Annotated in this window: 88 protein-coding genes and 1 pseudogene; 55 read left to right on the forward strand and 34 right to left on the reverse strand. The window is 64.4% G+C overall.

From position 1 onward, the window contains the following. The 3 genes from A9762_RS12665 to A9762_RS12675 form a co-directional block, all read right to left on the reverse strand. Positions 1-1,530: efflux transporter outer membrane subunit (locus A9762_RS12665; protein ID WP_069342374.1), on the reverse strand; the 1,530-nt coding region annotated here is incomplete at its 3' end. Then, positions 1,527-4,727, reverse strand: a complete 3,201-nt coding sequence (locus A9762_RS12670; RefSeq protein ID WP_256388778.1) for an efflux RND transporter permease subunit — start codon at positions 4,725-4,727, stop codon at positions 1,527-1,529. The genes A9762_RS12665 and A9762_RS12670, both read right to left, overlap by 4 nt. Continuing rightward, positions 4,724-5,938 (reverse strand): efflux RND transporter periplasmic adaptor subunit, encoded by a 1,215-nt coding sequence (locus A9762_RS12675; RefSeq protein ID WP_083253871.1) that lies wholly within the window; start codon positions 5,936-5,938, stop codon positions 4,724-4,726. The genes A9762_RS12670 and A9762_RS12675 overlap by 4 nt, the downstream gene beginning before the upstream one ends. A 720-nt stretch (positions 5,939-6,658) precedes the next feature. Here A9762_RS12675 and phbB point away from each other — a divergent pair. Together phbB and A9762_RS12685 are read left to right on the forward strand one after the other, a co-directional pair. Then, on the forward strand, positions 6,659-7,402 hold the full coding sequence (gene phbB / locus A9762_RS12680; RefSeq protein ID WP_069342375.1) for an acetoacetyl-CoA reductase: 744 nt from the start codon (positions 6,659-6,661) through the stop codon (positions 7,400-7,402). Between the two features lie 41 nt (positions 7,403-7,443). Next, positions 7,444-8,043: a hypothetical protein gene (locus tag A9762_RS12685; protein WP_069342376.1), complete on the forward strand. Its 600-nt coding sequence runs from the start codon at positions 7,444-7,446 to the stop codon at positions 8,041-8,043. Here the strand turns inward: A9762_RS12685 and A9762_RS12690 are convergent. After that, entirely contained in the window at positions 8,025-9,716 is a 1,692-nt protein-coding gene (locus A9762_RS12690; protein WP_069342377.1) for an alpha/beta hydrolase, read from the reverse strand. The two genes, A9762_RS12685 and A9762_RS12690, sit on opposite strands and share 19 nt — an antisense overlap. A gap of 437 nt (positions 9,717-10,153) precedes the next feature. Next, entirely contained in the window at positions 10,154-10,834 is a 681-nt protein-coding gene (locus tag A9762_RS12695) for a phosphatase PAP2 family protein (protein WP_069342378.1), read from the reverse strand. Positions 10,835-11,091: 257 nt separating this feature from the next. Between A9762_RS12695 and A9762_RS12700 the strand changes: the two genes are divergently transcribed. The 8 genes from A9762_RS12700 (at position 11,092) to tam (ending at position 18,571) form a co-directional block, all read left to right on the forward strand. Next, a complete protein-coding gene (locus A9762_RS12700) occupies positions 11,092-12,252 on the forward strand; it encodes an acyltransferase (protein ID WP_069342379.1) in 1,161 nt (386 codons plus the stop codon). 124 nt (positions 12,253-12,376) lie between these two features. Next, positions 12,377-13,369, forward strand: coding sequence for a sensor domain-containing diguanylate cyclase (locus tag A9762_RS12705; protein WP_069342380.1), 993 nt, complete (start codon positions 12,377-12,379; stop codon positions 13,367-13,369). Positions 13,370-13,606: 237 nt separating this feature from the next. Beyond that, positions 13,607-14,527, forward strand: coding sequence for a M23 family metallopeptidase (locus A9762_RS12710; RefSeq protein WP_170836231.1), 921 nt, complete (start codon positions 13,607-13,609; stop codon positions 14,525-14,527). A gap of 135 nt (positions 14,528-14,662) precedes the next feature. After that, entirely contained in the window at positions 14,663-15,652 is a 990-nt protein-coding gene (locus A9762_RS12715) for a metallophosphoesterase (RefSeq protein WP_069342382.1), read from the forward strand. A gap of 15 nt (positions 15,653-15,667) precedes the next feature. Further along, positions 15,668-16,039 carry a cupredoxin family copper-binding protein gene (locus A9762_RS12720; RefSeq protein ID WP_069342383.1) on the forward strand — a complete coding sequence of 124 codons (372 nt, stop codon included), beginning with the start codon at positions 15,668-15,670 and terminating at the stop codon, positions 16,037-16,039. A 115-nt stretch (positions 16,040-16,154) separates the two neighbouring features. Beyond that, positions 16,155-16,847, forward strand: a complete 693-nt coding sequence (locus A9762_RS12725) for an RNA polymerase sigma factor (RefSeq protein WP_371442896.1) — start codon at positions 16,155-16,157, stop codon at positions 16,845-16,847. Continuing rightward, positions 16,840-17,715, forward strand: coding sequence for an anti-sigma factor (locus tag A9762_RS12730; protein WP_240493538.1), 876 nt, complete (start codon positions 16,840-16,842; stop codon positions 17,713-17,715). Before A9762_RS12725 ends, A9762_RS12730 begins: the two co-directional genes overlap by 8 nt. Positions 17,716-17,758: 43 nt before the next feature. Beyond that, positions 17,759-18,571: a trans-aconitate 2-methyltransferase gene (tam, locus tag A9762_RS12735; RefSeq protein ID WP_240493539.1), complete on the forward strand. Its 813-nt coding sequence runs from the start codon at positions 17,759-17,761 to the stop codon at positions 18,569-18,571. Here tam and A9762_RS12740 read toward each other — a convergent pair. From A9762_RS12740 to A9762_RS28115, 3 genes are all read right to left on the reverse strand, one after another. Continuing rightward, the gene (locus A9762_RS12740) at positions 18,502-19,932 is read right to left on the reverse strand and encodes a chloride channel protein (RefSeq protein ID WP_083253874.1); all 1,431 of its coding nucleotides are present in this window, start codon (positions 19,930-19,932) and stop codon (positions 18,502-18,504) included. The genes tam and A9762_RS12740 overlap by 70 nt on opposite strands. 111 nt (positions 19,933-20,043) lie before the next feature. Further along, positions 20,044-21,579, reverse strand: coding sequence for an ATP-binding protein (locus tag A9762_RS12745; RefSeq protein WP_083253875.1), 1,536 nt, complete (start codon positions 21,577-21,579; stop codon positions 20,044-20,046). Beyond that, positions 21,572-22,459 carry a response regulator gene (locus A9762_RS28115; protein WP_240493540.1) on the reverse strand — a complete coding sequence of 296 codons (888 nt, stop codon included), beginning with the start codon at positions 22,457-22,459 and terminating at the stop codon, positions 21,572-21,574. The genes A9762_RS12745 and A9762_RS28115 overlap by 8 nt, the downstream gene beginning before the upstream one ends. A 237-nt stretch (positions 22,460-22,696) precedes the next feature. Here A9762_RS28115 and A9762_RS12755 point away from each other — a divergent pair, with 237 nt between their 5' ends. The 6 genes from A9762_RS12755 (at position 22,697) to A9762_RS12780 (ending at position 30,240) form a co-directional block, all read left to right on the forward strand. Next, positions 22,697-23,860 carry an ABC transporter substrate-binding protein gene (locus tag A9762_RS12755; RefSeq protein WP_069342386.1) on the forward strand — a complete coding sequence of 388 codons (1,164 nt, stop codon included), beginning with the start codon at positions 22,697-22,699 and terminating at the stop codon, positions 23,858-23,860. A 14-nt stretch (positions 23,861-23,874) separates the two neighbouring features. Then, on the forward strand, positions 23,875-24,990 hold the full coding sequence (locus A9762_RS12760; protein ID WP_083253876.1) for an iron ABC transporter permease: 1,116 nt from the start codon (positions 23,875-23,877) through the stop codon (positions 24,988-24,990). Continuing rightward, positions 24,987-25,832, forward strand: coding sequence for an ABC transporter ATP-binding protein (locus A9762_RS12765; RefSeq protein ID WP_206093577.1), 846 nt, complete (start codon positions 24,987-24,989; stop codon positions 25,830-25,832). The genes A9762_RS12760 and A9762_RS12765 overlap by 4 nt, the downstream gene beginning before the upstream one ends. Before the next feature lie 192 nt (positions 25,833-26,024). Beyond that, on the forward strand, positions 26,025-28,559 hold the full coding sequence (locus A9762_RS12770) for a TonB-dependent siderophore receptor (RefSeq protein ID WP_083253877.1): 2,535 nt from the start codon (positions 26,025-26,027) through the stop codon (positions 28,557-28,559). A gap of 29 nt (positions 28,560-28,588) precedes the next feature. Continuing rightward, positions 28,589-29,269 (forward strand): Fe2+-dependent dioxygenase, encoded by a 681-nt coding sequence (locus A9762_RS12775; RefSeq protein WP_069342388.1) that lies wholly within the window; start codon positions 28,589-28,591, stop codon positions 29,267-29,269. Between the two features lie 68 nt (positions 29,270-29,337). Then, positions 29,338-30,240: an AraC family transcriptional regulator gene (locus tag A9762_RS12780; protein WP_069342389.1), complete on the forward strand. Its 903-nt coding sequence runs from the start codon at positions 29,338-29,340 to the stop codon at positions 30,238-30,240. On the opposite strand, the gene A9762_RS12785 is transcribed toward A9762_RS12780, so the two are convergent. Then, positions 30,173-31,162, reverse strand: a complete 990-nt coding sequence (locus A9762_RS12785) for a LysR substrate-binding domain-containing protein (RefSeq protein WP_069342390.1) — start codon at positions 31,160-31,162, stop codon at positions 30,173-30,175. The two genes, A9762_RS12780 and A9762_RS12785, sit on opposite strands and share 68 nt — an antisense overlap. A 230-nt stretch (positions 31,163-31,392) precedes the next feature. Here A9762_RS12785 and A9762_RS12790 point away from each other — a divergent pair, with 230 nt between their 5' ends. Then, the gene (locus A9762_RS12790; RefSeq protein WP_240493541.1) at positions 31,393-32,145 is read left to right on the forward strand and encodes a sulfite exporter TauE/SafE family protein; all 753 of its coding nucleotides are present in this window, start codon (positions 31,393-31,395) and stop codon (positions 32,143-32,145) included. A gap of 41 nt (positions 32,146-32,186) precedes the next feature. On the opposite strand, the gene A9762_RS12795 is transcribed toward A9762_RS12790, so the two are convergent. Beyond that, positions 32,187-33,083, reverse strand: a complete 897-nt coding sequence (locus tag A9762_RS12795; protein ID WP_069342392.1) for a LysR substrate-binding domain-containing protein — start codon at positions 33,081-33,083, stop codon at positions 32,187-32,189. Positions 33,084-33,251: 168 nt separating this feature from the next. Between A9762_RS12795 and A9762_RS12800 the strand changes: the two genes are divergently transcribed. Beyond that, on the forward strand, positions 33,252-33,806 hold the full coding sequence (locus tag A9762_RS12800) for a sugar ABC transporter (protein ID WP_069342393.1): 555 nt from the start codon (positions 33,252-33,254) through the stop codon (positions 33,804-33,806). Positions 33,807-33,822: 16 nt separating this feature from the next. Further along, positions 33,823-34,659 (forward strand): MBL fold metallo-hydrolase, encoded by an 837-nt coding sequence (locus A9762_RS12805; RefSeq protein WP_139133202.1) that lies wholly within the window; start codon positions 33,823-33,825, stop codon positions 34,657-34,659. Between the two features lie 25 nt (positions 34,660-34,684). On the opposite strand, the gene A9762_RS12810 is transcribed toward A9762_RS12805, so the two are convergent. Next, positions 34,685-35,884 (reverse strand): YbfB/YjiJ family MFS transporter, encoded by a 1,200-nt coding sequence (locus tag A9762_RS12810; RefSeq protein WP_069342395.1) that lies wholly within the window; start codon positions 35,882-35,884, stop codon positions 34,685-34,687. Positions 35,885-36,081: 197 nt separating this feature from the next. Continuing rightward, on the reverse strand, positions 36,082-37,011 hold the full coding sequence (locus tag A9762_RS12815) for a LysR family transcriptional regulator (RefSeq protein ID WP_069342396.1): 930 nt from the start codon (positions 37,009-37,011) through the stop codon (positions 36,082-36,084). A gap of 147 nt (positions 37,012-37,158) precedes the next feature. On the opposite strand from A9762_RS12815, the gene A9762_RS12820 reads away from it, so the two are divergent. Beyond that, positions 37,159-37,830: a glutathione S-transferase gene (locus A9762_RS12820; protein ID WP_069342397.1), complete on the forward strand. Its 672-nt coding sequence runs from the start codon at positions 37,159-37,161 to the stop codon at positions 37,828-37,830. Positions 37,831-37,979: 149 nt separating this feature from the next. Then, a complete protein-coding gene (locus tag A9762_RS12825) occupies positions 37,980-38,444 on the forward strand; it encodes a nuclear transport factor 2 family protein (RefSeq protein WP_069342445.1) in 465 nt (154 codons plus the stop codon). Positions 38,445-38,503: 59 nt separating this feature from the next. Here the strand turns inward: A9762_RS12825 and A9762_RS12830 are convergent, their stop codons facing one another. Beyond that, positions 38,504-39,859, reverse strand: a complete 1,356-nt coding sequence (locus A9762_RS12830) for a DUF2252 family protein (RefSeq protein WP_240493542.1) — start codon at positions 39,857-39,859, stop codon at positions 38,504-38,506. Positions 39,860-39,895: 36 nt separating this feature from the next. Continuing rightward, positions 39,896-40,750 (reverse strand): NAD(P)H-binding protein, encoded by an 855-nt coding sequence (locus A9762_RS12835; protein ID WP_069342399.1) that lies wholly within the window; start codon positions 40,748-40,750, stop codon positions 39,896-39,898. A gap of 167 nt (positions 40,751-40,917) precedes the next feature. On the opposite strand from A9762_RS12835, the gene A9762_RS12840 reads away from it, so the two are divergent. Further along, complete coding sequence (locus A9762_RS12840; RefSeq protein WP_240493543.1) at positions 40,918-41,835, forward strand: LysR family transcriptional regulator; 918 nt, start codon at positions 40,918-40,920, stop codon at positions 41,833-41,835. 40 nt (positions 41,836-41,875) lie between these two features. Here A9762_RS12840 and A9762_RS12845 read toward each other — a convergent pair whose 3' ends face one another. After that, positions 41,876-43,153 (reverse strand): epoxide hydrolase family protein, encoded by a 1,278-nt coding sequence (locus A9762_RS12845; RefSeq protein WP_083253879.1) that lies wholly within the window; start codon positions 43,151-43,153, stop codon positions 41,876-41,878. Between the two features lie 159 nt (positions 43,154-43,312). Here A9762_RS12845 and A9762_RS12850 point away from each other — a divergent pair, with 159 nt between their 5' ends. Continuing rightward, positions 43,313-43,897 carry a TetR/AcrR family transcriptional regulator gene (locus tag A9762_RS12850; protein ID WP_069342448.1) on the forward strand — a complete coding sequence of 195 codons (585 nt, stop codon included), beginning with the start codon at positions 43,313-43,315 and terminating at the stop codon, positions 43,895-43,897. A gap of 17 nt (positions 43,898-43,914) precedes the next feature. On the opposite strand, the gene A9762_RS12855 is transcribed toward A9762_RS12850, so the two are convergent. After that, the gene (locus A9762_RS12855) at positions 43,915-44,820 is read right to left on the reverse strand and encodes a LysR family transcriptional regulator (RefSeq protein ID WP_069342400.1); all 906 of its coding nucleotides are present in this window, start codon (positions 44,818-44,820) and stop codon (positions 43,915-43,917) included. A gap of 97 nt (positions 44,821-44,917) precedes the next feature. Between A9762_RS12855 and A9762_RS12860 the strand changes: the two genes are divergently transcribed. Beyond that, positions 44,918-45,442, forward strand: a complete 525-nt coding sequence (locus tag A9762_RS12860; RefSeq protein ID WP_069342401.1) for a DMT family transporter — start codon at positions 44,918-44,920, stop codon at positions 45,440-45,442. Positions 45,443-45,806: 364 nt separating this feature from the next. After that, positions 45,807-47,432: a methyl-accepting chemotaxis protein gene (locus tag A9762_RS29325; RefSeq protein ID WP_069342402.1), complete on the forward strand. Its 1,626-nt coding sequence runs from the start codon at positions 45,807-45,809 to the stop codon at positions 47,430-47,432. A gap of 22 nt (positions 47,433-47,454) precedes the next feature. On the opposite strand, the gene dapA is transcribed toward A9762_RS29325, so the two are convergent. Together dapA and A9762_RS12875 are read right to left on the reverse strand one after the other, a co-directional pair. Next, complete coding sequence (gene dapA / locus A9762_RS12870) at positions 47,455-48,417, reverse strand: 4-hydroxy-tetrahydrodipicolinate synthase (RefSeq protein WP_083253880.1); 963 nt, start codon at positions 48,415-48,417, stop codon at positions 47,455-47,457. A gap of 383 nt (positions 48,418-48,800) precedes the next feature. Continuing rightward, complete coding sequence (locus tag A9762_RS12875; RefSeq protein ID WP_069342403.1) at positions 48,801-49,271, reverse strand: VOC family protein; 471 nt, start codon at positions 49,269-49,271, stop codon at positions 48,801-48,803. 614 nt (positions 49,272-49,885) lie between these two features. On the opposite strand from A9762_RS12875, the gene A9762_RS12885 reads away from it, so the two are divergent. Beyond that, positions 49,886-51,250, forward strand: a complete 1,365-nt coding sequence (locus tag A9762_RS12885; protein ID WP_170836232.1) for a GGDEF domain-containing protein — start codon at positions 49,886-49,888, stop codon at positions 51,248-51,250. A 49-nt stretch (positions 51,251-51,299) separates the two neighbouring features. Here the strand turns inward: A9762_RS12885 and A9762_RS12890 are convergent, their stop codons facing one another. Both A9762_RS12890 and A9762_RS12895 read right to left on the reverse strand, forming a co-directional pair. Continuing rightward, positions 51,300-52,085 (reverse strand): FRG domain-containing protein, encoded by a 786-nt coding sequence (locus A9762_RS12890; RefSeq protein ID WP_069342406.1) that lies wholly within the window; start codon positions 52,083-52,085, stop codon positions 51,300-51,302. 136 nt (positions 52,086-52,221) lie between these two features. After that, on the reverse strand, positions 52,222-52,740 hold the full coding sequence (locus tag A9762_RS12895; protein ID WP_069342407.1) for a DUF2938 domain-containing protein: 519 nt from the start codon (positions 52,738-52,740) through the stop codon (positions 52,222-52,224). Between the two features lie 126 nt (positions 52,741-52,866). Between A9762_RS12895 and A9762_RS12900 the strand changes: the two genes are divergently transcribed. Further along, positions 52,867-53,397: a helix-turn-helix domain-containing protein gene (locus A9762_RS12900; RefSeq protein ID WP_083253882.1), complete on the forward strand. Its 531-nt coding sequence runs from the start codon at positions 52,867-52,869 to the stop codon at positions 53,395-53,397. 1 nt (position 53,398) lies between these two features. Here the strand turns inward: A9762_RS12900 and A9762_RS12905 are convergent, their stop codons facing one another. From A9762_RS12905 to A9762_RS12925, 5 genes are all read right to left on the reverse strand, one after another. Further along, positions 53,399-54,904 carry an enterochelin esterase domain-containing protein gene (locus A9762_RS12905; RefSeq protein WP_069342408.1) on the reverse strand — a complete coding sequence of 502 codons (1,506 nt, stop codon included), beginning with the start codon at positions 54,902-54,904 and terminating at the stop codon, positions 53,399-53,401. 8 nt (positions 54,905-54,912) lie between these two features. Continuing rightward, positions 54,913-57,372: a TonB-dependent receptor gene (locus tag A9762_RS12910; protein ID WP_240493544.1), complete on the reverse strand. Its 2,460-nt coding sequence runs from the start codon at positions 57,370-57,372 to the stop codon at positions 54,913-54,915. Positions 57,373-57,589: 217 nt separating this feature from the next. Next, the gene (locus tag A9762_RS12915; protein ID WP_069342409.1) at positions 57,590-58,594 is read right to left on the reverse strand and encodes a FecR domain-containing protein; all 1,005 of its coding nucleotides are present in this window, start codon (positions 58,592-58,594) and stop codon (positions 57,590-57,592) included. Further along, positions 58,591-59,100 (reverse strand): sigma-70 family RNA polymerase sigma factor, encoded by a 510-nt coding sequence (locus A9762_RS12920; RefSeq protein ID WP_069342410.1) that lies wholly within the window; start codon positions 59,098-59,100, stop codon positions 58,591-58,593. Before A9762_RS12920 ends, A9762_RS12915 begins: the two co-directional genes overlap by 4 nt. A 245-nt stretch (positions 59,101-59,345) precedes the next feature. Beyond that, complete coding sequence (locus A9762_RS12925) at positions 59,346-60,257, reverse strand: helix-turn-helix transcriptional regulator (protein ID WP_083253884.1); 912 nt, start codon at positions 60,255-60,257, stop codon at positions 59,346-59,348. A gap of 240 nt (positions 60,258-60,497) precedes the next feature. Here A9762_RS12925 and A9762_RS12930 point away from each other — a divergent pair, with 240 nt between their 5' ends. The 5 genes and pseudogenes from A9762_RS12930 to A9762_RS12950 all read left to right on the forward strand — a co-directional run bounded on the left by A9762_RS12930 (position 60,498) and on the right by A9762_RS12950 (position 66,338). Then, a complete protein-coding gene (locus A9762_RS12930; RefSeq protein ID WP_069342452.1) occupies positions 60,498-61,256 on the forward strand; it encodes a crotonase/enoyl-CoA hydratase family protein in 759 nt (252 codons plus the stop codon). A gap of 38 nt (positions 61,257-61,294) precedes the next feature. Further along, positions 61,295-62,221 (forward strand): annotated as a pseudogene (locus A9762_RS12935) (3-hydroxyacyl-CoA dehydrogenase NAD-binding domain-containing protein). Positions 62,222-62,294: 73 nt separating this feature from the next. Next, entirely contained in the window at positions 62,295-63,215 is a 921-nt protein-coding gene (locus tag A9762_RS12940) for a 3-keto-5-aminohexanoate cleavage protein (protein ID WP_069342411.1), read from the forward strand. Positions 63,216-63,279: 64 nt separating this feature from the next. Beyond that, a complete protein-coding gene (locus A9762_RS12945; RefSeq protein ID WP_069342412.1) occupies positions 63,280-64,452 on the forward strand; it encodes an ABC transporter substrate-binding protein in 1,173 nt (390 codons plus the stop codon). Further along, positions 64,437-66,338, forward strand: coding sequence for a feruloyl-CoA synthase (locus tag A9762_RS12950; protein ID WP_069342413.1), 1,902 nt, complete (start codon positions 64,437-64,439; stop codon positions 66,336-66,338). Before A9762_RS12945 ends, A9762_RS12950 begins: the two co-directional genes overlap by 16 nt. 156 nt (positions 66,339-66,494) lie before the next feature. Here the strand turns inward: A9762_RS12950 and A9762_RS12955 are convergent, their stop codons facing one another. Further along, positions 66,495-67,757, reverse strand: coding sequence for an MFS transporter (locus A9762_RS12955; RefSeq protein WP_069342414.1), 1,263 nt, complete (start codon positions 67,755-67,757; stop codon positions 66,495-66,497). A gap of 213 nt (positions 67,758-67,970) precedes the next feature. Here A9762_RS12955 and A9762_RS12960 point away from each other — a divergent pair, with 213 nt between their 5' ends. Both A9762_RS12960 and A9762_RS12965 read left to right on the forward strand, forming a co-directional pair. Next, positions 67,971-68,648, forward strand: a complete 678-nt coding sequence (locus A9762_RS12960; RefSeq protein WP_069342415.1) for a hypothetical protein — start codon at positions 67,971-67,973, stop codon at positions 68,646-68,648. Between the two features lie 41 nt (positions 68,649-68,689). Further along, positions 68,690-69,595 (forward strand): IclR family transcriptional regulator, encoded by a 906-nt coding sequence (locus A9762_RS12965; protein ID WP_083253885.1) that lies wholly within the window; start codon positions 68,690-68,692, stop codon positions 69,593-69,595. A 12-nt stretch (positions 69,596-69,607) separates the two neighbouring features. On the opposite strand, the gene A9762_RS12970 is transcribed toward A9762_RS12965, so the two are convergent. Next, on the reverse strand, positions 69,608-70,186 hold the full coding sequence (locus A9762_RS12970; protein WP_083253886.1) for a DUF2165 family protein: 579 nt from the start codon (positions 70,184-70,186) through the stop codon (positions 69,608-69,610). A 31-nt stretch (positions 70,187-70,217) separates the two neighbouring features. Next, complete coding sequence (locus A9762_RS12975) at positions 70,218-71,249, reverse strand: NAD-dependent epimerase/dehydratase family protein (protein WP_069342416.1); 1,032 nt, start codon at positions 71,247-71,249, stop codon at positions 70,218-70,220. 108 nt (positions 71,250-71,357) lie between these two features. On the opposite strand from A9762_RS12975, the gene A9762_RS12980 reads away from it, so the two are divergent. From A9762_RS12980 to A9762_RS13030, 11 genes are all read left to right on the forward strand, one after another. Next, on the forward strand, positions 71,358-72,248 hold the full coding sequence (locus A9762_RS12980; protein WP_069342455.1) for a LysR family transcriptional regulator: 891 nt from the start codon (positions 71,358-71,360) through the stop codon (positions 72,246-72,248). A gap of 93 nt (positions 72,249-72,341) precedes the next feature. Then, the gene (locus tag A9762_RS12985) at positions 72,342-73,091 is read left to right on the forward strand and encodes an alpha/beta hydrolase (protein ID WP_083253887.1); all 750 of its coding nucleotides are present in this window, start codon (positions 72,342-72,344) and stop codon (positions 73,089-73,091) included. Between the two features lie 126 nt (positions 73,092-73,217). Beyond that, positions 73,218-74,843: an ATP-binding protein gene (locus A9762_RS12990; protein WP_069342417.1), complete on the forward strand. Its 1,626-nt coding sequence runs from the start codon at positions 73,218-73,220 to the stop codon at positions 74,841-74,843. Positions 74,844-75,044: 201 nt separating this feature from the next. Further along, positions 75,045-76,571, forward strand: a complete 1,527-nt coding sequence (locus tag A9762_RS12995; protein WP_069342418.1) for an NCS1 family nucleobase:cation symporter-1 — start codon at positions 75,045-75,047, stop codon at positions 76,569-76,571. A gap of 112 nt (positions 76,572-76,683) precedes the next feature. Further along, positions 76,684-77,421 carry an aspartate/glutamate racemase family protein gene (locus A9762_RS13000; protein WP_069342419.1) on the forward strand — a complete coding sequence of 246 codons (738 nt, stop codon included), beginning with the start codon at positions 76,684-76,686 and terminating at the stop codon, positions 77,419-77,421. Positions 77,422-77,685: 264 nt separating this feature from the next. Continuing rightward, a complete protein-coding gene (locus A9762_RS13005) occupies positions 77,686-78,834 on the forward strand; it encodes a PAS domain-containing protein (RefSeq protein WP_069342420.1) in 1,149 nt (382 codons plus the stop codon). Further along, positions 78,825-79,469 (forward strand): response regulator transcription factor, encoded by a 645-nt coding sequence (locus tag A9762_RS13010; protein WP_069342421.1) that lies wholly within the window; start codon positions 78,825-78,827, stop codon positions 79,467-79,469. The genes A9762_RS13005 and A9762_RS13010 overlap by 10 nt, the downstream gene beginning before the upstream one ends. 296 nt (positions 79,470-79,765) lie before the next feature. Beyond that, on the forward strand, positions 79,766-81,037 hold the full coding sequence (locus A9762_RS13015; RefSeq protein WP_083253888.1) for an amidohydrolase family protein: 1,272 nt from the start codon (positions 79,766-79,768) through the stop codon (positions 81,035-81,037). A gap of 28 nt (positions 81,038-81,065) precedes the next feature. Further along, a complete protein-coding gene (locus A9762_RS13020) occupies positions 81,066-81,602 on the forward strand; it encodes a DUF1097 domain-containing protein (RefSeq protein WP_083253889.1) in 537 nt (178 codons plus the stop codon). 349 nt (positions 81,603-81,951) lie between these two features. Then, positions 81,952-83,502 (forward strand): gamma-glutamyltransferase family protein, encoded by a 1,551-nt coding sequence (locus A9762_RS13025; RefSeq protein ID WP_371442897.1) that lies wholly within the window; start codon positions 81,952-81,954, stop codon positions 83,500-83,502. A 103-nt stretch (positions 83,503-83,605) separates the two neighbouring features. Beyond that, entirely contained in the window at positions 83,606-84,496 is an 891-nt protein-coding gene (locus A9762_RS13030; RefSeq protein ID WP_069342422.1) for a LysR substrate-binding domain-containing protein, read from the forward strand. 62 nt (positions 84,497-84,558) lie between these two features. Here the strand turns inward: A9762_RS13030 and A9762_RS13035 are convergent, their stop codons facing one another. From A9762_RS13035 to A9762_RS13055, 5 genes are all read right to left on the reverse strand, one after another. Further along, the gene (locus A9762_RS13035; protein ID WP_069342423.1) at positions 84,559-85,398 is read right to left on the reverse strand and encodes a bifunctional allantoicase/(S)-ureidoglycine aminohydrolase; all 840 of its coding nucleotides are present in this window, start codon (positions 85,396-85,398) and stop codon (positions 84,559-84,561) included. Between the two features lie 172 nt (positions 85,399-85,570). Continuing rightward, on the reverse strand, positions 85,571-86,815 hold the full coding sequence (locus tag A9762_RS13040) for an amidohydrolase family protein (RefSeq protein ID WP_069342424.1): 1,245 nt from the start codon (positions 86,813-86,815) through the stop codon (positions 85,571-85,573). A gap of 265 nt (positions 86,816-87,080) precedes the next feature. Then, entirely contained in the window at positions 87,081-87,632 is a 552-nt protein-coding gene (locus tag A9762_RS13045) for an AidA/PixA family protein (RefSeq protein ID WP_069342425.1), read from the reverse strand. 102 nt (positions 87,633-87,734) lie between these two features. After that, positions 87,735-88,238: an inclusion body family protein gene (locus A9762_RS13050; RefSeq protein ID WP_069342426.1), complete on the reverse strand. Its 504-nt coding sequence runs from the start codon at positions 88,236-88,238 to the stop codon at positions 87,735-87,737. A gap of 377 nt (positions 88,239-88,615) precedes the next feature. Further along, positions 88,616-89,269 (reverse strand): GntR family transcriptional regulator, encoded by a 654-nt coding sequence (locus A9762_RS13055; RefSeq protein WP_069342427.1) that lies wholly within the window; start codon positions 89,267-89,269, stop codon positions 88,616-88,618. Between the two features lie 287 nt (positions 89,270-89,556). Between A9762_RS13055 and A9762_RS13060 the strand changes: the two genes are divergently transcribed. The 3 genes from A9762_RS13060 (at position 89,557) to A9762_RS13070 (ending at position 93,254) form a co-directional block, all read left to right on the forward strand. After that, entirely contained in the window at positions 89,557-90,024 is a 468-nt protein-coding gene (locus A9762_RS13060) for a VOC family protein (protein ID WP_069342428.1), read from the forward strand. A 276-nt stretch (positions 90,025-90,300) separates the two neighbouring features. Beyond that, entirely contained in the window at positions 90,301-91,350 is a 1,050-nt protein-coding gene (locus tag A9762_RS13065) for a porin (protein ID WP_069342429.1), read from the forward strand. A 101-nt stretch (positions 91,351-91,451) separates the two neighbouring features. Continuing rightward, the gene (locus A9762_RS13070) at positions 91,452-93,254 is read left to right on the forward strand and encodes a hypothetical protein (RefSeq protein WP_069342430.1); all 1,803 of its coding nucleotides are present in this window, start codon (positions 91,452-91,454) and stop codon (positions 93,252-93,254) included. A gap of 172 nt (positions 93,255-93,426) precedes the next feature. On the opposite strand, the gene A9762_RS13075 is transcribed toward A9762_RS13070, so the two are convergent. Then, positions 93,427-94,398 carry a 2-hydroxyacid dehydrogenase gene (locus tag A9762_RS13075; RefSeq protein ID WP_069342431.1) on the reverse strand — a complete coding sequence of 324 codons (972 nt, stop codon included), beginning with the start codon at positions 94,396-94,398 and terminating at the stop codon, positions 93,427-93,429. Positions 94,399-94,555: 157 nt separating this feature from the next. Here A9762_RS13075 and A9762_RS13080 point away from each other — a divergent pair, with 157 nt between their 5' ends. The 7 genes from A9762_RS13080 to A9762_RS13110 all read left to right on the forward strand — a co-directional run bounded on the left by A9762_RS13080 (position 94,556) and on the right by A9762_RS13110 (position 100,852). Further along, on the forward strand, positions 94,556-95,512 hold the full coding sequence (locus A9762_RS13080) for a fumarylacetoacetate hydrolase family protein (protein ID WP_069342432.1): 957 nt from the start codon (positions 94,556-94,558) through the stop codon (positions 95,510-95,512). A gap of 37 nt (positions 95,513-95,549) precedes the next feature. After that, positions 95,550-96,602 (forward strand): ABC transporter substrate-binding protein, encoded by a 1,053-nt coding sequence (locus A9762_RS13085; protein WP_069342433.1) that lies wholly within the window; start codon positions 95,550-95,552, stop codon positions 96,600-96,602. Positions 96,603-96,643: 41 nt separating this feature from the next. After that, positions 96,644-97,201, forward strand: a complete 558-nt coding sequence (locus A9762_RS13090; protein WP_069342434.1) for a VOC family protein — start codon at positions 96,644-96,646, stop codon at positions 97,199-97,201. Between the two features lie 83 nt (positions 97,202-97,284). Next, entirely contained in the window at positions 97,285-98,028 is a 744-nt protein-coding gene (locus A9762_RS13095) for an ABC transporter permease (RefSeq protein ID WP_069342435.1), read from the forward strand. Beyond that, entirely contained in the window at positions 98,025-98,891 is an 867-nt protein-coding gene (locus A9762_RS13100; RefSeq protein ID WP_240493545.1) for an ABC transporter ATP-binding protein, read from the forward strand. Before A9762_RS13095 ends, A9762_RS13100 begins: the two co-directional genes overlap by 4 nt. Beyond that, on the forward strand, positions 98,891-99,853 hold the full coding sequence (locus tag A9762_RS13105; protein WP_083253891.1) for an alpha/beta hydrolase: 963 nt from the start codon (positions 98,891-98,893) through the stop codon (positions 99,851-99,853). Before A9762_RS13100 ends, A9762_RS13105 begins: the two co-directional genes overlap by 1 nt. Before the next feature lie 93 nt (positions 99,854-99,946). After that, positions 99,947-100,852, forward strand: a complete 906-nt coding sequence (locus tag A9762_RS13110; protein WP_069342436.1) for a dihydrodipicolinate synthase family protein — start codon at positions 99,947-99,949, stop codon at positions 100,850-100,852. Positions 100,853-101,033: the final 181 nt, after the last annotated feature.

The following is a 101,033-nucleotide window of genomic DNA, read 5'->3' on the forward strand; positions in this document are numbered from 1 at the left end:
GGTCGCTGCCGCCCCGCTGGCCGGTGCTGCCGCATCGGCCGATGGCTCGGGCGGCACCCCCATCGCGTAAAACAGTAGCGCAGTATCCGACAAACGCGCGCCGGTTGCACGCACCGTCGTCAGATAGGCGTTCCAGTACTGCTGCTCACGGCCTCGCGCCGACGACACCGGCAAGGCCCCCAGACGCACCCGCGCTGCGGTGTCGCGATAGATCTGCTCCGCCGCGGCACTTGCGGTGTCGGCATGCAGCAGCGACGTATTGTCCGCTTCGAGCGATGCCAGGGTGTCCGCGACGTTCTTGAACGCCGTCAGCACGGTCTGCTTGTACTGATCGACGGCCGCTTCATACGTGGCCTGTGCCGCCCGACGCTGGGCGAGCAACGCGCCGCCGTGGAAGATCGGTTGCGAGATCGACGCGGCAATGCTCCACAGCGAACCGGCGTTGGACATGACCGTCGGCCAGTTGAAGCCGCCTTTGCCCATCGATGCCGTGAGCGACAGGCTCGGGAACATCTGCGCCGTTGCCACGCCGACTTCGGCCGACGCCGCCTTGAGCGCCATTTCCGCCGCCTGAATATCGGGACGCGACTGAAGCAACGTCGACGGTACTGCGACCGGCACCGTGCCCGGCACCTTCAGTTCCCCGAGCGCCAGATCCTCCGGCGCTTGATCCGGCGTGCGGCCGAGCAGGACGGCGAGCGCGTGGCGAGTGGACTGCCATTGCGCCCGGAGTCCCGGCAGCGACGCCGCAAGTGACTCGGCGTTCTGGGCGGATGCCAGGGCGTCGGCACGCGACACGGCGCCGAGCGCTTCGCGGCGCGCCATGTCGGTGGCGTCCGCCTGCGCGAGATCGACGAGACGCTCGGTCGCCTTGACTTGCGCGCCGAGCACCGACGCGCCGATCGCGCCCGAGACGATGTTCGCCGCCAGCGCCTGACGTGCCGATTCGAGCTGGAACGCCTGCTGGTCGACCTGCGCGGCGAGCGAGGCGTTGGCGAAACGCGAGGCGCCGAAGAAGTCGAAGGTGTAGCGCGCCTGAATCTGGCCGACGAACATGTTGTACAGGGCCGTCGGCGGTCGCAGGTTCGGGATGCCCAGATTGCGTTCACGCGCGGCTTCGCCGCCGATGTCGATGGACGGGAACAGCGACGAGCCGATCTGCGCCTTCAACTGCTCGCGCGCGGCCTGCAACGCATGATCCGCCGACGACAGGTTCGGGCTGTTGCGCAGGCCTTCGTCGACCAGCGCGTTCAGCTTGTCGGACTGATAGGCCTGCCACCACGCCTTGACCGGCGGCGCACCGACGTCGAACCGTTGCGACGCGCCTTGTGCCGTGACGGTCTGTGTAGGTAGGGCGTTCACGCCGTAGTGCGACGGCGAGGGCATCGCCGGTGGCTTGTCGCCCGGGGTGAACGAGCAGGCGCCGAGCCAGAGCGGCAGAATCGACACGATGGGCACGAGCAGGGCGGGGCGGCGCACCCGGCGTGAAACCGGTTGCGTCAGCGAGCGGAAAACGAAGCGCGAGGTCATGAGCGATCTCCTTGCGGGCTGGCGGACGCCGTATTGCCCGCATGCGACGCGCGTTCGTCGTGACGCACGCGGAAGGCCGTCGCGTACAACGCCGGCAGGAAAAACACGGTCAGGATGGTGGCGCTGGTGATCCCGCCCATCAGCGCGGTCGCCATCGGGCCGAAGAAGTTGCTGCGCAACAGCGGGATCAGTGCGAGCACGGCGGCGGCGGCCGTCAGGGTAATCGGACGGAAGCGTCGCACTGTGGCGCTCACGATGGCGTCGAAGCGCGGATGCCCGGCCGCGACGTCCTGCTCGATCTGATCCACGAGAATCACCGAGTTACGCATGATGATCCCGAACATCGCAATGACCCCGAGCATCGCCACGAAACCGAATGGCTTGCCGAACAGCAGCAGCGTCGCCACGACCCCGATCATGCCCAGCGGCGCAGTGAGCACCACCAGCATGGTGCGCGCGAAGCTCTGCAACTGGATCATGAGCAGCGTGAGCACGGCGATGATCATGATCGGCATTTGCGCGTTGATCGATGCCTGACCCTTGCCCGATTCCTCGACGGAGCCGCCGATCTCGATGCGATAGCCGACTGGCAGTGCCTTGCGAATGTCGCTGAGCTTCTTGTAGACGGCTTCGGTCACATCGATGCCTTGCTTGCCTGCGCGGACGTCCGAGCGCACGGTGATCGTCGGCTGACGGTCACGTTCCCAGATCACGCCGTATTCCAGTTCATCGACCACGCGTCCGAGCGTGGCGAGCGGCACCGGGCCGTTCGGCGTGGGCATGGCGAGCGTGGCCAGCTTGGCCGGATCGACCCGCTCGGCCTTGGGCGAGCGCAGCGTGATCGAGATGAGCTTGTCGCGTTCGCGATACTGGCTGATGTCGTACCCCGTGAGCGTCATGGCGATGAAGTTCGCAATGTCCGTCGAACTCACGCCCAGCGCACGCGCCTTCTGCTGATCGACTTCGAAGCGCACGGAGCGCTGCGAGGGCTCGTCCCAGTCGAATTGCACATCCACGGTGTCACCGTTGTTGCGCATCACATCCGCCACCTGCTCGGAGATCTTGCGCACGGTGCCGATGTCGTCGCCGCTCACGCGGAACTGCACGGGGAAGCCGACCGGCGGTCCGTTTTCCAGACGCGACAAACGCGTGCGCACGCCGGGCATGGCCTCGCGCAGCTTCGGTTCGAGCCACTGCGCCAATGCTTCGCGTTCTTCCACCGACTTGGCGGTGATCACGAGCTGCGCAAAGTTCGGTGTGGGCAACTGCTGGTCGAGCGGCAGATAGAAGCGCGGTGCGCCAGTGCCGACGAAGCTCACCGTGTGGTCGATTTCCTTACGGCCTTCGAGCAGCTTTTCGAGGCGTTGCGTCTCGCGCAACGTCGCCTGATACGACGCGCCTTCCTGCAAACGCAAATCCACCATCAACTCGGGACGGTCGGAGCTGGGGAAGAACTGCTGCGGCACGAGCGAGAACCCGGCCATGGCGATGAGGAACAGCACGACGGTAATGGCGAGCACGATGATCTTGCGCTCGATGCACCACGTCAGCCAGCCGCGCAGGCGGTTATAGAACTTGGTGTCGTAGACCTCGTGTTCGTGATCGTCGCCATGATGCGCTTCGCGCGGACGCTCCGGCAGCAGCTTGTAGCCGAGCAGCGGAATGAGGACGACCGCTGCCAGCCACGACGCCAGCAATGCGATGGCCGAGACTTCGAAGATCGAGCGCGTGTATTCGCCGGTGCTCGACTTCGCCAGCGCGATCGGCAGGAAGCCGGAGACGGTGACGAGCGTGCCGGTGAGCATCGGGAACGCCGTGCTGGTGTAGGCGAAGGCGGCGGCACGCTTGCGGTTCCAGCCTTGCGCGAGCTTCACGGCCATCATTTCGACGGCGATGATCGCATCGTCCACCAGCAGACCGAGCGCCAGAATCAGCGTGCCGAGCGATACCTTGTGCAGGCCGATGTCGAAGATGTACATGAACAGCGACGTGACGGCGAGCACCACCGGAATTGAAATCACCACGACCATGCCGGTGCGGAATCCGAGCGAGACGAGACTCACGACGAGCACGATGGCCACGGCTTCGGCCACGGCTTCGAGGAAGTCGTCGACCGAGTGCGACACGGACTGCGACATGCTCGCGACTTCGGTGAGCTTGAGCCCGGCAGGCAGTTGCGCGCGCAGATTACCCATCGTGCTCTCGAGCGCCTTGCCGAGGTGAACGACGTCCTGGCCCTTCTGCATGGTGATGCCGATGCCGAGCACAGGCTTGCCGCCGAAGCGCATTTCCGAGACGGGCGGATCGACGTAGCCGCGCTTGATCGTGGCGATGTCGCCCAGACGGAACGTGCGGTTGTTCACCCGGATGAGCGTGTCGGCGAGTTCGTCGACATTGCGAAACTGGCCGCTCGGACGCACCACGACGCGATCGTTCGGCGCTTCGATGGTGCCCGCTGGCGAGACCGCGTTCTGGCCGTTCACGGCCTGTGCGATCTGGTTCGGGGAGATGCCCAGTCGCGTGAGCTGCGTGTTGCTGATCTCGACGTAGATACGCTGATCCTGATCGCCGAAGTAATCGACCTTGGCCACACCCGGCACGCGCAGCAGCACGGTGCGCAGGGCGTCGGCGTAGTCGCGCAACTGGGCAGGGCCGAAGCCGTCGCCTTCGAGGGTGAAGATGTGCGTGTAGACGTCGCCAAATTCGTCGTTGAAGAAGGGACCTTGAACGCCGGTCGGCAGCGTGTAGGCAATGTCGCCGACCTTCTTGCGCACCTGATACCACTCCTCGGGTACCTCGCTCGCGGGCGCCGAGTCCTTCATCGAGAAGAACAGCAGCGACTCGCCCGGGCGCGAATAGCTGCGCTGGAAGTCGATGCTGGGCATTTCCTGAAGCTTGCGTGCGATGCGGTCGGTGACCTGTTCCTGCACCTGCTTGGCCGTGGCACCCGGCCAGAACGTGCGGATCACCATCACACGGAACGTGAAGGGCGGGTCTTCCGACTGGGCGAGACGCGAGTAAGCCAGAATGCCGAAGATCGTCGCCATCGCGATCAGGAAGATCATCAGCGAGCGATGGCGCAAGGCCCACGCGGAGAGGTTGAAGCGTCCCTCTTCGTGGCTGTAATCCTTCGGTTCGTCGCTCGGTGCAGCTTGCGGATCGTGGGGCACGGGCGGTTTCCCGTCGAGCGTGCTCATGACGCGAAGTCCTCTGGATGCAGCGGCGCGATCACGCGCACTTTCTCACCGGCGGTGACCGTGTGAACGCCTTGCCAGACGATGCGCTCGCCGGGCTGAATGCCGCCCGCAACCGTCACGGTGCGCTCACCGTAGCGCACGATCGTTACGCGTCGCAGCACGAGCGTGTCGTCTTGCTTGACGACCCACACGGCGGGCTGATTGCCTTCATGGAAGAGTGCGGTAGACGGCAGGGTGATCGGGTGAGCGTCGGCAGCGGTGCCTGCTAACGGCGCTGATGCGGCCGCCGGTGCCGATGCACTCGCTGCCGCCGTTGCGACCGGCGCCGTAAGCGGCTGTGCGAAGGCCACGTTGGCCGTCATGCCGAGCTTGACGTCGGGGCCTGGCGAGAGCAAGGAGAGCTTGGCGCGGTAGGTGCGGCTCATCGGATCGGCCGCCGGCGAGATTTCACGCACGCGCGCTTGCCAGGTCTTGCCCGGAATGGCGGGCAGGGAGACGGTCGCCGTCTGCCCGATGCGGAACGCGCCGAGCGCGACTTCAGGCACGTCGGCGATGACGTCGACGTCGCCCGTCCATGCCAGTTGATAGACGGGTTGTCCGGCGCTGACGTTCTGCCCGGTATCGGCCTGCTCGGCCGTAATGACACCGTCGCGGTCCGCCTTCAGATTGCCGTAACTCAGTTGATTGCCGGCCAGCGCGGCCTGCTGACTCGCCTGATTGCGCTGGGCCAGCGCGCTGGCATAAGCATTCTCGGATTGTTCGAGTTGCGCCGGTGCAATCAGGTTTTCGCGGGCCTGCGCGCGGTCGCGCGTCACGGTCTGCGTCGCATATTCGAGCTGGTGCTGGGCCGCGTCGAGTTGCGCGCTGGCACTGGCGGCACTCTTGGCGAGGTCGGCCGGATCGAGCCTCGCGACGACCTGACCCGCCTTGACGGCATCGCCCAGACGTACCGAGCGATCGACGATCTTGCCGGCCACGCGGAACGACAGCGGCGTGGTGTAACGCGCTTCGATCTGTGCGGGCAACGACGCGATGGGGGTTTGCTCGGCGAGCTGAGCGGCGACCGCAACGACGGGGCGCGGCGGCGGCTCCGGCGGGGCTTTGCGTGAACAGGCGGCCAGCGTGGCGGCCGCAATGGCGGTGGTGGCAACCGTCAGCGCAAGCCGGCGGCGCGCAGCGGTGTCTGACAATACGGCGGGCAGAAAGGACATCATGCGCTCGTGACCCACAAAATGAGGAATCCGGTAGGAAAAACAACGAGTTGCGACGCTTGTGACAACCGGATTTCCCACGCGGGCGCTGGCGCGCGACAAGGCGACGGCCAGCAAAAGCGGCGTGATCCGGAAAAAATCTACGGGCGATGATATATGGATTGCCCACGCCCTGCAACGGGGTCGTGACGTTCGCTGGATGCCCCTGTGACTATCGATAGGGGCGGGTCATTGGATTGTTGTCGACAGGGGGCGAATCGCCAACCAACAAATTATTTTGGAGTACGATGCCTGTCACGTGCTCACGCGTTTTCGCGAGCACGGGTGAGCGGATCGCACGACATGAATATCGCGTCAGATTGCATGCAATGAACAATATGACGATTGGACGTCGACGAATGCCTCACGGAATGGCTGTTCACCGGGACAAATTGTCACAACCGAGGAACGTTGTCACGCGCATCGAGTCGCACTCGGGCCAGTTGCAACGACTGGCGACATCGTAGCGAAGACACCCGGCAGTTCACGACGCGAGCGGCGCAGAACATCGATGCCGGCGGCGGGCTTTTGGTGCAGACAGTGCAACGTCGGCGCTACGGCTTGACCGAGGTCAAGCGAAGGACATGCGGGGATGTCGATTGCCACAGCAAGTCGGCCGTTCGCGACTATGCTGGATGTATCCGAAGTTTAACGACTGATTCTCACCAGAGACGGATAGCCATGACAAAACGAACAGCATTGGTTACAGGAGGCATGGGCGGTTTGGGCGAAGCGATCAGCCTGCGTCTTGCTGATGCCGGGTACCGCGTCGCGGTCACCTGTTCACCCAACAATCACGATTGCGAAGGCTGGGTCGAGCGCATGAGCGCGACGGGCCGGGAGTTCGCGGCATATCGTGTCGACGTTGCCGACTTCGCGTCATGCGAGGCTTGTGCGAAAGCCGTCGAATCGGACAGCGGTCCGGTAGACATTCTCATCAATAACGCGGGGATCACGCGCGACGCCACCATGCGCAAGATGACGGCCGAGGACTGGCAGTCGGTATTGCGTACGGATCTGGATAGCGTTTTCAACATGACGCGGCCCATTTTCGGCGGCATGGTCGCGCGAGGCTGGGGGCGCATCGTCAATGTCTCGTCGGTCAACGGCAGTCGCGGGGCGTTCGGTCAAGCCAACTACGCGGCGGCGAAAGCCGGGATGCACGGCTTCACCAAGGCGCTGGCGCTCGAAGTCGCCAAATCCGGCGTGACCGTCAACACCATTTCTCCGGGGTATCTCGCCACGAAGATGGTCACGGCCGTGCCACAGGAAGTGCTCGAATCGCGCATTCTTCCGCAGATTCCGGTCGGACGTCTGGGGCGCCCCGACGAGGTCGCGGCGCTTATCGCCTTCCTCGTGTCCGACGACGCAGGTTTCATCACCGGCAGCAACCTCGCCATCAACGGCGGCATGCATATGGAGTGACGCGTAGCGACGCAGCTAACTACTTACTTAGGAGAGTCACGATGTCAAAGGAAACGAACCCGGCACTGGCGTTGGTCAAGCTCGGTACCGCCAGCGCACTGGGCGCATATGGAATTCTGCTGGAAGCCGCGCAACGCACGCACCAACTGCAAGTCGAACGCGATACCGAACTGCTCAAGGCGCATTCCGAAGCGGCCAAGTCGCTTGGCGGCGCGAAGGACTTCAATGGTCTGGTGACCGCTCATCTGCAATTGCTCAACGGGCAGTTGGCGCAGCAAAACGAGTTCTGGCGCGAATGGCTCGCGGTGTGCGCGAACAACCAGTTGCTCTGGGCCGAACATTGCCGCAAGACGGGCGAGGAGCTTCAGCACGGCATGGCCGGCGCGATGACCTTACCTGATCTGATCGGCGCCGGCACCGCAGCGGGCGCTGCCACGCAAGCGGCCGAAGCGCCGTTGCAGAAGTGGTTCCAGGCATTCAACGAGGCCACGCAGGGCACCATGGACGCGTGGCGTCGTATGTCGACGGAGGCCGCTCAGGCGACCGAGGCCGCCGTCTCGAACGCTGCGCAGCAGTCGCCGCTCAACGGACGTGTGCCGCCCAAGCGCGGCGGCAGCCACGCTCAACGCTCCAGCACGTAAGTCCCCGGCGCGTCGTGTAGCGCCTTCTCAGGCGGCCAGGGCGCGGCAATGGATTTGCCGCTGCCCTGCGCCAGCAGCCACGCCTGCCAGGCCGGCCACCACGAACTTTGCATGGCCGGTGTGGCGCCAAACCATTCATCCGGATCGCGATACGCCGAGCCCGCCACGCGCGTGGCGACCCGGTGATGACTGCGCGCATGTCCCGGCTCACACACCACGCCCACGTTGTGACCGCCCGAGACGAGGGCGAATGTCAGATCCCCGTTGTAGAGCAGATGCATCTTGTAGACGGAGCGCCAGGGCGAGATATGGTCGCGCTCGGTCGCTACGACGAACATCGGCACACGGATATCCGATAGCGCGACCGGTTGCCCGCCGATCTTCAGCGTGCCCGTGGCCAGCGCATTGTTCAGATAAAGCTCGCGCAGACATTGGCTGTGTAATCGCGCTGGAATGCGGGTCGTATCCGCATTCCAGACAGTGAAATCAGTGGTCTGCGCCGGGGTGCCGAGCAGATAGTCGCGCATGAGCCGTGACCAGATCAGGTCGCGCGAATTGAGTAACTGGAACGTGCCTGCGAGCTGTTCGCCACTGATGAAGCCCTGACGCCACATCATCGCTTCGAGATACGCGACCTGACTGGCGTCGATGAACAGGCCGAGTTCGCCCGGCTCGCTGAAGTCCGTCTGCGCGGCCAGCAGTGTGACGCTTGCGAGCACGTTTGCGTCGTCTCCGGATTGACGTTCGCGCTGGCTCCCGTTTCGACGCGCGAGCGTCGCGGCCGCGATGGCGAGCAACGTCCCGCCGAGGCAATAGCCGCACGCATGTACCGGCACGTTACCCGTCAGACGCCGGACCTCGCGCAGCGCGCTCAGCAAGCCCGATTCGAGATAGTCGTCGAGCCCCCGGTCGCGATCCTGAGGCCCGGGGTTATGCCACGAGATCATGAAGACGCTATGGCCCTGCGAGACCAGATAGCGCACGAGCGAGTGTTGCGCTTGCAGATCGAGGATGTAGTACTTCAGCAGCCACGAGGGCACGATCAGCACCGGCTCGCGCCACGTTTGCGCCTGCGTCGGTGCGTATTGCAGTAGCTCGAAATAGGCGTTGCGATAGACGACTTTGCCCGGTGTCGCGGCAATCTCGTGACCGACGCGAAACGCCTGGCACGCCTCGGGGCCGGCGCCGGGCGCGTTGCCGGCCGCCATGTCCTTCAGGTCTGACCACCAGCGTTGCGCGCCTTGCACGAGGTTCTGACCCTGCGTCTCGCGAATGGCGGAAAGCACTTCGGGGTTTGCCCACCACTGATTGCTCGGCGAGAAGACGTCGAGCCATTGGCGCGCCATGAAGCGCACCACGTCACGGTGATGCGGATCGACCCCCGGGATCTCGCCCGTCATTTCGTCGACGAAGTCCTGCGTGCGCAAGAATCGCTCGCGCAGCCACGAGAAGGGTGGTTGATCCCATGACGGATCGCGAAAGCGTCGATCCATTCCGGGTGGCGGGCTGGCGTCGGACGTCTGCGCTGCGCCCGGCTTGTCGATGGCGGCGAACGCCTTGAAGACGTTCAACTGATGACCGGGTGCGGTCGCGGCGTGCATGGCCCAATCGGCCCACGCGAGCGCGACAGCGGCAGGGGAGACGTTGCCGGTGAAACGGGCGGTCGTCGCCATTGCAGCCCGATCGAGATGATCGGTGAACGAGGTCGATGGCGTGGCATGCGGTGTGGACGGCTGGCTCGATGCCGGATCGGGCGCTGGCGTCGTGGCAGCAGCATCGGGGGGCGTTACGCCGTGAGGGGTGGCGCGCCGCGTCGGCGGACGGGTGGTTTTCGGTGTGCCGCGAGACCGTGAGGCGGGGGCGGACGTGAGGGGCGGTGCTGTCTGCGACGTTGCGCCGGATTTGGCGGGTCGCGTTGAAGAGGAGCGGGACGTCTTGTCACTGCGAGCAGGCATGGCGAACTCCGTTCGATCGCTCGACGTGGGTCGGGCGTTTCGGTGAATATAACGCACGCCACGTATGACTGTTCTGATCTGCGACAAGTTGCGCGCGATCGGCCGTGACCGGTCGCGCGCCGTTGTCTTGTGCCGGCTTGCCCCGGTTTGCCGCGTCAGTGCGCGGGCGCGGGGGTTCCGGTCGACGACGGGAATGCCGGCAGCACCGGCATCGGCGCTGGTTTGCGCGCCTGCCAGCTATAACGTTTGAAGGGCTGGTCGCGGCCCGACATCATGAGGGCGATTTCCGTGATCCAGCGCTGTGTCGGCACGCGTTCGCCGTGCAGCCACATCACGAGTACGAACAGGCTTGCCGCCATCGGCAATGTTTTCAGGTTGGGCGCATCGTCACCGCGCGTGACCCATGCGAACGCCGCGCACACCGAGAAGCCGACGATGCAGCCGGCGATCGATTCCGACACCGAATGCGCCGACAGGGCCACGCGCGAGACGCCCACGGCGACGCTGCCGGCGGCAGCCGCCACGGTGCCCAGAATGCGCCAGGGCCATGCCAGATTGCGCAGTAACAACCATGCAATGACCGGGTAGACGGTAGCGGCAAACATCGTATGGCCGCTCACGCCCGTAAAGTCGATCTCGCGCACCCCAAGTCCCCAGCCGAGGAACATGACCTTGGAGACCGCCACGACGAACGAGCCGGCGCCGAACAGCGCGACCCAGGCGAACGCGGCATGCCATGCGCGTGCGGAAAGCAACCAGAGGGTGAGGGCGATGGCCAGCGGCACCGTGACGGCGGCGCTGCCGAAATTGGTAATGGTGATCCAGAAGTTAGACATGACTGCCAGAAGACGGCCCGACAGCAGAAGGCGTCGGGCGAAAGCGATATCTTACGCGCGCCATCGTGACAGGCACAAATTGTCATATGACGGCGCGGACTCAGGGCGTCGGACAACCCGCTGGCCGGTTCGTTCGCGGTGAGTGCCGTGATTTCCCGCTGGCGCGCGACCCATCGAATTCGATGGGGTGCCGTCGGTGCCCGCGCATAGTACGATGTCTGCGGTGTGACCCCCCGCGCACCATTCCCGGAGTCTTCATGGTTTTTCCCTCGGCGCAGGCGCCCCATGCGGCGCACCGGCGCGCGCGCAACGACGGCATCGACCTCTTGCGCGGCCTGTCCATTCTCTTCGTCGTCGTTCACCACCTCGCGCTCAAGTTCCGTCTGCCGCTCGGCCCGAGTCTGCTGGGCGACGTGCTGCCCGAACGCATCGTCAAGGGCATCAGTTTCAACGGTTACGAAGCCGTGTTCGTGTTCTTCGTCATCTCCGGTTTCGTGATCACGCGCCGGTCGCTTGAGCGATACGGTTCGCTCGACGCCATGCGCTGGCGCCATTTCTACGCGTTGCGGGCCGTGCGCATCTTCCCGCTATTGCTGTTGTTGCTGGCGGTGCTGTCGGTCATGCATCTGATGGACGTGCCGACCTTCGTCATCAACAAGCCGGGGCAATCGCTGCCCGGCGCGCTGGCCGCAGCGCTGACCATGACACTGAACTGGTACGAAGGGCGCACGAACTGGTTGCCCGGCGGATGGGACGTGCTGTGGTCGCTGTCCATCGAAGAGTGTTTCTATCTCGCGTTCCCGCTGCTCTGTCTGGTGCTGCGCGGCCCGTGGCGCGTGCTGGCGCTCGTGGCGCTCGCGATGTCGCTGCCATGGACGCGTGCTGCGCTCCAGGGCAACGAGATCTGGCAGGAGAAAGCGTATCTGCCCGGCATGGCGGCGATTGCATGGGGCGTGTTGACGGCGCTGGCCATGCAGCGTGTGACGTTGCCACGCGCGGTTGCCCGTGGTCTCGGTGCACTGGGCGTGCTCGGACTGCTTGCCGTCGTCTTTTACGGAGACGTCTTGTGGCCGCTCATGCACGACCACGTCATGTTGCTGCTCTGCGCGAGCGCGGCGTTGTGGCTGGCGGCGGTACACGGTTCGGTGCGTGCGGTGCCGCGCGGCTTCGGCTGGCTCACCCAAATGGGGCGATGGAGTTACGAAATCTATTTGAGCCACATGTTTGTGGTGCTGGCCGTCACGCCGGCCTATCGTTCGCTGGCGAACGGCGATATGCGCTGGACGTTCCTCGTCTACCTTCCCGTGCTGCTCGTCTGCACGCTGCTCGGCGGTGCGTTGCACCGGCATATCAGCACGCCGGCGGCCCGCCGCCTGTTGCCGCGTCAAACCACGGCGACGCCTGCCGGAGCGTTGTGAGCCGCCGACACTGACCCACGCCGTCTGCTGTTCCGACATGAAATTCCTAAGGTGCGATGGTACATTTCGGGTTCACGCTTTTTGATGAACAGGATGGGTTGTGAGCCATAACGCCGTGAGTGTGATGCCCGAAAGCCATACGCTTTTGGAGATCGTGAAGACGCAGACCGAAATCGCCAAACTCGGCCTGGACCTTGGGGGCGTGATGTCCTTCGTGACGGAGCGGGTTCAGGATCTGACGCAGGCCAACGGGGCAGTGGTCGAGCTGGCCGAAGGCGACGACATGGTGTACCGGGCGACGTCTGGCGTGGCGGCCAACCTGCTCGGCATGCGTTTGTCGCGTGACGGATCGCTCTCAGGGCAATGCGTGAAGACCGGTGAGATTCTCCGTTGCGACGACTCGGAAACCGACCCGCGTGTGGATCGCGACGCTTGCCGCAAGGTCGGTCTGCGCTCGATGATCGTCACGCCGCTCAAGCATCTGGACACGACCGTCGGCGTGCTCAAGGTTTTTGCGCCGACACCGTCCGCGTTTCCCGATGCCGATGTCCGCACGCTCGAACTCATGAGCGAACTCATCGCTGCAGCCATGTTTCATGCCGCACGATTCGAGACCAGCCAACTGTATCTGCAAGCCACGCACGATGCGCTCACGGGATTGCCCAACCGCGCGCTGTTCTACGACCGTCTGCGTCAGGCGGTTCATCTCGCGCTGCGTTCCTCGTCACGGCTCGGCATTCTGAACATCGATATGGACGGGCTCAAGCCCATCAACGACAAATTCGGCCATCGTGCCGGCGACGCCGCCATTCGTGCCGCCGCCGAGCGCATGAACGCCACGGCGCGACGTTCCGACACGATCGCGCGGGTGGGCGGCGACGAATTCGGCATGATCCTGTGCGGCATCCACTCGCGCGCCGACGCCGTGGCGCACAGCGAACGGCTCGCGCAGGAGGTCGGTGCACCGTTCGAGTTCGAGGGGAAGACGCTGGAACTGGGCGTGAGCGTCGGCATTGCGATGCTGCCGGACGACGGTACCGACATGACCGAACTGATGGACCATGCCGACGAGGCGATGTACGCCGTCAAACGTACGCGACCTGGTGTCCGGCGCTGAGTCGTTGACGCTTGCCTCAGACCTCGCGATCACGCTCATTGCGGTGTGATAGGTTCCAATTTCCGGTGTTTTGGCCGCTAGTTGCGTGTCGTTTAGGCCTTTTCCCATCAATTTGCGCTCCTGTGGCCCGTAGACTGCGTCGATTCTGATTTAGTCTACAGAGCGATGCCTTTTTCACGTCCGCCGTCTTCTGCTTCCTGCGCGTCTTCCGACCCTTCCGCCCCGTGTATCGACACCGTGCGGGACGACCCTGCGCAACGCTCAGCCAAGCAGGGCGCCTCTCCGTCTCTTTTGCCTCGTGCGTGGGTCTGGTTATGTCTTGCAGCACCGCTGCCCGCGCTGGCGGAGGGTGGCGCATTGCCGCTGCATTCGCGTCTGACGACGTCGTCGATGCAATCGGTCGCACCGCTGCCTGCTGCACTATCGCCGCTCCTCCCGACGGCCCACACCCGCCTGCAAGGGCGTCTGTGTGGTGAGTTCTCGCCCGTCGCATCTCTCCCGGTTTTCACCGCGCCGGGGCAGAGCGTATTGTTCCCGACCGCGAAACGCGCGACCGGCACGGCGCAATCGCGAACGTCCAAGTCGTTTGTCATGCCGGTCGAAGGGGCGCGCATGAGCTCGAACTTCGGGTCGCGTCGCCATCCCATCCGACGCGTGTCGCACCGCCACGACGGCATCGATTTTGCCGCGCCGAAGGGCACGCCAGTCGTGGCCGCGGCAGATGGCAAGGTGACATTCATTGGCGCCCAGCGCCGCGGCTTCGGCAATTACATCGTGATCGCGCACCGGTATGACAGCGAGACCCTCTATGCGCATTTGTCCGCCACGGCGCGCGATCTGCGCGTGGGCGATCTGGTCAAGGCGGGCGACCACATCGGTGCTGTGGGGCAGACCGGCATGGCGACCGGGCCGCATCTGCATTTCGAACTGCGGCGTAACGGCGATCCGGTCGATCCGAAGCCTTTGTTGACCCGGGGGACGATCAAGGCCATCGGCGGCGGCACGTCCGCGGGTCAGGCGTCGGGTAAGGACGATTGTCAGAGCGTCGCGCCGGCCGCGCCGGCATGGCAAGTCCACTGGCAACCCCACGGACCGGCAACGTCGATCGGCACGAGCGGGCGTGTCGGCGGCGCGCGCTGGAACTTCGCGCCGATGTGACGTCGTCGCTGCCCGACACCTCGTTTTCCTGCCTTCGGGAATAAAACGGCACGTGCACCGGTAATACGGGTAACGGCGCTTGCGACCTCTGTCATCCGGACGAGGCGGCGCCGACCCACCGTGTGGAGGTGTGCCATGCATTATCGGGATGGCGAGGAAGTCGGGAAGGCGAACGAAGGCGAAGCGTCATCGTCATCGCCATTGATATCGCGCCGTCGGGCGATGGCCTGTCTCGCATGGGCGGGCGCAGGCATTCTGTGGACGCTCGATGGCGGCGTGCCGCGCGGTGTGTCGCTGGGCGGTTCAGCGGCGTCGGCTGCCGAGACGGCGTCCAGCGATGTGTTGTCGTTCGTGCAGATCAGCGACAGTCACATCGGCTTCAACAAAGCGCCGAATCCCGATCCGGCCGCCACGCTTGCATCGGCCATCGAGCGCATTCGCAACGATGCCCGGCGTCCCGCTTTCATGCTGCACACCGGCGACGTCAGTCATCTCTCCCGGCCCGAGGAATTCGATATCGCGCAGCAGATCGTGAACGGTGCGGGTCTCGAGACCCGTTACGTGCCGGGCGAGCATGACGTCATCGGCGACGACGGACGCACCTTCTTCTCACGGTTTTCCCCCGATACCCAAGGCAAGGGCTGGTACAGCTTCGATCAGCGCGGCGTGCATTTCGTCGCGCTCGTGAACGTGCTGGGCCTCAAGGCGGGCGGCATGGGCTACCTTGGCGACACACAACTCGCCTGGCTCGCCGCCGATCTCAAGGGGCGCTCGCACAGCACGCCCGTCGTGGTGTTCACGCACATGCCGTTGTGGTCCGTCTATCCCGCATGGGGCTGGGGCACGGACGACGGTGAGCGTGCATTGGCGCTGTTGCGCCCGTTCGGTTCGGTGACGGTGCTCAACGGGCACATCCATCAAGTGCTGCAAAAGGTGGAGGGCAACGTGCGGTTGCAGACCGCCATGTCGACGGCATTCCCGCAACCGGCACCTGGCGAGGGCCCGGGGCCGGGGCCGTTGAAGGTCGAGACGTCGCAATTGCGGCAGACGCTGGGCATTCGACGCGTCGAATTCACCTCGCTCGACGGTGCGCCGCTGCTCGGCGACGCGACACTTGCCTCCTGATGACGGAGCCGTCTCATGAAATCCGATGATCTCGATACACAGGGTGCGCAGCGTCGCGCGTTGCTGGGGCGTGTGGCCGTCGCGGCGGCCGGCATGATCGTCTTCGGCGCGCCGTGGCGTGCGGGCGCTGCGCAGACGAACGCGGTGCACATCGACAACTTCACGTTCTCACCCGCGACACTCACGGTCAAAGCGGGCGAGACTGTCACGTGGACCAACCGCGACGACGAACCGCACACGGTCACGAGTGCCGCCACGCCGCGCGTGTTTGCGTCGGGCGCACTCGACACTGACGGCACTTACGCCTTTACCTTCGACAAGCCGGGAACGTACCCGTACTTCTGTGCGATCCACCCGCATATGACGGGCGTGATCGTCGTGAAATGATCGCCTTGCGGTGCAGATGTGATTCAATGCGCTCATCGACGTTGTTTCGCGTAGTCATGCAGCGTCGGTCCGACTCGTACGTTCACCCGGGCACTGCGCTGCCCTTATTCGGGAGATCCCGGTGACCGACGCTGATCCATCCGGCGCTGCGGCGTCAGGACGATTCGAAGCATTGGCCTTGCCGCATCTCGATGCGGCATACAACCTTGCGCGCTGGCTGTCGGGCAGTGCCAGCGATGCGGACGATATCGTGCAGGAGGCCTATCTGCGCGCATTGCGGTTCTTCGACGGCTTTCGCGGCGAGAACGCTCGCGCATGGCTGCTCGCGATCGTGCGCAATACGTGGCTGACCGAGTGGCGTCGCCGCTCCGATGCCGCCGACGGCACACCGTTCGACGAATCCACACATGGCTTGCATGGCGAAGGGCATTTACCCGGCTGGGACGATGCTGCGCCCGGCGATCCGGAGATGCTGGCGGTGCGTCGCGACGAGTGTGCGCTCGTGCGCGATGCGCTGGCCACGTTGCCGGTCGTGTATCGCGAAGTGCTGGTCTTGCGAGAGATGGAAGATATGAGCTACCGGGAGATCGAGACGATCGTGGGGGTGCCGGCGGGCACGGTCATGTCGCGTCTGGCGCGAGGCCGGCAGATGCTCGCCGCGGCCGTGCTTGCCGCGCGCGCCACGCGAGGCGGGCAAGAGACGCCAACGTCGGGAGACGCGAGGTCGACGTCTGCCCAGGTTACGCCGCTCGCTCGTCACACACGTCTGCCGCTCGACGGCACCCGCCGGGGAGGACGCGATGAATAAGCCCGACGATCCCAGAGATACTGCCGCGACGTCGTCCGACGATGCCGGATCGGCAACCGCCCGGAACGAGGACACGACGTTGGGCAAGATGCTGCGCGACGGTTCGCTGCATCACAAGGCGCCACAGGTGTTGCGCGAGCGTCTGCGTGACGAGTTGGCGCAAGCAGAACGTCGTGCGGCGGCAGCGCAGGACACGACGGCGTCATCGGCCGATGCGGTGTCCACGCCGAAGCCTGAACCGAAACCCGAACCCAAGCCATCGCATTCGTCGAATACGTCAAACGTGCCGAAGCCCTCCGGCAAGCCCGTCGACCTCGCATGGGGATCGAGCCTGGCGCCGTGGTTGTTCGGTGGCGCGGGCGGCGCGATCCTCGGTGGCCTTGCCGTGGCGATGGCGCTGCTCGTCGAGCGCCCGCCGGTCCCCGCGCCGACGCCCGATCCGCAAACGCCGACCGGGCTGCAACCGCAGGAAATCGTATCGAGTCACGTGCGCGCACTGTTGTCGCAGCATCCTATCGATGTCGTCTCGACCGATCAGCACACCGTCAAACCGTGGTTCAACGGACGTCTCGATTACGCGCCGCCGGTGGTCGATCTGTCGGCCAAGGGGTTCCCGCTGGCGGGCGGCAGGCTCGACTATGTCGGCCAGCGCACGGTGGCCGTTCTCATCTATCACACGGATAAACATCCGATCGATCTTTACGTGTATCCGGCACGTGACAAGGCGTCCGCCGCGCCCATGATCTCGGGCGCCGACGGCTATGCGATCGCGCGCTGGCGGCGAAACGGGATGACGTACTGGGCGATCACCGACGCAGAACCCTCGCACCTGCGTGTTTTTGTGGAGGCATTGCAGGCGGCGACCTGATATCGTGACGGCTATCGATCGACAGCCCCCGATGGAGCGATTCATGCCGCAAAACACGATGTCCCCCAGCACTGGCCCCACCAACCCGGCGTGGCAGGCGTCTCAGTATGTGAAGTTCGAAGACGAGCGCACGCGTCCCGTGCGTGATCTCGTGGCCGCCATTCCCGACCTTCCCGGGCGTGAGGCGACACGTGTCGTGGATATCGGTTGCGGTCCCGGCAATTCGACCGAAGTGCTGGCCGCGCGCTACGCGCAGGCACAGGTGTATGGTCTGGACAGTTCGCAGGACATGGTCGACGCGGCGCGCAAGCGTCTGCCGCAGTTTCATTTCGACGTTGCCGATATCGGGAAATGGAAAGACGGTCCGTTCGACGCGATTCTCGCGAACGCCGTGCTCCAATGGCTGCCCGATCACGAGACGTTGTATCCGCGTCTGATCGAGTGTCTGTCGCCGGGCGGATCGCTCGCCGTGCAGACACCCGACAACCTCGACGAGCCCGCGCACCAACTGATGCGCGAAGTCGCCGCCGATCCGCGTTGGGCCGATACGCTCAAGGGGACGGAGCGCACTGCGCGTCATGGCGCCACGTTCTATTACCCGATGCTGCGCGCGCTGTGCTCGCGCGTCGACATCTGGCGCACGACGTACTACCACCCGCTCGCAGGCGGCGCACCGGCGGTGGTCGAATGGTTCAAGGGAAGCGCGTTGCGTCCGTTCCTTGCGAAACTCGACGACGCTTCGCGCGAAGCCTTCCTGAATCGTTACACCGAGGAAATTGCGAAGGCTTATCCGGCGTTGGCCGACGGCACGGTGCTGCTGCCGTTCCCGCGACTCTTCGTCGTCGCGACCCGCTGAACACGCTGATCGAGCCAGCGCGCGGTGCAGGCTGCGCCGGCGACAGCGAGTAACATCGGCGCGAGGAAGTCCTGATTCACGTGCGTGAATTCCAGCGCCAGCACGACGGCCGTGATCGGCATGCGCATCGACACGGCAAGGAATGCGGTAGCCCCGATGAGGGCTGCCGCGCCGAGCGCCACGCTCATCTCCCATCCCTGCGGCAGCGCGCCGTTCCACACACCCGCCAGCACGACGGCGAGTAACGCGCCGTTGGCCAGCCCCGGCGTGAGCAATCCTCCGGCCGCACCGGCACGCAGACTGCTCCACGTGAAGGCAACGCGCAGCACGAGCAACACGAACGCCAGCGCCGTCACCAGCTCGCCGTTGAATGCGAGCGATGCCGGTCCTTTGCCGTTGCCCGGCAACTGCGGGTACCACGCGATGACCAGCCCCAACACCATGAAGTTGGCGAGTGCGAAGACCGGCGCGCGCCAGTCACGCGGTGCGTTGGCGCGTGCGCTCTCCGTCAGACGCGCATACGCCCAGGCCGCCACGCCGACGAGCGGGCCGCACACGAGCGACCAGCCGACCAGCGGTGCCGTCACGTCGAACGTGGGGATCGTGTACTGCTGTTCCGCGCCCATGCCGATCCATGCGACGGCGGCGGCAATTGCCGAGGTGGCGAACGCGGGCAGCACGGCACGCCAGGCGAAGGTGCCGAGCAACACTTCGAGCACGAAGATCGCGCCACCGAGCGGCACGTTGTACACGGCCGCCAGTCCGGCGCCCGCGCCGCAAGCGACCAGCAGGCGGCAGTGCTCCGTCGACAGCCCCGCGCGACGCGCGAGCTGGTCGGCCACCAGCGCACCGATCTCCCGGGGGGCGACTTCGCGTCCCAGCGGCGAGCCGAGCGCGACCGTCACGATTTGTAGCAAGGCATGCGCCAGCGTGCTGCCCACCGGCATGGGGCGGGCGCGGCCCACGGCTTCCTTGATGGAGACAAGCTTCGCGCCGTAGCGATGCACGGCGTACCAGCCGAGCCCGGCGACGACACCGCATAACGTCAACACGGCAAAACGGCGTTCGGCAGAGGCGGCTGTTACACCGGTCAGGAAACTCTGTGCACCGAAGACCTGATCCTGCGCGTAACCGAAGGCGAGATGCTGGACGATGTGGAGCAGGGCGGCGAGCAAGGTCCCGCCGATACCCGCACCCACGCCGGTGAGTATCGTGACGACGGCCAGCGTGACGAGCGGCGTCGCACGAACGTCGTCCGTACTCGTCGTCGCCGGTTCACGTCCGTTCGGTGCGGCAATCGCCGCGCGGGCTGGCGTGGTAATGGTGGGAAGGGTGTCTTGCGTGACCTGCGTGGTATTCATTTTGCTGCGTCCTGGTTGACGTCGGTGCTGACGTCCTGACCGGGTGGGTAAGGGAATACCCGGATTTTATGGCGCGTCGCAGCATAAGAGAAATGAATGTTTTGTTGTAATTTATGAGTATTTCGTATGTGTGTCGAGGGTAACGTCCGGACCCGCGACAGGCAGATGCAGTTCGGCGCGCAGGCCGCCGCCCGGGCGATTCGAGAGGATGAGCGAGCCGTCGTGCGCCTGTGCGATGGTGCGGGCGATGGCAAGGCCCAGACCGGCGCCGTCCGGTCCGGCGGCGAAAGCGCCCGGCGCCTGATTCGACGACTGCCGATGCACGCCCGCCCGGACGAAGGGCTCCACCGCAGCCGACAACTCTGCTTCCGGAATACCCGGGCCACGATCTTCCACGACGATTTCGAGGTGCGTGCCCTGCGCCGACAGATGTGCCGACAGACGGCATCCGCCTGCATAGCGCAGCGCATTGTCGACGAGATTCTGAACGCAGCGACGCAACGTTCGCGGATAGCCACGCACGGTGCCGCTCACGCTCTGCTCCCGCACGCGCACATCTCCGCCGGTCTCGCGTGCGTCTTCGGCCACGGCGTGCAGCAGGGCGTCGATATCGACGTCGCGCAGGGCCTCGCCGCTGGGCACACCACGCACGTGATCGAGCGACGCCGCGATCATCGCTTCCATCTCCATCAGGTCCTGACGAAAGCGCTCGCGCTGCACCGGATCGCTCAACGTTTCGGCGCGCAAGCGCAAGCGGGTGAGCGGTGAGCGCAGATCGTGCGAGACGGCAGCCAGGAACGCGGTGCGGGCCTGCATCGCTTCGATGAGGCGATGCTGCATGGCGTTGAACGTCTGCGCGGCGCGGCCCACTTCCACCGGCCCGCTCTCATCGAGCGGCGGGCTGTGAATGTCGCGCCCGAGCCGGTCGGCAGCCGCCGACATGCGGGCCAGTGGACGCAGCGCGATTCGCACGGCAATGACCGCAATCAGAATGACCGCGAAAATGCGCGCCAGATAGATGCGTACGAAGTAGTCGGCAAACGCGGCGCCGGGGCGCAGGTCCAGTCCCGCCTGACCGGCCACGACTGCCAGCGACAACCACTGCCCGTCTTGCAGGCGAACGTCGGCCGCGAGGTGTGCCGTCGGGGCATGTGCGCGCAGCAGGGTGGCGAGCGCCAGCGGTTCGCCGGTGTCGTCGTAAAGCACGACGGGATGGGCGACGAACGGATGCGCGGGGCCGAGTTGCGACGTCAGCACGCTGTCGAACAGATCGTCCGAGAAGTGCGACATGCTTTGTTCATGCGCGGGCGTGTCGATCTCGCGCACCTCCACACCGGTCGCACGCAGACGCTGCATGAGCGCAGCGCGCTCGGCCGGCGGGACGACATCGAACAGCTTCACGGCGTCGGCGATGCGGGCACCGCCCGAGCGCACCGGCACTTCCGCCACGCGGCCGTAGCGTGCGTCGAACCACACCGTGCCCGTGACGAGTTGCGTGGCGAGCATGCCGATCACGAGAATCAGCGCGAGCCGCCCGGAGAGGGTGCGGGGCCAGCCGAAATAGCGCCGCGCGTTGCGAAGGCAGCGGGCCGCGAACGACTGGCTGGCTTCCTGACGTGCGGACGTCGTGCGTGAGGCGTCAGACACTGGAGGCCACCACGTCGGCCGCGAGCATGTAGCCCTCGTTACGCACGGTGCGAATCAGCGGAGACGGGCGCGCGCGCGTATCGAGATGCGCGCGCAGACGGCTCACGCACACGTCGATGGCTCGGTCGTTTGCCGCGCCATGACGACCGAAGGCGCAATCGAGCAGGAAGTCTCGCGAGAGCGGGCGATGCGGGTGCATGACCAGCGCCTGCAATGTCCGGTAGTCGGAGCCGCCAAGCGTGATGACACGCCCCTCGGGCGAAATGAGCTGACGGGCGAGCGTGTCGAGACGCCAGCCGTCGAAATCGAAGAACGCGGCCTGCGACGGCAACGTGTGCGGGGCGATGGGCGGCGTCGACGTGAACGTGCGTCCGTGCGGCACGGGAGCGCTCGGCCCCCCTGGCGCCGACGATGCAGAAGGTGCGGGCGGCGCACTGGCCACCGTCGACGTCGCTCCGGCTTGTGCGCTACCCGGCGGCAGACGCGGGCCACGACGCAGCACCGCCTTCACGCGCGCGAGCAACTCGCGCGGATCGAATGGCTTGGGCAGGTAATCGTCCGCACCCACTTCGAGACCGACGATGCGGTCGAGCAAGGTGCTGCGCGAGGTGAGCATCACGACACAGACATCACCGCGCGCATGCAATTGACGGCACAGCGACAGCCCATCCTCGCCGGGCAGCATCAGGTCGAGCACGACCACATCGGCCGGACGTGCAGCCAACTGCGCCCACATCTGAACGCCATCGGCAGCCGTTGCGACATCGAAGCCCGACTCCCGCAAATAGTCCGAGAGGAGGTCGCGGATTTGCGGATCGTCGTCGACGATCAGCAGGCGGGCATGGGCGGGCGAAGTGGGCGAAGGGGGCGAAGAAGTCATCGATGAAGAGGACGAGGAGAACGAAGGGAATGAAGCGCCGGCCGACATCACGACGGCATTCCCAAGACCGGGAGTCTACCGGCGAGCACACGCGTTGCGCCCGTCGCCCATATACCGATACACGCCAATACAAACCAATACATACCGAAATTCCGTCAACACGAAGCCAACACAACGCAACGCTACATTCTAATAGAAATGAGAATGGTTCTTGATTCAATGTGGGATGTCATCGTTATGCTGAATTTCTTTTCGCGTCGCACCTCACTGGCTAACGTTGCCAGACAAGCGGCGTGCGTGGCAAGCGTCGTCGCGTCGGTGGCGCTGGGCGCGGTGATGCCGGCGCATGCCGGTGAAGTCGTCACCGACATGGCGGGCCGGCAAGTGACGTTGCCTGATCACGTCGACCGGATTCTGCTGGGTGAAGGGCGACTGCTGTATGCGGTGGCGTTGCTCGAAGGCAAGCAGCCGCTCAAACGCATTGTCGGCTGGCAGGGCGAGTTGCAGTCGCTCGACCCGCAGACGTGGCAGCAGTACGAGAAGGTCTTCCCGCAGATCGACACCATTCCGAAGATCGGTCAGTCCTCGGAAGCCACGGTCAGCGCCGAGAAGGCGCTCGCGCTCAAGCCGGATCTGGCGATCTTCAGCATCGGCGGACATGGCCCGGGACGTCACAATGCGCTCGTCAAGGAATTCGCCGCCGCCGGCGTGCCGGTGATCTTCGTCGACTTCCGTCAGAAGCCGCTCGAAGACACGGTGCCAAGCCTTCGTCTGATGGGGCGCGCGATGCATCGCGAAGCGCAGGCCGACGCTTACATCTCCCTCTATGAATCGCATCTGAAGGCCGTGCGCGACGCCGTGGCGACGATTCCGTCGAACCAGCGTCCGAAGGTGTTCGTGCAAATGCTCGCGGGCGTCTGGCCCGGATGCTGTCATACGGTCGGCAACGGCAACATCGGCGAATTCGTCGATGCGGCGGGCGGGGTGAACATCGCCCGCGACTTGCTGCCGGGCGTGATCGGCGATCTGAACATCGAGCACGTGATTGCGTCGCAACCGGACGTCTATATTGCGACCGGCACGCGCGGCAATGCCAACCAGTTGCGCATCCACGTCGGCGCGGAAACGTCGGCCAGCGACGCGCGTGCGTCGCTCGACGCCTTCGTGAAGTCGCCGGGCATTGCTTCGATCAAGGCGGTGCGCGAGGGACGCACGCACGGGTTGTGGCACAACTTCTACGACTCGCCGTACAACATCGTCGCCGTCGAAGCGATGCTGGGCTGGTTCTATCCGGGACGCTTCAAGCAGATCGACGCGAACGCCACGTTTACCGAGATTCACCAGCGCTTCCTCGCCGTGCCGTACAACGGAACGTACTGGACTGACGGAGACAAGCCGTGAGTCTTGCGGGAGAAATGTCTCATCCGCCGCAACCCTCGCAACCTTCATTGAGCGACCCCTCGGCCCGACTGGCTGAAGAAGACGTGTTGCATGCGGGGGTGGCGAGCGGCTATCGCCAGTTGAATCTGCGCCGTGCGGTATGGCTAATTGCGCTGGCGGCGCTCATCGTGTTGGCACTGGCGCTGGACTTCACGCACGGACCGTCGGCGCTTGGCTGGCGTGACCTGTGGCGCACGCTGGTGTCGCCGGGCACCGCGAGTCCCGATGCCCAGGTCATCGTCTGGCAGATCCGCCTGCCGTATGCGCTGATGGCGGTACTCGTCGGCGGCGCGCTCGGACTGGCCGGCGGCGAGATGCAGACGATCCTCGATAACCCGCTCGCCAGCCCCTATACGCTGGGTGTGTCGGCGGCAGCGGCGTTCGGCGCGGCGCTTGCCATCGTGCTGAATCTGCATGTGCCGGGCGTGCCCGATGTGTGGATCGTGCCCGTCAACGCCTTTATCTTCGCGCTCATCTCGGCGCTCGTGCTCGACGGCGTGGCGCGCTGGCGCGGTCTGCCGACCTCGGGCGTGGTGCTCATGGGCATTGCGCTGGTGTTCGTGTTTCACGCGCTCGTCTCGCTGATGCAGTTCGTGGCGACCGAAGACGCCTTGCAGGGACTCGTCTTCTGGACACTGGGCAGCCTCACGCGCAGCGACTGGACGCAGGTGCGGGTGCTCGGTGCCGTGCTCGCGATCATGGCGGTGTTCGCCTGGCGTCAATCGTGGGCGATGACGGCGCTGCGGCTCGGCGAAGACCGTGCGGCAAGCTTCGGCATCCGTGTCGCGCGGTTGCGTCTCGTCACGCTCATGCGCGTGTCGCTGCTGTCTGCGCTGACGGTGTCGTTCGTCGGCACCATCGGCTTCGTCGGGCTGGTTGCGCCGCACATCGCGCGGGGCATCTTCGGCGAAGACCATCGCTTCTATCTGCCGGGCTGTCTCATCGTGGGCGCGCTGGTCATGTCGCTCGCCTCGATTGCATCGAAGACGCTGTTGCCCGGCGTCATCATCCCGGTCGGGATCGTGACGGCACTCGTCGGCATTCCGTTCTTCCTGGTGATTGTCGTGCGCTCCAGCGGGAGGTCGCTGTGACGGTATCCGCTAACGCTGCGAAATTCCCGGCAACCCCGGCAAGCACACTTGCGCTAGGCGCGACGGGCATCGACGTGACGCTCGGGCGTCGCCACATTCTTCACGCGGTATCGCTGCCCACGCTGCCTGCCGGCACCGTGACGGCGCTGCTCGGTCCGAACGGTTCGGGCAAGTCGACCCTGTTGCGCACGCTCGCCGGACTCGTGTCGGGGCGCGGCGAAGTGACCTTCGGTCGCGAGACCCTGCATCGGTGTACCGGCCGCGTGCCGGCGCGTGATGTCGTCTATTTGCCGCAAGCGCTGCCCGCGGGCGTGCATCTGCGCGTACTCGAATCGGTGCTCGCTGCCGGGCATGGCGCGCGGCACGCATCGCGCGAGTCGGTCAGTGCGATGGCGCCCACGCCGGCCATCGTCATGGCGCTGCTCACCCAGTTGGGCATCGAAGCGCTCGCCATGCGTTTTCTCGACGAACTCTCCGGCGGTCAGCGTCAACTGGTCGGTCTGGCGCAGGCCCTGATCCGTGCGCCGCGCATTCTGCTGCTGGATGAACCGCTCTCTGCGCTCGATCTGCATCATCAGTTTCAGGTGATGCGTCTGATCGCGCGTGAGACGGTCGCGCGTCAGATGATCACCGTCGTGGTCATGCACGATCTCTCGATCGCCATGCGCCATGCCGATGCTGCCGTGATGTTGCGTGACGGTCGTGTGGTCGCGGCGGGCGGTGTCGACGAGGTCGTGACGGCTGACGCCATCGCGCGGGTATTCGACGTGCAGGCCCGGGTCGAGCGGTGCTCGCGCGGCTTGCCGCAACTGATCGTGGACGACGTCGTGACACCCGTCTAGACGTCGTTCGCTCTCCCGACGCGGCCCGCCGGTCCTCGTAGTTTCTGCACCGGCGCGCCCAGCCACATCGCCACGCCGGCCGCGTCGTTTTTCCTTGTTGTCCGAGTCAGTCCGAACGCTCCGGCGGTGTCGCGCACACCCCGGCGCGCGAGGACGCCTTTTGTCTGTTCATCTCATAACGCATAACACCAGATGAAGCACTTGAATTCGTTGGAAACCGACGCCTCGCTCGCGCCCTTCGCCGTGTCGCCGGGGGCGGCGTCCGGTGTGACGGACGTCACGACGGTCACGGCCGTCACCACAACCTCGGCAAGCTCACGCCACACCCGTCTGCGACTGAAGACTCGCGTGACGGTGGCCGCCGCGCTGGCGGCCGCATCGCTGCATGCGGCAGCGCAGACCGCGCCCGCGACGGCGGTGACGCCCGCGCCTGCACCCGGCAGTGCCGCGGCACCCGCGCAGGCCACGGCCGCATCGGCGGATGCCGTAGCATTACCGGCCACGTCGGTCACGGCTACGGTCGATGCACCGTACAAAGCCGAGACGGTGTCGTCGTCCAAATACACGGCACCGCTGCGCGATATCCCGCAGAGCATCACGGTGGTGCCGAAGAAGGTGCTCGAAGAGCAGAACGCCCAGTCGTTGCAGGACATTCTGAAGAACGTGCCGGGCATCACGTTCATGTCGGGCGAGGGCAATCTGGGCTGGGGCGATCTGTTCTCGATTCGCGGCTTCTCCGCAGAGCAGAGCATTACCATCGACGGCGTGCGCGATGCAGGGCTGTCGAGTCGCAACGATACCTTCGACCTCGATCGCGTCGAAGTGTACAAGGGCACCGGCACGATCGAATCGGGGGTGGCGGCCTTGGGCGGCTCGGTCAATCTCGTGTCCAAGGAAGCCGAGCTTGGCAGTTTCTACCGCTCGTCGTTCGGGCTGGGCAGCGACAACTACCGTCGCATGACGGCCGACCTCAATCAGCAACTCGGCGACTCCACGGCGCTGCGTCTGAATCTCATGTCGCATCACAACGGGGTGGCAGGGCGCGATGAGGTGAAGAACGATCGCTACGGTATTGCCGCGTCGCTCGGTCTCGGTCTGGGCACGAGCACGCGCGTGATCTTCGACGTCTTCCATCAGAAGGACAACAACGTACCCGACACGGGCCTGCCGATCCAGCGCGGCACGGGCGGTCAACTGATGCCGGGCGTGCAGCAGAGCAACTGGTACGGTGCGGCAGGCATCTACACGCAGCAGACCGAGAGCACGTCGCTGTCGGGGCGCGTCGAGCACGACTTCAACGACACCACCCGCATTCGCAGCCAGTTGCGCTGGCAGCAGACGGACAACTTCTCGGTGCTGTCGCCCGCGCGATTCTTTGCAGCGAATGCCAATGGCAGCAAGATTTGCACCGGTACTCGCTGTGCGACGCTCGGCTATACAGGCATCGGGCCGTTGTCGAACATCGGTGGGGTGAACTCGTACACCGACTACGGGCTGACGTCAGCGCCGTACGGCATTCTGCGTGGCAGCAACTTCGGCAATTCCACGCGCTATCAGATCCTCGATAACCAGACGGACCTGCGTTTCTCGGCGAACACGGGCCCGTTCAAGCACGACGTGGTGACCGGTTTCGAGCTGTATCGTGAAACCTACGGCGGCAACCCGCGCGCGGCCTACGTGCCGGCGGGCGACATGTTCTTCAACATGGCTAACCCATCGAATTCGTTCGCGGGCACCTGGTCGATGGAAGGCAATAACCAGTCCAGCTCGACGGTCAACGACGCGGCCATTTTTGCGAGCGACACGATCACGCTGTCGCCGCACTGGCAAGTATTGGCGTCGCTGCGCTATGACCGCTGGCGCGCGGAGACGAACGCACCGAGCGGCGCCTCGATCACGTCGAGCACGAATGGCGCGTGGAGCGGGCGTGCGGGTCTCGTCTACAAGCCGGTCGAGCCGGGCAGCATCTACGTTTCGTACAGCCGCGCCACGCAGCCGACCGCCATCGGCGCGAGCACGAACAACCTGATCTTCGGCACGGCGTCGACCGCCAAGTACGATCCGGCCACGTCGCAGACGTATGAGATGGGGACCAAGTGGGATCTCGCCGGTGGCGCGCTCGGCTTCACGGCTGCGATCTTCCGCACGGAACTCAGCAACTCGTGGCAGTACACGAGCGACGATACGTCGCCGGTGCGCGCGTTGCCCGCCAAGCGTGTCGACGGTGTCGAACTCGGCCTGCAAGGCAACATCACCGACAAGTGGTCGATCTTCGCCGGCGTCTCACGCATGAAGAGCCGCATCACCAAGGGCGCGAACGAAGGGGCAGAGGCCGCCAACGTGCCGGACTGGAGCGGTTCGATCTGGACGTCGTACAAGGTCACGCCGGACCTCGCACTGAGCTATGGCGTGCAGTACGTGGGGCACCGTCGTTACACCGACAACCTTTACGTCGGCGGTCAGAACAACAACAGCAGCAACGCGTCGGGCCCGTCGGGCGTGAACCCCATCTACACGCAGGACAACGAGAAGGCGCCGAGCTACTGGGTGCATAACATTGCGGCGCGCTACCGCGTGAACCGTCACGTGCACGTCAACCTGAACCTGAACAACGTGTTCAACAAGTTCTACTACGCGCAGATCGGCGCTTCGCTCGACGGTTTCCAGCTGTACGGCGTGCCGGGTGCGGGGCGTACGGTGACCGTCAGCGCGGACATCGCGTTCTGAGCGCGTTCCGAGTCTGAGGAGACAGCATCATGATGATCGAGATCCCCGCCGTCTTCAGCCCCGACGAAGCGCGAGCGCTGTGCGAGCAATTGCAGGCGCAGACGTGGGTCGACGGCAAGGCGACGGCAGGCATGCAGTCGGCGCAGGCCAAGGAAAACCGGCAACTGGCGGAGGACGACCCCTGGGGGCAGCGTCTGGGTGAGGAGATCCTGCGGCGTCTGTCGCAGGATGCCGTGTTCATGTCGGCGGCGTTGCCGCGGCGGATCTACCCGCCGCTCTTCAATCGATACGAAGGCGGTGAGGCGTTCGGCTATCACGTGGACAATGCGGTGCGGGGCATCAAGGGCGTGCGCGAGCGGGTGCGCACGGACTTGTCCGCCACGCTGTTCCTGTCGGACCCCGACAGCTACGACGGCGGCGAACTGGTGGTGCGCGACAGCTTCGGCGAGCGCGCCGTCAAGCTGCCGGCCGGTCACATGGTGCTGTATCCGGGCACGAGTGTGCACAAGGTCAATCCGGTCACGCGGGGCGTGCGGCTCGCGTCCTTCTTCTGGATCGAGAGCCTGATTCGCGACGATGCGCAACGCAGCGTGCTGTTCGACATGGATGTGGCAATTCAGCGTCTCACGCAGCACGGCGCGGACGATGCGTCGCTGGTGCAACTGACGGGGAGCTATCACAACCTGTTGCGCATGTGGGCGGACGTGTAAGACCGTCGGATATCCCAACGGTATCGGGCGGCGGACGGTCGTGCGTCGCCCGGTGTAAAGTGACGGCCATGGATGCCGTATTTCAGCCCCTTCAGCCGTTCCAGCCGTTCCGTAATGCCCCTTTGTACTGGCGCTCGTCGCTCGTTCCCGGGGGCGACATGCTCACGGCCGAATACAACGACCACACCTTCGCACCGCATTGGCACGATGCGTACACGTTCGCCTGCATCGTGGCGGGCGCCGAACGCTACGCCTATCGGGGTGGCGAGCATGTGGCCGATGCGGGTTCGGTCGCCATCATCCATCCCGGCGAGGTGCACACGGGCGCGCGCGAGACCGACTTCGGCTGGCGATATCGGGTGTTCTATCTGCCCGTCGGCTTCGTGCAAGGCGTGCATCGGCAACTCGCCAATCCGCTGGCCGGGCCGATCGCGGTGCCAACCGCGCATGACAGCATCAGCGATGCCATGCCGTGGTTCGGCGAGAACGTCATCTACGACGCTCAGGCAATGTACCGGCTGCTCGAGGCGCATCGACTGCTTCAGCTCGGCGCAGATCCACTACTGGCGGAAAGCGTGCTGATCGAGGCGGTGTCGATGATGCTGGTGCGGCATGCGCAGGCCCGGGTGCCAACCTTGGCGACGCATCGCGACGCGGTACGCGTCGAGACGATGAAGGCGCGCCTGTCCGCCGATCTCACCGAGTCGCTGTCGCTCACGGCGCTGGCCGAGGCGGTCGAGCTTTCTCCGTTCCACGCCGCACGTCTTTTCTCCCGCGAGACGGGGCTGGCGCCCCATGCCTGGCGCAATCAGTTGCGTCTGGTCCGTGCATTGCCCGCGTTGCGTGCGGGGGCATCGGCAACGGACGTCGCGCTGGCGCAAGGCTTCAACGATCTCTCGCACTTCACCCGGTACTTCCGCCGCGCGTTTGGCGTGTCGCCCGGGAAGTGGAGCGTCGGGCCGGGCGCCTAGTCTTCGCTTCGGTGCCGACGTCCTCGACAGGCGTGCTGGCTGCGGCATGCACCCATGCGAGGAAATCCCGTAACGGTTTGGACTTGTCGGCGTCGCGTGGCACAAGCGTGACGTAGGTTGCGCCGTCGACCTGAATGTCCGGGAACGGCATGGCGAGACGTCCGGCAGCGAGTTCGCGATTCAGTGTCGGCAGGCAGCCGATCCCCACGCCCAAACCATCCACGACCGCCTGCAAGCTCACGTGATAGTGATCGAAACGATGGAATCGCACGGGACGCAGTGCGGGCACACCCGCTGCACTCAGCCACTCCTCCCATGCGCCCACGCGTGTTTGCGTGGCGACGAAGTTGTGCTTCGCAAGGTCTTTCAAACGACGCAAAGGCGACGCCTCCAGCAATGAAGGGGCCGCGACGACGGTCGCGCGTTCGGTAAACAGCACCGTTCTCTCATACGGTTCCCACTCGGGACGGGGCGGCGGATCGCGGCGGAGGGCGACATCGAACCCGCCACGAAACGCCGCGTCGCCGCTGCTTGATGTGGTGACGACGACCTGCACGTCGGGTTGCGCGGCATGAAACGCCGGCAGACGGGCGATCAGCCAATGCATGGCGAGCGTGGTCTGGGCGTTGACGCGGACCACCCGCGTGCGCGGCGCCTTGCCGAAGCGCAGCGCGGCATCGCCGATGCGGTCGAACGCCGCGCTGATCTCGGCGGCGAATGCGCGCGCATGGTCCGTTGCGACGTTGCGCTGGCCCTGACGCACGAACAACGTCTGGCCGAGCCACGCTTCGAGCAGCGCGATCTGACGGCTCACGGCCCCGTGGGTGATCGACAGTTCCTGTGCGGCAGCGCTCAGGCTCTGCGCACGGGCGGCTGTCTCGAACACGCGTAACGCGTGTAGCGGCGGTAGCTGACGCGACATCCCGAATCCTCCTAATGCGACCTAATCGTCTATCTGCGACTTTTTATCACGGAAGGGCGACGATTTTATCGATAGTGTGAGCGATGATCATGCTTTATTGTGGCGGCTCTGACCCCACGTGCCAGTGAAGCGCGCGGGTTACCACGCGAAACGACGTGGCGAGAATAGACCAAGGGCAGTCGGCAGTAATCAGCAGCGAAACATCAGCAGCGAAAAACGGCGAGGCATGAATGCTGGAAGGATTTTTGGCGGGGCACGCGTGGGGCATGGCGATGATCGCCATTGTGGGGACGGCGGCCGGCGCGGTGAGTGGGGTGGTCGGCACGGGCTCGTCGATGATGCTGTTGCCGGTGCTGGTCTACACGTATGGCCCGAAACAGGCGGTGCCGATCATGGCGGTGGCTGCCGTCTTCGGCAACATCTCGAAGGTACTGGCGTGGTGGCGTGAGATCGACTGGCGTGCGGTCTGCGCCTACTCGGTGCCGGGTGCTCCGGCCGCGGCGCTCGGTGCGAAGACGTTATGGATTCTGCCGTCGACCGTCGTCGACATCACGCTGGGGCTGTTCTTCATCGCGATGGTGCCGACGCGCCACTACCTGCAACGGCGTCAGTGGCGGTTGTCGCTCTGGCAACTCGCTGTCGTGGGTGCCGTCATCGGGTTCCTCACCGGTATCGTGCTCTCGACCGGACCGCTCAGCGTTCCGGCGTTTGCGGCCTACGGCTTGTCGGGCGGCGCCTTCCTCGGCGCGGAATCGGCCAGTTCCGTCTTCATCTACGTGGCAAAAGTGCTGATGTTCTCCGGACTCGGCGCGTTACCTGCCGCCGCGTGGATCAACGGCCTGATCGTCGGCATGACCTTGATGCTCGGGACGATGCTCGGCAAGCGTTTTGTCCTCGGCATCTCGCCATCGGTGTTTCAGCGGCTGCTCGATACGATGCTGATCGTCTCCGGTGGGGTGATGCTGAGCGCGGCCTGGCAGTAGGGCGTGGCGAGTGGCATGACGTGCGGTTTGTCGTGGGCGCGTCAGCACGAGCGCGTTTCGCGTGCCTCGTCGAGAAGCCAGTGGGCAAACGCCTGCACCGGTCCCTGACTCAGCGCAATCGGCTCGGGCAGCACGAGGCAAAAGTGCTTCGATACGGCTTTGTCCTTCGGCCAGGGTGCGACTAATCGCCCTTGCTGAAGCTCTGCGTCAACGTACAGATGCGGCACCAGTGCGACGCCCAACCCGGCGAGCGCCGCTTCGATCAGCATGGAATGGAGATCGTAACGCGCGCCGACGGCGGAGTTGGACAGCGGAATGTCGACAGCCTCTGCGTAGGTTTGCCAGGCGTCCGGATGCTGCCGTCGATGAAGGCGAGGCAAGTTGTCCAGCGACGCCGGTTCACCGGCCCGCGCCAGCAGTGCCGGACTGCATACCGGAATCAGCACCTCTTCGAGCAGGTGATGCACATGCATGCCGGCCCATGCCGGATGATCGAAATGGATGGCGGCATCGAATCCGCTACCGGCCAGCAGAAAGGGTTCCATGCATTCTGCAATGTGCACCGTGATGTTCGGATGCAACTGCGTAAAGCGCCCGAGTCGCGGGATCAGCCAGCGCGTGGCGAACGTCGGCGTGGCAGCGATATCGATGCTGGCCCCCTCGACCGGCTGGCCCATCAGATACAGACTGTCTCGCTCCAGTCGATCCAGAATCTCGCCGACCTGCGCGGCATATCGCGTCCCGTTGGGTAACAGACGGACCCGATTGCCGATCCGCTCGAACAGCGTCACCCCCAGAAATTCCTCCAGTCGTCCGATCTGTCGGCTGATGGCACCTTCCGTACGGGCCAGTTCGTCGGCGGCTCGCGCGAAACTGCCGTGTCTGGCCGCCGCCTCGAACGCGAGAAGGGCGGAATGGCTCGGAATCTTGCGTCGCATGGAAATCGTCCCGCTGGGTGAGTGCATGACTTCAGCTTGATTAAATATCAATGAAGCCTGACGTTTAGTCGCTATGACCACGTAAAACGCAAGATTAGCATTACGTTCATGCAATGAGAACGCGCGATTCACCAACGAATGCGTGCCTTCCGGGAACGACGACACCTCATGATTTACACCGTGGAATGTAACTTCGCCGACGCGGCGAGCGAGGCGGAATGGAACGCCTTTTACAGCCTTGAAAAGCTGCCAGCCCTCATTTCCGTGACGGGTTTTCACACGTCGCAACGCTTCAGGGCGATCACTGACGGGTGTCCGGCTTACCTTGCCATCCATACCGTCTACGGACTGGATGTACTGACCGGCGACGAATATCGCCGCAAAGGCGGTGGCAATTTTGCGCGATGGCAGCAGCACATCACCGATTGGCACCGAAACCTGTACAGCGATATCGGTCCGGCCCCGGCGGTGCAGACGGGCGAGCGGCTGGCCCTGTGCTCGCTCGGCCCGGCGCCGTTGATCGACATGGGACTCAAGCCACTCGCCATGCATGCGGTGGCGCTCGACCGGTGTCCGGCATCTCGCTGGCTCGCGGTATTGCCGGCGCATGACGCAAGGCAGTTCGCGCATCCCCCGGAAGGCGTGGATCTCTATACGCCGATGGGCGACCAACTGACGAGCGCTCGCCGGCGTGCGCCGGAAGACAAGCGTGAACGAAACTGATCTCAGGAGCCCAATGGTGCCAACTCACACTTTCCCCAGCCAGCAAGTCGGCGACTTCACCGTCACGGCGATCAGCGACGGTTATCTCACCGCGAGTCTCGACTTTCTTTCGAACATCGACGCTTCCGAAGCTGCACGTATCCAGGGCGAGGCCGGGCAGCAGGCGCCGGCCGCCATCCACATCAACTGCTATGTCGTGCAAGGGGGCGGTCGCACGGTGCTCATCGACGGCGGCGCCGGTGGCATCAAGCAGTGGGGTGGTCATCTCAAGGGCAATCTGTTGCTCGCCGGAATTGAGCCTGCGGACATCGATACGGTGCTCCTCACGCATGCACATCCCGATCATGTCGGCGGACTGATGACGAAGGGTGAGGTCGCCTTTCCGAACGCGGCGCTGGTCGTCGACCGGCGCGAGGTGGCGTTCTGGGAGGACGACGCCAATCTGGCTCGCGCCAGCGAGCGGGCACAGGGCAACTTCCGGATCGCGCGACAGGTCTTCGACGGTTATCGCGAGCGGCTTCGCACGTTTGACGCCGGTGAGGTGCTTCCCGGCATCCGCGCGATGTCGTTGCCGGGGCACACCGAAGGGCATACGGGGTACCTCATCGAGTCTCGCGACGCTGGCTTGCTCGTCTGGGGCGATATCGTGCACTTCCCCCACATCCAGATCCAGCGCCCGGACGTGTCGATCGCCTTCGATCAGGACACATCGCTCGCCGCGGCCACGCGAACGAGGCTGCTCGACAGGGTCAGTGCAGACCGGCTGCTGATCGCCGGAATGCATCTGGGCGAACTCGGCTTCGCAAGCATCCGGCAACAGAAGGGCGCTTACCGCATCGAATACGAAGCCTGACCCGTGCGGTGACGACGTCTGCGCGTCAGGCGCGCGCCATGCGCCCGGCAACGATGTTCACGACCAGACCGGTAGCCATGGCTGCGCCGCCGACGATAAACAGCAGCGAGTAGTTGCCGGAAGTCGCCGCGAACAGGAACGACAGTCCGTAAGCCGCACCGGCCTGCAAGGTGGCGAAGCTGGTCGTCGCCGTGCTCCACGCGCCCTTTTGCGAGGCGGGATGGTGCGCCAGCAACTCGTTCACGCGACCGAGCACGAGCGGCACGATACCGGGCGTGAACGCCCCCATTACGAAGCTCGAGACGATCAGGGCGGGTAGTCCGAGCCCCAGCACGGGCAACACGACGGCGCACATTTGCGCAACGTAAGCGACTCGCAGGGCGCGTGCGAAGCCAATGCGGTCCGCGAGATGACCGACGAATATCGGGCCGACGATGGCGCCGAGGCCGTACAGCACCCAGTAATTCGCGCCGGCATCGAGGCCTTTGCCAAGACCCCGCGCGACGTAGTCGACGAGGAAGATCATGTGCGGCACCAATGCGACGGCGTTCAGCGCGTATTCGACGTAAAGCGAGCGCAGCGTGAGCGGTGCGACTGCACGGTGCTTCGGATGCGCCGTGGCGGTCGCGACCGGTGCGCCGTCGGGCCAGCCGCGCCACGCCACTGCCGTGAGCAGCAGCGAGAGCACACCCAGCCCGATCCATGTCTGTGCCAGCCCCTGACGCAACAGCAGCGGCACGAGCGTGCCCGAGGCCGCGATTCCGAGCCCCAGCCCGGCGAAGATTGCGCCGCTGACAATACCGCGTCGCGACGGCGCGACGTGGGCCAGCACCGAAGGCGCCGCCATGACCATCAGCACCCCGCCCGCGAATCCCGACGCAAAGCGCCACGCGAAGAACCACAGAAACGAGATGGGCCACGCGCAGGCGAAGAACGTCAGCGCGGCGAGCAGCATCATGGCGCGCAGCACGATGACGTTCGGCGCATGGCGCGCCAGCACCCGTGCGCCCAGCGCCCCGGCGAGATAACCCCCGAGGTTGGCGGCGCCGAGATAGGCTGCCGTTGCAGGCGCGAACCAGTGCGCGCCGATGATGGCCGGCAGCAGGGCGGTGTAGGCGAAGCGGGCAAAACCAATGCCGATGAGGCTGGCGCACGCGGCCGACAGCGTGGCGCGCCAGGCGTTGAAGGGGGCGGTCGTGGTGCCGCCGAGTACTGCATTGGACATGTTGACTCCGGGGACGCTGCGCCGTCCCCGGCTTTGGCCGGTACGGCGCGCAAAAGCGATGGAGCCAGTGTAGGTCGCGGCAACGGGCCGGAAAAAGGGCGTGCGCCGGAAGTCATTCTTCCGCGCCGCGTACGAATGACGACGGCTTGCGCTCGCGCGGACATGCCCTGCGTGCCGCGTGACCTCGCGCGTCGCTGTCAGGCCTTGCCCGCCGCGAGCTTGTGGACGCGCGAGAAATGCTTGCGCAGACGCGGCACGGCAAAGTCCACGAATGCGCGTACCTTGGGTACGGACAGTCGTCCCTGCGGGGTGATGATGTGCACCGGCATGGGGGGATGTTCGTAGTTCTGCAAGAGGATCGTCAACGTACCGTCTTCCAGTTCCTTGACGATGTGGTACGTCAGCATGCGTGCCACGCCGTGTCCCGCGACCACGGAGGCGATCGCGGCACGAATCGAGTTGACGATCAGCCGTGGCGTGAACTGAACGATCTGCGGCACGGCGCTGCGACCCGTGGGCGGAAAACGCCAGGAGTCGATGCCGAAATACGTCATGGAGACGATGCGATGCTTCGACAGGTCGGCGGGCGTCTCGATGGGCGGGTGCGTGGCGAGATATTCCGGTGAGGCAGCGATGATGCGGCGCACTTCACCGACCTGTGTCGCCACCAGCGACGAGTCCGGCAGATGCGCGACGCGCACCGCCACGTCGACCCCTTCGTCGATCAGGTTGACTGGCAGATCGCTCAGTTGCAGGCGCACGACCACGTCGGGGTAGCGCTCGATGAAGGCGTCGGCGATCTCGCGCATGAAGGTTTCGCCGGCGGCGAGCGGCACGGAGACCGTCAATTGACCGCGTGGGTCGGACCGCTCTCCGGCGGCGATGACATCGGCTTCGTCGAGATCGAGCAGAATGCGCCGGCAGGCGGCGGCATAGCGCTCGCCGGCGGCGCTGAGCCGGAGCGTTCGCGTGGTGCGATGAAGCAGGGCGGTGCCGGTGTGGGTTTCCAGGTAGGCGATGGCACGGCTCACGGCGGCGGCCGAGCGTCCGAGACGCCGGGCGGCGCCGGCGAGGCTGCCTTCGTCGACGATGGCGACGAAGACCTTCATGGCGTCGATTCGGTCCATGAGCGAGAACGGGATGAGACGTCTGGAAGACGCCGGGGATTGTCGGAGGACCGTAGCGTTCGCGCACACGGCCGATGGACAAGCGTACCCTTAAACCCGTCATTAAGGCGACAATGGCGTGCGGATTTCCCGCCGGAGCCAGACACCATGCTGACGGTCCATCACCTGAACAACTCCCGCTCGCAGCGCGTGCTGTGGATGCTCGAAGAGCTTGAGGTGCCGTACGAGCTGCAACGCTACGAACGCGATCCGAAGACCATGCTCGCGCCGCCCGCGTTGCGCCGGGTGCATCCGCTGGGCAAATCGCCGGTCATCACCGACGGCGATCTGACGCTGGCGGAATCGGGCGCGATCATCGAGTATCTGGCCGACCGGTATGGTCAGGGACGTCTCGCACCCCCACGTGATACGCCCGAACGGCTGCAATGGACCTACTGGCTGCATTACGCAGAAGGCTCGGCCATGCCGCCGTTGCTGCTCAAGCTGGTGGCACTGCGTATTGCCAGCGCACCGATGCCGTTCTTCGTGCGTCCTATCGCGCGCAAGATCAGCGGCACCTTGCAGTCGAGCTTCGTCGACCCTCAACTGGCGTTGCATTTCGGATACGTCAACGATGCATTGACGAAGACCGGCTGGTTCGTCGGCGACCAGTTCAGCGCGGCCGACATTCAGATGAGTTTCCCGCTGGAAGCCGTGGCGGCACGCGGCGATGCCCGGGGGCGTTGGCCTGCCATCGTCGATTTCCTCGAACGCATCCACGCGCGCGACGCTTATCGACGTGCCCTCATGCGCGGCGGACCGTACGAACTGCTAAGCTGATTTCCGTCATCGCCTTATTTCAGGCTATCTCAGACAAAACAGACAAGCGAAACGCTATGAAAACATCGATTGCTTCGTGGCTCGCCGTGGCTGCCACGGTGACCGCCGCCTTCACCGTCACCACGCCTGTGGCCCACGCGGCCGAGGGGATGGCGCCGTTGCCCGGTTCCGCGATTTCGGCAGCGGCGACCGAAGGGCTGGGCGCGTCGGGAAGTGTGGCGCCGGCCGTGTCGGCGGCGCAGTTGGCGGCGAACAAGCAGGCCGTGCTCGCGTTCTACGAGGCGGGGCTCAACCGCAAGGACTTCGCAGCGGCGCGTCAGTATCTCGGCGACAAGTACATTCAGCACAATCCGAATGCGCCCGACGGCATCGAGGGGTTCGGCAAGTTTCTGGAATTTCTGCGCAAGAACCAGCCGGACTCGCACAGCGATATCGTACGGGCTTTCGCCGACGGCGATTTCGTGATTCTGCACGTGCGCAAGGTGCCGCATCCGGGCGATCTGCCCATCGCCATCGTGGACATCTTCCGTCTCGACAAGGGCAAGATCGTCGAGCACTGGGACGTCTCGCAACAGACCCCGGCCAAGACCGTCAGCGGCAATTCGATGTTCTGAGCGTTTGCTGCGATGCACGCCGACGCTTGATGCGAGGGTCACGTCGGCGCGATATGCGCTCAGGATTCTGCGGAGAACATTCGCTTGCAGTGTTCGAGGTAAGCGGCTTCGTGTTCGCTCGTGAGTTGCACCACGCTGTTCCAGAGCCAGACCGGCGTGTCGATGGTCTTCGAGCGATTGCGTTGCAGGTCGGCCAGCCATGCGCGGCAGGTGGCGTCGTCCATTTGCCGCGCATGCGCCTGACCGACGACACGCCCGAGGTAGTGCGCGACTTCGGCGGCGTCGTGTCGGGTGAGCGTCTCGATCTCGAGCTTGAGGTCCTGCGGGAGCAGTTCACGGATGACGACAGAGCGATCGAGCAGGCGTGCCGCCCGCATGCGCTCTCCCAACGACGGCGACAGGTGCCGGGCGCCTTTCACGACGCGCTCGGCGTTGTCACGTGGCATGCGCGACCCGGCGTAGCGGGGCGCGGCCGCTTTCACGCCTTCCTTCAGATCCATCAGACAGAGATCGTCGCCCTGCACGACGCCACCGTCCACGTCGAGCAATACGGCGTAACGCAGGCGGCCAAGCGAGCTGCATCCCTTGACCCAGTAGGCTGCGTCGAGTACTTCGACCGCGCCGTCATTGGGACGCCCGCGTAGCGACGTCGCAAGACTCGCGATGGCATCGACCTGAAACAACGCCTCGATCTGCTTTTGCTCAGTGCGGCTCAACGGCCAGAAGCGTCGGCCCAGCGGAATCTTGGGACGAATGTCCTCGATCCGCTCCAGCGCCAGATGTTTCCACGAGCGCTTGACCGCCTGCCGCATGATGAGGTCGACGGCTTCCGGACGAGCATCGTCGGTTTTGCTGCGCTTCGTCTTGCCATTGCCATTGTTTTTGCGGGGGCGCGTCTTGGGCGGCTTATCGCCGCCGGTCGACGCGTTGTCCGCTTCGCGATCAAACGCCGACATATAGCCGTGCGTGAGCGCTTCGAGCATGTGGATGATGGTCAGCCCGGAGAGGGCCGAGCCGCGTGCGGCGCTCGCCAGCGAAAGGGCGAGCCGGATCAGATCGTGAACGGGATTGCCGACGACGGTCTGATCGAGATCACGAATCAGCACGTCGACGTGACCGTGAGCATCCGCCAGCGGGCCGAGATTGCCGGTGTGGCAGTCGCCGCAGATCCAGATGGCAGGACCCTGCGGCAGATTGACGTCGGCCTCGTCCAGCCATTCGTAGAATCGCACCGTGCTGCCCCGGACATACGCATGAGGCGAGCGCGCCATCTTGCGCTCGCGTTCGCGCGTGAGTCGTTCCAGCCGGGCCTCCGGCGTGGCCCATCGTTGTTTCTTTGCCGAGCTGAGGTGCTTGCCGTTTGCCATTCGACGCTCCCTGAGAGCACGCTGCGCCGGCCGTCTGTGCGGCCGCACGCGATGCAGTGCCCTCAGTGTCGACCAGAGCGCGCCTTACTGGCAAGCAACGAGTGCTTTCACGACATCGGCCAGCGGTGTCGTACCGCGGCGCGGTGTGCCTTCGAACGTCATCCAGCCTTCGTTGAAGCCGTCGAGCATTTGCATGCGCGGTGTGGGATAGCGCATGCCTTGTGCGAGGAAGCGTGCTTCCCATTCGTCGCGCGCGATGACGCGTGCGACGAGGTCGCGGCCCAGCTCACGACCCAGCGCCTGGGCAAGCAATGCCGGCGACACCGGTGCCGGGCCGCACAGCTCCACAACGCGCTTGCCTTCCCACGGCTCGCGCAGCAACTGTGCCGCCGTCGTACCGACATCGGCGGTCGCGACCATGGGAATCGCACGGTCGAGCGGTGACAGATAGCTTTCGAGCACGCCATCGGTGCGGGCGCGGGCGACGTCCCACGCCGCGTTTTCCATGAACCATGCGGCGCGCAGGAACGTCACCGGCAGGTCGAGCGCGCCGAGATGTTGTTCGAGCAACGACAGTTGCGACAGCAGGCTGGGCTGTGTGGCTTGTGCGCCGACGGTCGACAGGCAGACCACGCGCGCCGGACGCGCGGTTTGCAGTGCCTTGACGATGCCGGCGATATTGGCGCGCGATTCGGCGAAATCGGGCGATGGGTCGAAGTGCGGCGGCAGCAGAATGAACACGCCCTGCGCATCGGTGAAGGCTCGGGTGAGCGCGTCGGCATCGGCCACTTCGGCGATGGCGACGTCGCAGCCACGTGCTTGCCACGGGGCGCCCTTGGCAGCGCTGCGTACGACGGCACGCACGGCGTCGCCCTGGTCCAGCAGCGTTTGTGCGACGACACCGCCCACTTGTCCGGTAATTCCTGTAATGACGTACATGTCGAATCCTTGAAGAGATCGCGGTCCCTACCGCGCTGGTCGCTATTGTGGTGAGAGGATCGACATTTCGCGATAACATGAATGTCATTTGATTGATGCCATTTTGGCATCTGAGGTGGGTATCTGATCTTGCATCTGATTTGGCGTCTGACGCCGGGGAGAGAACCGTGGCCGGATTCGATGAACGCATGCTCAACGGCATGAGTGTGTTCGTAGCGATCGTGGAGGCAGGCAGTTTTGCGGCGGCGGGCGAGCGTCTCGATATGTCGCAGCCGGGCGTGAGTCGTGCGGTGTCGCGACTGGAAGGGCGACTGGGGATTCGCTTGTTCGATCGCACCACACGCGTGGTTTCGCTCACCGACGAAGGGCGGCGATTCTATGCACAGGTCACCCCGTTGCTGGCGGGGTTGGAAGATGCAGCGGCTACGGCATCGGGTGGGGCGACGGCAGTGCGTGGCCGGTTGCGCGTGAACATCGATCCGTTCTTCTCGCGTCTGATTCTTGGGCCGAGTCTCGAAGCGTTTCTCGCGCAACATCCTGCCCTGCATCTCGAACTGATCACGAAGGACAGTCTCGGCGACATGATTGCCGACGGCTTCGATCTGGCGGTGCGTTTCGGCGTGCCGCCCGATTCCACGCTCGTTGCGCGCAAACTGCTCGATACGCCGATCTACACGGTCGCGTCTCCGGCCTATCTGAAGCGGTGTGGTCGTCCGTCGACGCCGGAGGACCTGTCGTCGGAGGCGCACACCTGCATCGAGTTTCGCGATCCGCGCACGGGACGCCCCTTTGCCTGGGAGTTTCACCGCAAGCGCAAACGACTCGTGGTGCCGACCAACGGACGCCTCGTCGTCAACGACGCCGGCACGTTGCTCAGCGCCTGTCTGGCGGGCTACGGCATCGCTCAGGTGATGGGCTTCGGCACGGGAGGCTTGCGAGAAAGCGGTCAGTTGGTCAACCTCTTTCCCGACTGGCCCGACGAGCATTTCCCGCTCTATGCCTACCACCCGTCGCGTCACCATCCGCCCGCCAAGACACGGGCGTTTCTGGATCTGGTGACGTCGCTGACGGCGCAGGGAGCGTAATCACTGGCAAGGCCATATGCGGCCAATGCGCTCTTAGCGATTATTGCGCCTGCGCCGGTTCGCGGAACGCGCGGAAGGCTGTCCACATCTCCCTGGCGAAAATCTCGGGCTCCTCGAACGCGGCGAAATGCCCCCCGGCCTCGACTTCGTTCCAGTGGAAGATCGTGCGCCATGCCTGTTCGGCCCAATGACGCGGCGGATTGAATGTCTCGGCGGGGAACAGGCTTGCACCCATCGGGATCTCGATGCGCTGGCCGCCTGAGCGTCCCGGCGAAAAGAACGTGTGGCTGTGAATCGTCTCGCCCACCCCTTCCCAGTAGAGCCGCGAGGCCGACGTCCCGGTGCCCGTGAACCAGTACAGGGAGATGTCGTCGAGCATCTGGTCGAGACTCAGGGCGTCTTCCGGCTTGCCCTGGTTGTCGGTCCAGTCCCAGAACTTCTCATACATCCACATCGCGAGCGCCAGCGGCGAGTCGTTGAGCGCGTAGCCGATGGTCTGCGGACGCGTGTTCATCTGATCCGCGTAACCCGTGCCCTGGTTGACGAAATACTCGATGCCCGCCATGGCGCGGGCTTCCTCGGGCGTCGGATTCACGGGTAGCTCGGATGGCACGACCATCGGCAGGTTCACGTGGGCAGCGAGCAGCCCGTCGGGCGCCTGACCGGCGAGTGCCGTGGTGATGGCGGAGCCCCAGTCGCCGCCCTGGGCGACCCATCGCCCGTAGCCAAGACGCTCGGTCATCAGCACGCCCCATGCGCGGGCGATGCGTGCGGGATTCCAGCCGAGGTCGCGCGGCTTGTCGGAGAAGCCGTAACCCGGGATGGCGGGGACGACGACATGGAAGGCGTCTTGTGCACTCCCGCCGAACTTGACCGGGTCCGTCAGTCGCTCGATCACGTCGAGGAACTCGGCTATCGATCCTGGCCATCCGTGCGTGAGCAGAATCGGCATGGCGTTTTCGTGCTTCGAACGGGCGTGAATGAAATAAATGCCGACGCCGTCGATGCGGGTACGAAATTGGGGGAAACGGTTCAACCGGGCTTCGAAGCGTCGCCAGTCGTAGCGATGCAGCCAGTGCGCGACCAATGCCTGCGCTGCGGCGAGCGGCACGCCCTGCGACCAGTCGTTCACCAACTCACGGTCCGGCCAGCGAATTCGGGTCAGGCGCGAATGCAGGTCTTCGATCGCCGCGTCGGAAACGTGGACATGGAACGGTGTGACGGCGTCGGTGGCCTCGGGCAGGGCCAGCGTCAGGACATTGGCGTCGGTGGCTGACGTGACCGGGGACAGTGCGGGTAATGGGGGCAATGCTGACATCGAGAAACTCCGGAAATGAAGGCCGGGCAATAAGGGGAGCCGGGACTTCGACGGTTGAGTGAACGCTAAAATGTAGCGAGTGCTACAATATTAAACATGCGAGCGCATGTTGATCAAGAGTTTTTTAGCGATCGCTACATTTGAGGTATGCTTCGCACCATGGCACGCAAACTGGCATTCGATTACGAGCAGGCGCTGGACAAGGCGACGACGTTGTTCTGGCAGCGGGGTTACGCTGCGACGGGGCTGCGCGATCTTCTGAAAGTGATGGAGATCGGCGAAGGTTCGTTCTACAACACGCTCAAGAGCAAGAAACACCTCTATCTGATGTGCTTGCAGCGCTATCAGGATCAGGTCGTCGCGGCGCGTATGCACGCGCTGACGTCCGCCCCCGATGCGGCGTCAGGTATTCGCGCATTCTTTGCGGCAGTCATCGACTGTCTCGACAATCCGCAGGCGCCCCGGCTTTGCATGCTGGCAGCCATGGAGGTCGACGAAGTGCTCGCCGAGCCTGAACTGCGCGAGCGTGCGGAGCAGAGCCTGCGTCAGTTGCGCACGGCGTTGGAGACGCGTTTGAGCGACGATCGGGCGCAAGGAAAACTGCGCTCGCCACTTGAAGTGGAGACCTTCGCACAGGTCATCGTGACCTTCCTGCAAGGCCTGTGGCGCATGGCCCTTGTGAAGTACGACCGTCCGGCATTCGTGCGTCAGATCGACGGTTTGCTCACCGGGCTGGGACTCTGACGGTCAAGGTCTCGTCATTACCCGTCGGAGCAGACCTGCACGATCTGTTCGCGCAGCCAGCGGTGCGCGGGGTCCACATCGCGTCGCGTGTGCCACACGGCCTGAAACGGGAAGGGCGGAATGGCGAAGGGCGCGGCGAAGCGCCGCAATTTCCGCTCGTGGCGCAGGTGCGCCACCGCGCGCTCGGCGACCGTCAGCACAAGGTCCGTGCCCGCGATCAACTCCGGGGCGATGCTCCAGTGCGGGAGCGTGACGGCCACGCGTCGCACGTGCCCCAACTCCGCGAGCGCCTGATCGATCTCGTTGTCCGCACCCGGACGCATGGCGACCAGCACATGCGGCCGGGCGATCCACTGCGCCATCGTCAGATTGCCGCGCGCAGGCAACGTCGCGCGATCCGCCAGGCAGACGAACGATTCTTCGAACAGCGTCAGCGTCTCCAACTCCCCCGGAAAGTCGTGAAATACCCCCAGTGCGAGATCGATTTCGCCATCGAGCAATTGCGTGAGCATCGCCTCGCGGCTTGCCTGCGTGGCAGCGATATCGATGCCGGGCGCGCGCTCGCGAAGCCGGTGTGTGAGCGCCGGGAGCGCCACGCGGGAACCGTAATCGGACAATGCGATGCGAAACGTTCGCCGTGCCCGGCGTGGATCGAACGCCGGCGCATGCAACAACCCTTGCAGTTGATCGAGCGCATCTTCGAGCGGACGCTGCAATTCGAGGGCGCGGGCCGTGAGGGCGAGCCCGCCGTCGCGCCGCACTAACAGCGGGTCCTCGAAGATCCCGCGCAGTTGCGCCAGTGCATGGCTCACCGCCGGCTGGCTGCGATGCAGTCGGAGTGCCGCGCGTGAGACGTGACGCTCCGCCAGCAGTGCATGCAGCGTCAGCAGCAGATTGAGGTCGATGCGACGCAAGTCATCCATTTGGCGAATAGTTTATGTGTCGATTACGAATTTCCATTATTGAAATGGATGATTCATGCTGAAGGCAAGCCTTATTTACGAATAGAGAGGTCACCTTATGAATGCATCCTTCACGCCCCAAATGTCGGTATCCGTGCTGTTGCCGTTGGTGGTCGCCATGCTCGCCGGCGCGGTCGTGCCGTTTCAGGCGGGCAGCAATGCCGCGCTGGGACGCACGCTCGGGCATCCGCTGTGGGCAACGGTCGCGTCGCTGCTGGTCAGTCTCATTGTCGTGCTGCCCGTGCTGATCGGCATGCGCGCCGGGTTGCCGAATCTCGCCGCCGCCGCGCGTGGCCCCTGGTGGCTGTGGATCGGCGGCATCGCGGGCGTGGCATACATCACGGCCGCGCTGGTGCTGACGCCGCGTCTGGGTGCCGCCAACTTTATCGTTTGCGTGGTGGCAGGGCAGGTCGTCGCATCGCTGCTCATCGACCATTTCGGCCTGATGGGACTGCCGACCAAGCCCGTCAACCTCGTGCGGATTGCCGGGGTCGTGCTGATCGTTGCGGGCATGATCGTCGTGCAGTGGGGCACGCGCGCTGCACCGGTGAAGGCGGCGGCGGCGAGCGCCATCGGCTCGTGAATATCGTGACGCCGACGACATGGCGGCCGGTCATCGGCGTCATGTGGTCGGCATTGCGCTCAACGTCGATGTAATCGGATCCCTGATATATGTAATTCGCACGTTTCCGGCACGTTTTCGGTGCATGTGACCACCGGTGGAAAGCCTTGTGTGACGGGCGTTTGCGGGCCGTCGGAGGAATTTGTCGAGAGGAAGCTCAAGTTTCGTCAAAAGCATTCGTTAAGTCTCGTCAGAGGTCCAGAGAGACGGGACTGAGAGAGAGACAGCGACTGCCGTGCTGACCGGCGGCAGATCGTGAATACGACCGCGAGACGACGCAAGACGAATCGCCAACATCGACACATCGACCAAAGCGCGCAAGGCAATGTTCAAGAACCTGAGTATCAGCAAACGGCTCGCTGCCGCCTTCACCCTCAACGTCGTGATGCTGTTGGTCGTGGCGGTGGTCGCCGTGACGAAAATGGCGACGATGGACAAGAACACGCAACTCATCGTCTCCGATCTGAACAACAAGATTCTCGAATTCCACAACCTGAAGGACCGGGCGGCGCACGTGGCGGTGCTGATGCGCGACATCGCCATGTCGGAAGATGCCTCGCAGCTCGATGCCCGTCTGGGCAAGATCGACGAACTGCATCGCGCGAATCTCAAGAGCCTCGACGCCATGGCGACGATGTTCTACACCGAGAAGGGCAAGGCGCTTTACGCGACGTTGACGACCGCCGGTGCCGAGTACGGCAAGCAGATCGACCGGTTCAGAACGCTGGTGCACAACGGTGATTTCGCCGCCGCAAAAAGTGAACTGATGGGGCCGATTCAAAAGGCGCAACTGGCGTTCTTCTCACCACTGGATGACCTGATGGGCGTGGGCAAGGCCGTGAGCGCGAAGGAAGCGGCCGATGCGAACGACGCCTACCTGTCCGCACGGTTGTGGTTGCTGGTGACACTGCTGGCGTCTGTTGCGGCATCGGTTGCGTGCGGCGTTGCGATTGCGCGCTCGGTCACGCGTCCGGTGCGGGCGGCGGTCGATGGCGCCAGCGCCCTGGCAAGCGGGGACCTGACGCATCGGGTGCCCGTGGATTCGACCGACGAAATCGGTCAGATGGCGAAGGCGCTCGATACCGCAATCGCACAGCTGGGCCATCTCGTGCGCAACATTCAGGGCGCGTCCGGCGCGATCGATACCGCCGCACGCGAAATCGCCCAAGGCAACACGGACCTCTCACAACGCACGGAAGAGCAGGCGGCGTCGCTCGAAGAAACGGCAGCGTCCATGGAAGAGCTGACGTCGACGGTGCGTCAGAACGTCGAGCATGCGCTGGAGGCGAAGCGTCTGTCGCAGGAAGCGTCGGGCGTGGCCGACGCCGGTGCGCAAAGCGTTCGCGCCGTGGTCGAGACGATGCAGGCGATGGCCAGCGCCTCGGCACGCATGAGCGAGATGATCTCGGCCATCGAGGGCATTGCGTTCCAGACCAACATTCTGGCGCTCAATGCCGCCGTGGAGGCGGCGCGCGCGGGCGAGCAGGGCCGTGGCTTCGCGGTCGTCGCGGGTGAAGTGCGTACGCTGGCACAACGCTCGGCAGGCACGGCCAAGGACATTCGGGAACTGATCGCGATGTCCGTCCAGCAGGTGCAGGACGGTTCGTCGCGCGTGGAAGTCGCCGGCCGTACGATGGACCAGATCGTCGTGTCGGTGCGCCGCGTGAGCGAACTCATCACGGAAATTGCCGCCGCGAGCGACGAGCAGGCGCGTGGCATCGAACAGGTCAATCAGGCCGTCGCGCAGATGGATCAGGTCACGCAGCAGAACGCCGCGCTCGTGGAGGAGGCGGCAGCCGCCGCCGAGCATATGCGCCAGCAGGCCGGGGAACTGGTGACCGAAGCGTCGAAGTTCCGGGTGAATCGCGAAGGCGCGTCGTATGGCGGTGTCGTCTCCACGTCGTCCATGCCTGCGATGTCAGGCGAAGTTCGCTTGCGCGCCGTCGCCTGACGTCAGAGGCACACTAGCCCGATCAGGCGGCGTTGGCCGCCTTCGCGCCAAACGCGGCGTCGATGGCGGCGACCGCGTCCACCAACTGCTGCGCCAGCGCCGGCGACGCGCTCGTCATCGGCGCGCGCAGCACGTCTTCCAGCAAGCCCTCACGTGCGAGCCATGCCTTCACCGGGCCGGGATTCGCTTCCGAGAACAGCAGCTTCACCACGGGCATGAGCGCGTGGAAAAGCACGCGGGCCACATCGAGTTGCTGCGACTGAACCGCGCGATACAGCGCCGCGTAATGCGCGGGACGGCAGTGCGACGAGGCGATGATCGCCCCATGTCCGCCCATCGTCAGCGTCGACAGCAACTGATGGTCCTCGCCCGCCAGCACCGACAGGCGGCCGTCGGCGATCAGCGCCTGCGTCGTGTGCGCATTGCCGCCACAGTCCTTGATGCCCCGAATGTTGTCGTGACCCGCGAGCGTTAGCAGCGTGTCGAGGGTCAGTGTCGTGCCTGTGCGGTAGGGGATGTCGTACAAGACGAGGGGCGCGTTCGAACGATCGGCCAGCGTGCTGAACCAGTCGATGAGGCCCGCTTGCGACGGGCGGATGTAGTACGGGGCCGGGGCGAGTACCCCGGCCAGCGGCAGCGCATTGAAGGCGTCCAGACGGGCCAGCGTGTGGCCGAGGTGGTTGCCCGCCAGCCCGGCGATCACTGGCAGACCATCGGCGTGCGCGAGTACGGTCTCGAGTACGGCGAGTTGTTCGGCGTCGTCCAATGCCGCGGCTTCGCCCGTCGTACCGCAGATCACGAAGCCGGCAATTCCCGAGTGGCGGTAATGCGTGACGAGGCGCCGCAGCGCGGCGTGGTCGACGGGCGTATTCGCGCCTTCACGGGTAAACGGGGTGATCAGCGGCAGCCAGATGCCGCGAAAGCGGGTAGCAGTAGCGGTAGCGGTGGTGGTGGCCGGTGTTGTCTGCGGTTGCGCGTCTTGCATGGTGTCTCCCTGGACGATACGAATCCGATGAACGAGTGGTGACCTGTACGGAAACCGTTCAGCAGGGCGACGCAGAGATCGAGACGCGTGGGAGACTTCGGGGCAGGCTGGCCGGGTGTTGCAGCGGCGCGAGGCGCGCGGGGCGGGACTGCCGGGTCCACGTGGCTATTCCGTCGCTCAACTGACGGAACAACACGCTCCGGTCAGTTGAGCGACTGTTTTTTGCTTTTGACGAACGCACCCGCCTGTCCGGTGAGGACAGCACGCAAAGCTTGCGAGCGGAGGTGGCTGAAATTCGTCATGCGGTGACTCTATACGCGATGCGCGGGGTACGTCAAGCGCGCTGCCTACGTCGGCAGCGCGCTTCGGGGCTCACGCCAGCTTCAACCGGCCGCTGCGCGGTCTAGCGTGGCAATGTCGATCTTGTGCATGGTCATCATGGCTTCCATGGCGCGGCGTGCACGGCCGACGTCGGTGTCCGCCATGAGATCGAGCAATCGCTGCGGCGTGATTTGCCACGAGAAGCCCCAGCGGTCCTTGCACCAGCCGCACGCCGATGCCTTGCCGCCGTTGGCGAGAATCGCATCCCAGTAGCGGTCGGTTTCTTCCTGATCCTTCGTCACCACCATGAAACTGACGGCCTCGTTCGGCTGGAATTCGGGGCCGCCGTTCAGTCCGACGAACGGCTGACCGAGCACCGTGAATTCGACCGTCAGTTCATTTCCGGCGCCGATCCCCGGAATGGGCGAGACATGACGCGCCTGAACGTGACTGTCAGGAAATGTCGCCGCATAGAATTCGGCCGCTTCGCGGGCCTGACCGTTGAACCAAACGCAGGTGACGAGCTTCGTCATGGTTGTCTCCTTGGTGAGTCGCCATCCAAAAAAGGCGGTGATTCAGGTTACTACACCGGTGCGGGCGCGCCTGTCGCGTTCCCGTCGCGCGGCCGCCACGCGCGTGTCCTGGCGGTTGCTTATTTGAATTTCCCAAGTGACAATCGCCAAAACCCGGACACTTAAAAATAACGGGTACAGCGCGGGCAAAAACGAATAAGAATCGGAACAAGATGGCAGCCAAAGTGGTGAAGTATTTGCAGGACGGGGTGACTTATTACGAAATTCGAGGGGCTTTGCCGGACGGCACACGCTATGTGGATCGGGTAGGGTTTAGCGAGCGCGAGTTGGCTTTCCGTCACCTCGTCGCAGCCCGAATCAAGTTGCTTCGCCAAGAGTACGATGGGGCCCACCGGGAGGCCCTTGCGCAATGCGCAGCCGATGTCGTCACGCCTCGCTGGGTCAGACAGCTTATTTTCTAGGCGGCACGCGCCGGTGCGGGACGGCAATCGCAAGGTTTTGCGTTGTCACTGTGATGAAATATTCACATGTTGAGATTGCCTTATACTGGCCCGACGCATCATGGCCGTTCGAAACAAATGGAATTCGTAACAAAAGACGTCCTGGCTAGCTGCATGGAGTTGCTGCTGGACGCAGTGTTTCTCGTCAATCAGACCGGCACGCTCGTTTACGTGAGTCCGGCCTGTGAGCATATTCTCGGCTACACGCCGCAAGAATTGATGGGACGCTCGATGATCGATTACGTGGCGAAAGAGGACCGCGAACGCACCATCGAGGAGTCCCGGCTCGTCATGGCGGGCCGCCCCCGGATCGGCTTCGAGAACCGTTACATCCACAAAGACGGCCATTACGTTCACATCATGTGGTCCGCGCGCTGGTCCGAAGTGCACGGACTTCGCATCGGCGTCGCACGCGACGTCTCCGCCCGAAAGCGCGCCGAAGCGCTTCAGCGCGCGACCTACTCGATCTCAGAGGCGGCACACGACGCTGCCGACATCCGCTCACTGTGCAAGGCCGTGCACGACACGCTGGGCACTTTGTTCCCCATCGACGCCATCGTTGTGACGACGTGCGACGCCGATTTGCGCGTCTGGGAAAAGGCGTACCAGTATCGCGACAGCGCAGACGTCCCGTTGCTCGACTGGGCGCAGGCCGAGCAACTCTCGGTGCAGGCGACCAACGCGCAGGAGCCGCTTTGGCGTCTGATCGAAAGCCCGCCCGGCAACGCAGTGACGTCGGGCTCCGTGCAGGTGCGCACCGAGCCATTGTCGCCTGACGACGATGTCGAGGCGGCGCGCCACGCGCTCGCGGTCCTGCCGATGCATACGGCGCGGCGCGCGGTCGGCACGCTCATGATTTACGGCCCGGTGCGGGCGTTGCAGGCCGAGGCGGCGCAGCGCTTGCTCGCGTTCGTCTGCGATCAGACGGCGCTGGCCATCGAGCGTAAGCAACTGATCGACGATCTCTACAACGCCGCGCGCTTCGACGAACTGACGGGGCTTCCGAATCGCCGCACGTTCGGCGAGTTCGCGAGCGAGGCGGTACGTCGCGCCCAGCGCACCAACGGCAAGCTGGCGTTGCTCTTTGCGGACATCGATGGCTTCAAGGATGTGAACGACAGCCTGGGTCACGCGGCCGGCGACATGATGCTCAAGGAAATCGGACGGCGTATGAGCGCCGGCGTGGCGGACTGCGGCTTCGTGGCACGCCATTCGGGCGACGAGTTCGTGGCGCTCGTTCAGGATGCGGAAGTCGTCGACCGGATCGACTTTGCGGTGACGCGCCTGCGCGCTGAGATCGAGCAGGCCATTGCGGTGAACGACACCAGTCTGACAGTGCGGGTGAGCGTAGGCGTTGCCGTGTTCCCCGACGACGGCGAGTCGATGAGCGAACTGATCCGCGTGGCCGATCAACGCATGTACGCCAACAAGGCCGCGCGCAAATCGGGCGGTGCGAGCTTTCTGGAGCGACTGCTCTGACGCGGTATGGGCGCTTGTCCGCCTCGATCCCTGGTTCGTACCGGACTCGTCAGCCCAACGTCTGCGTCGGCCAGACCATCTCGATTTCGACGGCAATCGATCTCGCCAGCCCATCGAGATCGGGGAACAGCGACGCGTTCGTGATGTTCATCCGGTAGAGCCACTTCATGGCGTCGGCGCGCAATGCGACCGGCAGCACGATCTTGCGCAGTAACGGCTCTTCGCTTTCGTACCCGTCGAGAATGCGGTGCAACGGCCGGTCGATCACGCCGGGCACGACGAGCGTGCCGGACTGTGCGATCAGGCGACCGTCCATTTCTTCGGGCTCGCCGAACCAGACCACTTCGTTGTCGTTGCCGAGGAAGTACTTCTCCATATTCCCCTTGACGCGCGGATCGATCGTATCGCGTGTGAGCCACTCCGCATGGCGCGGGCGCGCACGATCGTCGTAGAGCGCCGGGGTATTGAGCGCGAAGATGGCCGAATCGGAGGTGGCGCGCTCCAATGCGAAGAATGCGGCGACGAACGGCGATTTCGTAAAGTCGAGCAGGCGCGTAGGGGCGCCATGGTGCTGCATCAGCCCGAGGCAGCGCAGATCGTCGTGCAGCAGCTTGGGCCACGGCACGTGGTTGTGCGCCTTTCGCCGGAAGATGCGGATCGCGCGGGCCTCGCGACTGCGCCACTGCTCCTTGTCGGAAACATAGGCGTGCAGATAGCGCGAGAGTGAGCTTTGCAGATGCCACCGGGCGTCCTGCTGCCCGCGAAACGCCCAGCCTTCGAAGCGGGAGGACAGCTCCATGAAATCCTTCCAGCTCTCGACGACAGTGGTGTCCATAGGGGGCGCAATCCTTGATGTTGTGAGGACGTCAGAGCACGGCAGGTGCGGGGATGACGTCGGCCACTATAGTACGGCGTGCGTGACAGCTCAAGCGTGCCGCCTGACATCCGGGGGCGCTCCCACTGGAGTGAACTCATCCCCCCAGTGACGCCACGCCAGCATGGACGAGCCATGCCCCTGCATACAGGCCCAGCCCGAACACGCCGTGGGTCATGAGGCTTCGCAGTCGTGCTTGCGGGGGATTGGGCGTCTTGGCGGCGGCGAAACCGGCGCCTAACGCCGGTTGCATCACGAAGAATGGCAGCACGACCGTGACGACGCCGAACGCGAGCGCCGGCAGCAGCGTCGGGGAGTCCAGCCAGACCGGGCCGGTGAGTGCGACGAGGCAGGCCGCGAAGCCCACGCCGATGAGGTAATGCACCGCCCATCCCAGCCCTCGTTCCCCGGCTACCGGCGCAGACTTCGCGATCCCCGCGTGCGCGAACCGTCCCGAGGGCATATGGCCGAGCCAGCGCCCGACCATCGCAAAGTCCAGCGACGCCACGCCGAATGCGCGACGCAGCAATAAGGCCCAAAGATCCGTCACTACGGTGGCACAGACACCGATGGTCAGAATTTGTGCGGCAAGTCCGAGCGTTGTGAGCGTTGTCATGGTCATCTCCCGATGCATGTGGTCCCTGTGGTCCGTGTAGTCCGTGCGGACGCGACATGACGTCACGACCGCGTTTAGGGCACTATACGAATTCAAGTTGACTTGAAGTCAAGCGGGAGCATCGACATGGCACTGGACATTGGCGAAGTGGTGGCGCGAGCGGGCGTTCCGGCGTCCACGCTGCGGTATTACGAGGAGAAGGGATTGATTGCCGCGATGGGGCGGCGGGGGCTGCGCCGTCAATACGACGACTCGGTCTTGCAGACGCTGTCGCTCATTGCGCTGGGGCGCACCGCGGGATTCTCGCTGGAAGACATTGCGGGCATGTTGCTGCCGCAAGGCAAGGCGAACATCGACCGGGCAAAGCTGGCAGCGAGGGCTGACGACATCGACCGGACCATCCGCCAGCTCGGCGCGCTGCGTGACGGTTTGCGTCATGCCGCCGTGTGCCCTGCGCCGGAGCATCTGGCGTGTCCTCAGTTCCAGCGATTGCTGCGGCTCGCGGGCGCGGCGAGCTCCCAACGCACCCAACGCACCCGACGTGCCACGGACGCCGACGGCCCAGTGAAAACGTCCGCACGAAAGACGCCGCCGCCTCGGCCGGGCAATGTCGCGAAGCCCCAGAACCTCGTGAACCCGAGGCGGCAGACGCGCTGAATTACTTCGCGGCGGTGCCGAACGACGGCATCGAGCAGATGCCGGCGAGGCTATCTGCGGCGGCCGGACGCGTCTGCAATGCACGCTGCGTGTCGGGCGTGCCGATGAGCGCCATCAGGCCGCAGGCGAGCGACCCGCGCCATTGGAGGTAGTCGTGCCCGGTGGCCGTCGAGGTGTACGTCACGCGGTATCCCCTGGCGCGCAGGACATCGCGCATGTGGCGTCCCGAGGTGCCGATGCCCGTCGGCCCGCGACGGTCTTCGAACATCCCCGATTCGAGATAGAACTTCACCGGCAGGCGCGGTCCTTCGGCGTATTGGCGGATCAGCCAGCCGGATTCGCGCGTGTCGGCGTCGCCTTGCGACGGCGCCCACCAGTAAGAACCGGACTGCGACAGCACGTTGCCGAACCATTGCGGCGCTTCATGCGCCGCCCACGCCGAGGCCAGCCCGCCATAGCTCGATCCCGCCACGACCGTGTGCGCGGCGGGAGCCGATACGCCCTGTGCTTTTGCCCACGGCATCAACTCGTCGGCGAGAAAGCGTGCGAAGGCCGGGTCAGGCGGCAACTCCTTGCCGCGCGTGCTGCCGTCGATTACACCGACGATGAGTGCAGCCGTTCGCGGAATGCGTCCTTCGGCGATCAGGTTGTCGAGGATCACCGGTGTCGGGACCGTGTTCACATAGGCGTGTGCGTCAAAGACGACCAGCAGTCCCTGCGACGGATCGTTCTCGCGATACCCGGCGGGGCGATAGACGTAGACATCGCGCGTATTGCCGAGCGCCTTGCTGGTGAGGCGGGTGGCTTGCAAGGTACCCGCCGGGACATCGGCACGCCGTTCCATCCACGGCTGCGGCGGGGCGTCCGGTAACGTCACCGACGACTTCACATGGCGCTTGCCGTCGAACCCCTCCACCGTGAAGGGGTGACGATTGAGCGGATCGACCTGCAAGGTCTTCACCACTGCGCGGCGGCGCTCCATGGCCGTGCCCTCGATTTCGGGGACGTCCGGCGCGAGCTGATACGACAGACGCGCGCTGTCGGGCACGACGTAGCTGCGATACCAGACATCGCTGTTCCCCAACTGACGCATGTCGTCGTGGTCGCCCGACGGCGCGCCCAGAATGCGCACGTTCTTCGGATGCCCGCGCCAGAGGAATGTCATCAGCGAGACCTTGCCCGGCGGTTGTGCGAGCAGTGAGGCGGTCTCGTCGCCCGTCACGGTGTCCTGGGCAATGGCTTCGATCATCGGCGTGCCTGCGACATCGACTTCGCGCCAGAATGCCGCTGTGTCACCGCCTGCACAAAGCGTGGCGTTCAACGCCAGCAGACGCGGACTGACCAGCCCGAGGCGATGCTTCGGCGCTTGCGGGTCGCCTGCACAGGCGAGCGATGCTTCGTGGGATGCGGTGGGCGCAGCATGCGCCACGTTCGTCGCACTGCCGAGCCACGCGGCGGAGATCGTGACGGCAACGGCCATCGCCGTCCGGGTCATGGGAAACGTCATGGCGAACCTCAGAAGTCGATGCTGGCGGAGAGCTTGAACGTACGCGGCGCGTTCTGGATCACGTAACCGTCGTTGAACGTGCCCGACCACGCAATGCGATTGGTGACGTTTTCCACGGCAGCACGAAACACCACGCCCTTGCCGTAGATGCGCGTGGCATAACATGCGCCGACGTCATACCGCGTCCATCCCCCGATCTGCTGTGTGTTGGCCGAGTTCACGTATTGCGAACTCGTGGTGATCATGCGACCCGTGAGCGTGACGCCCGGCACCCACGGCAGATCCCATTCGGTGCCGAGGTTCGCCGTCCACTTGGGCACGCCATACGGCGTGTTGCCGTTGTAGAGGTTGCCCGCCGTTTTGGTCAGTTCGCCGCGCGTGTAGGCCACGCCGCCCAGTACACGCCAGCGTGGCGTGAACTCGCCGAACACGTTCCACTCGACGCCGCGATTACGCTGCTCGCCGTCCGGGTTGTACGTGTTGGTCGCCACGTCCTTGATCATGCCGGGCTTGGTGATCTGGAAGAACGAGAGCGTGTTGGTGAAGCTGCCGGCGTCCCACTTCACACCGACCTCTGCCTGCTTGCTGCGATACGGCGCGAAGACCTGTCCGTAGTTGGCCGCGCTCACGTCGGTCACCATGCCGCCTTGCGTGAGTCCTTCGATGTAATTGCCATACAGCGAGACGTTCGGGCCGAACGGCTTGAGCACCAGTCCGAACGCCGGCGTGATCGCGTTCTCGTCGTAGTTCGAGGTGCGTGCCCCGGTGGTGGCCGAGTAGGCGGCGGCCCGAACCCGCTGGCTGCGCAGACCGGCGATCAGCGTGACGCGGTCCTGCCACATCGATACGGCGTCGGCCAGTGCGAAGCTCGACAGCGTGGAGTCCGACGTCTTGGGCGCGGCGCCGGGATCTTTCGCGAGCGTCGGGTTGACCGGTGCGTAGATGTTCGACGTGTAGTTCGCGCTCGTGGTGAAGACGTTGCCGTTGGTCGTGTCGAGCGACGTCGCCGAGAGCGTCAGCTCATGCTTGAGCGGACCGGTGCGAAAGCGCGTTCGCACGCCGGCGTCGAGCGAGAGGGTGTCGGTCCAGCCGCGCTGGAAATACGTCGCGCCGGTATAACTGCCGTCGGCCTTGATCGGGCCGGTGCGTGTGCCGGTGATGAAGCCCGAATAGCGATAGCTCAGCGCCCCGATGCCGGCGTAAGCCGTGATGGCGTCCGTCACGTCGACTTCGCCGCGCAATTGCACGCCGGTGCTCTCCAGATTGCCGTATTCGCCGCGCAGCACGTTGGTGCCTGCGGCGGGCGGCGCGACGACCTTCGTCGCGAACGTCGCCATCCACGGGCTGCCGCCGGTGTACTTCTCCGTATCGGTATAGGCGTCGAGTCCGATGCGCACGCGGTCGGTCTTCAGGTCGAGAGCGACGGAGCCGAACTGGCGTTGCTTGTTCTGGCCGTCGAGCGTGGTGCGGCCGTCGCGCAGTGCGCCGTTGAAGCGGATGCCGATCTGCTCGTTGTCGCCGAAGCGGCGTCCGAGATCGGCCTGCACGCCGAATTGCGAGTCGGAGAGGTAATCGGCCGTCACACGCGCGAGCGGTGTGCTCTCGGCTTTCTTGGTCACCACGTTGATCGCACCGCCGACCGCGCCCGACGGCGACATCCCGTTGAGCAGTGCGTTGGGGCCTTTGAGCACTTCCACGCGCTCGATGAACTCGGTCGGCACGTGACCGTAAGGCGATAGGCCGAACATGCCGTTGAGCGAGACTTCGTCCGCCGTGAGCGGGAAGCCGCGCACGCTGAAGTTCTCGTACATGTGGCCGCTCGACGTGGTGAAGCGCACCGAGGGGTCGTTGTCCAGCACGTCGGCGAGTGTGGTCGACTGCTGGTCCTGAATCGTCTTGGCGGTGTAGGACGTGATGTTGAACGGCACGTCCATCAGGTCCTTGTTGCCGAGCAGCCCGAGATGACCGCCGCGGGCGACCTGTCCGCCGTCGTAGGCTTCCGGCAGACCGACCGCCTGTGCGACGACATGCGTGGTGGGCAGCAGCACGCCGTCGCCCATCGCAGCGCCGGTGTCCTGCACGGCGGCGCGAAGCGTGTAGACGCCCTGAGTGCTGCGCATCGCTTGCAACTGATGTGGCGAGAGCAACTGGTAGAGCGCTTGCGTCAGCGTGTATTCGCCGTCGATCCCGGTGCTTTGGCGGCCCTGCGTGAGCGACGCGTCAACAACCAGCTCGATGCCTGCGGCGTTGGCGAAGCGGTTGAGCACGGCGTCGAGCGTGCCCGGGGCGACCTGCCACGCGCGGCGGGCGTCGGGGACACTCTGCGCGGTGGTTGCGGGGACGGACGGGGCAGCGCTGGCGCGATCGGCCATGCCGGCGGCAGCCAGCGTGATGAGGAGCGCCACGGCAGGACGAAGGGCGGCGGCGAAAGGCGTCGGACGCAGAGGAACAGCTTCGGAAATCAACACGGTCGTAGTAGCTGGGAAGCCAGTGAGTTCGGAAAGGGATGCCGGTGCGATGACTTCTCGTGTGCCTGACGTGTGCCTCTCGCACACATCGCACACCTCGCACCGGTGCATACAGGTATTCCGAACGAGATCGGCAAACCCTCAACCGAAATCGCAAAAAAATGAAAAAAGTTGTCGGATCGTTGTCTGGCGGGGCGTTGACGGATGCCTGTGGCGGTTATCTGGCCTTCACCATGACCCAGTAGCGCGTGCGGTACACCGTCTCCACGGGCAGGCCGACGGCGAGACTCGATAGCGCACGGTCGGTGTCGGCGAGCGAGAACACGCCGCTCACGCGCAGGTCGGCCACTGCCGCGTCGCAGCGCAGAATGCCGCGTCGGTAGCGGGCCAGCGTGTCGACGAGGTCGCCCAGGCGCATGCGCTCGACGATGAGCTGCGTGCGCGTCCAGGCGGCGGCATTTTCGTCGAACGCTGCCGACGCGTCGGCCGGATCGATGTCGGTCGACGAGAAGCTCGCCGCTTGTCCGGCATCGAGGCGTTGGGCGCGGGTGCCGTCGGTCGGTTGTACGAGTACGATGCCGTCGAAGACGGCGACCTGGGTGCGATTGCCGTCGTCGCGGACCGTGAAGCGTGTGCCGATGTCGCGAATCTCGCCTTGCCGAGTGGCAACGACCAGCGGCGTGCGGTGACGTGCCGCGCCGGTCTCGACGCAAATACGTCCGCGCCGCAGGGCAATGCGTCGCTCGCCCGGCGAAAAACGAACGTCGACGGCCGACGCGGTGTCGAGCCACAGTCGCGTGCCATCCGCCAGCGTGACCTGCCGGACTTCGCCGACCCCCGTGGCATAGTCGGCGACGACGGTGTCCCACATGGGTGAGCGACGCAGCGTGTAGCCCGCACCGGCAAGCGTGATGACGCCGCCGAAGACGCGCAACGCGCGACGGCGTCCGGCGTTGGCCACGCGCGGTGAAGGGCGTGCCGTCAGCGTCTCGAAAGCGACGCGGGGTGGCAGCGACTCAAGCGACTCCAGCGCCTGAAACTTTTGACCGATGACGCCGAGGCGCGCCCACGCACGTTCGTGATCGGGATGCGCCGCACGCCAGCGTTCGCAGGCGGCAATGTCTTCGGCGGTGACGGTTTCGGACCAGAGTCGGGCGAGCCAGAGACTGGCGCGCTCGACCACTTCCGGGGCGAGCGGCGACGCCGTGTGCGTGGCGTTCATGCGTCGCTCCCGTACTGCACGGCGTAGCACTCGCGCAGCGCCTGCGCGACGTACTTCTCCACTGACGACACCGAGACCTGCAATCGCTCGGCAATCTCGCGATAGCCAAGGCCTTCGAGCTTGCACAGCAGGAAGGCGGTGCGGGCCTTGGCGGGCAAGCGGGAGAGCAGGGTGTCGATTTCGATGAGCGCTTCGAGCACCAGCGCGCGTGTCTCGGGCGATGGCACGACCGGCTCCGGGAGCGCGGCCAGTGTCTCAAGGTAAGCCGCTTCGAGGTGACGTCGGCGAAACAGATCGACGACCAGACAGTTGGCGATGCGCGCGAGGTAGCGTCGGGAGTCGTCGGCTTGTGGCGCGCGTCCGGTGCACAGCACGCGCAGATAGGTGTCGTGCGCGAGATCGGCGGCATCGAGCGCATTGCCGAGCTTCTTGCGCAACCAGCCGCGCAGCCAGCCGTGATGATCGCGATAGAGCGCTCCCACCTCGCGCTGAAAATGACTTTCCATGATTCCCCGTGTTTGCCCGACGCCGCTTCCCGCCGTCGCCATGCAATACCGCACAGGGCAGGCCGGTCGACCCCGCTGACGCCGCCGGTCTTGCGGCAGTCAGCCGGGGTTGTCGTCGATTCTCAAATGATAATGATTCTTATTAATTGTAATTGTGAATCATGAGGCGACGCAACAGGCGAAACAACCGCTGCGGGGGAAGGCGGGGCAGTCGACGTTCTGGCGCTTCCGTCGGGCGTGGGTGTTCAGGCCGCCTGAGCCGGCGCCAGCGAGGCCTTGAGGGTGGCGAGCGCCGCTTCGGGCGTCATGTCGGAGGTGTCGAGCGTCACATCGGCCAGCCGGTAGAGCGACTCGCGCGCGTCGAGCATGCGATGGATGTGGTCGAGCGCCTCGTTGCGGAGTGCTTCGGTGGCGATACGGGCGTCGTTCTGTTGCATGACCCGCTGGAAATGGACTTCCGGGCGTGCACGTAGCCAGACTGTGCGGAAGGCACGCAGGACGCGCTCGAACGTCGGGGCTTCGGAGACGATGCCGCCGCCGGTCGCCAGCACGACATGCTCGTGCTCGGCGATGATCCGTTCGATGCATTGCCGTTCGATACGACGCATCGCGGCCTGCCCGTAAAGCGTGATGACTTCGCCGATGGCGATGCCCGCTTCGCGCTCTACTTCCTTATCCAGCTCGATGAACGGCGCGCCAATGGCTTTTGCCAGTTGGGGGCCGAGCGTCGACTTGCCTGCGCCGCGCAATCCGATGAGGGCGATGCGTTGCCCGGTGTGACGAATGTCCGCCGCGCTCGGCACAACGATCTGCCGCCGCAGACGAGACAGCACGTCGGCCGGTTGCTGACGCAGGTATTCGATCAGGATCAGCAAGTCGCCGTCGTAGACGGTTCGTTCAGCGACCAACGTCTCGACGCCGACGTTCAGCGCTTCGGCCAGCTTGTGGAGCACGGCGAGCGAAACGTTGCCGGTGCCCGCTTCCACGCGCGCGAGATACGGTAACGACACCCCCGACTGGGCGGCCAGTTGCTTGCGAGTCATGCCGCGTTGCGCCCGCAACGTGCGCACTTGCCGTGCGAGCGAGGCCAGGCGTGACGACACCCCGGCGTCGTCGGCCAGATCGAGGGGAGCAGCGTCGGGAGGTAATGTCGTCATCGGCAAGTCATGCGGTGGCGTGATCGTCGAGGATCAGGCAGGGTTAGCGGTAAATATACTATGAGATACCGCATGTAAGGGGCTGATTCGTCCGGGGTGACGCATTGCACGGCAATAATGTGCATTAAATTGCCTTTATTGACGAAATATCCCTGTTAACCCTGAACTGCATTGCACAACGCCCGCAACGTGAAAAATATCTTATAAGATACTTTTCACGATTTGGAGCGAATGCAGACAATGACCTATCCCCACTTGCGTGTGCGCGTCGAAGACGCCATCGCCTTCGTGACGCTCGACCGTGCCGACAAGCGCAATGCGCTTTGCGATGCGGCCATCGACTCGCTGGAAGCGGCGTTTCGTGATTTCGACGACAGCGTGCGTGCCGTCGTGCTCACCGGCGCCGGCGACCATTTTTGCGCCGGACTGGATCTCGCCGAGAACAGCACGCGCGATCCCATCGACGTGCTGCGTGTCTCGCAGCGCTGGCATAAGGTGTTTCACGATATCCAGTTCGGCGGACGTCCCGTCGTCGCCGTATTACAGGGCGCTGTCATCGGTGGCGGTCTCGAACTGGCGCTTGCTGCCCATGTGCGGGTGATCGAGCGCAACGCCTTCTTCCAGTTGCCCGAGGGCAAGCGTGGCATCTTCGTCGGCGGTGGTGCGTCGGTACGTGTCGCACGCATTCTCGGCCCGGACCGCATGACGGAGATGATGCTTACGGGGCGCCGTTATGACGCGGTCGACGGCGAGCGCCTCGGCCTCGGCCACTATCTGACGGACGCCGGTGAAGGCCTCGCCCTTGCCACGCAACTGGCCCGCGACACGGCCGCGAACAGCCCGTTGTCGAACTGGGCGACGATTCACGCGCTCTCGCGCATCCACGATATGTCGATGGCCGACGGGCTCTTTACCGAGTCGGTGACGAGTGCGCTGATGCTGGCCACGCCCGAAGCGCGTGCGCGCATGGAAAGCTTTCTGGGCCGATCCGCGCGCTGAGCGCGAGACATGAGCGGCCATCCCCCACGGAGACGAATGTGAAATACGACAACATCGAACAGGTTGCGGTCATCGGCACGGGCGTCATCGGCGCCAGTTGGGCGGCGTACTTTCTCGCGCGCGGCTTGCGTGTGAGCGCGTGGGACCCTGCGCCGGGAGCGCGTGAGCGCTTGCGTGAAGCCGTCGACGCGCACTGGCCGACGCTCATCCGCATTGGTCTGACGGCCGGTGCGACGCGCGACGCGCTGACGTTCCACGACACGCTCGACGCAGCACTCGAAGGCGCGGACTTCGTCCAGGAGAGCGGCCCCGAGCGCGAAGATCTGAAGCAGGACCTGTTTCGGAAGATGGACGCCGCGTTGCCGCCGTCCGTCGTGATCGCATCGAGTTCGTCGGGCCTGCTGATGAGTCGAGTGCAATAGGTGTGCACGCATCCGGCGCGTGTCGTGCTCGGGCATCCGTTCAATCCGCCGCATCTGATTCCGCTGGTCGAGGTCATCGGCGGTGAGCAGTCGTCGTCCGCCGCGATCGAGACTGCGATGCAGTTCTACCGTGCGATCGGCAAGCGGGCGATTCATGTGAAGAAAGAGGTCAAGGGCCATATCGCGAACCGCTTGCAGGCGGCGCTGTGGCGCGAAGCGATGCATCTCGTTGACGCCGGTGTGGCGTCCGTCGAGGACATCGACGACGCCATCGCCTACGGCCCCGGATTGCGCTGGGCGGCGCTCGGGCCCTTCCTGAATCTGCACCTCTCGGGCGGTGCGGGCGGCATCGCGCATCTGCTCGACCATCTCGGCCCGCCCATCGAGTCGTGGTGGGCCGACCTCGGCGCGCCGGTGCTCACGGATGACCTCAAGGCACGTATTACCGCCGGCGTCGAAGCCGAACTGGCCGGGCGTGGCAATGCGCGCCTCGAAGCCCAGCGCGACGCCGTCATTCTCGGCATTCTCGCGAGCAAGTCGTGATCTTGGGGCACGCCCCCGACGCAATTCCGTATCGAACAAGACAGCGAACAAGACATCGCATCAGGAGACAGGCATGAGCAAACCCAAAGTCATCGTCACGATCGCGCCCACTGGCGGCATGGCCTACAAATCGCAGAACCCCCATCTGCCCACGCAACCGGACGAAATCGCTCGCGACGTCTACGACTGCTACAACGCGGGCGCGAGCGTCGTGGCAATTCACGCCCGTCGCCCGGGCGACGACGGCGCTACCTGCGATCCGGCGATCTATCGCGACATCAACCGCCGGATTCGCGACAAGTGCGACATCGTCATCAACAACTCGACGGGCGGCGGCGTACACGGCGACATGATCGGGCAGGCCGACAACGGCTACTGGGAAATCCTCTGGGAAGAACGCCTGAAGGGGATGGATGCGGGCGCGGAGATGTGCACGCTCGACGCCACCACGATCATCGCGAGCTTCGGCGGCCGCGAACTGCTGATGCACACCTCGCCGGAGCGCTCGAAGCATCTCGCCGTGGAGATGAAGAAGCGCGGCATCAAGCCCGAGTGGGAAGTGTTCAGCCCGACGCACATCGTGCAGGACCTCGCCACGCTGACGGCCGCCGGTTTCGACGACGAGCCGTTCTTCGTCAATCTCGTGCTCGGCGTGCATCGTGGCTTCCAGAACGCCATGCCGTACACGCCGCGTGTGTTGCAGTCGATGGTCGATCTGTTGCCCAAGGGCAGCATCTTCTGCGTGAGCGGCATCGGCCCGGCGCAATTGCCATCCGCCATGAACTCGCTGCTGCTCGGCGGGCACGTGCGTGTGGGACTCGAAGACAACCTGTACTACGAGCACGGCGTGCCGGCGACGAACCAGCAACTCACCGAGCGCGTGGTGCGTCTCGTGCGCGAAATGGGCTATGAGCCCGCCACGCCGAAGGAAGCGCGCGAAATCATGGGCTTGCCGCGCAACCGCGAAGTGCTGCCGGAGTTCGCCGTGCGTTGATCCGCAGGTGAGCGTCGCAAGCTGTCCGGCCCCAAGAACGAAAACATTCCAGGAGACATGTCACATGGCGGCAAACGGGTTCACACGCAGTTTTGCTTTCTCGCTCTCAGCGTTGTCGTTGTGCGTTGCGGCGTTTTGCGCCTCGACGCAGGCGAGCGCGCAACCGGCGGGCGTCACCGTCGGCGTCACGCTGTCGACCACCGGTCCGGGCGCTTCGCTCGGCATTCCGGAGAAGCAGGCGATCAGCATGCTGCCGCAGACGCTCGGCGGGCTGCCGGCACGCTACGTCGTGCTCGACGACGCCACCGATCCGACCACCGCGACGAAGAACGCCCGGCGACTCGCCACGGAAGACAAGGTCGACGCGATCATCGGGTCATCCACCACGCCGGCGTGTCTGGCGGTGGCGGCGGTGGCGGCCGACACGCGCACGCCGCAACTGGGGCTGTGTCCGTTCGTGCCGAGCGCGGCGCAGATGCGCTACGTCTTCTCGTTGCCGCAGTCGGTCGCGGTCATGGCCGACGCGGTGCTCGACGACATGAAGGCGCACAAGGTGAAGACGCTGGGCTTCATCGGTTTTAGCGACTCGTACGGCGAAGCGTGGCTCAAGGACATTCAGGCCCGGGCGGGGGCACGTCAGATTCAGGTGGCGCCCGTCGAGCGCTATGCCCGTAATGACCAGTCGGTGACGGCGCAGGCACTCAAGGTGATGTCGGCCAATGTCGATGCCGTGATCATCGCGGCGAGCGGCACACCCGGTGCGCTGCCGATGAGCACCCTGCGCGAGCGCGGCTATAAAGGGCGCATCTATCAGACGCACGGTGTGGCCAACAACGACTTCCTGCGCGTGGCGGGCAAGAGCGCCGAGGGCGTGATTCTGCCGGTGGGCAACATTCTCGTGGCCGAGCAACTGCCGGCGAGCCATCCGGGCAAGGCCGTGGCGACGGACTTCGCCAAGCGCTACGAGTCGCAGTACGGCGCAGGCTCGCGCAACCTGTTCGCAGGGTATGCGTACGACGCCTATCTGGTGCTCGACCGTGCTGTCGCAGTCGCGGCGAAGCAGGCGCAGCCGGGCACGCAGGCGTTTCGCGACGCCCTGGTCGCCGCCATCGAACAGACGCGCGGTCTGGCTGCCACGCACGGCATGATCAACGTCAACGCACAGGACCATTCGGCTTACGGCGAAGACGGTCGCGTGCTCGTCACGGTCAAGGGCGGAAAGTGGACGATCGACTGAGCGTGGCGACGGCCGGCGCGCGCCGTCTTGCCCGACCGGATATCGAGCGTGAGCAGCGCGCGGACGGCAGTTTCGTCATCCGCTCGCGCACCCCGCTGGGCGAGTTCGCGCGCAGCCCGGCCGACTGGCTCGTGCAATGGGCGGCGCGCACGCCCGACGCCGTGTTCGTGGCCGAGCGTCGTCAGGCGGGCGAGGGTGCGACGTCCACGGATCTCTGGCGACGCGTGACGTATCGCGAAGCGTTGGCGATGGCGCGCGGCATCGGGCAGGCCTTGCTCGATCTGGACGTACCGCGCGACCGGCCGGTGGTCATCCTGTCGGACAACAGCGTGAATCATGCGTTGCTCGTGCTCGGTGCGATGATGGCGGGGCGTCAGACCGCCATCGTGTCGTCGGCTTACTCGCGTATCGCGAAGGACATGAGCAAGCTGCATGGCATTCTCGCGCGGCTCGATCCGGCGCTGGTGTATGTGGAAGATGGCGACGCCTATTCGCGCGCGCTGGACGGCGCGCCGATCGCATGCCCCATCGTGGCGACGCGCAATGCGCGCCCCGGCTGGCTGACGTTCGACGCGCTGGCGAGTACGTCGGCGTCGGCGGCGCTCGACACGGTCTTCGCACAGGTACGTCCCGAAGACACGGCCAAGCTGCTGCTGACTTCGGGATCGACCGGCAAGCCGAAGATCGTGGTGAACACGCACCGGATGCTGGCCGCCAACCAGCAGATGATTGCGCAATGCTGGCATTTTCTCGATGAAGCCGCACCGATCGTCGTCGACTGGCTGCCCTGGAGCCACACCTTCGGCGCGAATCACAACTTTCACATGGCGTTGCGCAATGGCGGCGCCTTCTATGTGGACGATGGACGCCCTGTGCCGGAGCTGATCGGCCGTTCCGTGGAAGCCCTGCGCGATGTGTCGCCCACGCTGCACTTCAACGTACCGAAGGGCTTCGAAGCGCTCGCGCCGTTTCTGGAGGACGACGAGGACTTCGCCGCGCGCTTCTTCGGTCGTCTGCAAGTGCTGTTCTACGCGGCGGCGAGTTTGCCGCCGGCGGTTTGGCAGCGCTTCGAGCGACTGGCGTCACGCCATTGCGACACGATGCCGTTCTTCACTTCGGCGTGGGGTGCGACGGAGACGTCGCCGCTCATCACGAGCGTACATTTCCCGATCCCGGGGGCGGGCAACATCGGCCTGCCCACGCCGGGCAACGAACTCAAGTTCGTGCCCAACGGCGACAAGCTGGAGATGCGCGTGCGTGGACCATCGGTCTTTCGCAGCTACGCCGGGGACCCTGACGCCACGGCGGCCGCATTCGACGAGGAGGGCTTCTACCGTACCGGAGACGCGGGCCGTTTGTCCGATGTCGACGATCCGGGTGCGGGCGTGATCTTCGACGGTCGCGTGTCCGAGGACTTCAAGCTGACGAGCGGCACGTGGGTCTCCGTTGGTGCACTGCGTTTGCGCGCGGTGACGGCGCTGGCGCCGTATGCATCGGATGTCGTGATCGCGGGCCATGACCGCGATGAAATCGGGCTGTTGATCTTTCCGAGTCCCGCCATGCGAGCGAGGGTGGCTGATGTGGCGGCACCTCCCGGCACGCGGCAAGAGACCCATGCGGGCAAGGCGATGGCAATGCACGACGACGTGCGCTCGCACATCGCGCAGGCGCTTGCGCAACTCGCACAGGACGCGGGCAGTTCGCAACGGGCCGCGCGGGCTGCCATCCTGGCATCGTCGCCGTCGTTGGAGCAGGGGGAGATCACGGACAAAGGGTACGTCAACCAGCGGGCCGTGCTGACGCTGAGAGCCGACGACGTCGCACGCCTCTATTCGGATTGCGCGTCGGTCATTCGGTTGTCGGAATCCGCATCGACTACTGGGTAATCACAACGTGACACCGCAGGGGAGTCTGATAGATCGAGGGAAGTGAGAACGACCACGCGCCGGTGACAGGGCATGTCACCGGCGCGTGAGGTCGTCATGTCGTCATGTCGTCATGTCGTCGTGACGCAACCTTCAGCATGAGACGCAGACGCCAATTCAGGCGAGCGCTTCGCCGTGGCTTTCCGGCAGGAAGAAGTAGACGATGATGGCCGCGAGCAGGAAGAACCCGGCGGTCGCGCCCAGCGCGACGCTCACGTTCTCGCCGCGCGAGAGCAGACCGACGGCAGCCGGGGCGAGGGCGCTGGCGGCGCGTCCCGTGTTGTAGATGAAACCCTGTGCGGTGGCGCGCACCTGCGTCGGGAACATCTCGGCGAACGTCGGGGCAAAGCCGCTATAGAAGCCCGTGCCGAAGAAGGCCACGACCGGACCGAACGCCAGCAGCAGCATCGGCTCGCGGATCACGACATAGAGCGGCACCGTGATCGCCGACACGATGAAGAACAGCAGGAACGATTTGCGGCATCCGATGCGATCGGCGATGTAGCCGAAGCACACGAAGCCCGCTGCCGCGCCGACCTGCATAATGACGATCCACGTCGTCGAACGGATCAGATCGAAGCCCGGGCCACCCTGGTCGATCGGCGTCGACAGATAGGCCGGAATCCACGTGAACAACCCCCAGTAACCGCACATCGCCGCCGCCGTGAAGGCGAGGCCGACGATCGTACGACGGGCATACGGGCCGAACAGCATGCCAAGCGTCTGACCGAGCGTCAGTCGCACGCGCTGCTCACGCCAGATCGCCGGTTCCTCCACGTGACGGCGCACCCAGAAGGCCAGCACCGTCGGCACCAGACCGAACGCGAACACCCAGCGCCAGCCGAAGTGCGGCAGGATCACGGCGGCCACGATGGCGGCCACCGCATAACCCACGGCAAACGCACTCTGCACCCATGCCATGACCTTGGCGCGATGCTCGGCAGGCCACGTCTCGGTGATCAGTGCGGCACCCGCCGACCACTCGCCCCCGATGCCGAGACCGAGCAGGAAGCGGAAGATGAGCAGCGACGTCACCGAATCGGCGAAGCCGCACAGCGCGGTGCCGATGGAGTAGCAAAGGATCGAGAGAATCATCGACTTGGTGCGGCCGATGCGGTCGGCGAGAAAGCCGAAGAACAGGCCGCCGAAGGCCGTCGCCAGCAGCGTGAGAGATGCGATGATGCCCGCCACGCCCTTGTCGAAATGCAGATCGACGCTGATGTAGCGAATCACCATCGCGAACAGCATCAGATCCATGATGTCGAGCATCCAGCCGATATAGGCCGAACCAAACGCGCGCCATTGCGCAGCGCTCGCACCGCGATACCACGGCCGGCGTGCCGCGCCCGCCGAATTCAGGGCGGTCGTGCCAGTGTCCATTCTTGTCTCCTTCATGGAACCCATCCTAGTGTCATACCTCACGTATCGACTATCGATACGTATGGGAATGATTTCGTTTGAATGGTAACAGGACATTTGGAAATCTGTTCTCGTGGTAAACCATAAATGGTGCTTTGCGTATCGATAGTCGATACTCATCATCAAGGTTGTCTCGATGGTCGGGGCAACAGGTTGGTCACAGGAGATCGAGAAGTGAAGCCGTTCCAATTGCGTTTGTTTGAAGATGTCATCGCACCGAACCATCCGCCCGTGTATCTGCCGGCCGCGCGCCGGGCGATTTACGTCGTGCATGGCGACGTGGCCATCGAGTTCGATACGGGCGCCCAGCACCATCCGGCGCAAAGTGCCTGGCTGGGCGAGGACAGCGTGGCGCTGATCGCGGGCAGCGAAGGGGCGACGTTGTGGCGTTGGGAGTTGATGACGGGCAACGAGCCGTCGCCGGGAGAGATTGCTTCGGCACCGGGGGCATCGTCGACGCTCAAGCTTGCCGCGCCGATCGAGCTGGACCCGCGCCAACAGTGGCTCATGCGTTGCGACAAGGTACAATTCCCCCCCGGCGGCGTGGCGCATACGCACGTGCATCAAGGCCCCGGCGTGCGTTGCACGCTGGAGGGCGAGATCACGATCGAGACGCTCGGCGCATCGCACACCCACGGGCCGGGACAGGCCTGGCTCGAACTCGGCCACGCGCCGGTGCTCGCACCGACGACCGAGGCGCGCGATACCACGTTCATCCGTTGCTTCGTTCTGCCGCGGGCGTGTCGCAATCGCAGCTCGATTCGTTACGTGCGCCCCGAGGACGCGAACAAGAACAAGCCGCAGCGCTATCACGTGTTCGGCGAGCGTTTCATCTCGCTCGACGCGCAATAACCGCTTAGTCGACGTGCGGCGACAGTGACAAAGGACAATCAGTGAAACGATCGAAGGACAGCCTGAACGACGTGATCCAGAGCGCCCGCAGCCCTCGCACCGTACGTGCCGCCACTGCGCCGGGCGCGGCGGAGCGCGGCATGGGCGACGCGGCGGGCGATGCGGGAGAGCGGGGCGCAGACGAACTCAACACGTCGTCGACTTCGGTCATTTCGCTGCGCATTCTGGAGTTGCTGGCCGAGCGCAATGCCGAGTGCGGCGTCACGCATCTGGCAGAAGCGCTCGGCGTACCCAAGGCACGAGTGCATCGCCATCTCACGGCGCTGCGTCAGGAAGGGTATGTCGTGCAGAACCCGCGCACGAGCCGGTACCGCATCGGCTGGCGTCTGTTCCTGCTGGGCCAGAAGCTGGTCAAGCAGTTCGATGTCGTGGGACTGGCGCGTCCCGTCATGGAAGAATTGCGCGATGCCGTGGGGCAGACCATCGTCATCAGTTCGTTCACGGAAACCGATGTGGTCGTGCTCGATGTGATGCGAGGTCGCAGTCCGCTGGAGATCCTGCTGCACCCGGGCACGCAGTTCAAGTTGCATAGCGTGGCGCAGGGCAAGATTGCGCTGGCGTTCGGCGCACAGGACCGGCGCGACGCAGTGCTCGCCGCGCCGCTCGACGCCTGCACGCCGCATACCATTACCGACGCGATGCGGTTGTCGCACGAGTTGGCGCTGGTACGCGAGCGGGGCTGGGCCGATGCGCCTGAGGAGGTGTTTCTGGGCGTGAACGCGCTGGCCGCACCGATCGTGCAGGACGACGGATCGCTGTTCGGCACGCTCGCCATCGTCGGCTCGATCCACTATCTGCCCGCTCACCCGAATCCGCAGACGGTCGCAGCGCTCACCGATGCGGCGCGGCGCATCTCGCGTCTGCTCGGCGGGGCGCGCGGCGACTGATTACATCCCGGATTACATTCGCAGCACGGCGGCCGCGGCAATCGTCAGTGTCAGCAACATCATGTGCGTGAGTTGCAGACCTTCCTGACGGATCCAGTAGCCGAACCACAGGCCGCCGATCATCATCATCAGCCACGCGGCGCTTAGCGCGCTAAGGCCGAGCGTGGCCCATGCGATGGCCGTCGCTGTCGCGCCGTGGCCGATGGCTCCCGCCAACTGAATGCCACCCCATCCGAGGCAGACGGTGGCCGCGATCTGAAGGGCAATCACGATCGATAGCGCCAGCACGGACCAGCCCTTCGCGCGCAATGCCCGACGCAACAGCGGGAGGTCGATGGCCGGTGGCGCACGTAACGGCGCCATGATCAACGTGGCACCGATAGCCCCCGCCGACGCGCTGAACGCCACCACATTGTTCAGCGCAGCGATGGCGGACCATAACGTCAGTCCGGCCACCAGCACCAGCTTGAAAATTACGAAAGCATCGAACGTCTCGACAACACCGGACATCGGCAGGGGCTCCTGTGGTTTCGGGATGCCCGTCTTCGCGAAGACGAGCATTGGGAAGTACGCCAAAGGATAGGAGCGCATGGTGATTTATGCAAGTTAACACTTGTATAAATCAGGGGTATGCGAAACCCTTGGCCGACGGCTTTCCCGGCAGGCATCCCAGCCCTTCGAGCGTGGCGTGGACGGCGACGTCGAGCGGCGTGTGCGGTTCTTCACCGAGCACATCGACGAGCCGGGTATTGTCCATGCGTACCGGTTGCTTCCACAGGTAACGCATCTCACGCATTTCGCGCAGCGTCGTGACGAAGGGCGACAGCAACGTCATCAGCCACCACGGGAAGCGCCGGGTCGTGACCTCGATACCATGGCGCGCCATGACTCGGGTGATGGCGGCGGCCATCTCCGTGCCGTCCGCATCCCAATGACCCGCCATATGGAAGTTGGCGAAATCGGCGAGGGTGGCACGTCGCTCGATCAGCATGACCATGGCGCGCGCGACGTCCGGCAGATAAGACCATTCATGACCGATGCCGGGGGCATTGGGGACTTGCACGATACGCGCCGGTTGCCCCGGCTTCACGAGTCCTTGCGCAAACCAGCTATTGCGTGTGCGTGGGCCGAAGTAGTCCCCGGCACGCACGATGATCGTCTGCACGCCGTTGCGGCTGGCGTCGCGCAGACGGGCTTCCATCGTCGCGCGAATCTTGCCCTTGCGTGTGAGGGGGCGTTGCGGCGCATCTTCGCGCAGCCTCGGAAATGTCTCCGGACCATAGTTGTAGACGGTGCCCGGCAGGACGATGGTCGCACCATACCGCGTGGCGGCGGCAATGGTGTTGTCGAGCATCGGCAACACCTGCGTGTTCCAGTTGCGGTACCCCGGCGGATTGACGGCGTGCACGATCACATCGCAATCGCGCGCGGCGGCGAGCACATCGTCCGCTTGCATGGCGTCGCCGTCGATCCATTCGATGCCGATGTCGGGCGCCTGGGTCGCGGACGCGGCCGAGTGCGGCGCACCGCCACGACGCAGTGCACGCACCTGCCACCCGGCCGTGAGCAGTTGCAGCGTGACTTCGCCGCCGATGCCACCCGTCGCGCCGAGGACCAGCGCACGGGACACTTTTCGTTGAGTCGATTGGATCATGAGGAGGCACCTCGTTGGTTGTCGGTGATGCCATTCTCCGCGCGAGCGAGTTGGAATAAAATTGCCGAAAATCATCTATCGGCTATACATTTTTGTATGGTGGGGAACATGACCTCTGAACTGAGTTGGGACCTTTACCGGACGTTTCTCGCCGTGTTGACGGAAGGCTCGCTGTCGGGCGGCGCGCGTGCGCTGGGTATCACGCAGCCGACCGCGGGCCGTCATATTGCGGCGCTTGAGGCGGCGCTCGGGCAAACGCTGTTCACCCGCTCGCAGACCGGCCTGTTGCCCACGGATGCCGCACAGTCGCTGCGCCCGCACGCACAGGCCATGCAGCACACGGCGCTGGCGTTCGAGCGGGCGGCCGCCAGTCATGGGGACGGTGCACGCGGTGTCGTACGGATTTCGGCAAGCGAGGTGGTCGGGGTGGAGGTGTTGCCGCCGATCCTGACGGCGCTGCGCCGCGCGCATCCGGACCTCACCATCGAACTCGTGCCTACGAACCGCATTCAGGATCTGCTGCATCGCGAAGTGGATATCGCGGTGCGCATGGCGCCTCCGCAGCAAGACGCCTTGATCGCGCGGCGGGTGGGGATCATCGACGTCGGACTGCATGCCCGCGACGATTACCTCGCACGCCATGGCGTGCCGGCGTCGCTGGCCGATCTCGCGCACCATACGGTGATCGGCTTCGACCAGATGACACCTTTCCTGCGCGAAGCCACGCGCGGCGTGCCCGTGTGGTCGCGCGACAACTTCGCGTTCCGCACCGACAGCGATCTGTCGCAACTGGCGATGATTCGCGCAGGGTACGGCATCGGGGGATGTCAGGTGCCGCTCGCCAGACGCGATGCGCGTCTCGTGCGGATCTTGCCCAGCGCGTTTCGCTTCCGGTTGCACACCTGGGTGACGATGCACGAAGACCTGCGTTCAAGCCCCCGATGCAAAGTCACCTTCGATGCACTCGTGGCCGGATTAACCACCTACATGGCCGGATAAGGCGGCTGCGCGGCAAATACCGAATGTCCGTGAAGAAATGTGTGATATACAATATATCAATAACATCAACGATCACGAGACAATCACCGCGCCATGTTCGACCCTTCATTGTTCGGACGCATGTCACCGGACGTCATCACGTCCGCATCGATGCCTCTGGCGACGCCTGAGGCTGCGTCGGCCGCCGCTTCCGCTTTTGATCCCGCTTCTGATTCCGCTTCCGAACCCTTCGCGCCCGGGCGTCACCCCCTCGGTCTGAGCGAGACACGCGACGCCGTGCTGTATGTGCCCGACGATTTGCCGACTGACAAGCCGGTGCCGCTGTTCGTGATGTTCCACGGCGCGGGCGGTTTCCCCGAGAAGGTGTTGCCGTTCATCGAAGCGCATGCCGATCGCCACAAGTTTCTCGTGCTCGCCCCGCACTCGACCTTCCCGACGTGGGACATCGTCATTGGCGGTAACGGGCCTGATCTGGAGCGGTTGCAGGCGGCATTGCGCCGGGTCGCGGCGCGCTATGCCATCGACACGCAGCATGTGGCGTTCGCCGGTTTTTCCGACGGCGCGAGCTATGCGTTGTCCATCGGGGTGACGAATGGCGACATTGCGAGCCACGTCATCGCGTTTTCCGGCGGCTTCATGTCGATCTTCGTGCAGGAAGGGCTGCCGAAGGTGTTCATCGCGCATGGCTTGATCGACGAGCAATTGCCGATCGCCACCAGCGGGCGACAAAACGCAAACAAGCTCAAAGCGGCGGGCTACGATGTGCAATACGTCGAATTCGACGGGCTGCACATCATCGAGCCGGGTGTCGTGGCAAAAGCCATCGACTTCTTCCTCGCCTGAACGCGCGCACCGGTCTACACGCGCTGCCCGCGTCGATACGACGCAGCGCCCGGGCCGAATGTTGCGAATGTCACGAACGTCTTAAAGACCTCATCCGCCTGACACGCCATACGGGGAGTGCCGTCCATGGATTTCGAAATTCCCGAATCACTGATTCACCCGCTGATGCAACTGATCGGCACCGACTCGCCGCTGGGCAAGCAATTGACGGCCTACGGCGTGTGTCGCGGCAATATGCTCGTCTCCAGCGAATGGTTCGACGCCAAGTCGCTCAATACGCTCTACGTGCTGAGCAAGTCGCAGAACGAGCGGGCGCTGATGTTCCAGATGCTTGCGCTGGACAACGTCTACAACGCGCCGCAGGCCCGCGTCATTCCGAGTCTGGACAAGCTGGTGCCGGGGCTGGTCGCCTACCTTGCGCGCGACGTCATCGACGGCTGGCTGTATCAGCGTCATCGCGACGGCGCGCTGCTGCCGTGGCTCGTGCGTCGACTGCGCTATGTCGAGCCGGATCAGGGGTCTCCGTATGTCGTCGTGGACATGCTGGCCAACACGATGCAATCGGCCAACCTGAGCCCGACGGAACATCGTCCGCGCCGCTCCGGCATGACCACGTCGCTGGTCTTCACGCGCGACGACATTGCGAATCGCACGATTCCCGAGCTGCTCGCCGAGTTCGGCTTCTACAAGGAATGCGCCGAGTTCAAGGCCGAATACGAACAGCACGCCCAGCGCTTCCTGCGTGTGCAGCGTGCGTTCGGCGCGCAGTTCGTGCTGAGTCGTGCCGCGTTCTCCGTCGATCCGAAGGGCGGCACGGAACTGATTCGCGTGGGCGATGGCGTGACAGCGAAGTGTGTGAACGACGAAGAGCGCCTGGAGCGCAACTTCGAGATGGCGTGCGACGCCGACTTCTGGCGCAATGCCGAGATCGCGCAGGCGTTCGAGACGATTCCGCTGCATTGCTACGTGCACGTGTTCCATCTGGACTGGCATCGCAATCTCTGGGTGCACGTGCAGAACATGACCGAGTACGAATACCAGCCGAGCCTGCGCGACAAACTGGTGTTGCCGGCGCATCACCACGACCTGATCGATATTCTGACGTCGAACATGGACGCGATGATGCCGGACTTCGTTCCCGGCAAATCGGGCGGCGCCACGATCCTGTGTCAGGGGGCGCCGGGCCTGGGCAAGACGCTCACGGCGGAGATCTATTCCGAAGTCGTCGGCAAGCCGTTGTACCGCGTGCATTCCGGACAACTGGGCACGACGGCGGCGTCGGTCGGCGCCACCCTCATGAGCATTCTGCGCCGCGCCATGCGCTGGAACGCGATCCTGTTGCTCGACGAGGCGGACGTGTACATCCGGCGGCGCGACAACGATCTGGAGCACAACGCCATCGTGGCGGAATTCCTGCGCTCGCTGGAGTACTTCCACGGCTTGCTGTTCATGACGACGAACCGCATCGGGGATGTGGACGACGCGATTCTCTCGCGTTGCATCGCGACCATTCACTACGAGACGCCATGCGCGACCGACGCGCGCAGACTGTGGCGCATGCAGGCGGAGCAGGTCGGGGCGTATCTCGACGACGGCCTGATCGAAACGCTCGCGGCCCGCTATCCGAAGGCGAGCGGACGCGACATCAAGGAACTGATGAAGCTCGCCAGCCGTTACTGCAAGGTCAAGAACATGCCTTACACGGAAGACGTCTTCCGCCTGTGCGGTCTGTTTCGCGGCTACGACGGATGAGCGGAACACGCGAGCTTTCCTCGTCCGGCATGCATCCATTTTCCGAATAGCAGGCAACCAAACATTTAATTTCCCAATTCGAAACGTCCCACCCATACTCCAGAGCACCAACACGCATTCAGCGGGGACGGTACGAAGACCGCACAGCAGGCAACAGATAAGCGGTCAGGCCGTCCTTGCTTCATCAAGGAGACAATGCGGATGCAATGGGACGTTTCGAACGAGGTCCTGGGCGCGATGCCCTCGACCGGGCAGGCACACGCACATACGCCGTCGGCACATGGCCTCAGCCCACGGCTACATAACGCCGACCTGGCCCCCACGAAGTCGGAGGGACGACGCTGGGGCCGCTACAGCATCTTCGCGCTGTGGACCAACGATGTGCACAACATCGCCAACTATTCCTTCGCCATCGGCCTTTTCGCGCTGGGCCTCACGGGCTGGCAGATGCTGGCGTCGCTCGCCATCGGTGCGGCGCTCGTCTACATCTTCATGAACCTCACGGGGTACATGGGACACAAGACCGGCGTGCCGTTTCCCGTGATCAGCCGCATGAGCTTCGGCGTGTACGGCGCGCAGATCCCCGCCATCATTCGCGCGGTGATCGCCATTGCATGGTTCGGCATTCAGACGTATCTCGCCTCGGTCGTGCTACGGGTGCTGCTCGTGGCTGTCTGGCCCGGGCTGGCGGCCTACGATCACAACGCCGTGCTGGGGCTCTCGACGCTCGGCTGGGTCAGTTTCATTGCCATCTGGCTCGTGCAGCTCGCGATTCTGGCGTATGGCATGGAGATGGTGCGCAAGTACGAGGCGTTCGCCGGGCCGATCATCCTGATCACCGTGACGAGCCTTGCCGTGTGGATGTACCACCGCGCGGGCGGTCACATCGCCATGTCGGTGGGGGAGCCGCTGACCGGTTTCGCCATGTGGACGAAAGTCTTCGCCGGTGGCGCGCTGTGGCTCGCGATCTACGGCACGCTGGTGCTCAATTTCTGCGACTTCACTCGGGCGTCACCGAGCCGCAAGGTGATTCGCACGGGGAATTTCTGGGGGCTGCCCGTCAACATTCTGATCTTCGCCGTCATCAGCTTCGTGCTTGCCGGTGCACAGTTCAGCCTGAACGGCCAGATCATCCACAGCCCGACCGAAATCATCGCGACGATTCCCGACAAGACGTTCCTCGTGCTCGGATGCCTTGCGTTCCTCGTCGTGACGGTCGCCGTCAACATCATGGCGAACTTCGTCGCCCCGGCGTTCGTGCTCACGAGCCTCGCGCCGCATCGCCTGACGTTCCGCCGCGCGGGACTCATCAGCGCCACGATTGCCGTCGTGATCCTGCCGTGGAATCTGTACAACAGCCCGATCGTGATCGTGTATTTCCTCTCGGGGCTGGGGGCGTTGCTCGGGCCGCTGTACGGCATCATCACCGTCGACTACTGGCTGCTGCGCAAGACGTGTGTGCACGTGCCGCATCTGTACAGCGAGATGCGCGGCAGCACCTATCACTATCTCCGTGGCGTGAATCCGAAAGCTTTGATCGCACTGGTGCCCTCGGCACTCGTGGCCGTGACGGCGGCGCTGGTCCCCGCGTTCAGCGCGCTCACCCCGTTCTCGTGGCTGCTGGGCGCGGGCATTGCCGGTGGCGTCTACTACGCGATTTCGGACCGTCGGCAGCCGTTCGAGGACTGCTCGGGCGAGCACTTCGCCGTCGATAGCGCTGCGCACTGAACCCCCGCTGGTTGCCTTGCCCCCGAGCGTCGAACCTCGTTCGGTGCGGGGGCAGGGCAACCTGCTTGCACGACCGCTGCATCCACTGTCTCAACCCCCATCAGGAGTGTTTATGAAGATCCTCGTCGTGAACGTCAATACGACGGCCGCGATAACCGACGCCATTGCGCACCATGCACGTGCGAGCGCGTCGCCGGGTACCGAAATCGTCGGCCTCACGCCGCACTTTGGCGCCGAATCCGTCGAAGGCAACTTCGAGAGCTATCTCGCCGCGATTGCCGTCATGCAACGCGTCATGAGCTACGACGAGCCTTACGACGCCGTCATTCAGGCGGGTTACGGCGAGCATGGGCGTGAAGGGTTGCAGGAACTGCTGAATGTGCCGGTCGTCGACATCACTGAAGCCGCCGCAAGCGTGGCGATGCTGCTCGGCCACCGGTATTCGGTCGTCACCACGCTCGATCGCACGGTGCCGTTGATCGAGGACCGTCTGAAGCTCGCCGGTCTCGATGCACGTTGTGCCTCGGTGCGCGCAAGCGGCATGCCGGTGCTCGAACTGGAGCGCGACCCGGTGCGCGCCATCGACGCCGTGGTGGCGCAAGCCGAACGTGCCGTGCGTGACGATCACGCCGAAGTCATTTGCCTGGGCTGCGGCGGCATGGTCGGGCTCGATGCGAAGATTCGCGAGCGCACGGGCGTGCCCGTCGTCGATGGCGTATCCGCCGCCGTCGCGCTGGCCGAATCGCTGGTGCGTCTGGGCCTGAGCACGTCGAAGGTGCGCACCTACGCAACGCCGCGCCGCAAGCAGATCGTCGGGTGGCCGCAGGCCCTGCTCGGTGAAGCGGGCTGATCGATAGCGTCGCTCACGCGGCCCGGGCGCTGCCGTGTCTCCCCGGGTTGTCGGGTGTACCTCGCGTTCATCAGAAAAATTCATGAAACGACGCAGCATTCCGATATGCGGGAAAACTAGAGGCGCGCGCGAACGTCGGTCTGGCTATATTGGTTCCGGACCGGCGCCGATGTCACCGCGTACCTCCGGCAAGGCGAACGCCTTGTTTGCGAGCCTCTGACTGTGTTGCGCCGCGCCATTTCATCGGTACGGCAAGGAGACGCAGTGGAGACGCATGGCGAACTGCACCGGGCGATTCTGAACAACATCCCGGATCAGGCGTGGCTCAAGGACACCGAGTCGCGTTACATCCTCGTCAACGAGGCCTTCATGGCCGCGTGCGGCCGCAGCGAAGCCGACATCATCGGCAGTACCCCCGACAAGGTCTGGTCGTCTGACTGGGGACGCGTGTACCTCGCCACGGACAAAGCGGTTGTCGCGAGCGGCATGCGGCGTCGCTACGAGGAAAGCCGCCCCGGTGCGGACGGCGCGCCGCGCTGGTTCGACACGGTCAAGATGCCCGTACGCGACGAGCTCGGTCGCATCGTCGGCACGGTCGGCATCTCCCGGGATATCACCGACCGCAAGCGCTCCGAGATGGCATTGCTCGACTCGCGCGCGCAATTGCGCCAACTCTCCGCTTATCTGCAAACCGTGCGCGAAGCGGAGCGCACGCGACTATCCCGCGAGCTTCACGATGAACTCGGTCAATGGCTGGGCGGCCTTCGCCTCGGCCTGAACTATCTGGAGACGCAGCCCGACATGCCCGCTGCGGATCAGTCGGCCCACATCCAGATGCTCAAGGAACTGGTCGACGAAACCATCGATGCCGTGCATCGGATCGCCGCCGATCTGCGTCCCGCAGTGCTCGACGAACTCGGGCTGCACGCTGCGCTGGAGTGGCTCACCGAGTCGTTCACACAGCGTCATGGGCTACCGTGCGAGCTGGTCATGCCCGAAGCGGTTACGGCATGCCTCGACAGCGAATGCAGCACGGCGATCTTCCGCATCGTGCAGGAATCACTCACCAATGCGAGCCGTCACGGCCAGCCGACACACGTGCGCGTGGCGCTCGATCTGCGCGAAGGACACTGCCACGTGAGCATTGCCGACGATGGTCGGGGCATGGACACCGCTCGTGCCGGACATGGACAGCGTCTGGGGCTGATGGGCATGCGCGAGCGCGCATTGATGCTGGGCGGCGCGTTCGAGATCGATAGCGCGCCGGGGCAGGGCACGCGCATCCTGGTCCGGATTCCGGCGCGAGCGGGCGCAGGCGGGCTGACGGGTGTTGACACCCCGCACGAGCGCGATTCATTGCACGACGCAGCGCCTGCGGGCGCAGCCGAAGCGGGGTCGTCGTCATGCGCGTGATGATTGCAGACGACCACGCCATCATTCGCGATGGCCTGAAAAAGATCATTGCGATGGCGCCCGACATGGCCGTCGTGTCCGAGGCGGTGGACGGTGACGACGTCCTCAAGCGCCTGCGCCTCACCACCGTCGACGTGCTGCTGCTTGACATGTCGATGCCGGGCAAGAGCGGCATCGCGCTGATCGCGCAAATCAAGGCGACCTATCCCGCGCTGCCGGTGCTGGTGCTGAGCATGTATCGGGAATCGCAATACGCCGTGCAGGCGATTCGCGCGGGTGCTGCCGGGTACCTGACGAAGAACGCCGAATCGGAACAACTGATGAGCGCGATCCGTCGCGTGGCGCGTGGGGGCACAGTCGTCTCGCCGCTGGTGGCGGAAAAACTCGTGCGTCAGCTTCAACAACCTGCGCAGGCGCTACCGCATACGCGTCTCACTGCGCGGGAGTTTCAGATTTTCCAGATGCTCGTCGAAGGCAACGGCATCAACGACATCGCGCGTTGCCTGTCGCTGTCGGCCAAGACCGTCAGCACCCACAAGGCGAACATTCTGACCAAGATGGACATTCCATCGACGGCAGGCCTTGTCCACTACGCCATCGAAAATGGCCTGATCGTCGCGGGCACCGACGCCTGACATCGACGTTTTGCTCCAGCATGCCCGCTCGCGCCGGACTCCCGTCCGGCGCTGCGATTTCCCGCGCGATTTTTCTCCCCAGTTGGGTCCCGCGGACCCATCGATTTACCGCTCGTTTGGATTGCTGCACCGCGTCTAGGGAAATTCCTAGACGAAAACCAGCAAATCCCGATGCCCTGCGCTCGGGCCCGCCCCTACGATGAGTTCAGACCTTTGCCACCCGGCCGGCAGTGTTTCCCGGTGTTCTGCCAGCACTTCAACCATTCAAACAATTCGTGACGTAAGGAGACCGCACCATGCATGTGGACCTGCTGATCAGCAACGTGTGCGTGCGCGATGACGCGCCGCTCGTGGACATCGCCATCAAGGGCGGGCGTATCGCTGCGATCGAACCGGGGATCGACGCCAGCGCCGACGAGCAGATCGACGCTCAGGGTCGCGCCGCGATTCCCGGCCTCGTCGAGGCGCATCTGCATCTGGACAAGGCGCTGCTGCATCGCCGGCTGCCGGCGCGCTTCGGCACGCTCGATGAGGCGATTCGCGTCACCGGCATTCTCAAGAGCAAACAGGAACGCGAAGACGTGCTGGATCGCTCGCGTCAGGTGCTCGACATGGCGGTCAAGAACGGCACGGTCGCCGTGCGCGCGCACCCCGACGTCGATCTGATTCAGGGGCTGATCGGCGTGGAAACGCTGCTCACGCTCAAGGACGAGTACGACAGCCTGCTCGACCTGCAAATCGTGGCGTTCCCGCAGGAGGGCATTCTCAAGTCCAAAGGCACGTACGAGCTGATGATCGATGCGCTGCGCATGGGCGCGGACGTCGTTGGCGGATGCCCGTACAACGAGTTGAACTGGGACGACACGAAGCGGCACATCGACATCGTGTTCGAGCTGGCGCAACGTTTCGGTGCGCCCATCGACATGCATGCCGATTTCGCGGACGACACCAGCGATCAGCGCTTCGCCGCGATCTCCTACATTGCGCAAAAGACCATCGAGACGGGCTATCAGGGACGCGTCTCGTTGGGGCACGTCACCAGTCTGGGCGCGCTCGATTCCGACGAGCTTGCCCCGGTCATCGAACAGATCCGGCTGGCGGGGATCAGCATCGTCACGCTACCGGCCACCGACCTCTATCTGGGCGGCCGCAAGGACACGCAGAACCCGAGGCGCGGCCTTACGCCGGTCAAGGCGCTGCATAGCGCGGGCGTGAACGTGGCGTACTCGTCGAACAACGTGCGCAACGCCTTCACGCCGTTCGGCAAGGCCGACATGTTGCAGATCGGCAATCTGCTCGCGCACGTGGCGCAGTTTGGGGTGCCCGAGCATCAGCAGGCAATTCTCGATATGGGCACGCACAACGCCGCGCGCGCCATCGGGCTGTCGCACGACTACGGCATCGCCGTCGGCAAGCAGGCCGATCTGATCATTCTCGATACGTTCCGGGTGGCCGATGCGCTGCTCGATATCCCGCCACGCCTGTGGGTCATCAAACGCGGCCGTATCACGGTCGTGACGCAGCATCACTGCGAAATTCACCGGCATTCATGTTGTTGTGCGCAATGAAGTTCTTATAAAACTCAAGGAGACAATCATGAAGAAGCTGCCTGCGGAAGTCGTTGCCTCGTTACTAGCTGTCACCACCATTCCGATTGCGATGTTGCCGTTGCATCTCCCGCCATGGGCCATCTTCATCAGTTGGGCCGCCACCTTCGCCATGGGCGGGCCAACGTTCGTCAATCTCAAACGCATCTGGGCGACGCTGCCCGTCGGTTCATTCTTTGCGTTTCTCATCGTGCTGGGATTCAAGCAAGCGGCAACGCAATTCAGCGGCAACACGCTGGTGCTCGCCGAGATGGTGATTCTCTTTGCGGGTAACGGTTCGATGATGGCGCTCGCTCGTTTCTTCCCGGGACTGAACTTCATTCCCGGCATGTTCTTCGGTTTCGCGACGTACTTCGCCACGCTGTTCGGCGGCTTCGGTCCGGTCGCGCAAGACCCGCTCGCCGCACTCGCCGCCGCCGTGGCGATGAATGCGCTCGGCCCGGTGTACGCGTGGGTGAAGGAGCGCTATTCGGCGCCGGAAGTCACGCATCAACGCAACTGGAAGGGCTGGAAGGCAGAAGTCTGATCTGACGATTCGATGGTGTTCGGACGAAGCGTCGCCAGTGTCGGGCGCGCTTCGTCCTCTAACGACAATCCCGAGGGGAGACGGCATGACGTTCGCACAAAAAACGGCCGATGGGCTGACCACGACACCTCCGGCGCATCCGCAAAACGCCTTAAAGGAGGCCGAGGCGGCCGACGCGGCCAGCGGCACCACGCGCCGGGACTTTCTGATGAGCACGGCGGCACTGGCGGGCAGTGCCGTGTTGCCGATGTCGACGGCGTCTGCAGCATCGGCTGTGGCGACTGCACCTGCGGCACTCTCCAAGACCGAAACAGACGCCGGTCCGCGCCTCGCGCAGTCGACGCGGGGCATGGTCACGAGCCCGCACGAGCTGGCAAGCGAAGCAGGGCTGGAAGTGCTGCGCGCGGGCGGCAACGCCATCGAGGCCGCGATTGCCATCGGCGCGGTACTGAGCGTGACGTATCCGCACTTCACCGGTCTGGGCGGCGATGCCTTCATGGTCATCAGCGATCGCGACGGCAACGTGCGCACGCTCTCCGGCATTGGACAGGCCGCCGCGCAAACATCGGCGTACGGCAGCGCGATTCCCGTGCGCGGACCCGGCGCGACGCTGACCACAGCGGCGACGGTCGCCATCTGGGACAAGGCGTTCGAATTCAGCCGCACGCAATGGCATGGTCAGCAAGCCTGGTCGTCACTGTTTTCGCGCGCGACCGAATATGCGGCAAACGGCTTCCCGGTCACGCCGTCGCAACACTTCTGGCAGACGTTCCGAGCGGGAGACTTGCCGAGCTGGGAAGGCTTCTCGTCCGTCTTCATGCCTGGCGGACGCATTCCGCAGGTCGGCGAGCAGTTCCATCAACCCGCACTGGCGAGAAGCCTCGACAGCATCGCGACGCACGGGGGTCGCGAGTTCTACGAAGGCGATCTCGCGGGACGCATCGCCGCCGGACTCAAGCAGGTCGGTTCCCCCTTGCGCGCCAGCGATCTGTCGCGAGCGCAGGCGCGCGAAGAAGTCCCGCTGCGCGTGGCGTATCGGGACGGCGAACTGCTCGGGCTGCGGCCGCCCACGCAAGGCGTGACGACGCTCGAGATCATGGGCATTCTCAATCGCTTCGATCTCAAGTCGATGCCGGAGGGAAGTGCCGACTACTATCACGTGCTCGTCGAAGCGGTGAAGCTCGCGTTCCTCGACCGCAACCGTTACGTGGCCGACCCGGACTTCGTCGATGTGCCCGTGGATCGTCTGCTCTCCAGTGCGAATCTGGACGCGCACGCCCGTAGTATCCGCATGGATCGCGCGATGCCTTGGCCGCACGTCTTCAAGACGGGCGACACCGTCTACATCGGCGCGGCGGACAGTCAGGGGAACTGCGTGAGCATGCTGCAAACGGTCTATTTCGACTGGGGCAGTGGCGTGGTGCTCGGCGATACCGGTGTGCTGTGGCATAACCGGGGCGCCTCGTTCAGCCTGGACCCCACGAGTCCGAACGTGCTCGCGGGCGGCAAGCGCCCGTTCCATACGCTCAATCCGGGCATGTATCTGAAGCAAGGGCGGCCGCAGTTGCTTTACGGTACACAGGGCGCCGACGGGCAGCCGCAGACGCTCGCGGCCGTGCTCACGCGTCTGATCGACTACGAGATGGATCCGCTCACGGCGCTCAAGCGTCCGCGCTTCCTGCTCGGCAAGACGTTCTCGGATACCCGCGACAGTCTGAAGCTCGAACAGGACGCCGGGGCAGGGGTCTTTACGGCGCTTGCGGCTCGTGGACATGAGATGAGCCCGCTGCCGCCGCAAAGCCAGCTAGCGGGACACCCGGGGGCGATTCGCATCGGTGCGCAGGGGCAGATGAGCGGTGCGCACGATCCGCGCAGCGATGGCAGGGCGCTCGGCGTTTAACGCGATCGCGGTCAATGCCCGGCTACGCCGAAAACCCCAGTTGTCGGGCATTCGTTGCGCGTGATACAAGTTCAGCCATCCATCGACAAAACAAATACGAGACATGGCTGGCAGTGCAAAATCGAATCGACCGCTGTTTGATCTGGATCTGCTGCGCTCGATCATCATGGTGGCCGATTGCGGCAGCTTCACCACGGCGGCGGCGCGTCTGCATTCGACGCAGTCCACGGTCAGCCAGAAGGTCCGGCGTCTCGAAGACATGGTCGGGCACAAGCTGCTCGACCGTGGCAATCGCGAGGTCCACGCAACGGACGCCGGCGAGTTGCTGCTCGGCTATGCGCGTCAGATGCTCGCCCTTAACGACCAGATGTTCGAAGCGCTCTCGGGCGCGGTCGTGGCCGTCACGGTGCGTCTTGGGGTGCCGGAGGACTTCGCTACAGGGGCGACCACGCAGGTGCTCGCGCGCTTCAACCGTCAGTATCCGCAGGTGAAGCTCGAAGTGACGAGCGGGCTGAGTCGCGATCTGCTCGGCAGCTACGATCACGGCGAGCTCGATCTCGTGCTGGTCAAGCAGCGACGCAACAGCCGCGAATCGGTGGCGAGCCGTCCGGAGAAGCTGGCGTGGATCGACAGCGCGAAGCATCCGTCGTTCGGACTCGATCCCGTGCCGCTGGTGACCTTTCCGACACGCGGCCTGTACCGGGACGACATGATCAACGCGCTGGAAGCCATGGGACGCAACTGGCGCATCAGCTTCACCAGCTCCAGTCTGAGCGGCATTCAGGGCGCTGTCGCCGACGGCATGGGAATCAGTTTGGTGCCGCCGCGCGCGGTCTTGCCGGGGCATGTGGTACTCGGCCGGGCGCAGGGCCTGCCGGTGATCGATACGTTCGAGCTGGCGATCTTCCACCGTCCGACGGCCGATCCGATGGTCGGTGCGCTCGCCAAGGTGCTCGTGGGGATGCTCGAAACGAAACCGCGCGCGTCGAGATGAGTGAGATCATCGACACGCGCGGCTGCGGGCGTTTCGAGAACGTCCGCGTCGGGTGACTTAAGTTACTTCGGCTGTGCGCCCAACGTCAGCGTCATGTGACGGTTGACGTCTTTGTACAGCAGGTAACGGAACGGACCGGGGCCGCCGGCGTAGCAGGCCTGCGGGCAGAATGCACGCAGCCACATGAAGTCGCCGGCTTCGACTTCCACCCAATCCTGATTCAGACGATAGACGGCCTTGCCTTCAAGCACATACAGGCCGTGCTCCATGACGTGCGTTTCCGCGAACGGAATCACGCCACCCGGCTGGAACGTCACGATGTTCACGTGCATGTCGTGACGCATGTCCTGCATATCGACGAAGCGCGTCGTCACCCAGCGACCGTCGGTGCCCGGCATCGGGATCGGCTCGACATCCTGTTCGTTCTTCACGAACGGTTCCGGATAGGGCAGACCTTCCACCGCCTGATAGTGCTTGCGAATCCAGTGGAAACGCGCAGTGCCCTGGCTGTTGTTACGCAGTTGCCAGTCGGCCGCGGGGGGAATGAACGCGTAGCCACCCGGGGTGAGCGTGTTGGCCTTACCCTGAATCGTCACGGTGATTTCGCCTTCGACGACGAACAGCACGCCTTCCGCTTTGTCGTCCTGCTCGGGCTTGTCGCTGCCGCCACCGGCGCCGACTTCCATGATGTATTGCGCAAACGTCTCGGCAAACCCGGAGAGCGGACGTGCCAGCACCCACAGGCGCGTGTTGTCCCAGAACGGGAGATGGCTCGTCACGATGTCGCGCATCACGCCTTTCGGGATGACGGCGTAGGCCTCAGTGAACATGGCGCGATCGGTGAGCAATTCCGTTTGGCCGGGATGCCCGCCATGCGGCGCGTAATACGTAGTCTTCGACATTGCAGTTGGCTCCTGATGCATTCTGATTGTTCTCCCCATCGTTCGCCGCCGGGCCCCTTGGTTGCGATCCGCGCTTGGGGGCGCGCACAGACCGCTTGACCTCGGCGCGACGAACGCCTGCGGCGTCACGACTCGGCATGTCTCGTGCCGGGCGTGACGTCGCGCATGACAGTCAGGTCGGGGTGGACCCTGCTGTGTCCTTGAGCAGGGCGGGGTCCAGCGCAAGTTGCGCGGGGCCGCCCCAATAGCGTGCGTGACGAATGACGGCGCGGGCCGCCGGTGCGGCGGCCACGGCTGCGGCGGCATTCGGCGCATCGAAGACGACGAAACTCGCCTCGTTGCCCGCATGCAGGCCGTAATCGTGCTTGCCGATCACGGCGGCGGCCGCGGTCGTGGCCATCTCCAGTGCGACGCGCAGATCTTCGTCCGTATAGAAACCCGAGCGATAGCCGATGAGCATCGCGCGTTGCAGCATGTCGCCGTTACCGTACGGCCACCAGCTGTCCTGAATGTTGTCGTTGCCCGTGAACACACGTACACCCGCTTCGCGCAACCGGAGAATCGGCGGGAAGGCGCGGTCGCCGGGCGCGTTGGTCATGATCGAGACGTCGGCGTCGGCCAATGCGCGTGCGATGGTGTCGAGTTCGGCAGGGCCGACGTCGCCGAGTCCGTAGGCATGGCTCACGCTGACACGTCCCCGCAAGCCGGCGGCCTGTGTACGCGAGGCGATGCGATGCAGTTGTGCCAGACCGATATCGCCGGGTTCGTGCAGATGGATGTCGAGCTTCGTGCCGTGCTTCTCTGCGATGCCGAAGATCACGTTGAGTTGGCCGTGCGGATCGCCGTCGAGTGTGGTCGGGTCGATGCCGCCTACGACCTGAACGCCCGCGCGAACCGCATCTTCCAGCACTTCGGCCGTGCCAGGGCAAGTCATGACACCCGCCTGCGGGAAGGCGACGAGTTCGATGTCGAGCCATTCGCGCCATTTCTCGCGCATCGCCATCACTTCGTTCAGATGCGAGAGACCGGTGCTGGCGTCGACGTCGACATGGCAGCGCATCGCCACCGTCCCGAACGCTACGGTCTGGCGCATCAGGGCGTCCGCACGCTGGGCCATGGGCGCGGCGGCGGCGATTTCCTGCTTTTCTGCGGCCAGACGCTCGCGCAGCGTGGCTGCCGGGCGGTGCGGGCGCCAGCGATCGCCGACGAAACTCTTGTCGAGATGGATGTGGCCGTCGACGAAACCGGGCAGCACGAGCTTGCCTTGCAGATCGACGATTTGTGCGTTGGCGTCGGCCGTGTAGGACGCGGGTGCGCCAACGTAGGTGAAGCGTCCGTCGCGCGTAGCGAGCGTGATGGGATTGCCGTCGGCGTCGATGGCGCCGACGAAGACACGGTGATGACCGGAGGAACTCATGGAACGACCTCTGTGCTGCCCGGGCCCTCGCTGTTGCTGCGTTCCGTGTGGTGGGCGCAGCCGCGCCGCGGGGTCTCTTAGGGGAGTGAAACTGCGGGGTAAGACTTACAAGATAGCGAACCGGTCGCGCATCGACAAATTAAATATCAAAATGCATGGCATTCGATTTTTGAATAGTGGATGTCGATGAGCGGGCGTAGCCGATGTGACGACGATACCGAGGGGGCATCGCGCCTGTCTCGGTATTCTTATCGGACTGGCGGATTCATGACACCGCGATCCGCAGCGGCCATGTGAAGCGCCCCAGCACGTTCGCGTCGCGGTCCGTGACGGTGGCTTCGACACGCATTTCGGCTTCGCCGCTGGCGATGACCTCTGCTTGCCAGTAGGCATCGGGGGCTTGCCGTGCGACGGCTTCCTCCGGCTTGTCGGATCGCGGCGCATAGCGCACGGCGTTGTCTTCGACGTGGAGTTGCAGATTGCCCAGCGCCGCATCGTCGGCCAGCGCGAGTTGCAACAATACGGCGTGCTCGCCGCGCATCGCGAGCGCGGTCCAGCGTATCCGGAGCTGGCTGCCTGTGCGAGCGTCGACAGGCCAACTGGCCGGGGGCGTTCCGTGGCTGCCGTCGAGTGTGTCGCGACCGGGTGACAGGCGGTAGCAGTCCGTGCCGTCGACCGAGACGGGGGAGGGCGACTGCCCGGCGGCCTTGTCCAGCAGCGTCGCCGTATCGATCACGAGCAGCACGTCGGTGATGGCGGCGCTATCGCGGGCGCCGTCTTCCTCACCGCCGTTGCCGCAATTCTGTGCGTCGGACATGAGAATTCCTTGGGCATAACCATTTGAGAGCGTCGGGGGCTCCGCCACCCGGCATGCGCGAAAGGACATGACGGGTAGCGGGCGGGCAGCGCGTGGCGTGCGTCAATGATTGCGAATCGTGATGAACGGATCCCACTGATAGCAACCGCAGAGGTTGCCTGCGCGATCGAGCACCATGAACTGGAAGTGGTAGGTCACGCGCCCGGTCTTGAGCGTCTCGCAGGACCAGAAGTAGTTGGAGCAGCTTTGCTTCTTCGGCTTGGTCGGATCCGGCGGATTCGGAACGGGGATCGTGACCTCGGCTTCACGCGGGGACGGCGGAGAAATCAGCTCGTTGCCCTGATTGCCGACGAACTTGTAGAAGATGCAGGACTGCTCGAAGCCCAGCGACAGCGAGCATTCGCGCCAGCGGATGACGTCCCCGACGGTGGCGGCGACATCGAGTTCGCCACCCGCCTGACCGCTCACCACATTGCCTTGCGTCACGATCATGAAGACGTGCTTGAAGTCGATGATCGGCGGATTCGTCATGCTGGTGTTCTTGCCGTAACGATCCACGATCGTCTTGGTGTCGATGCTGACCAGCACATCGGTGATTTGCGACATGGGATTCTCCACGAAAGACTTGGTTGAATGCCGCCGACCGGGCGCGATACCGGCCCTGAGTCGAACGGTCAGGCAGCGGCCCGTCAGCCGCGAGCGGAAACGTCGCGGCGGTCACGCACGTCGTGGCGGCCACTGCTGGTTTCACCCGTGGAGCGTAGGAAGGGAATGAGAGGCGTTCAACGACGCGCGGGTGCCTACGATGAGTGACTTCGGGGCGCGAGGCCGCATTGTGGCTGGCATCGCGGGGACTCGCCCGAACGCTACCAATCGAAAAATTGGAGCACCTTAACCAAATCGACCCATGCGCGCGGGGCGGGCATGGGCCGGATCGTTTCTCGTGGCGACGCGCTGCGGCGCGTCACCGCACGGCAGGTGTGTCAGCCGGGCTTGCGGCTGTGTTGCAGACGTTCCAGCACGTGAATGCTCAGGCGCGCGGTGTGGCTGCGCATGGCGTTGTAAGCCGCCTCGGCATCGGCGGCGAGCACGGCTTCGACGACACGCTCGTGTTCATCGAACGACACCGTGAAACGCTCTTCGACATCGGATTGCGCGGCACGGAAAGGGGCGAGCCGTTCCCGATGGCTGTCGATGAGCGCCATCAACGTCTTGTTCTGGGTGCCTGCGCTCAGCAATTGATGGAATTCGCGATTGAGCGCCAGATAGCCGGCCTCGTCACCGGCATCCATGCATTGCTTGCTCTGGACGTGAATCATTTCGAGCTGCTTCTTCTGCATGGCGCTCATGCGTTGCGCGCTCAGACGGCAGCACAGGGCATCGAGTTCGCACATCGCTTCGAGCATGTCGGACAGATCGTCGACGCTGATGCTCGCCACGACACCGCCCTTGTGCGGCGTCAGTTCGATGAGCCCTCGCGCATTGAGCTCGCGAAGCGCTTCGCGGATCGGCGTGCGCGACGCCTTGAAACGCTCGGCCAGCACGACTTCTTCCAGCTTTTGCCCCGGCGGCAGGCTTCCGTCGATGATCTCGCCCGTCAACACCCGGCAGATTCTTGCGGCAATGGTTTCGGCCATGCTGATCTATTCGCTCCGTGGATGCGTCGTTTTGATTGGATTGTATACATGCGGATTATACGAGTATTTTCCCGCACGATGCAGTGCTGACGCCGCGTGGGGCGTGGTTTGGTCGGTTTCCACAAAGATTGGGATGCTTCAATGCATTCAAAAATACGTTTTTGAATGCAAATCACTGAGATAGTATACATGAGCCATCTGCCGGACATCTCGTGCAGGGCTTGCTATCTCGTTTGAGATTCGCTCGAAACATCGCTTGAAACCTAATTTGGAAGGAGACATTCACCATGGCCAAACTGCGTCATATCGCCCTTTCCGTGCCCGATCCCTGGAAGGCGGCCGAGTTCTACATGCAGGCATTCGACTTCAAGAAAGTGGGGGAGACCGACTCGTCGCTGGCACGCGGCGTGTATCTCTCCGACGGCGTCATCAACCTTGCGCTGCTCAACTACAAGAACGACGAGGCCGCAGGCGATCGCGGCCGTGAGTACGTCGGTCTGCACCACATCGGTATCTGGGTGGAGGACGTCGAGGCCACGCGCGCCAGGATCGAAGCGGCCGGCGGCCGTTACTACATGGGCGAAGTGCCGGTGAAGAGCAACATCTTCTATGAAGTGAAGTTCTTCGATCCGAACGGCGTGATCTTCGACGTGACGGCCCACGGCTGGGGCGGCGCGTCGAAAGACGGCACGAGCACGGACGACGCCCCGAAGCTGCGCCACGAAGGGCTGCAAGCCGATCGCACCGGTCTCTGATCCAGCACACCCTAACGACACATCCCCTAGGTATTTCCCAAAACCCCGCCGGCAGCGTTACGCCGGCGGCGGCCTCGACTCGCCATGCATCGGGTATCAGGGGTAACCCGCTATAAAAAAATAGCCCGTTTGTATAAGCAAATAGCAGTAGAAATTCAATTTCTTTGATATGTATAATCGTTCGAAAGATTGTATACATACAACGGGCGGGCGGCAGACATCCCGGCAGCAAAGAAGGGAGCGCCGCAAATAAAACGAGAACTATCAGGAGACAGCATGAAGAAGCGAGTGTTGTGTGCATTGCTGCTGGGTGCAATGCAGGGCGGTGCGTATGCGCAATCTTCCGGGGGGGTGACGCTTTCGGGGTTCGTGGACCTGAATATCGAGCAGTTGTGGGGCTCGGGCGCGAACGGCGGCAAGGTCACGAGAGTGTCCAGTGGCGGGCTGAACAACTCTCGCTTCAATTTGAGCGGTTATGAAGAACTCGGCGGCGGCAACCGCGCGTTCTTTACTTATGAGCCGATGTTCTCGGCCAACAACGGTTCGCAATCGGCGCAGGCGCGTCAGTCGTTCGTCGGTATCAAGGGACCGTGGGGGGATCTGTCGCTGGGCCGTCAGTTCACGCCCTCGTACTGGATTGCGGGCTACGCCGACCCGAGCTGGGCGGCCGACTTCAGTATGGTCAACAACATGGAGTTCTTCTACGCCTCGTATCGCGTGGACAACTCCATTCAGTACAAAACGCCGTCGTGGTACGGCCTGAACGCCCGTTTCATGGCGACGACCGGTGTCGGCGACGGCACGCGCTCGGGCCGCTTCTATTCGGCCGCGCTCGAATACCGCAGCGGCAACATCTTCCTCGGCGCGGTCAGTGAGCTGCAATACACGCGCGACATCTACTCGTCGAGCCAGATCCGTTCATCGCGCGACAACTACTTCGCAGCGACGTACAAGTTCGGCAGCGTGGAGCCGACCCTGATCTATCACACGTACAACGGCTATTACGCCTATCCCCCGTATGTCGCCTTCAACGTGCGCGGCTGGGATATTCAGGCGGGCGTGCGCTATGCGCTCACCGATCGCCATCGTTTCTACGCGAGCTTCGTCCATCGTCAGGATGACGACAACAAGGCACTTTCGAACGCCAACGGTTTTGTCGTCGGCTACATGTACGGCCTGTCCAAGCGCACCACGCTTTACGCGACCTACGCCCGTGTCCAGCACAGCAACGACACGCTCGTTCATTACCCCGTGACGTTCCAGGTCACGCCGACCGGCTCGCAAAACCCGTCGGGCGTGCAGTTCGGGATTCGTCACGCGTTCTGACCGGACGCATTCCGGTTGCCTGCATCAAGCCGCCAGTGCCCGCCTGTCGGGTCCGACATCGGGGCGCTGGCAAGAAGACTTTTGAGACGAAGGAGGAAGACATGTTTCGCACGAAATCACTCGGCGTGTCCTTGACAGCGACGGCCGTGCTCGCCGCGCTGACGATGACGCTCGCGGCCCACGCGTCGGCACCCGAGAGTGCGCCGCCCGCGCAACCGGCACAGGCTGCCGAGGCACAGCCGGGCGGCACACCGGGCACGCCCAACGTCAAGGATCCGTATCTGGCTGGCTGGCTGCGTCTCACGCCGGATCGCGAACCGAAGCCGCTCAAGCCCGGCGTCGACTACGGCATGGACCCCGCGACGGGCAAGTTCATCTGGCCGAAGGCCACGCCCGAAGTCCACACGGGCCAGCGCTTTCCCGGCGAGCTGACGTCATGGGACAAGAAGAGCTATGCGAAGAACGTGAAGGTGCTGGCGTTCTACCCGGGCGTGGATTCGCCGTTCCACGCGTGGAACAACATCGCCGACTTCAACGGCAAACGCTATCTCTACATCCATGACCGCGACTATCTGCGCATCATGGACGTGACCGATCCGGCGAACGGCAAGGTCGTGTATTCGAAGGGGGGCGTGTGGGGGCCGAAGGGATCGAGCGAAAAGTTCGATGCCAACAACGTGCAGGACTATCTCGGCGGCGCCACCATCGTGTGGAACAAGAAGCTGGGCAAGCCGATTCTCGTCGCCTCGTTCGAAATCGGACGCTACGGGCTGATGCAGGACAAGTCGAAGCAGCCGGACAAGGTCGCAGCGCAGCGCAATTACAACTCGCTCAAGGGCTTCAAGGTCTTCGTGATGGACGGACCGCTGCCCTCCGACTGGAAGCTGATCGCCACGCGCACGACCGACTACAAGCATCCGGATGCCCCCGTCGGCCAGCAGCAGGGTTCCGGTTCGCTCGACTCGCCGGAGTTCTACGGCGGCAAGTACATGATTCTGTCGTCCGCACCGGACGACAGCTACGCGCTCACCGAGTACCCGAACTATCTCTATTCGCCGGGCTATCAGGTGTGGGACATGTCGGACCCGGCCAACCCGAAGTTCGTCTCGCAGATTTCGGTCCCGGGACAGATTCTCGGCAACGCCGAACATGAGCAGGCGTATCTGCAAAACGCACGCGCGGGCAACCGCACGTCGTGGATGGGGTCGCGCATGCCGATCTTCCTGCCCAAGCCGCTGGAGCAGGGCGGCAAAGTGGGCTTCGGCGCCATGGGCGGTTTGGGACTGTGGTCGTTCGACCTGTCCGATCCGGCGCACCCGAAGGTCGTGGGCAACGTGAACACGCCGCCTAGCTTCGCCGGCACGGAGTACGACAACGCCGACGTCAGCCAGTACGAGCGCACGGGCTATGTGCTCACCAGCGGCTATCCGATGAACCGCGACTGCTACGAGCCGTTCAAGGACATCTTCGTGGTCGACGCGCGCAATCCCGCCAGGATGAAGGTCACGACGAAGCTGCCCGAGCCGGAAATCCCGGAAGGCGCACCGTTCACGAGCTTCTGCCAGCGTGGCGGCAACTATGGCCCGAAGCGTTCGAACTCGATCGGACAGCCGGGGACCTGGCGTCAGGGCATCGTGCCTTATTCGTACTACAACGCCGGCGTGCAGATTTTCGACGTGAAGGATCCCGCCAAGCCGCGCATTGCCGGGTACTTCGTGCCGGGGTTGGCCGACGAGACGGAACTGCCGGTCTACACGCTGGGCAAGGGCGTCTTCGCGATGTACACCGAGTACGACCGCAACATCATGTGGGCCTTCACCGAGAACGGCGCCTACGCACTGTCGAGCCCCTTGCTGGGTGAGCCGGTCATGGGCGCACCGGCAAAGCCCTGGCCGGCGCGATGAAACGGCGCCGATCGGTCTTCATCGCCTCATAGGCACGATGCAAAGGCATTACGCCAGCGCGGCACGACAGGTGGTGTCGTGCCGCTGCCGCGAACGACTTCACAGGGCCTCCAAAGCGTGAAGTGTTGAAGCGGGCAACCTCCGATGGTCTCCCGGTTGCCCGCTTCTTTTTTTATCCGTTCGCTTTGCGATGTCCCGTAACGCTGTTGACGGCGGCCGGTAGCGGTTTGCCAGAGAGATGGGCGCGCACGTTGGCCAGCAACAAGTCGATCTGCGCTTGCAACGCCGCCGGCGAACGGCCGGAGATGTGCGGCGTCAGCACGACGTTCTCCAGCATGCGCAGCGCGGAAGGCACCTCCGGTTCGTTTTCGTAGACGTCGAGCGCAGCGCCCGCGATGACGCCGTCGCACAGCGCTTCGATGAGTGCCACGGTATCGACGACGCTGCCGCGCGCCACGTTCACCAGAAAACCGTTGGCGCCGAGTTGCGTGAGCACGTCGGCATTCACGAGGTGATGCGTGGCAGGACCGCCGGGACAGGCGAGCACGAGGAAGTCGCTGGCAGCGGCCAGCGCGTCGACATTGTCGTAGTGCTGCCATCGGCAGCCGGTGCGCGGCGTACGCGTGTGATAGCCGATCGACATACCGAAGCCTTCGGCGCGCGTTGCGATGCCTTGTCCGATGTTGCCGAGGCCGACGATGCCGAGTCGCGCACCGTGCAGGGTCGGACGCGGCGCACGATGTCTGGCCCAGCCGCCGGCCTTCACGGCGCGATCGAGCGTCACGAGCCCGCGTGCTGCCGCGAGCATCAGCGCCAGCGCGTGATCGGCCACCGTCTCGCCGTTGGTGTTGGGGGCGTGCGCGACCGCGATCCCGCGTGCGGTGGCCGCGGCGACGTCGATGTTTTCGAAGCCCGCACCGAAGGCGCAGATGAGTTCGACGTGGGGCATGGCGTCCATTTGCGTCGCCGTGAAACCCGTCGTGCCGTTGGTCAGCACGAGCCGTACGCCGGGCGTGATGTCGCTCGATTCGAGGCGCGTGGTGCGCACGTCGACATCGTGCAGACGCAGTCCTGCGGCAAGCAATTGCGCCCGCGCGAGCGGTTCGAGCGGGATGAGATTGAGGAGGAGCGGAGCGTCGGTCATGGGTCTTAATCGCCTCGATGCGTTGGATTGAAAAATAAAATACAAATCAGTTGCTATGTATACATATGCTATGTATTGTGTTTCAACATAGCAATCAAAAAGACAGCCGATCGGTGAAAACGACGTCGGCTTCACGAAGGAAGACAAGGAGGAAGGTGTGAGCTGGTTTGGAATCGCAACTTATGAATCGCTGGCAACGGGCACGCTCGGGGCACGTCGTACGGCGCTTGTGCAACACGGGCGGCTATATGACCTGGAGGCCGTGCTGCGTCAGATGGACGTGGCGCCGGAGGACGGCCAGAGCGCGTCGCAGGATCTGACGGCGTTGCTCTCGGACTGGTACGTTCGCGGCGATGCGGTTTGCACGGCCGTGCACCGCGCCATCGACGCCGGTGTCCCGGCCAAGGTCGGTGCGTTGGCGACCGACACGTACCGTCTGTGCGTGCCGTACCAGCCGGGCCGCATCTTTGCCACGGCGTCCAACTTCTATGAGCACGCGGCGGAAATGGGCACCAAGCTCGCGCCGCGCAGCGAAAGCTCACCGTACATGTTCATGAAGGCGGAGACGAGCGTGACCGCCACCGATACCGACGTCGTGCTGCCGCCGCATGCCGAGCGTGTCGACTGGGAAGTCGAGCTGGCGGTGGTGATCGGACGTCCAGGCCGTCACGTGCCGGTGGCGCAGGCGCACGAGTGGATCGCGGGCTATACCGTCATCAACGACGTGAGCGCGCGCGACCTCAACCGTCGCACCGACTATCCGTTCACGCACGACTGGTTTCGCGGCAAGAGTTTCGATACCTTTGCTCCTCTGGGGCCGTGGTTTGTGCCGCGCGACGTCATTCGCGATCCCCAGAATCTGCGCATGACGCTGTCGGTCAACGGCGAAACGATGCAGAACGACACGACGGCGGGAATGATCTTCAACATCGCGGAGCAGATCGCCTACCTGTCCGAGATCCTGACGCTCAAGCCCGGCGACCTGATTGCCACGGGCACGCCGACCGGCGTGGGCATGGGACGCGGCGTGTACCTCAAGGCGGGTGACGTGATGGTGGCGGGGATCGAAGGCATTGGCGCCATCGAGAACCGTGTCGTGGCACAGCGCAAATAACAAAGGCCGCTCATGTGGCGGCCAGGAGGAGGCAGCAATGCAGCAGTGGCAGTTGACCCGGCGCTGGTGGACGGCGCTCGTATGTGCCGGAACACTCGGCGCTGTCGGTGCAGGTGCGATGTGGGCGACCCCCGTCGTTGCTCAAGTCGCGCAGACCGCTCAGGCCGCACCGACAAAAGTGAAGTTCAACCTCTCATGGCTGCCGCAGGGCAGTACCGGCGGCGTGATCGTCGCGATCAACAAGGGCTATTACCGCGAGGCGGGACTCGACGTCTCGGCTATCGTCGGCCACGGTGGACAGCGCACCGTCAATGAAGTCGATCAGGGGCTGTTCGAGTTCGGCTACGGTGATCCGATCAGCGTGATGCTCAACCGTGCGCAGGGCGGCAAGACGAAGATGGTCGGCTCGATCAACGCCGTCTGGCCGGGCGCGATCTGTTACCTCGCGAAGCCCGGTCGGACCATCGCGAAGCCGGCCGATCTGACGGGCATGTCGATGGGCGGCGGTGGTGCATCGCCGTTGCAGAACATCGTGCCCGCCTGGCTCAAGGCCAACGGTCTGCCGCCGACGTCGGTCAAGCTGCTGCGCCTCGATCCGTCGACCATCAATCCGTCGTTCCTGCAAGGACGCGTCGATCTGACCGAATGCTGGGAAGGCGCCAATCTGCCCGTGCTCAAGTCGCTTGCCGCGAAGCAGGGCCGCGAGATCGGTTCGTTGCGCTATCGCGATTTTGGTCTCGACATGGTCGGCAACGGCATCGTCACGACGGAGAAAATGATCGAGCAGAAGCCTGACGTGGTGCGTCGCTTCGTGCAGGCCACTTACCGTGGTTACGCGTGGATGCGCGAGCACCCGGAGGAGTCGGCTGCCGTGATCGTCTCGCAGTACCCGATGCTCGACAAACAGGTGATGGTCGAACAGATTCGTCAGATCGGCACGCTCGAGACCGATCGCGAGACGAAGGGACACAAGCCGGGCTGGCTGCCGGTGCCGCGCATGGAGGTGACCGCGAAGTTCGTGCGCGATGCCTTCAACCTCGCGCCCTCGCTCAAAGCGACCGACATCTATACCAATCAGTTCGTCGAGTGACGCCCGCTGCGGTGCGAACGACGGCAATGCAAGGAGTGGAGATGACAAGCCCCAAACCCAAACTCAATCCGAAGCGTCTCGGCCATCTGGTGCTGGTCGTGCGCGATATTCAGAAGTCGGCGAAGTTCTATACCGAAGTGCTCGGCCTGACCGTCTCCGACTGGATCGACGATCAGATGGTGTTTCTGCGCGCCGGTAGCGATCACCACGATCTGGCGCTTTCGCAGATTCCCGCCAACTCGCCCGACATCGACGATTTGCCGCGCTACAGCCGCCCCGGCATGGAGCACTTCTCGTATCTGGTCGACAGCGTCGAGGAGATGGAGAAGGCCGTGGACATTCTGCGCGAGCACAACGTCGAAATCGTGCGCGGCATCGGTCGTCACGGCCCCGGCGCGAACTACTTCCTCGTGTTCAAGGATCCGGACGGCAACAACGTCGAGCTGTATTGCGAGATGACGCAGATCGACGCCGAGCATCCGTATGAGGCGAAAGTCTGGGAGCGCAACATCGAGAGCTTCGACCGGTTCCGGTTCGAGCGCTTCGTCGTGCCGCCCCCGCCGGGTATGGTCAAGGAGAAGTCGGGCGGCAAGGCGTAGGCCCTCAGCCACGCCATCGTTCAGCCGTTCAGCTGTGTGACTGGCTTCGCGTCGGTCACCGGTATTCCGGAGGAGACATTCGAATGAAACGCATCGCACAGACGATCGTGTTCTGGGGCGTATTGCTCGCCCTGTGGGAATTGGCCGTGACGTACTTCAAGGTGCAGTCGTACCTGATGCCGCCGCCGTCGGCCATCTTTCGCGCCGCATGGGAAGTGCATCCGCAGATGCTCGCCGACACATGGGTGACGACCGTCGAAGTGCTGACCGGCTTCGTTGCGGCAGTCGCGGGCGGGCTCGTGATCGGCGTGGTCATCAGCTACAGCGCCTTTGCACGTCGCACGTTGTATCCGCTCGTTACCGCCTTGCAGAGCATGCCGAAGATCGCGCTCGCACCGCTCATGATCGTGTGGTTCGGGTATGGCTTCGCGTCGAAGCTGGCGTCGACGTTCCTGTTCGCCTTCTTCCCCGTCGTGGTCGCGACGATGGGTGGGCTGGCGTCCGTCGCACGTAATCTCGACGAACACTTCCGGGCGCTGGGTGCGAGCCCGTGGGACACCTTCTGGCGGTTGTATCTGCCGGCGGCGCTGCCCGCGTTCGCCGACGGTCTGAAGATCGCCATGCCGCTGGCCGTGATCGGGGCCATCGTCGGCGAGTTCATCGGCTCGGAGGAGGGGTTGGGGCACCTGATCGTGTTCGCGTCGGCTGCCGCACGCACCGACGTCATGTTCGCGGCCATTCTCATGGTGACGTTGCTGGCCGTGGTGCTGTACTGGGGCATCGAGCGCCTGGCGCGCTTCGTCTGGTGGCGGGGGATCAACGTATGAGTGGCATTCAGCACATCAAGACGGGCGGCGTAGGCAGTGTGACGTCGCTGCCGACGTCCCGCCCGACGGAACCCGCCGCCGTCACCCGCCCGTCCGAGGCCATGATCGAAGTGCGTCACGTCGACAAGACGTTCGCTGCGAAGCAACGCAAGGCCGCACCCGTGAGGATTCTCGACGACGTGTCCTTGTCGATCGCAGATCAGGAGTTCGTGTCGATTCTCGGGTCGAGCGGCTGCGGCAAGAGCACGTTGCTGCGCATCGTAGCGGGGCTTGTGCCGCACGATGGCGGCGAGGTCCGCGTTGGCGGGCAGCGCGTGTTGCGCCCGGTCCCGGAGATCGGCGTCGTCTTCCAGACGAGCAACATGCTGCCCTGGCTTACCGTGCGGCAGAACCTGATGCTCGGCACCAGCCTTCGCAAGATTCCGAAGGAAAAGAGCGAGCCGCGCGTGTCTGCGCTGCTGGAAATGCTGGGGCTGGCGCAGTTCGCGGATCACCATCCGCATGAGCTATCCGGTGGCATGCGTCAGCGTGCGTCCATCGGCCAGATCCTCGCGCTCGAACCCAAAGTGCTGCTCATGGACGAGCCGTTCGGTGCGCTCGACGCCCTCACGCGCGACAACCTGAACGTCGAACTGCTGCGCATCTGGCAGGAGCATCGCCAGACGGTACTGCTCGTCACGCACAGCATCGAGGAGGCAGTGTTTCTGTCGGACCGCGTGATCGTGATGTCGGCGCGACCGGGCAAGGTCGAGCAGGAAGTGGTCATCGATCTGCCGCGTCCGCGCTCACCGCAGACGATCAAGCAACACCCGCGCTACGCCGGTTACATCGCGCAGCTTTCGCAACTGATGGGGGTCTATTGATGGAGGGGCAGACGTTCCTCGCCAGCGATGTCAGCAACGCGGGCTGGGCGTCCGCGCGTGCCCGCATGCGCGCGCTCGGCCCGCAGTGGACGGACGACATTGCCGCCGGCCGCCGTGCGGTGCTCGACACCTACACGCCGCTGCTGGCGCAGGCGTCGACCGATGGCTTCGCCGTCGAGCGCGATCTTGCCTATGGTCCGCATGCACGGCATCGGCTCGACGTCTACCGCCCGACGTGCCCGGCAACGCAGGCCCGTGGCCCGGCGCCCGTCGTGGTGTTCGTGCACGGTGGCGGGTTCGTGCGCGGCGACATGAACGCGAACGCGCAGATCTACGGCAACGTGCCGCGATACTTCGCGCGTCAGGGCTGTGTGGCGGTGAACGTGGAGTATCGGCTGGCGCCCGAGGCATCGTTCCCCGGCGGTGCGCAGGATGTCGCGCTGGCCATGCGCTGGTTGCGCGAGCATTTGCCCGAGTACGTGGGCGAGGGTGACGTCGACCTGTCGCGCGTGCTGCTGATCGGCCATTCGGCCGGCGGTTCGCACGTGGCGAGCTATCTGAGCGATCCGCGTGTACGACCTGCCACGCCGGAGGTGGCAGGCGCGGTGCTGATCAGCGCCCGCTTACGGGCCGACGTACTGCCTGACAACCCGAACGCGCCCGGTGTCGTGGCGTACTACGGCGACGATCCGGCGCGCTTCGAGACCGACGCGCCGATGGCACACGTCGAAGCGATGCCGGTGCCGGTGATGACGGTCGTCGCGGAATTCGAGAATCCCCATCTCGATACGTACGCGTTGGAGTTCTGCCATCGGCTGTCGCAACGGGACGGGCGCGCATCGCGCTTCGTTCAGGTGCGCGACCATAACCACACCTCGGTCGTGGCCCATCTCGACACCGGCGACGACTCGCTGGGTCGCGAAATTCTGCAATTCCTGCACGAACTCAACCCATCGCCCTGATGCGGTCCGTGCCTGCCTGAGTCGCTGAGCCTCGTTCACTGAGGCCCTGCGACGGCAGCGCCGTACATCTCTCTCTCCCTTCTAGGAACTGTCATGGTCGATCACGAATTGACCGGGGCGTTTGCGCCCGTCGTCACGCCGTTTCATACGGATCTGACGCCGGATGCCCCCCGTTTTCTCGCGCATTGCGCATGGTTGCTGTCGCACGGCGTCGGTCTCGCACCGTTCGGTACGAACAGCGAAGCGAACTCGCTCGGACTTACCGAGCGTATGGCCTTGCTCGATCTGCTCGTCGACAACGGTCTCGACACGCGGCGCATGCTGCCCGGTACCGGGTGCTGCGCGCTGCCGGAAACCGTGGCGTTGACGCGCCATGCGGTCGAGCGCGGTTGCGCCGGCGTGCTGATGCTGCCGCCGTTCTTCTACAAAGGTCTCTCGGACGACGGGCTTTACGGCTACTACGCACGTGTGATCGAGCAAGTGGGCGACGCGCGTTTGCGGCTGTACCTGTATCACATCCCTGCGCTCTCGGGCGTGCCCATCACGCTACCGGTCATCGAACGACTGATTCGCGACTTCCCGCAAACCGTCGTGGGGATCAAGGACAGCTCCGGTGACTGGCAGAACCTGAGTGCGATGCTCGATGCGTTCCCCGGCTTCGGCATCTTCCCGGCATCGGAGTCGCTGGTCTCGCGAGCCTCGGCCCGGGGCGCGAAGGGCTGCATTTCGGCGACCGTCAACATCCATCCGGAGATCATCGGACGCCTGTGCCGCGAATGGGCGAGCGAGGCCGGTGCCGAGCTTCAGGCGAAAGCGGACGCCGTGCGCAGCATCGTGCAGTCGTTCCCGATGATTCCGGCGCTCAAGGCGGTGCTGGCGTCGTATCGCGACGACCCGGCGTGGGCGCAGTTGCGCCCGCCGCTCTCGCCGCTGGCGGGCGATCAGCACGAGCGGCTGCATGCGCAGTTGGCCGCTTGCGGCTTCACGTTGCCGGGTTGAAGCACGATGCGCGGCGCGTTGCGGTATCGGGGGATAGGCTGGGCGTGGCCTCATCGCGGGCACAGCACTTCGCGGGGCCCGGCACGCGCCGGGGCGCGCATGCCGGGTACGGTGCTGGCGATGGCGCTCGGCATGGGGGCCTGCGAGCTGGCGCAGGCACAAGTACAGATCTACGGGCACC

It is taken from the genome of Pandoraea sp. ISTKB (assembly GCF_001721285.1).
GTDB classification, from domain to species: Bacteria; Pseudomonadota; Gammaproteobacteria; order Burkholderiales; family Burkholderiaceae; genus Pandoraea; species Pandoraea capi.

What these genes read in the sequence shown, in the direction of transcription:
- A9762_RS12685 (WP_069342376.1), top strand. Translation starts at nt 7,444, where the DNA reads ATGTCAAAGGAAACGAACCCGGCACTGGCGTTGGTCAAGCTCGGTACC.
- A9762_RS12815 (WP_069342396.1), bottom strand. Translation starts at nt 37,011, where the DNA reads ATGGACCGAATCGACGCCATGAAGGTCTTCGTCGCCATCGTCGACGAA.
- A9762_RS13085 (WP_069342433.1), top strand. Translation starts at nt 95,550, where the DNA reads ATGCAGCAGTGGCAGTTGACCCGGCGCTGGTGGACGGCGCTCGTATGT.
- A9762_RS12875 (WP_069342403.1), bottom strand. Translation starts at nt 49,271, where the DNA reads ATGACGAAGCTCGTCACCTGCGTTTGGTTCAACGGTCAGGCCCGCGAA.
- A9762_RS12800 (WP_069342393.1), top strand. Translation starts at nt 33,252, where the DNA reads ATGATTTACACCGTGGAATGTAACTTCGCCGACGCGGCGAGCGAGGCG.
- A9762_RS12885 (WP_170836232.1), top strand. Translation starts at nt 49,886, where the DNA reads ATGGAGTTGCTGCTGGACGCAGTGTTTCTCGTCAATCAGACCGGCACG.
- A9762_RS12675 (WP_083253871.1), bottom strand. Translation starts at nt 5,938, where the DNA reads ATGTCCTTTCTGCCCGCCGTATTGTCAGACACCGCTGCGCGCCGCCGG.
- A9762_RS12760 (WP_083253876.1), top strand. Translation starts at nt 23,875, where the DNA reads ATGTCTCATCCGCCGCAACCCTCGCAACCTTCATTGAGCGACCCCTCG.
- A9762_RS13025 (WP_371442897.1), top strand. Translation starts at nt 81,952, where the DNA reads ATGGTCACGAGCCCGCACGAGCTGGCAAGCGAAGCAGGGCTGGAAGTG.
- A9762_RS12795 (WP_069342392.1), bottom strand. Translation starts at nt 33,083, where the DNA reads ATGCGACGCAAGATTCCGAGCCATTCCGCCCTTCTCGCGTTCGAGGCG.
- A9762_RS13055 (WP_069342427.1), bottom strand. Translation starts at nt 89,269, where the DNA reads ATGGCCGAAACCATTGCCGCAAGAATCTGCCGGGTGTTGACGGGCGAG.
- A9762_RS12740 (WP_083253874.1), bottom strand. Translation starts at nt 19,932, where the DNA reads ATGAATACCACGCAGGTCACGCAAGACACCCTTCCCACCATTACCACG.
- A9762_RS12810 (WP_069342395.1), bottom strand. Translation starts at nt 35,884, where the DNA reads ATGTCCAATGCAGTACTCGGCGGCACCACGACCGCCCCCTTCAACGCC.
- A9762_RS12695 (WP_069342378.1), bottom strand. Translation starts at nt 10,834, where the DNA reads ATGTCTAACTTCTGGATCACCATTACCAATTTCGGCAGCGCCGCCGTC.
- tam (WP_240493539.1), top strand. Translation starts at nt 17,759, where the DNA reads ATGCCGCAAAACACGATGTCCCCCAGCACTGGCCCCACCAACCCGGCG.
- A9762_RS13070 (WP_069342430.1), top strand. Translation starts at nt 91,452, where the DNA reads ATGTTTCGCACGAAATCACTCGGCGTGTCCTTGACAGCGACGGCCGTG.
- A9762_RS12945 (WP_069342412.1), top strand. Translation starts at nt 63,280, where the DNA reads ATGGCGGCAAACGGGTTCACACGCAGTTTTGCTTTCTCGCTCTCAGCG.
- A9762_RS12850 (WP_069342448.1), top strand. Translation starts at nt 43,313, where the DNA reads ATGGCACGCAAACTGGCATTCGATTACGAGCAGGCGCTGGACAAGGCG.
- A9762_RS13045 (WP_069342425.1), bottom strand. Translation starts at nt 87,632, where the DNA reads ATGTCCGACGCACAGAATTGCGGCAACGGCGGTGAGGAAGACGGCGCC.
- A9762_RS12895 (WP_069342407.1), bottom strand. Translation starts at nt 52,740, where the DNA reads ATGACAACGCTCACAACGCTCGGACTTGCCGCACAAATTCTGACCATC.
- A9762_RS12705 (WP_069342380.1), top strand. Translation starts at nt 12,377, where the DNA reads ATGCCCGAAAGCCATACGCTTTTGGAGATCGTGAAGACGCAGACCGAA.
- A9762_RS12790 (WP_240493541.1), top strand. Translation starts at nt 31,393, where the DNA reads ATGCTGGAAGGATTTTTGGCGGGGCACGCGTGGGGCATGGCGATGATC.
- A9762_RS12820 (WP_069342397.1), top strand. Translation starts at nt 37,159, where the DNA reads ATGCTGACGGTCCATCACCTGAACAACTCCCGCTCGCAGCGCGTGCTG.
- A9762_RS13095 (WP_069342435.1), top strand. Translation starts at nt 97,285, where the DNA reads ATGAAACGCATCGCACAGACGATCGTGTTCTGGGGCGTATTGCTCGCC.
- A9762_RS12835 (WP_069342399.1), bottom strand. Translation starts at nt 40,750, where the DNA reads ATGTACGTCATTACAGGAATTACCGGACAAGTGGGCGGTGTCGTCGCA.
- A9762_RS13105 (WP_083253891.1), top strand. Translation starts at nt 98,891, where the DNA reads ATGGAGGGGCAGACGTTCCTCGCCAGCGATGTCAGCAACGCGGGCTGG.
- A9762_RS12700 (WP_069342379.1), top strand. Translation starts at nt 11,092, where the DNA reads ATGGTTTTTCCCTCGGCGCAGGCGCCCCATGCGGCGCACCGGCGCGCG.
- A9762_RS12900 (WP_083253882.1), top strand. Translation starts at nt 52,867, where the DNA reads ATGGCACTGGACATTGGCGAAGTGGTGGCGCGAGCGGGCGTTCCGGCG.
- A9762_RS13075 (WP_069342431.1), bottom strand. Translation starts at nt 94,398, where the DNA reads ATGACCGACGCTCCGCTCCTCCTCAATCTCATCCCGCTCGAACCGCTC.
- A9762_RS12775 (WP_069342388.1), top strand. Translation starts at nt 28,589, where the DNA reads ATGATGATCGAGATCCCCGCCGTCTTCAGCCCCGACGAAGCGCGAGCG.
- A9762_RS13030 (WP_069342422.1), top strand. Translation starts at nt 83,606, where the DNA reads ATGGCTGGCAGTGCAAAATCGAATCGACCGCTGTTTGATCTGGATCTG.
- A9762_RS12855 (WP_069342400.1), bottom strand. Translation starts at nt 44,820, where the DNA reads ATGGATGACTTGCGTCGCATCGACCTCAATCTGCTGCTGACGCTGCAT.
- A9762_RS13100 (WP_240493545.1), top strand. Translation starts at nt 98,025, where the DNA reads ATGAGTGGCATTCAGCACATCAAGACGGGCGGCGTAGGCAGTGTGACG.
- A9762_RS28115 (WP_240493540.1), bottom strand. Translation starts at nt 22,459, where the DNA reads ATGACTTCTTCGCCCCCTTCGCCCACTTCGCCCGCCCATGCCCGCCTG.
- A9762_RS12955 (WP_069342414.1), bottom strand. Translation starts at nt 67,757, where the DNA reads ATGGACACTGGCACGACCGCCCTGAATTCGGCGGGCGCGGCACGCCGG.
- A9762_RS12905 (WP_069342408.1), bottom strand. Translation starts at nt 54,904, where the DNA reads ATGACGTTTCCCATGACCCGGACGGCGATGGCCGTTGCCGTCACGATC.
- A9762_RS12975 (WP_069342416.1), bottom strand. Translation starts at nt 71,249, where the DNA reads ATGATCCAATCGACTCAACGAAAAGTGTCCCGTGCGCTGGTCCTCGGC.
- A9762_RS12715 (WP_069342382.1), top strand. Translation starts at nt 14,663, where the DNA reads ATGCATTATCGGGATGGCGAGGAAGTCGGGAAGGCGAACGAAGGCGAA.
- A9762_RS13010 (WP_069342421.1), top strand. Translation starts at nt 78,825, where the DNA reads ATGCGCGTGATGATTGCAGACGACCACGCCATCATTCGCGATGGCCTG.
- A9762_RS12995 (WP_069342418.1), top strand. Translation starts at nt 75,045, where the DNA reads ATGCAATGGGACGTTTCGAACGAGGTCCTGGGCGCGATGCCCTCGACC.
- A9762_RS12845 (WP_083253879.1), bottom strand. Translation starts at nt 43,153, where the DNA reads ATGTCAGCATTGCCCCCATTACCCGCACTGTCCCCGGTCACGTCAGCC.
- A9762_RS13000 (WP_069342419.1), top strand. Translation starts at nt 76,684, where the DNA reads ATGAAGATCCTCGTCGTGAACGTCAATACGACGGCCGCGATAACCGAC.
- A9762_RS12970 (WP_083253886.1), bottom strand. Translation starts at nt 70,186, where the DNA reads ATGCGCTCCTATCCTTTGGCGTACTTCCCAATGCTCGTCTTCGCGAAG.
- A9762_RS12670 (WP_256388778.1), bottom strand. Translation starts at nt 4,727, where the DNA reads ATGAGCACGCTCGACGGGAAACCGCCCGTGCCCCACGATCCGCAAGCT.
- A9762_RS12940 (WP_069342411.1), top strand. Translation starts at nt 62,295, where the DNA reads ATGAGCAAACCCAAAGTCATCGTCACGATCGCGCCCACTGGCGGCATG.
- A9762_RS12730 (WP_240493538.1), top strand. Translation starts at nt 16,840, where the DNA reads ATGAATAAGCCCGACGATCCCAGAGATACTGCCGCGACGTCGTCCGAC.
- A9762_RS13040 (WP_069342424.1), bottom strand. Translation starts at nt 86,815, where the DNA reads ATGAGTTCCTCCGGTCATCACCGTGTCTTCGTCGGCGCCATCGACGCC.
- A9762_RS29325 (WP_069342402.1), top strand. Translation starts at nt 45,807, where the DNA reads ATGTTCAAGAACCTGAGTATCAGCAAACGGCTCGCTGCCGCCTTCACC.
- A9762_RS12690 (WP_069342377.1), bottom strand. Translation starts at nt 9,716, where the DNA reads ATGGCGACGACCGCCCGTTTCACCGGCAACGTCTCCCCTGCCGCTGTC.
- A9762_RS13015 (WP_083253888.1), top strand. Translation starts at nt 79,766, where the DNA reads ATGCATGTGGACCTGCTGATCAGCAACGTGTGCGTGCGCGATGACGCG.
- A9762_RS13035 (WP_069342423.1), bottom strand. Translation starts at nt 85,398, where the DNA reads ATGTCGAAGACTACGTATTACGCGCCGCATGGCGGGCATCCCGGCCAA.
- A9762_RS12915 (WP_069342409.1), bottom strand. Translation starts at nt 58,594, where the DNA reads ATGAACGCCACGCACACGGCGTCGCCGCTCGCCCCGGAAGTGGTCGAG.
- A9762_RS12925 (WP_083253884.1), bottom strand. Translation starts at nt 60,257, where the DNA reads ATGACGACATTACCTCCCGACGCTGCTCCCCTCGATCTGGCCGACGAC.
- A9762_RS12930 (WP_069342452.1), top strand. Translation starts at nt 60,498, where the DNA reads ATGACCTATCCCCACTTGCGTGTGCGCGTCGAAGACGCCATCGCCTTC.
- phbB (WP_069342375.1), top strand. Translation starts at nt 6,659, where the DNA reads ATGACAAAACGAACAGCATTGGTTACAGGAGGCATGGGCGGTTTGGGC.
- A9762_RS13020 (WP_083253889.1), top strand. Translation starts at nt 81,066, where the DNA reads ATGAAGAAGCTGCCTGCGGAAGTCGTTGCCTCGTTACTAGCTGTCACC.
- A9762_RS13110 (WP_069342436.1), top strand. Translation starts at nt 99,947, where the DNA reads ATGGTCGATCACGAATTGACCGGGGCGTTTGCGCCCGTCGTCACGCCG.
- A9762_RS13060 (WP_069342428.1), top strand. Translation starts at nt 89,557, where the DNA reads ATGGCCAAACTGCGTCATATCGCCCTTTCCGTGCCCGATCCCTGGAAG.
- A9762_RS12990 (WP_069342417.1), top strand. Translation starts at nt 73,218, where the DNA reads ATGGATTTCGAAATTCCCGAATCACTGATTCACCCGCTGATGCAACTG.
- A9762_RS13065 (WP_069342429.1), top strand. Translation starts at nt 90,301, where the DNA reads ATGAAGAAGCGAGTGTTGTGTGCATTGCTGCTGGGTGCAATGCAGGGC.
- A9762_RS12780 (WP_069342389.1), top strand. Translation starts at nt 29,338, where the DNA reads ATGGATGCCGTATTTCAGCCCCTTCAGCCGTTCCAGCCGTTCCGTAAT.
- A9762_RS13090 (WP_069342434.1), top strand. Translation starts at nt 96,644, where the DNA reads ATGACAAGCCCCAAACCCAAACTCAATCCGAAGCGTCTCGGCCATCTG.
- A9762_RS12920 (WP_069342410.1), bottom strand. Translation starts at nt 59,100, where the DNA reads ATGGAAAGTCATTTTCAGCGCGAGGTGGGAGCGCTCTATCGCGATCAT.
- A9762_RS12890 (WP_069342406.1), bottom strand. Translation starts at nt 52,085, where the DNA reads ATGGACACCACTGTCGTCGAGAGCTGGAAGGATTTCATGGAGCTGTCC.
- A9762_RS13050 (WP_069342426.1), bottom strand. Translation starts at nt 88,238, where the DNA reads ATGTCGCAAATCACCGATGTGCTGGTCAGCATCGACACCAAGACGATC.
- A9762_RS12720 (WP_069342383.1), top strand. Translation starts at nt 15,668, where the DNA reads ATGAAATCCGATGATCTCGATACACAGGGTGCGCAGCGTCGCGCGTTG.
- A9762_RS12785 (WP_069342390.1), bottom strand. Translation starts at nt 31,162, where the DNA reads ATGTCGCGTCAGCTACCGCCGCTACACGCGTTACGCGTGTTCGAGACA.
- A9762_RS12860 (WP_069342401.1), top strand. Translation starts at nt 44,918, where the DNA reads ATGAATGCATCCTTCACGCCCCAAATGTCGGTATCCGTGCTGTTGCCG.
- A9762_RS12985 (WP_083253887.1), top strand. Translation starts at nt 72,342, where the DNA reads ATGTTCGACCCTTCATTGTTCGGACGCATGTCACCGGACGTCATCACG.
- A9762_RS12770 (WP_083253877.1), top strand. Translation starts at nt 26,025, where the DNA reads ATGAAGCACTTGAATTCGTTGGAAACCGACGCCTCGCTCGCGCCCTTC.
- dapA (WP_083253880.1), bottom strand. Translation starts at nt 48,417, where the DNA reads ATGCAAGACGCGCAACCGCAGACAACACCGGCCACCACCACCGCTACC.
- A9762_RS12755 (WP_069342386.1), top strand. Translation starts at nt 22,697, where the DNA reads ATGCTGAATTTCTTTTCGCGTCGCACCTCACTGGCTAACGTTGCCAGA.
- A9762_RS12980 (WP_069342455.1), top strand. Translation starts at nt 71,358, where the DNA reads ATGACCTCTGAACTGAGTTGGGACCTTTACCGGACGTTTCTCGCCGTG.
- A9762_RS12825 (WP_069342445.1), top strand. Translation starts at nt 37,980, where the DNA reads ATGGCGCCGTTGCCCGGTTCCGCGATTTCGGCAGCGGCGACCGAAGGG.